Source organism: Leifsonia sp. KNZ13-11D (genome assembly GCF_056754895.1).
Genome location: NZ_JBPGWU010000001.1, coordinates 3,254,312 through 3,365,117 on the forward strand (window position 1 = coordinate 3,254,312; position 110,806 = coordinate 3,365,117).

109 protein-coding genes (2 of these 109 cut by a window edge) are annotated in these 110,806 nt (G+C 70.8%); 29 read left to right on the top strand and 80 right to left on the bottom strand.

Going from position 1 to position 110,806, the window contains the following annotated elements:
* A protein-coding gene (locus ACR9Y5_RS15935) for a helix-turn-helix domain-containing protein (RefSeq protein ID WP_481298859.1) crosses the window boundary here: on the bottom strand, positions 1-262 show its 5' portion. The gene continues 581 nt to the left of window position 1, outside the view; 262 of the gene's 843 nt are visible here — the first part of the coding sequence; it begins with the start codon at positions 260-262; its stop codon lies off the left edge, out of view.
* A gap of 88 nt (positions 263-350) precedes the next feature.
* Between ACR9Y5_RS15935 and ACR9Y5_RS15940 the strand changes: the two genes are divergently transcribed.
* Entirely contained in the window at positions 351-1,328 is a 978-nt protein-coding gene (locus tag ACR9Y5_RS15940; protein ID WP_481298860.1) for an arginase family protein, read from the top strand.
* Between the two features lie 65 nt (positions 1,329-1,393).
* Here ACR9Y5_RS15940 and ACR9Y5_RS15945 read toward each other — a convergent pair whose 3' ends face one another.
* From ACR9Y5_RS15945 to ACR9Y5_RS15970, 6 genes are all read right to left on the bottom strand, one after another.
* Positions 1,394-2,593, bottom strand: a complete 1,200-nt coding sequence (locus tag ACR9Y5_RS15945) for a S1C family serine protease (protein ID WP_481298861.1) — start codon at positions 2,591-2,593, stop codon at positions 1,394-1,396.
* Between the two features lie 105 nt (positions 2,594-2,698).
* The gene (locus ACR9Y5_RS15950) at positions 2,699-3,370 is read right to left on the bottom strand and encodes a DNA-3-methyladenine glycosylase family protein (protein WP_481298862.1); all 672 of its coding nucleotides are present in this window, start codon (positions 3,368-3,370) and stop codon (positions 2,699-2,701) included.
* On the bottom strand, positions 3,363-5,255 hold the full coding sequence (locus ACR9Y5_RS15955) for a Na+/H+ antiporter NhaA (RefSeq protein WP_481298863.1): 1,893 nt from the start codon (positions 5,253-5,255) through the stop codon (positions 3,363-3,365). Before ACR9Y5_RS15955 ends, ACR9Y5_RS15950 begins: the two co-directional genes overlap by 8 nt.
* An 18-nt stretch (positions 5,256-5,273) precedes the next feature.
* Positions 5,274-5,705: a VOC family protein gene (locus ACR9Y5_RS15960; protein ID WP_481298864.1), complete on the bottom strand. Its 432-nt coding sequence runs from the start codon at positions 5,703-5,705 to the stop codon at positions 5,274-5,276.
* A gap of 38 nt (positions 5,706-5,743) precedes the next feature.
* Positions 5,744-6,517 (bottom strand): SDR family NAD(P)-dependent oxidoreductase, encoded by a 774-nt coding sequence (locus ACR9Y5_RS15965; protein ID WP_481298865.1) that lies wholly within the window; start codon positions 6,515-6,517, stop codon positions 5,744-5,746.
* Positions 6,518-6,550: 33 nt separating this feature from the next.
* Entirely contained in the window at positions 6,551-6,952 is a 402-nt protein-coding gene (locus tag ACR9Y5_RS15970) for a winged helix-turn-helix transcriptional regulator (RefSeq protein ID WP_481298866.1), read from the bottom strand.
* A 93-nt stretch (positions 6,953-7,045) separates the two neighbouring features.
* Here ACR9Y5_RS15970 and ACR9Y5_RS15975 point away from each other — a divergent pair, with 93 nt between their 5' ends.
* A complete protein-coding gene (locus ACR9Y5_RS15975) occupies positions 7,046-7,915 on the top strand; it encodes an SDR family oxidoreductase (RefSeq protein WP_481298867.1) in 870 nt (289 codons plus the stop codon).
* A gap of 108 nt (positions 7,916-8,023) precedes the next feature.
* On the opposite strand, the gene ACR9Y5_RS15980 is transcribed toward ACR9Y5_RS15975, so the two are convergent.
* The 6 genes from ACR9Y5_RS15980 to ACR9Y5_RS16005 all read right to left on the bottom strand — a co-directional run bounded on the left by ACR9Y5_RS15980 (position 8,024) and on the right by ACR9Y5_RS16005 (position 13,738).
* Positions 8,024-9,001: an NAD-dependent epimerase/dehydratase family protein gene (locus ACR9Y5_RS15980; RefSeq protein WP_481298868.1), complete on the bottom strand. Its 978-nt coding sequence runs from the start codon at positions 8,999-9,001 to the stop codon at positions 8,024-8,026.
* A 111-nt stretch (positions 9,002-9,112) separates the two neighbouring features.
* Positions 9,113-10,405 carry an enolase C-terminal domain-like protein gene (locus tag ACR9Y5_RS15985; RefSeq protein WP_481298869.1) on the bottom strand — a complete coding sequence of 431 codons (1,293 nt, stop codon included), beginning with the start codon at positions 10,403-10,405 and terminating at the stop codon, positions 9,113-9,115.
* An 83-nt stretch (positions 10,406-10,488) separates the two neighbouring features.
* Positions 10,489-11,190 (bottom strand): GntR family transcriptional regulator, encoded by a 702-nt coding sequence (locus tag ACR9Y5_RS15990; RefSeq protein WP_481298870.1) that lies wholly within the window; start codon positions 11,188-11,190, stop codon positions 10,489-10,491.
* A 38-nt stretch (positions 11,191-11,228) separates the two neighbouring features.
* Positions 11,229-11,975, bottom strand: coding sequence for an SDR family NAD(P)-dependent oxidoreductase (locus tag ACR9Y5_RS15995; RefSeq protein ID WP_481298871.1), 747 nt, complete (start codon positions 11,973-11,975; stop codon positions 11,229-11,231).
* Between the two features lie 31 nt (positions 11,976-12,006).
* Positions 12,007-12,858, bottom strand: a complete 852-nt coding sequence (locus ACR9Y5_RS16000; RefSeq protein WP_481298872.1) for a fumarylacetoacetate hydrolase family protein — start codon at positions 12,856-12,858, stop codon at positions 12,007-12,009.
* A 112-nt stretch (positions 12,859-12,970) separates the two neighbouring features.
* Positions 12,971-13,738, bottom strand: coding sequence for an MBL fold metallo-hydrolase (locus ACR9Y5_RS16005; protein ID WP_481298873.1), 768 nt, complete (start codon positions 13,736-13,738; stop codon positions 12,971-12,973).
* 107 nt (positions 13,739-13,845) lie between these two features.
* On the opposite strand from ACR9Y5_RS16005, the gene ACR9Y5_RS16010 reads away from it, so the two are divergent.
* The gene (locus ACR9Y5_RS16010) at positions 13,846-14,370 is read left to right on the top strand and encodes a CGNR zinc finger domain-containing protein (RefSeq protein ID WP_481298874.1); all 525 of its coding nucleotides are present in this window, start codon (positions 13,846-13,848) and stop codon (positions 14,368-14,370) included.
* Positions 14,371-14,374: 4 nt separating this feature from the next.
* Here ACR9Y5_RS16010 and ACR9Y5_RS16015 read toward each other — a convergent pair whose 3' ends face one another.
* Together ACR9Y5_RS16015 and ACR9Y5_RS16020 are read right to left on the bottom strand one after the other, a co-directional pair.
* Entirely contained in the window at positions 14,375-15,526 is a 1,152-nt protein-coding gene (locus ACR9Y5_RS16015; protein WP_481298875.1) for a sensor histidine kinase, read from the bottom strand.
* 11 nt (positions 15,527-15,537) lie between these two features.
* Positions 15,538-16,266, bottom strand: a complete 729-nt coding sequence (locus tag ACR9Y5_RS16020) for a response regulator transcription factor (protein WP_481298876.1) — start codon at positions 16,264-16,266, stop codon at positions 15,538-15,540.
* A gap of 122 nt (positions 16,267-16,388) precedes the next feature.
* Here ACR9Y5_RS16020 and ACR9Y5_RS16025 point away from each other — a divergent pair, with 122 nt between their 5' ends.
* From ACR9Y5_RS16025 to ACR9Y5_RS16035, 3 genes are read left to right on the top strand one after another with little or no spacing between them, the layout of a single operon-like run.
* Positions 16,389-17,054, top strand: coding sequence for a glycosyltransferase family 2 protein (locus ACR9Y5_RS16025; RefSeq protein ID WP_481298877.1), 666 nt, complete (start codon positions 16,389-16,391; stop codon positions 17,052-17,054).
* Positions 17,051-17,674, top strand: a complete 624-nt coding sequence (locus tag ACR9Y5_RS16030) for a TIGR04282 family arsenosugar biosynthesis glycosyltransferase (RefSeq protein WP_481298878.1) — start codon at positions 17,051-17,053, stop codon at positions 17,672-17,674. Before ACR9Y5_RS16025 ends, ACR9Y5_RS16030 begins: the two co-directional genes overlap by 4 nt.
* A complete protein-coding gene (locus ACR9Y5_RS16035; RefSeq protein WP_481298879.1) occupies positions 17,671-18,375 on the top strand; it encodes a class I SAM-dependent methyltransferase in 705 nt (234 codons plus the stop codon). The genes ACR9Y5_RS16030 and ACR9Y5_RS16035 overlap by 4 nt, the downstream gene beginning before the upstream one ends.
* A gap of 20 nt (positions 18,376-18,395) precedes the next feature.
* Here the strand turns inward: ACR9Y5_RS16035 and ACR9Y5_RS16040 are convergent, their stop codons facing one another.
* The 3 genes from ACR9Y5_RS16040 to ACR9Y5_RS16050 are packed head-to-tail and all read right to left on the bottom strand — an operon-like array spanning position 18,396 to position 20,012.
* Entirely contained in the window at positions 18,396-18,833 is a 438-nt protein-coding gene (locus tag ACR9Y5_RS16040) for a hypothetical protein (RefSeq protein WP_481298880.1), read from the bottom strand.
* Positions 18,830-19,444 carry a molybdopterin-dependent oxidoreductase gene (locus ACR9Y5_RS16045; protein ID WP_481298881.1) on the bottom strand — a complete coding sequence of 205 codons (615 nt, stop codon included), beginning with the start codon at positions 19,442-19,444 and terminating at the stop codon, positions 18,830-18,832. The genes ACR9Y5_RS16040 and ACR9Y5_RS16045 overlap by 4 nt, the downstream gene beginning before the upstream one ends.
* Positions 19,437-20,012, bottom strand: a complete 576-nt coding sequence (locus tag ACR9Y5_RS16050) for a hypothetical protein (protein ID WP_481298882.1) — start codon at positions 20,010-20,012, stop codon at positions 19,437-19,439. Before ACR9Y5_RS16050 ends, ACR9Y5_RS16045 begins: the two co-directional genes overlap by 8 nt.
* 112 nt (positions 20,013-20,124) lie before the next feature.
* Between ACR9Y5_RS16050 and ACR9Y5_RS16055 the strand changes: the two genes are divergently transcribed.
* From ACR9Y5_RS16055 to ACR9Y5_RS16065, 3 genes are read left to right on the top strand one after another with little or no spacing between them, the layout of a single operon-like run.
* A complete protein-coding gene (locus tag ACR9Y5_RS16055; protein ID WP_481298883.1) occupies positions 20,125-21,573 on the top strand; it encodes a glycosyltransferase 87 family protein in 1,449 nt (482 codons plus the stop codon).
* Positions 21,570-22,412, top strand: coding sequence for an MTAP family purine nucleoside phosphorylase (locus ACR9Y5_RS16060; protein ID WP_481298884.1), 843 nt, complete (start codon positions 21,570-21,572; stop codon positions 22,410-22,412). Before ACR9Y5_RS16055 ends, ACR9Y5_RS16060 begins: the two co-directional genes overlap by 4 nt.
* Positions 22,409-23,479, top strand: coding sequence for an NAD-dependent epimerase/dehydratase family protein (locus ACR9Y5_RS16065; RefSeq protein ID WP_481298885.1), 1,071 nt, complete (start codon positions 22,409-22,411; stop codon positions 23,477-23,479). The genes ACR9Y5_RS16060 and ACR9Y5_RS16065 overlap by 4 nt, the downstream gene beginning before the upstream one ends.
* A gap of 4 nt (positions 23,480-23,483) precedes the next feature.
* Here ACR9Y5_RS16065 and ACR9Y5_RS16070 read toward each other — a convergent pair whose 3' ends face one another.
* Both ACR9Y5_RS16070 and ACR9Y5_RS16075 read right to left on the bottom strand, forming a co-directional pair.
* Complete coding sequence (locus tag ACR9Y5_RS16070) at positions 23,484-24,575, bottom strand: agarase (protein WP_481298886.1); 1,092 nt, start codon at positions 24,573-24,575, stop codon at positions 23,484-23,486.
* On the bottom strand, positions 24,575-25,240 hold the full coding sequence (locus tag ACR9Y5_RS16075; RefSeq protein ID WP_481298887.1) for a TetR/AcrR family transcriptional regulator: 666 nt from the start codon (positions 25,238-25,240) through the stop codon (positions 24,575-24,577). The genes ACR9Y5_RS16070 and ACR9Y5_RS16075 overlap by 1 nt, the downstream gene beginning before the upstream one ends.
* An 87-nt stretch (positions 25,241-25,327) precedes the next feature.
* Between ACR9Y5_RS16075 and ACR9Y5_RS16080 the strand changes: the two genes are divergently transcribed.
* The gene (locus ACR9Y5_RS16080) at positions 25,328-26,077 is read left to right on the top strand and encodes an SDR family NAD(P)-dependent oxidoreductase (RefSeq protein WP_481298888.1); all 750 of its coding nucleotides are present in this window, start codon (positions 25,328-25,330) and stop codon (positions 26,075-26,077) included.
* Between the two features lie 31 nt (positions 26,078-26,108).
* Here the strand turns inward: ACR9Y5_RS16080 and ACR9Y5_RS16085 are convergent, their stop codons facing one another.
* Together ACR9Y5_RS16085 and ACR9Y5_RS16090 are read right to left on the bottom strand one after the other, a co-directional pair.
* The gene (locus ACR9Y5_RS16085) at positions 26,109-27,707 is read right to left on the bottom strand and encodes an alpha-amylase family glycosyl hydrolase (protein WP_481298889.1); all 1,599 of its coding nucleotides are present in this window, start codon (positions 27,705-27,707) and stop codon (positions 26,109-26,111) included.
* 51 nt (positions 27,708-27,758) lie between these two features.
* Entirely contained in the window at positions 27,759-28,199 is a 441-nt protein-coding gene (locus tag ACR9Y5_RS16090; protein ID WP_481298890.1) for a MarR family winged helix-turn-helix transcriptional regulator, read from the bottom strand.
* 100 nt (positions 28,200-28,299) lie between these two features.
* Between ACR9Y5_RS16090 and ACR9Y5_RS16095 the strand changes: the two genes are divergently transcribed.
* Positions 28,300-28,995, top strand: coding sequence for an NAD(P)-dependent oxidoreductase (locus tag ACR9Y5_RS16095; RefSeq protein WP_481298891.1), 696 nt, complete (start codon positions 28,300-28,302; stop codon positions 28,993-28,995).
* Positions 28,996-29,010: 15 nt separating this feature from the next.
* On the opposite strand, the gene ACR9Y5_RS16100 is transcribed toward ACR9Y5_RS16095, so the two are convergent.
* Together ACR9Y5_RS16100 and ACR9Y5_RS16105 are read right to left on the bottom strand one after the other, a co-directional pair.
* The gene (locus ACR9Y5_RS16100; protein ID WP_481298892.1) at positions 29,011-29,745 is read right to left on the bottom strand and encodes an MmyB family transcriptional regulator; all 735 of its coding nucleotides are present in this window, start codon (positions 29,743-29,745) and stop codon (positions 29,011-29,013) included.
* Positions 29,746-29,989: 244 nt separating this feature from the next.
* Positions 29,990-30,868 (bottom strand): aldo/keto reductase, encoded by an 879-nt coding sequence (locus ACR9Y5_RS16105; protein WP_481298893.1) that lies wholly within the window; start codon positions 30,866-30,868, stop codon positions 29,990-29,992.
* 96 nt (positions 30,869-30,964) lie between these two features.
* On the opposite strand from ACR9Y5_RS16105, the gene ACR9Y5_RS16110 reads away from it, so the two are divergent.
* Entirely contained in the window at positions 30,965-31,525 is a 561-nt protein-coding gene (locus tag ACR9Y5_RS16110) for a TetR/AcrR family transcriptional regulator (protein ID WP_481298894.1), read from the top strand.
* A 25-nt stretch (positions 31,526-31,550) separates the two neighbouring features.
* Here ACR9Y5_RS16110 and ACR9Y5_RS16115 read toward each other — a convergent pair whose 3' ends face one another.
* Positions 31,551-32,270: an SDR family oxidoreductase gene (locus ACR9Y5_RS16115; protein WP_481298895.1), complete on the bottom strand. Its 720-nt coding sequence runs from the start codon at positions 32,268-32,270 to the stop codon at positions 31,551-31,553.
* Between the two features lie 119 nt (positions 32,271-32,389).
* Here ACR9Y5_RS16115 and ACR9Y5_RS16120 point away from each other — a divergent pair, with 119 nt between their 5' ends.
* A complete protein-coding gene (locus tag ACR9Y5_RS16120) occupies positions 32,390-33,286 on the top strand; it encodes a LysR family transcriptional regulator (RefSeq protein WP_481298896.1) in 897 nt (298 codons plus the stop codon).
* Between the two features lie 46 nt (positions 33,287-33,332).
* On the opposite strand, the gene ACR9Y5_RS16125 is transcribed toward ACR9Y5_RS16120, so the two are convergent.
* The 15 genes from ACR9Y5_RS16125 to ACR9Y5_RS16195 form a co-directional block, all read right to left on the bottom strand.
* Positions 33,333-34,202 carry a ThuA domain-containing protein gene (locus tag ACR9Y5_RS16125; protein ID WP_481298897.1) on the bottom strand — a complete coding sequence of 290 codons (870 nt, stop codon included), beginning with the start codon at positions 34,200-34,202 and terminating at the stop codon, positions 33,333-33,335.
* Between the two features lie 87 nt (positions 34,203-34,289).
* Entirely contained in the window at positions 34,290-35,504 is a 1,215-nt protein-coding gene (locus tag ACR9Y5_RS16130) for an acetyl-CoA C-acetyltransferase (RefSeq protein ID WP_481298898.1), read from the bottom strand.
* Positions 35,497-36,147: a CoA transferase subunit B gene (locus tag ACR9Y5_RS16135; protein WP_481298899.1), complete on the bottom strand. Its 651-nt coding sequence runs from the start codon at positions 36,145-36,147 to the stop codon at positions 35,497-35,499. The genes ACR9Y5_RS16130 and ACR9Y5_RS16135 overlap by 8 nt, the downstream gene beginning before the upstream one ends.
* Before the next feature lies 1 nt (position 36,148).
* Positions 36,149-36,931 carry a CoA transferase subunit A gene (locus ACR9Y5_RS16140; protein ID WP_481298900.1) on the bottom strand — a complete coding sequence of 261 codons (783 nt, stop codon included), beginning with the start codon at positions 36,929-36,931 and terminating at the stop codon, positions 36,149-36,151.
* The gene (gene pcaDC / locus ACR9Y5_RS16145) at positions 36,924-38,102 is read right to left on the bottom strand and encodes a bifunctional 3-oxoadipate enol-lactonase/4-carboxymuconolactone decarboxylase PcaDC (protein ID WP_481298901.1); all 1,179 of its coding nucleotides are present in this window, start codon (positions 38,100-38,102) and stop codon (positions 36,924-36,926) included. Before pcaDC ends, ACR9Y5_RS16140 begins: the two co-directional genes overlap by 8 nt.
* The gene (locus ACR9Y5_RS16150; RefSeq protein ID WP_481298902.1) at positions 38,099-39,214 is read right to left on the bottom strand and encodes a lyase family protein; all 1,116 of its coding nucleotides are present in this window, start codon (positions 39,212-39,214) and stop codon (positions 38,099-38,101) included. Before ACR9Y5_RS16150 ends, pcaDC begins: the two co-directional genes overlap by 4 nt.
* Positions 39,207-39,779 (bottom strand): protocatechuate 3,4-dioxygenase subunit alpha, encoded by a 573-nt coding sequence (gene pcaG / locus ACR9Y5_RS16155; protein WP_481298903.1) that lies wholly within the window; start codon positions 39,777-39,779, stop codon positions 39,207-39,209. The genes ACR9Y5_RS16150 and pcaG overlap by 8 nt, the downstream gene beginning before the upstream one ends.
* Entirely contained in the window at positions 39,772-40,551 is a 780-nt protein-coding gene (gene pcaH / locus ACR9Y5_RS16160) for a protocatechuate 3,4-dioxygenase subunit beta (protein ID WP_481298904.1), read from the bottom strand. The genes pcaG and pcaH overlap by 8 nt, the downstream gene beginning before the upstream one ends.
* A 12-nt stretch (positions 40,552-40,563) precedes the next feature.
* On the bottom strand, positions 40,564-41,727 hold the full coding sequence (locus tag ACR9Y5_RS16165) for a 4-hydroxybenzoate 3-monooxygenase (RefSeq protein ID WP_481298905.1): 1,164 nt from the start codon (positions 41,725-41,727) through the stop codon (positions 40,564-40,566).
* Positions 41,717-42,922 (bottom strand): alpha/beta hydrolase family protein, encoded by a 1,206-nt coding sequence (locus ACR9Y5_RS16170; RefSeq protein WP_481299596.1) that lies wholly within the window; start codon positions 42,920-42,922, stop codon positions 41,717-41,719. The genes ACR9Y5_RS16165 and ACR9Y5_RS16170 overlap by 11 nt, the downstream gene beginning before the upstream one ends.
* Positions 42,923-42,942: 20 nt before the next feature.
* Positions 42,943-43,743 carry an SDR family NAD(P)-dependent oxidoreductase gene (locus ACR9Y5_RS16175; RefSeq protein ID WP_481298906.1) on the bottom strand — a complete coding sequence of 267 codons (801 nt, stop codon included), beginning with the start codon at positions 43,741-43,743 and terminating at the stop codon, positions 42,943-42,945.
* Entirely contained in the window at positions 43,740-44,732 is a 993-nt protein-coding gene (locus ACR9Y5_RS16180) for a fumarylacetoacetate hydrolase family protein (protein ID WP_481298907.1), read from the bottom strand. The genes ACR9Y5_RS16175 and ACR9Y5_RS16180 overlap by 4 nt, the downstream gene beginning before the upstream one ends.
* Entirely contained in the window at positions 44,729-45,862 is a 1,134-nt protein-coding gene (locus tag ACR9Y5_RS16185; RefSeq protein ID WP_481298908.1) for an FAD-dependent monooxygenase, read from the bottom strand. Before ACR9Y5_RS16185 ends, ACR9Y5_RS16180 begins: the two co-directional genes overlap by 4 nt.
* Positions 45,863-45,907: 45 nt before the next feature.
* Positions 45,908-46,906, bottom strand: a complete 999-nt coding sequence (locus ACR9Y5_RS16190; protein WP_481298909.1) for a cyclase family protein — start codon at positions 46,904-46,906, stop codon at positions 45,908-45,910.
* A gap of 2 nt (positions 46,907-46,908) precedes the next feature.
* Positions 46,909-47,928, bottom strand: a complete 1,020-nt coding sequence (locus ACR9Y5_RS16195; RefSeq protein WP_481298910.1) for a VOC family protein — start codon at positions 47,926-47,928, stop codon at positions 46,909-46,911.
* A 227-nt stretch (positions 47,929-48,155) separates the two neighbouring features.
* Here ACR9Y5_RS16195 and ACR9Y5_RS16200 point away from each other — a divergent pair, with 227 nt between their 5' ends.
* Positions 48,156-49,427: an ROK family protein gene (locus ACR9Y5_RS16200; protein ID WP_481298911.1), complete on the top strand. Its 1,272-nt coding sequence runs from the start codon at positions 48,156-48,158 to the stop codon at positions 49,425-49,427.
* An 80-nt stretch (positions 49,428-49,507) separates the two neighbouring features.
* Complete coding sequence (locus ACR9Y5_RS16205; protein WP_481298912.1) at positions 49,508-50,872, top strand: restriction endonuclease subunit R; 1,365 nt, start codon at positions 49,508-49,510, stop codon at positions 50,870-50,872.
* Positions 50,873-50,899: 27 nt separating this feature from the next.
* Here ACR9Y5_RS16205 and ACR9Y5_RS16210 read toward each other — a convergent pair whose 3' ends face one another.
* From ACR9Y5_RS16210 to ACR9Y5_RS16285, 16 genes are all read right to left on the bottom strand, one after another.
* Complete coding sequence (locus ACR9Y5_RS16210) at positions 50,900-51,907, bottom strand: sugar phosphate isomerase/epimerase family protein (RefSeq protein WP_481298913.1); 1,008 nt, start codon at positions 51,905-51,907, stop codon at positions 50,900-50,902.
* 22 nt (positions 51,908-51,929) lie between these two features.
* Entirely contained in the window at positions 51,930-53,111 is a 1,182-nt protein-coding gene (locus ACR9Y5_RS16215; RefSeq protein ID WP_481298914.1) for a Gfo/Idh/MocA family protein, read from the bottom strand.
* Positions 53,108-53,524 carry a C-glycoside deglycosidase beta subunit domain-containing protein gene (locus ACR9Y5_RS16220; RefSeq protein ID WP_481298915.1) on the bottom strand — a complete coding sequence of 139 codons (417 nt, stop codon included), beginning with the start codon at positions 53,522-53,524 and terminating at the stop codon, positions 53,108-53,110. The genes ACR9Y5_RS16215 and ACR9Y5_RS16220 overlap by 4 nt, the downstream gene beginning before the upstream one ends.
* A gap of 12 nt (positions 53,525-53,536) precedes the next feature.
* Positions 53,537-54,322, bottom strand: a complete 786-nt coding sequence (locus ACR9Y5_RS16225) for a nuclear transport factor 2 family protein (protein ID WP_481298916.1) — start codon at positions 54,320-54,322, stop codon at positions 53,537-53,539.
* 19 nt (positions 54,323-54,341) lie between these two features.
* The gene (locus ACR9Y5_RS16230; RefSeq protein ID WP_481298917.1) at positions 54,342-55,400 is read right to left on the bottom strand and encodes a sugar phosphate isomerase/epimerase family protein; all 1,059 of its coding nucleotides are present in this window, start codon (positions 55,398-55,400) and stop codon (positions 54,342-54,344) included.
* Positions 55,397-56,530: a sugar phosphate isomerase/epimerase family protein gene (locus ACR9Y5_RS16235; RefSeq protein WP_481298918.1), complete on the bottom strand. Its 1,134-nt coding sequence runs from the start codon at positions 56,528-56,530 to the stop codon at positions 55,397-55,399. Before ACR9Y5_RS16235 ends, ACR9Y5_RS16230 begins: the two co-directional genes overlap by 4 nt.
* Entirely contained in the window at positions 56,527-56,925 is a 399-nt protein-coding gene (locus ACR9Y5_RS16240; protein ID WP_481298919.1) for a C-glycoside deglycosidase beta subunit domain-containing protein, read from the bottom strand. The genes ACR9Y5_RS16235 and ACR9Y5_RS16240 overlap by 4 nt, the downstream gene beginning before the upstream one ends.
* 34 nt (positions 56,926-56,959) lie before the next feature.
* The gene (locus ACR9Y5_RS16245; RefSeq protein ID WP_481298920.1) at positions 56,960-58,573 is read right to left on the bottom strand and encodes a GMC oxidoreductase; all 1,614 of its coding nucleotides are present in this window, start codon (positions 58,571-58,573) and stop codon (positions 56,960-56,962) included.
* Entirely contained in the window at positions 58,570-59,364 is a 795-nt protein-coding gene (locus ACR9Y5_RS16250) for a TIM barrel protein (protein ID WP_481298921.1), read from the bottom strand. The genes ACR9Y5_RS16245 and ACR9Y5_RS16250 overlap by 4 nt, the downstream gene beginning before the upstream one ends.
* Before the next feature lie 12 nt (positions 59,365-59,376).
* Positions 59,377-59,748, bottom strand: coding sequence for a nuclear transport factor 2 family protein (locus ACR9Y5_RS16255; RefSeq protein ID WP_481298922.1), 372 nt, complete (start codon positions 59,746-59,748; stop codon positions 59,377-59,379).
* Positions 59,745-62,384, bottom strand: a complete 2,640-nt coding sequence (locus ACR9Y5_RS16260; protein ID WP_481298923.1) for a glycosylhydrolase-like jelly roll fold domain-containing protein — start codon at positions 62,382-62,384, stop codon at positions 59,745-59,747. The genes ACR9Y5_RS16255 and ACR9Y5_RS16260 overlap by 4 nt, the downstream gene beginning before the upstream one ends.
* Positions 62,381-64,546, bottom strand: coding sequence for a glycoside hydrolase family 3 N-terminal domain-containing protein (locus ACR9Y5_RS16265; RefSeq protein WP_481298924.1), 2,166 nt, complete (start codon positions 64,544-64,546; stop codon positions 62,381-62,383). The genes ACR9Y5_RS16260 and ACR9Y5_RS16265 overlap by 4 nt, the downstream gene beginning before the upstream one ends.
* Entirely contained in the window at positions 64,543-66,054 is a 1,512-nt protein-coding gene (locus ACR9Y5_RS16270; protein WP_481298925.1) for a family 43 glycosylhydrolase, read from the bottom strand. Before ACR9Y5_RS16270 ends, ACR9Y5_RS16265 begins: the two co-directional genes overlap by 4 nt.
* A gap of 2 nt (positions 66,055-66,056) precedes the next feature.
* Positions 66,057-66,899 (bottom strand): carbohydrate ABC transporter permease, encoded by an 843-nt coding sequence (locus ACR9Y5_RS16275; protein ID WP_481298926.1) that lies wholly within the window; start codon positions 66,897-66,899, stop codon positions 66,057-66,059.
* Positions 66,900-66,902: 3 nt separating this feature from the next.
* Positions 66,903-67,823 carry a carbohydrate ABC transporter permease gene (locus ACR9Y5_RS16280; RefSeq protein WP_440742695.1) on the bottom strand — a complete coding sequence of 307 codons (921 nt, stop codon included), beginning with the start codon at positions 67,821-67,823 and terminating at the stop codon, positions 66,903-66,905.
* A gap of 93 nt (positions 67,824-67,916) precedes the next feature.
* The gene (locus tag ACR9Y5_RS16285) at positions 67,917-69,206 is read right to left on the bottom strand and encodes an ABC transporter substrate-binding protein (RefSeq protein WP_481298927.1); all 1,290 of its coding nucleotides are present in this window, start codon (positions 69,204-69,206) and stop codon (positions 67,917-67,919) included.
* A 196-nt stretch (positions 69,207-69,402) separates the two neighbouring features.
* Here ACR9Y5_RS16285 and ACR9Y5_RS16290 point away from each other — a divergent pair, with 196 nt between their 5' ends.
* Positions 69,403-70,350: a LysR family transcriptional regulator gene (locus ACR9Y5_RS16290; RefSeq protein WP_481298928.1), complete on the top strand. Its 948-nt coding sequence runs from the start codon at positions 69,403-69,405 to the stop codon at positions 70,348-70,350.
* Positions 70,351-70,357: 7 nt separating this feature from the next.
* Here ACR9Y5_RS16290 and ACR9Y5_RS16295 read toward each other — a convergent pair whose 3' ends face one another.
* From ACR9Y5_RS16295 to ACR9Y5_RS16320, 6 genes are read right to left on the bottom strand one after another with little or no spacing between them, the layout of a single operon-like run.
* Positions 70,358-71,275, bottom strand: a complete 918-nt coding sequence (locus ACR9Y5_RS16295; protein WP_481298929.1) for an alpha/beta hydrolase — start codon at positions 71,273-71,275, stop codon at positions 70,358-70,360.
* 10 nt (positions 71,276-71,285) lie between these two features.
* Complete coding sequence (locus tag ACR9Y5_RS16300; protein ID WP_481298930.1) at positions 71,286-72,767, bottom strand: C-glycoside deglycosidase beta subunit domain-containing protein; 1,482 nt, start codon at positions 72,765-72,767, stop codon at positions 71,286-71,288.
* A 2-nt stretch (positions 72,768-72,769) separates the two neighbouring features.
* A complete protein-coding gene (locus tag ACR9Y5_RS16305; RefSeq protein WP_481298931.1) occupies positions 72,770-73,705 on the bottom strand; it encodes a sugar phosphate isomerase/epimerase family protein in 936 nt (311 codons plus the stop codon).
* A complete protein-coding gene (locus tag ACR9Y5_RS16310) occupies positions 73,702-74,103 on the bottom strand; it encodes a C-glycoside deglycosidase beta subunit domain-containing protein (protein WP_481298932.1) in 402 nt (133 codons plus the stop codon). Before ACR9Y5_RS16310 ends, ACR9Y5_RS16305 begins: the two co-directional genes overlap by 4 nt.
* A 27-nt stretch (positions 74,104-74,130) precedes the next feature.
* Positions 74,131-75,738 (bottom strand): GMC oxidoreductase, encoded by a 1,608-nt coding sequence (locus tag ACR9Y5_RS16315; RefSeq protein ID WP_481298933.1) that lies wholly within the window; start codon positions 75,736-75,738, stop codon positions 74,131-74,133.
* A 26-nt stretch (positions 75,739-75,764) separates the two neighbouring features.
* The gene (locus ACR9Y5_RS16320) at positions 75,765-77,258 is read right to left on the bottom strand and encodes an MFS transporter (RefSeq protein ID WP_481298934.1); all 1,494 of its coding nucleotides are present in this window, start codon (positions 77,256-77,258) and stop codon (positions 75,765-75,767) included.
* Positions 77,259-77,600: 342 nt separating this feature from the next.
* Here ACR9Y5_RS16320 and ACR9Y5_RS16325 point away from each other — a divergent pair, with 342 nt between their 5' ends.
* A complete protein-coding gene (locus ACR9Y5_RS16325) occupies positions 77,601-79,802 on the top strand; it encodes a cytochrome P450 (RefSeq protein WP_481298935.1) in 2,202 nt (733 codons plus the stop codon).
* 9 nt (positions 79,803-79,811) lie between these two features.
* Here ACR9Y5_RS16325 and ACR9Y5_RS16330 read toward each other — a convergent pair whose 3' ends face one another.
* Complete coding sequence (locus ACR9Y5_RS16330; RefSeq protein ID WP_481298936.1) at positions 79,812-80,570, bottom strand: SDR family NAD(P)-dependent oxidoreductase; 759 nt, start codon at positions 80,568-80,570, stop codon at positions 79,812-79,814.
* The gene (locus ACR9Y5_RS16335) at positions 80,567-81,307 is read right to left on the bottom strand and encodes a hypothetical protein (RefSeq protein ID WP_481298937.1); all 741 of its coding nucleotides are present in this window, start codon (positions 81,305-81,307) and stop codon (positions 80,567-80,569) included. The genes ACR9Y5_RS16330 and ACR9Y5_RS16335 overlap by 4 nt, the downstream gene beginning before the upstream one ends.
* A gap of 52 nt (positions 81,308-81,359) precedes the next feature.
* Here ACR9Y5_RS16335 and ACR9Y5_RS16340 point away from each other — a divergent pair, with 52 nt between their 5' ends.
* Entirely contained in the window at positions 81,360-81,830 is a 471-nt protein-coding gene (locus ACR9Y5_RS16340) for a MarR family winged helix-turn-helix transcriptional regulator (RefSeq protein ID WP_481298938.1), read from the top strand.
* A 165-nt stretch (positions 81,831-81,995) separates the two neighbouring features.
* Positions 81,996-83,222 (top strand): MinD/ParA family ATP-binding protein, encoded by a 1,227-nt coding sequence (locus ACR9Y5_RS16345; protein WP_481298939.1) that lies wholly within the window; start codon positions 81,996-81,998, stop codon positions 83,220-83,222.
* A 228-nt stretch (positions 83,223-83,450) separates the two neighbouring features.
* Here the strand turns inward: ACR9Y5_RS16345 and ACR9Y5_RS16350 are convergent, their stop codons facing one another.
* Positions 83,451-83,855, bottom strand: coding sequence for a hypothetical protein (locus ACR9Y5_RS16350; RefSeq protein WP_481298940.1), 405 nt, complete (start codon positions 83,853-83,855; stop codon positions 83,451-83,453).
* A 440-nt stretch (positions 83,856-84,295) separates the two neighbouring features.
* Between ACR9Y5_RS16350 and ACR9Y5_RS16355 the strand changes: the two genes are divergently transcribed.
* Positions 84,296-85,408 carry an NAD(P)/FAD-dependent oxidoreductase gene (locus ACR9Y5_RS16355; protein ID WP_481298941.1) on the top strand — a complete coding sequence of 371 codons (1,113 nt, stop codon included), beginning with the start codon at positions 84,296-84,298 and terminating at the stop codon, positions 85,406-85,408.
* A gap of 6 nt (positions 85,409-85,414) precedes the next feature.
* Here the strand turns inward: ACR9Y5_RS16355 and ACR9Y5_RS16360 are convergent, their stop codons facing one another.
* Both ACR9Y5_RS16360 and ACR9Y5_RS16365 read right to left on the bottom strand, forming a co-directional pair.
* Complete coding sequence (locus ACR9Y5_RS16360) at positions 85,415-86,086, bottom strand: DUF1254 domain-containing protein (RefSeq protein ID WP_481298942.1); 672 nt, start codon at positions 86,084-86,086, stop codon at positions 85,415-85,417.
* Positions 86,083-86,688, bottom strand: coding sequence for a DUF1214 domain-containing protein (locus ACR9Y5_RS16365; protein WP_481298943.1), 606 nt, complete (start codon positions 86,686-86,688; stop codon positions 86,083-86,085). The genes ACR9Y5_RS16360 and ACR9Y5_RS16365 overlap by 4 nt, the downstream gene beginning before the upstream one ends.
* A 48-nt stretch (positions 86,689-86,736) precedes the next feature.
* Between ACR9Y5_RS16365 and ACR9Y5_RS16370 the strand changes: the two genes are divergently transcribed.
* Together ACR9Y5_RS16370 and ACR9Y5_RS16375 are read left to right on the top strand one after the other, a co-directional pair.
* Positions 86,737-87,087: a GntR family transcriptional regulator gene (locus ACR9Y5_RS16370; protein ID WP_481298944.1), complete on the top strand. Its 351-nt coding sequence runs from the start codon at positions 86,737-86,739 to the stop codon at positions 87,085-87,087.
* Entirely contained in the window at positions 87,084-88,112 is a 1,029-nt protein-coding gene (locus ACR9Y5_RS16375; RefSeq protein ID WP_481298945.1) for a hypothetical protein, read from the top strand. The genes ACR9Y5_RS16370 and ACR9Y5_RS16375 overlap by 4 nt, the downstream gene beginning before the upstream one ends.
* A gap of 8 nt (positions 88,113-88,120) precedes the next feature.
* Here ACR9Y5_RS16375 and ACR9Y5_RS16380 read toward each other — a convergent pair whose 3' ends face one another.
* From ACR9Y5_RS16380 to ACR9Y5_RS16420, 9 genes are all read right to left on the bottom strand, one after another.
* A complete protein-coding gene (locus ACR9Y5_RS16380) occupies positions 88,121-89,545 on the bottom strand; it encodes an NAD(P)/FAD-dependent oxidoreductase (protein ID WP_481298946.1) in 1,425 nt (474 codons plus the stop codon).
* A 194-nt stretch (positions 89,546-89,739) separates the two neighbouring features.
* A complete protein-coding gene (locus ACR9Y5_RS16385) occupies positions 89,740-90,561 on the bottom strand; it encodes an HpcH/HpaI aldolase family protein (protein WP_481298947.1) in 822 nt (273 codons plus the stop codon).
* Positions 90,562-90,580: 19 nt separating this feature from the next.
* Complete coding sequence (locus ACR9Y5_RS16390; protein WP_481298948.1) at positions 90,581-92,101, bottom strand: CoA-acylating methylmalonate-semialdehyde dehydrogenase; 1,521 nt, start codon at positions 92,099-92,101, stop codon at positions 90,581-90,583.
* Complete coding sequence (locus ACR9Y5_RS16395; protein WP_481298949.1) at positions 92,098-92,925, bottom strand: SDR family NAD(P)-dependent oxidoreductase; 828 nt, start codon at positions 92,923-92,925, stop codon at positions 92,098-92,100. Before ACR9Y5_RS16395 ends, ACR9Y5_RS16390 begins: the two co-directional genes overlap by 4 nt.
* 29 nt (positions 92,926-92,954) lie before the next feature.
* Entirely contained in the window at positions 92,955-94,013 is a 1,059-nt protein-coding gene (locus tag ACR9Y5_RS16400; RefSeq protein ID WP_481298950.1) for a zinc-dependent alcohol dehydrogenase, read from the bottom strand.
* A 48-nt stretch (positions 94,014-94,061) separates the two neighbouring features.
* Complete coding sequence (locus ACR9Y5_RS16405) at positions 94,062-95,207, bottom strand: M24 family metallopeptidase (RefSeq protein ID WP_481298951.1); 1,146 nt, start codon at positions 95,205-95,207, stop codon at positions 94,062-94,064.
* Between the two features lie 68 nt (positions 95,208-95,275).
* Complete coding sequence (locus ACR9Y5_RS16410) at positions 95,276-96,322, bottom strand: ABC transporter permease (protein ID WP_481298952.1); 1,047 nt, start codon at positions 96,320-96,322, stop codon at positions 95,276-95,278.
* 35 nt (positions 96,323-96,357) lie between these two features.
* Positions 96,358-97,827: a sugar ABC transporter ATP-binding protein gene (locus ACR9Y5_RS16415; protein WP_481298953.1), complete on the bottom strand. Its 1,470-nt coding sequence runs from the start codon at positions 97,825-97,827 to the stop codon at positions 96,358-96,360.
* Between the two features lie 10 nt (positions 97,828-97,837).
* Entirely contained in the window at positions 97,838-98,839 is a 1,002-nt protein-coding gene (locus ACR9Y5_RS16420; RefSeq protein WP_481298954.1) for a sugar ABC transporter substrate-binding protein, read from the bottom strand.
* A 124-nt stretch (positions 98,840-98,963) separates the two neighbouring features.
* On the opposite strand from ACR9Y5_RS16420, the gene ACR9Y5_RS16425 reads away from it, so the two are divergent.
* Entirely contained in the window at positions 98,964-99,653 is a 690-nt protein-coding gene (locus tag ACR9Y5_RS16425) for a GntR family transcriptional regulator (RefSeq protein ID WP_481298955.1), read from the top strand.
* A 23-nt stretch (positions 99,654-99,676) separates the two neighbouring features.
* Positions 99,677-100,540: a sugar phosphate isomerase/epimerase family protein gene (locus ACR9Y5_RS16430; RefSeq protein WP_481298956.1), complete on the top strand. Its 864-nt coding sequence runs from the start codon at positions 99,677-99,679 to the stop codon at positions 100,538-100,540.
* Between the two features lie 2 nt (positions 100,541-100,542).
* On the opposite strand, the gene alr is transcribed toward ACR9Y5_RS16430, so the two are convergent.
* From alr to ACR9Y5_RS16445, 3 genes are read right to left on the bottom strand one after another with little or no spacing between them, the layout of a single operon-like run.
* The gene (gene alr, locus ACR9Y5_RS16435) at positions 100,543-101,727 is read right to left on the bottom strand and encodes an alanine racemase (RefSeq protein ID WP_481298957.1); all 1,185 of its coding nucleotides are present in this window, start codon (positions 101,725-101,727) and stop codon (positions 100,543-100,545) included.
* Positions 101,724-102,839, bottom strand: coding sequence for an alanine dehydrogenase (gene ald, locus ACR9Y5_RS16440; RefSeq protein ID WP_481298958.1), 1,116 nt, complete (start codon positions 102,837-102,839; stop codon positions 101,724-101,726). The genes alr and ald overlap by 4 nt, the downstream gene beginning before the upstream one ends.
* Before the next feature lie 48 nt (positions 102,840-102,887).
* Entirely contained in the window at positions 102,888-104,330 is a 1,443-nt protein-coding gene (locus tag ACR9Y5_RS16445; protein ID WP_481298959.1) for a serine hydrolase domain-containing protein, read from the bottom strand.
* A gap of 163 nt (positions 104,331-104,493) precedes the next feature.
* On the opposite strand from ACR9Y5_RS16445, the gene ACR9Y5_RS16450 reads away from it, so the two are divergent.
* Positions 104,494-106,182, top strand: coding sequence for a PucR family transcriptional regulator (locus ACR9Y5_RS16450; protein ID WP_481298960.1), 1,689 nt, complete (start codon positions 104,494-104,496; stop codon positions 106,180-106,182).
* On the opposite strand, the gene ACR9Y5_RS16455 is transcribed toward ACR9Y5_RS16450, so the two are convergent.
* Positions 106,144-107,223, bottom strand: a complete 1,080-nt coding sequence (locus ACR9Y5_RS16455) for a dipeptidase (RefSeq protein WP_481298961.1) — start codon at positions 107,221-107,223, stop codon at positions 106,144-106,146. The genes ACR9Y5_RS16450 and ACR9Y5_RS16455 overlap by 39 nt on opposite strands.
* 117 nt (positions 107,224-107,340) lie before the next feature.
* Between ACR9Y5_RS16455 and ACR9Y5_RS16460 the strand changes: the two genes are divergently transcribed.
* The 4 genes from ACR9Y5_RS16460 to ACR9Y5_RS16475 all read left to right on the top strand — a co-directional run.
* On the top strand, positions 107,341-108,399 hold the full coding sequence (locus ACR9Y5_RS16460) for a P1 family peptidase (protein WP_481298962.1): 1,059 nt from the start codon (positions 107,341-107,343) through the stop codon (positions 108,397-108,399).
* Positions 108,392-109,168: a cysteate racemase gene (gene cuyB / locus ACR9Y5_RS16465; RefSeq protein ID WP_481298963.1), complete on the top strand. Its 777-nt coding sequence runs from the start codon at positions 108,392-108,394 to the stop codon at positions 109,166-109,168. The genes ACR9Y5_RS16460 and cuyB overlap by 8 nt, the downstream gene beginning before the upstream one ends.
* Positions 109,165-110,466: a Glu/Leu/Phe/Val family dehydrogenase gene (locus tag ACR9Y5_RS16470; RefSeq protein ID WP_481298964.1), complete on the top strand. Its 1,302-nt coding sequence runs from the start codon at positions 109,165-109,167 to the stop codon at positions 110,464-110,466. The genes cuyB and ACR9Y5_RS16470 overlap by 4 nt, the downstream gene beginning before the upstream one ends.
* 66 nt (positions 110,467-110,532) lie before the next feature.
* A protein-coding gene (locus ACR9Y5_RS16475; protein WP_481298965.1) for a serine hydrolase domain-containing protein crosses the window boundary here: on the top strand, positions 110,533-110,806 show its 5' portion. 797 nt of this gene lie beyond the right edge of the window; the window shows 274 of its 1,071 coding nt (coding positions 1-274); its start codon is at positions 110,533-110,535; its stop codon lies off the right edge, out of view.

Sequence of the window (110,806 nt, forward strand, 5' to 3'; positions counted from 1 at the left end):
CTGCGGTCTCTGCTCGCGCCTCGGCGTCCTGCCTCCCGGTCGTGAAGACCACGTCGCCGGCCTGGTAGGCGAACGACATGGGCTGCGGGCCGGCCGAGCGCACGCGCACCGACCCGTCCACCACGTACAGGAGCGTCGGGCCGGACAGGGCGAGACGGGTGCCGCTCCGGACGTCCTCGCGGCGCGACTCCTCCACCTGCCACTCGAGAGTCGCGAGGAGCTCGTCGAGTGTGGCGGGGGCGTGCATCGCGGCGGTCGTCACGCAACCCGGCAACCGCGGAGGGCCGCGCGCTATTCCTCGGTACGGCCGTGCCCTGACCGGCGTCGCCGGGCACTCGTACGATGGGCGCGTGAACAGGCAGCGCAGCTGGGGCCTCGTCGGTGTGCCGTCGAGCGCCGGAGGCCACACGCCCGGCATGGATCTCGCCCCGGCGGCGATCCGGGCGGCGGGCCTGATCGGGATGCTCAAAGCTCGCGGGCACGACGTCCGCGACGTCGGCGACGTGCGAGGATTCCGGCGGCGGCCCGACCCCGAGCACCTCGACCGGCAGAACATCGGAGAGGTGCGACGCGTCGCCCGCGAGACCGCCGGAGCGGTCGCAGTGGTGATCTCGGCGGGCCGGACACCGCTGATCGTCGGGGGCGACTGCACAGTGACGATGGGCGCGGTCGCCGGCTTCCGCCGTGCGGGCGAGCCGACAGCCCTCCTGTACATGGACGGCGGCCCCGACCTCTACACGCCGGGGCGCATCGACTACGGCAACGTGGATGCGATGGGCCTCGCCCATCTGCTGGCGCTCCCCGGCAGCGACCCGAGCCTGTCGGGTCTGGAGGGACCGCCGCCGCTGCTGCGCCCGGACGAGGTCGTGCTCTACGGCGATGCGCTTCCGGAGGACCGCGACGACCTCGAGCGTGGCCTCGTCGAACGGCTGGGGCTGGTCCGCGTACCGGCGTCCCGCATCCATCTCGACTCACGCGCGGCAGCGCACGCGGCACTGGCGGCGGCGGAGGGAGCCGGGGAGCGCTTCCTCGTGCACTTCGACGTCGACGTGCTCGGCCACCAGCACCTGCCCCTGGCGAACATGCCGAACCCCGACGCACCGCCCTGGGGTCTCACGATCGAGGAGGCGGTCGCCGGCCTCCAGGCGTTCACGGGCAGCGAGCGGTTCGCGGGCATCGTGCTGACCGAGGTCAATCCGAACAATGCCCCGGACGAGCGGACGATCGGTCGGTACGTCGACCTCGTCGTGCGCGGCCTGAACGGGGACGTCGACGGGGTCGGCGCGAGCGGGGGGCCCGCGTCGGCGCCCGCCCCCACAGCAGGCTGACGAGGCCGGACGCCGCTACGATCGCCCCTGCCCGCTGCTCAGCTGAAAAGATGGCCGAGGTGCTCTCAGGCGGCCGGTCCGGTACCCAGGGTCACGTCGGCGGTCTGCGCAGCGCCGGTGGCGTCGGTCCAGCTCAGGCTGACCGTCCGGCCCGGGGCGAGCGCGCTGAGCGCCTGGGTGAGCGCCTGCGCCGAGGCGATCGGGACGCCGTTCAGTGCCGTGATCGTGCCGCCCGCGGCGAGCCCGGCGGTCGCTGCGGGGCCACCGTCGACGACCCCTGCGATCGCGGCGCCCGAGCCTGGAGTGGAGGCGACCTCCACCCCGAGGAACGCCGGGTAGCCGATCGTCACCGTGGACGAGGCCTGACCCGCCTCGATCTGGGCGGCGATGGTCAGCGCGTCCTCGATCGGGATGGCGTAGCCGGCCGTCGTCGGGCCACCCTCCGCCGCCGCGGTGTCGATGCCGATGACCTGGTCGTCCGCGTTGAAGAGCGGGCCGCCGGAGTCGCCTGCCTGGATGTCGGCGTCGGTCTGGATGAGCCCGTCGAGCGTCTCCGACGCGGCGGTCTGCTCGGCCTGTGTCGTGATGGTCTGGTCGAGCGCTGTCACCGTACCCGGCGAGGCAGACGGGGTGCCGCCCGTTCCTCCGGCGTTGCCGACGCCGGTGACGGCCTCGCCCACCGCGGTGTCCGCGGCTGTGTCGAGCACTGCCGTGGAGAGACCGGATGCGCCGCTCAGCTGGAGGACGGCGACGTCGTCGGTGGCGTCCGTCCCGACGACCGTCGCCGCGTAGACGGCGCCGGTGGAGACGACGGTGACGCTGATGCTGGTCGCGCCCTCCACGACGTGGTTGTTGGTGAGGATCTCGCCGTCCGCGCTGAGCACGATGCCCGTGCCCGCGCTCTCCGCCTGGTCGTAGGTGAGTTCGGAGGTGATGTCGACGACGCCCACCTCCTGCGTTGTCGTCGCGCTGCCCAGAGAGGACGTGGTGCCGGCGGACGACCCGCCCCCGGCGGACCCCGACCCGCCGTATCCATACCCGTAGCCGTAGCCGTAGCCGTAGCCCGACCGGGCCAGCGCCGTGCTGATGTGGGGCGTTGCGCTGCTGGCCGAGGCCGTGGACGCCGGACCCGCGCCGCTCGCCGCCCCGAAGGCGGACCCGGCGACGACCGCGACGGCCACAGCCGTCGACACGAGGACGGCCCCTCGGCGGCGGCTCCTGGTCTCGCTCGGGTCGACCTGCGTCGCTCTGTCGATCGTGTTCATGCTCGTTGGTCCCTTCGGCTCCGGTGAATGCACACAGCACACCGCACGCGCATCCCGGAGCGTCAGGAGCGCCCTATGCCGGAGCCGTGAGAAGGCCGGAGTTCCCTATGAACCGGAGGGGAGCGGGCTGGGAGGGCCCTCCTCGGCGCCGAGCGACCGCCACAGCAGCGCCGCCGCCAGCGTCCGGTACGGCGCCCACGGCACTCCCCGCTGCCGCACCCAGGCGATGCTGGGTGTGGCCTCGAGCCGGTCGAGCCGGCGTACCGCCACCCGGATGGCGAGATCGCCCGCGGGGATCACATCCCATCGGCGCAGCTGGTGGATGAGGTACATCTCCGCGCTCCACGGTCCGATGCCCTTGACGCGCGTCAGGGCCGCCACCGCCTCCGCGTCGCCGACACCGCGCAACGCCTCCAGGTCGAGTTCACCGGCCGACACGGTCTGCGCGAGTGCTTGGAGGTAGAGCGCCTTCGCGTGGGAGGCGCCGACCGCCCGGATCTCGTCGAGGCCGAGCCCGAGGATGCCCGCCGGAGTGGGCCGGCCGCCGAGCAGCTCGGCGAGACGGTCGTAGATGATGAGGGCGACGTTCGTCGAGATCTGCTGGCCCAGGATGTGCAGCACCAGCCCGGCGAAGTCGTCGCCCGTGGTGCGTCCGCCGTCCGGGAACCGGAACGGGTCGGGCCGGCCGAACCGTTCGATGAGCGCTTGAAGCGCCGGGTCGCGGGAGGCGAGCTCGGCGTAGCCCGCGGCGAGCCCGGCCGCGCTGTCGTCAGCCATCGCGTCGCGCCGCCCGCGCCCCGTTGATCGCCTTGCTGAGCGAGTCGATATCCACGTCGCCTTCGTGCCGTTGACCGTTGATGAAATAGGTGGGCGTGCCTGCCGCACCGCTCTCGTCCGCCGAACGGATGTCCGCGCGCACGCGGTCCGCGTAGGCGTGGGCGCGGAGGTCGTCGCGGAACCGCTCCACGTCGATCCCGATCTGCCGTGCGTACTCCTCCAGGTCGTTGGCACCCAGACGGTCCTGGTGGTCGAGCAGCATGTCGTGCATCGGCCAGAAGGCGCCCTGCGCTCCGGCCGCCTCCGCCGCCTCCGCGGCCCGCAGGGCATTGGGGTGCACATCCGTGAGCGGCAGGTGCCTCCAGACGACCGCGACGTCCGGGTGCCGTTCCATCAGCTCGCGCACGGTGGGCTCGCCGCGCTTGCAGAATCCGCACTCGAAGTCGCCGTACTCCACCACCGTGACCGACGGCTCGGACGCACCGCGCACATGGTCCAGTTCCGGATCGGGCGGCGCGAGCAGGTCGAGGGTGGGATCCGGCCGGCCGTTGAGGGCCGTCGTCCGCCGGTTGGCGGGGATGAACCGCACGCAGAAGAAGACCAGCCAGGTGAGGGCGGCCGAGCCGATCACGGAGAGGAAGATTCCGATCTTCGCTTCGCCGAGCTGCGGACCGGCGAGGGCGATGCTGGCGATGAGCAGCGAGACGGTGAACCCGACCCCGGCGGCCGTACCGCTGCCGAGCACGGACAACCAGCCGACCTGCGGGTGGATGCGGCCCCGCGTCATCCGGCTGAGCAGCCACGAACTGCCGACGACCGAGATGGGCTTGCCGACCACGTAGCCGATGACGATGCCGATCGTGATCGGACTGGTGAATGCACGGCCGAGCAGTTCCGGTGTGACGGCGACGCCGGCGTTGGCCAGGGCGAAGATCGGGACGACGACGTAGCTGGTCCACGGGCTCAGCCGGTACAGGATGCGCTCGTTCTCGGAGAGGGAGTCCGCCACTCCCGCCACGGCGGAGCGCGCCAGCTCGGCGCTCGGGCTCTCCCGGTAGTCGCGGAAGAGGCCGGTCGCCCGCTCCAGGTCGGCGCGGACGGGCACGTAGGCGCTGGTCGAGAGGCCGATCGCGAGCCCCGAGACCACCGGGTCGATGCCGCTGAGCAGCAGGAAGAACCAGGTCAGCACACCCAGCACCACCGCGAGATTGCGGCCGAGGGTGCGGTTGAGGCGGCGCGCAGCCAGCAGGAGGACGAACGCCACCACCGCCGCCATGACGGCGGGCAGCGAGATCGGGCCGCTGTAGAGCACGGCGATCACGATGAGCGCGACGACGTCGTCGACGACGAACGCGGTCAGCAGGAACGTCCGGGTGCGCTTCGGCGCCCGCCGCGCCAGGAGGGTGAGGATGCCGAGCGCGAGCGCCGTGTCCGTCGACATGGTCACGCCCCAGGCGCCCGCCGACGAGAGGCCGCGGTTGACGACCAGGAAGATCGCGACCGGCAGGGCCATCCCCACCAGCCCGACGGTGATCGGCAGGATGAGCCGCTTGCGCTCGCGGAGGTCGCCCAGGTCGAACTCGCGCCGCGCCTCCAAGCCGACGGCGAGGAAGAACAGCGTCATCAGCCCGCTGTTGACCCACGTGCGCAGCTCGTAGCTCAGCGACCAGGAGCCGACGCTGATCCCGACCCGCTGGCGCCAGAACTCCTCGTACCCGCCGATGTTCGCCCAGACGAGAGCGGCGATCACGCCCGCGACGAGCAGAACGGAGGCCAGCGCTCCCGCCCGGAGCACACCCTGGAAGGTGCGGTGCGGGTGCATCATCACGGTGCCGTCCGCGCCGACGCGCGCGTCCTCGGCCACCGCCGACGGTTCAGAGGTCACGCGCCACCGCCTTCATCGTCACTGGAGGCAGAATTCGTTGCCCTCGGGGTCGCGCATCATGATTACGAACTCCTCATACGGACCCCAGGAGCCGAGGAGCGTCTTCTCCTCGCTGGCCCCCAGGCCGATGAGACGCTCGCGCTCGGCCTCCAGCTCCTCGCGGGTCGCGCGCCGGTCGTCGAACGGCGTGATGTCGAGGTGCACGCGGTTGCGCTGCCGGCGCTCGCGCCGGTACCGGCTGAAGTAGAACCGCTGGTGGGCCGGATCGCCGTCCCAGGCTTCGGCGCGGTCCGCGATCTCCTCGTCCGTCATCCCGGAGGCCTTGAGCTCCGCCACGTCCTCCGGGTCCCAGCCCGCCGGTTCCGGATAGCCCATCACCGCACTCCAGAACCGGGCCAGCTCGGTGGGGTTCTCGGCGTGGAACGTGACGTTCGCGATCCGGGCGGTCATGCGTCGAGGATAGCCGGGCGACCGCGGCCGCGGGGACCTCACATCGTGTGCCGCATCCCACCGTCGATCACGACATCCGACCCCGTCATGTTCCCGAGCACCGGGCTGGCGAGCATCGTGATCAGCGCCGCGACCTCCTCCGGGGTGGTGAACCGGCCGGTGACCATCGCCAGCTCGGCGCCGTGCCGAACCTCCTCCGGCGTGCCGCCGCCCGCAGCGGAGACCGTCTGGGCGACGCCGCCCGTTCCGAGCCACAGGGCGGTCGCGACAGGTCCGGGACTGACGGAGTTGACCCGGATGCCGCGCGGACCGAGCTCCTTCGACAGCGACTTCGAGAAGCTCAGGACCGCGGCCTTGGCGGCGCTGTAGTCCATCACCAGCGGGTCGGACAGCATCGCGTTCTCGCTGGCCATGTTCACGATCGCCCCGCCTTCCGGGATGAGGTCGAGGAGCGCACGCGTGACCCGGACGGCGGCAAGAGTGTTCAGCTCGTAGCTCGCCAGCCAGTCGTGGTCGGCGATCGACGGGAAGCCGCCGGGGCGCGGAGGCGCCGAGCCCACGTTGTTGACCAGCGCATCCACCCGGTCGCCCACCCGATCGCCCAGCCGCTCGATCGCGGCGGGGTCGGTCAGGTCCGCGGGGACGAAGCGGAAGCCGGGCTCGCCGCTGAGGGCTTCGGTGTCCGCGGTCGGCCCGTGCGCGATGGCGACGACGTCCGCACCCTCCGCCAGCAGGGCCCGGACGGTTGCCAGGCCGATCCCCCGGCTCGCACCGGTGACGACGGCGGTCTTGCCACTCAGCTGCAGATCCACGGTGCGACTGTAGGGGGCGGCGCCGGGGTGTGGCTATGGGCGAGCGGCCGCGGATCCCGATCGGGCGTCTCCGGCCACGATGTCGTCGGCGTTGGCGGCGATCCACGACATGAGGGGCAGCAGGTGCTCGGTCAGGTCGCGTCCGCGATCGGTGAGGCTGTAGTCCACCCGGGGCGGGATGGTCGGCTGAGCCGTGCGGAGGACGAAGCCGTCGGCCTCCAGCGTCCGGAGCGTCTGGGCCAGCATCTTCTCGCTGATGCCCTGGACGGTGCGGCGTAGTTCGCCCCAGCGCAGCCCGCTCTGCGAGAGGGCGACCAGAACGAGGACGCCCCAGGTGCTCGTCACATGGTTGAGCACGATCCGGGTCGGGCAGGCCGAGGGCAGCACGCCGTCGGTGAAGCCGAAGCCGTTGAGTGACGCGAGACTGGTGTCCACGTCAGTAACTTACCAAAAAGTGGGTACCCGCCGTAGGGAAGTAATGCAGCAGCGGGTCGGTTCCCCTCGATGTCCGACCGAAAGGAACCCCTCATGACCATCGTCGTCACCGGCGCAACCGGCCACCTCGGCCGCCTCACCGTCGACTCCCTCCTCGAGCGCGGCGTGCCCGCCTCCGACATCCGGGCCGCCGGCCGCTCGGCCGAGCGCCTCGCGCCGCTGGCCGCTCTCGGCGTCGAGACCGCCGTCATCGACTTCGAGAAGCCCGAGACGCTCACCACCGCGTTCGCCGGCGCGGAGTCGGTGCTGCTCGTCTCCGGCTCGGAGGTGGGCAAGCGCGTGGCGCAGCACCGCAACGCCATCGAGGCGGCGGAGGCCGCCGGCGTAGGACGGCTCGTCTACACCAGCGCGCCGCACGCCACCGAGGGTGCCCTCGTGCTCGCGCCCGAGCACAAGGCGACCGAGGAGCTGCTGGCCGCCTCGCCGCTGCCGGTGACCGTCCTCCGCAACAACTGGTACACCGAGAACTACACCGGTCTCATCGGCCAGGCCGCCGCGACCGGTGAGCTCGTCGGAAGCGCCGGAGACGGGCGTGTGGCGAGCGCGTCGCGCAAGGACTATGCCGAGGCCGCGGCCGTCGTGCTCTCGACGCCCGGCCACGAGGGCGCCGTGTACGAGTTGAGCGGCGACACCGCCTGGACCTTCGACGAGCTGGCCTCCACCATCGGCGGACTCCTCGGCCGCGAGGTCGTCTACCGCTCGGTCTCGCCCGAGGAGCACACCGCCATCCTCACGGCGGCCGGCCTCGACGAGGGCACAGCCGGGTTCGTCGTGGCGCTGGACGGCAACATCCGCGACGGCGAACTGGCGGATGCGCGAAGCACCCTGTCGGACCTGATCGGCCGCCCGACCACACCGCTGGCGCAGGGCCTCGCCGAGTCCCGCGAGGAAGCGGCCGCCTGACCCGAGGGGTCGGAGGCGTCGCCGGGCCGTCGCGCTCGGCGACGCGCTCGTCGGCTAGCGGACCAGGCCTTCGCAGATGAGGCGAGCGCCGCGTCGATCAGCCGTTCGTCACCCGCTGATCCGCAACGGTCCGGCCTCCACCTGGCCGTCGTCGATCAGCCACTGCAGCGCCTCCGCCACGGCGGCGAGGCTGGTGTAGCGGGGCTCGTAGCCGAGCAGGCGCCGCGCCTTCTCGATGCTGCTGGAGGGGCTGCGCGCGATGTGCTCCCACGTCGTCCGCGCGTGCTGCGCGTCGGTGAGCTCCGCGAACCGGGCGTAGGGCTCGAAGCGCAGCCGCGGCTCCTGACCGAACCAGCCGGCGACCGCCGTGGCGAAGCCGCGCAGGGTGATCGCACGATCGGACACCAGGTGGAAGCCGTGACCGACGGCGGCCTCCGGGTTCTCCAGGGCGAGCTGGAAGCCCTGGGCGACGTCGTCGGCGTGCACGTGGTGCACGGTCTCCAGGCCGAAGTTCGGCAGCACGACCTCGTCGCCCGCGGCGAGCCGGCGGTACACGTCGAGGTCGAGATTGCCGGCCGGTCCGATCATGTTCCAGCCCGGGCCGGTGATGTGGCCGGGATGCAGGACCGCGACCGGCAGGCCGCCCGGGGTCCCCGCCTCCTCGAGGAGCAGCTTCTCGATCGCGTCCTTGTTCACGCCGTACTCGCCGAACGGCTCGCGGTCCTCCTCCTCGGCGGTGGGGACGGCGGTCGCCGGACCGTGGATCCAGATGGTCCCGCAGCTGAGCAGCAGCTTCACCCGGCCGCGGAGCGCCTCCACCAGCCGGCGGGCCGAGTCGGGGGTGAAGCACACCATGTCGATGACGGCGTCCACGCCGAGATCGGCGACGCGTCCGGCGAACGTGCCGTCCGCGTCGCCGGCGTCGCGGTCGAGGTGGATGCGCTCCACCGCGTCCCACGCCGGATCCGGATGATAGGGGGCGCTCGGCCCGCGGGTGATGGCGACCACCTCGTGACCGGCCCGCACGAGGCGGGGCACGAGGTAGCTGCCGACATGTCCGGTCGCTCCGATGATGGCTACACGCATGGCATCCACGCTCTCATAGTCGCTGGTCCGCTGCGGCCTTCGGCTCGCGGCGGAGGGGTGAAGTGGGTGAAGTGGGTGAAGTGGGTGAGTCGGGTGACATCGGGCGGTGCTTCACGCGACCGGTTCGAACGACATCCGGTGGTCCCTGAGGGACTCCGCCAGCATCTCCATGCCGTTGCCGGGCGTGAGGGGCGCACGATAGCGTCCGCCCTCCACCACCACCGGTGCCGTGAAGTGCTCGTGCAGGTGCGTCGTGTACTCGATCATCCGCCCCTCCATCGTTCCCGAGACGGCGACGAAATCGAACAGCGCGAAGTGCTGGACCGCCTCGCAGAGCCCGACGCCTCCCGCGTGCGGGCACACCGGCACACCGAACTTCGCGGCGAGCAGCAGGATGGCGACGTTCTCGTTCACGCCGGCGACCCGCGTCGCGTCGATCTGGACGATGGAGGCGGCGCCCGCCTGAAGCAGCTGCTTGAAGAGCACCCGGCTCATGCCGTGCTCGCCGGTGGCGATCGGGATGGGCGCGACCGCACGGGCGATGGCGGCGTGCGCGAGCACATCGTCGGGGCTGGTCGGCTCCTCCACCCAGGCGAGGTCGAACGGCTCCAGCGCGCGGATCCAGTCGATCGCCTGGTCGCGGTCCCAGCGCTGGTTCGCGTCCACGGCGATCCGCACCTCCGCTCCGACCTCGTCGCGGGCGATGGCGAGCCTCCGCAGATCGTCCTCGAGGCGGTCGCCCACCTTGAGCTTGATCTGCGTGAAACCGTCGTCGACCGCTTCGCGGGCCAGGCGCCGGAGCTTGTCGTCCGAGTAGCCGAGCCAGCCCGGGGTCGTCGTGTAGGCGGGGTAGCCGGCGACGAGGAGCTCGGCCTCGCGGGCGGCGCGGCCCGGCTCGGCGGTGCGCAGCAGGGCGAGCGCCTCCTCCGGAGTGAGGGCGTCGGTGAGGTAGCGGAAGTCGACCAGCGCGACGAGCTCCTCGGGCGTCATCCGCGCGAGGAGCTGCCACAGCGGGAGCCCCGCACGCTTCGCGGCGAGATCCCAGAAGGCGTTGACGACCGCGCCGATCGCCATGTGCATGACGCCCTTCTCCGGCCCCAGCCAGCGGAGCTGCGAGTCGTGGACGAGCTCGCGCCACAGACCGCCCAGGTCGGCGAGGACGGCCTCCACCTCCCGCCCGACGAAGCGCTGAGCGACCGCCTCGATGGCGGCGACCTGGACGTCGTTGCCCCGGCCGATCGTGAAGACGAACGCATGCCCCTCGTGGCCGTCGCCTGCATCGGTGATCAGCCGGAGATAGGCCGCGGAGTAGTCGGGATCGGGATTCATGGCGTCGGAGCCGTCCAGCATGGCGGACGTCTCGAATCGCACATCCAGCGTCTCGAATGCGGTGATGGTGCTCACGCGGGTCTCCTCTGACTTTTCCCATATCCTATTGGATATAGGGCAAGCGCCGTCAAGCCGAGGGCGCGCGTCCGAGCACCCGGTCAGCCGGCGTCGCCCGAGAGGCTCGCCGAGATGCGGTCGTACGAGCGGTCGATGTGATCGCGCATCGCCCGCTCGGCGCGGTCGGCGTCGCGGGATCGGAGGGCCGCGAGGACGGCCGCGTGCTCCTCCGACGTGGCGTCGACGACGCCATGGCGGAAGTAGATCCGGTACTGATGGGTGTGCGCCCGCAGCCGTCCGATCGCGTCCCCGAGAAGCACGTTCCCCGCATGCTCGGCGATCAGCCGGTGGAACTCGGCGTCCTGCCCGGCGAACTCCTTGTAGTCCTCGAACCGGTCCTCCCCGGACTGCGACGCCTGGCCGCTGCGCCACATCCCCTCGCACAGCTCGTCGAGCCGCTCGAGCGTCTCACCGTCCAGCTCCCGTGCCGCCCGGTGGGCGGCGTACGGCTCCAGCAGCCGCCGCATCTCGAACAGCTGGCGCAACCCGTCCTCATCCAGCAGCGGTGCGGCGGTGTACCCCTTGAGCGCCTTCTTCACCACCAGCCCCTCCGACTCGAGGCGGGCCAGCGCCTCGCGCACAGGCGTCGGCGACACGTTCAGACGGCGGGCGATGCCGTCGATGCTGGCGCGGCTGCCCGGTTCGATCACCTGGTCCATCAGCAACCCGAGCACGGCGTCGTAGACGTCGTCCGCCAGCGCCCGGCGCGCGGGCAGGAAGTGCTCGTCGGAGTGGATGGTCATGGGCACATCCTAGGTCGCGCTTCCCGCGCCGGGCCGGTTCAGCGGCGCGGCCGCAGCGAGTACATCCCGCCGTCGACCGGCAGGATGACGCCGTTCGTGGAGCCGGAGGTCGGCGACGCCAGGTACGCGACGGCCTCGGCGACCTCCTGCGGCCGGACGAGCCGTCCGCTCGGCTGCCGCGCCTCAAGAGCGGCGCGCTCGGCGGCAGGGTCGGCGGCCGAATCCAGCAGACGACCCACCCACGGCGTGTCGGCCGTCCCCGGAGCGACGGCATTGACACGGATCCCGAGCGGCAGGCAGTCGGCCGCGATCGCGAGGGTCATCGCCGAGATGGCGCCCTTGGACGCCGAGTAGAGCACCCGTTGGGGCAGACCGGCCCAGGCCGCGATGGAGCTCGTCAGCACGATCGCGGGCGAAGGCGACTCGCGCAGATACGGCAGGGCGTGCCGGACGGTCCGGGCCGAGCCGATGACGTTCACGTTGAGCACGCGCATCCACTCGTCGTCGTCGTTCGCCTCGATGTCGCCCTGGGCGCCGATGCCGGCGTTCGCGATGACGACGTCGAGGCGCCCCGCCTGCGCGACGACCGCGCCGATCGCGGCGCGGACGCCGGCGTCGTCGCCGATGTCGCAGCGGATCCCGGTGTGCGGCGCCTCCACGGCATCCGGGTTCAGGTCGAGCGCGAAGACGCGGGCGCCGTTCGCGGCGAGTTCGTCCGCGATCGCCCGGCCGAGTCCGCTCGCCCCGCCGGTGACGGCGGCGACGAGTCCGTCGAAGTGTGCCATGGATGTCTCCTCTCCGGCCCGCGGGCCCGGGTCAAGGGGCGGGACGGATGGTCGAGCGCTGCTGGCCGAGCCCGTCGATCTCGACCTCGACGACGTCTCCGGCGCCGAGGTACGGGAACCGGCCGGACAGGCCGACGCCTTCCGGCGCCCCCGTGTTGATGAGGTCGCCCGGCTCCAGCACCATGAACCGGCTCAGACGGTAGACGATCTCGGCGACTCCGAAGACCAGGTCGCTGGTGGTCGACTCCTGCCGGAGCTCGCCGTTCACGCGCGAACGGATGCCGAGACCGGAACCGTCACCGACCTCCGCTGCAGGCACGAGCCAGGGGCCGAGCGGGTTGAAGGTCTCGAAGCTCTTGCCTTTGCTCCACTGCCCCAGCGAGCGCTGGAGCTGGTACTCCCGCTCGGAGACGTCGTTCGCGACGACGAATCCGGCGACGTGCGCCAGCGCCTGCTCAGGCGACTCGAGGTAGCGGGCACGGGTCCCGATCACCGCGGCCAGCTCCACCTCCCAGTCGGTGGTCGTCGACCCCGGCGGGAGGAGGATGTCGTCGTAGGGCCCGACGACGGTGTTCGGGTGCTTGTAGAAGACCACGATGTCGTTCGGCGGCTCGGAGCCGGACTCGCGGGCGTGTGCCGCGTAGTTCATCCCGATGCAGATCACCGCCTGCGGCCGGGCGATCGGCGCGCCGACACGCAAACCGGCGGCCTCCAGTTCGGGCAGCTCGCCGGCGACCGCCGCCGCCTCGGCCCTGGCAAGGCCGTCCGCGGCGAGGAACGCGCCGTCGATGTCCGTGGCGAGCGGCCGGAGGTCCCAGGTCGTGGATCCGTCGCTGACGGCGGGGATCTCTGCTCCGGGCGCGCCGAGTCGGAGGAAACGCATGTCCAGTCCTTTCAGACGACGAGTGAGCGGATGGCGGAGGCCGCCGAGGCGAATGCATGCTCAGCGTACGACCGGAGCAGCGGTTCCTCGACGAGGTCTACGTCCGCCACGCTCACGGCCAGGCCTGGACGGCTGCTCCCGGCTCCAGGTCGATCAGCCGTCCGGCGATCCCCGCCGCATCGAAGGCGGCGCGCACAGAGGCCTGATCGGTGGTGAAGTGACCCCAGCCTTCGGTGTGGAGGACGGCGACGCGGGGTGCTCCGGTGAGGGCGGCCGCCTCCGCCGCCTGCCGGCTCGTGAAGGTGAGGTACGCGTCCATGAGGGCGGTCCGTGCGCCGCCCGCGTTCAGTACTGCGACATCGATGGGTGCGGTCGCGTGCCGGACGACGTCGTCGACGACACGGAGGGAAGCGTTGTCGCCGCCGATGTACACCGTCGGCAGGCCCGTCCCGCTGAGCAGGAAACCGGTCACCGGCCCGGTGACATTCTCCGTCCCGTCGGGACCGTGCTGTGCGGGGACCGCGACGACCCGCAGCGAGCCGCCGTCCGGCCGGTCCAGCTCGTGGTGCCGCCACGGCGCCATTCCGACCGCGTTCCCACCGAGCCGTTCGGCGGCCGCCGGGGTCGTGAGCACGGCCCCGGTGCGCGGCAGCAGGTCGCGGCCCCGCGCGTCGAGGTTGTCGACGTGCTGGTCGTGCGACAGCAGCACCGCGTCGATCCGCGGCAGCTCGTCCAGTGCGACGGCCGGCGACGAGGTCTTGCTCAGGGTGCGGCTCCCGCTGGGGTACTCCCCCGGTTCGCCGAACGCCGGATCGATGATCAGGCTGAGCCCGCCGAGCTCCAGAAGGGCCGTGGGGCCGCCGATGAACGTGATGCGCATGGAACGTGTCTCCTCTACGCGACCGCACTCTAACCTCCGTCGGCCGCTACGGATGTTAGAAGACCACATCCTGGTGTAACCTGTCAAACCAGGGATGGAGGTTAGACGTGCACGCAGCAGCGCATGACCCGCACGCGCCCGCCGACGAACAGCTGATCCTCGACCTGCTCAACACCACCCCGACCGTGGGCGGGCAGCGCACGGACCTCCTCGCCCGCCCGGACGACGCCCGAACCTGGCTGCGGGAACACGGTCTCGATCCCGCGACCGACGTCGGCGGGCTGCGCGCGGCGCGGGACATCCTCCAGGGCGTCGTCGACGGACGCACCGGCCCGGAGGCACTGGCGACGCACCTCGCCGGCGCGCGCCTCGAGCCGGCGACGGGCGCCGACGGAATCGACTGGCGGCTGTCCGCGCCGGCGGAACGGTACGCCACTGTCCGGGCGATCCTCGCCTGGGACGCGCTGGCCCGCACGGCACCCGGCCGGCTCCGGCGGTGCGCCAACCACGAGTGCAGCCGCTACCTGCTCGACCGCTCCCGCAACGCGACGGCACGGTGGTGCTCGATGTCGGGGTGCGGCAACCGCATGAAGGCGCGCAGGCATTACGACAGAGTGCGGGCCTCCGCGTAGGGAATCAGCCTGCGGCGACCGCCGGCCGGAAGCGCGGGAGCTGCACGTCGAATCGGCATCCCGCTCCCGTGTTGCGCACCGAGACGTCCCCGTCGTGCGCGCTGACGATGCCGTGCACGATGGCCAGGCCCAGCCCCGCTCCTCCGGAGACCACCCCGGACCGCGGAGATCGTGCGGCGCTGCCCCGCCAGCCGGCGTCGAACACCGAGCCCAGGTGCTCCTCCGGGATGCCGCCGCCCTCGTCCACGACGCTGAGCACGACAGAAGAGCCGGCCGCCTCGCGGACCGACACGTGGATGGCCGCCCCGGCCGGCGAATGCTCGATGGCGTTCACCAGCAGGTTGTGGATCACGCGGGAGAGTTCCCGTGCGTCGCCCCAGACGGTCAGGTCGCCGTCCTGCGACTCGTTAAGGGTGACGGAGCGGGTGGCCGCGAGCGGTGCCAGGTCGGCCACGGCATCGCTGACGAGGTCGTACATCGAGAGCGGCCCGAACTCCAGGCGCAGCGCCCCGGACTGGATCTTGGACAGCTCGAACAGGTCGTCGACCATGTGGCTGAGCGTGTCGCACTGGCTGCGCAGCTGCCGGTAGTACCGCTGCGGGTCGGCGGCGATGCCGTCCTCGAGCGCCTCGGCCATGGCCTGCATGGCGGCGAGCGGGGTGCGCAGATCGTGCGAGATCCACGCGACGAGCTCGCGGCGCGACTCGTCGAGCATCCGCACCTCCTCGCGAGACTCCGCGAGACGGCGGGAGACATCGGCGAGCTCCCGCGAGAGAGCGCTGAACTCGCTGCTGTCCTGCGGCTCCGCGGAGACGATCCGCCCGTCGCCGACCGCGCGCGCGGCGTCGAGGAGGGTGCGGCTGGTGCGCACCAGGCCGATCCCGAGCACTGCCGCGACCCCGACGCTGACGACGGCGGCCACCCCGATGACCCACGCGAGCACGGCGAAGTCGTGCGGCGAGATGTACATCGCCCGGGCGATGGCCACCGTGCCTCCCACGATCGAGGCGACGGCCGCCACCACGACCACGCCGAGCCGGAGCAGGATGGACGCCCGGCGCAGCAGGTGCAGCACGACCACCGCGATGGCGGAGATCGCCGCCGCGGCGAGCAGGCTGGTGCCGACGATCGCGGCGAGGTCCCCGAGGGCGAGCATGCGGTCCTCCTTCAGACGCTCATCCGGTAGCCCACCGCCCAGACGGTGGTCAGGTGAACAGGTTTCGTGGCGTCGTCCTCGATCTTCTCGCGCAGCCGGCGAACGTGCACGGTCACCGTGGAGAGGTCGCCGAAGTCCCAGCGCCAGACCTCCTTGAGCAGTTGCTCCCGGCTGAAGACCTGGTTCGGATGCTTGAGGAAGAAGGCGAGCAGGTCGAACTCGCGCGCGGTGAGGACCAGTTCCCGATCGGCCTTCGAGACGGTGCGGTTGGAGGGGTCGATGGCGAACGCGCCCAGGCGGAAGGGCGCCTCGGGGGCGAGCTCGCCCACACTCCGGCGCAGGATGGACTGGGCGCGAAGCACCAGCTCGCGCGGCGAGAACGGCTTCGCCAGGTAGTCGTCGGCGCCCGCCTCCAGACCCTCGATGCGGTCGTCCGTGGAACCGAGCGCGGTGAGCATGATGATCGGCACGGTGCGGCGGCTGCGCAACCGCCGGGCCACCTCGAGGCCGTCGATGCCGGGCAGCATCCTGTCGAGCACCACGAGGTCGGGCGGGGTGCGTTCGGCGAGCGCGAGCGCCCCGAAACCGTCGACGGCCTCGTCGACGATGAGGCCTGCGGATCGGAGGTAGCCGCTGGCCACCTCGCGCACCGTCGGGTCGTCCTCCACCACCAGCACCCGCCGGTCGCGCAGGTCGCGCGGCTCGCGCAGGGGCGGCGATGCGGCGGGCGGCGCGGTCATGCGCTCAGCATAGGTCGACCCGCCGAACGGCGCCCGCCTGGCGGGGCCGGCGGCGACGACCGTCCGCGTTTCGTAAGATTCTGCGCGGGTGGGCCGCCGGTGCTGCTGCATACCGTCGAACCGTGACCGAACGGATCGATGTCGTGCTCCCCTGCCTGAACGAGGCGGAGGCGCTGCCTGCGCTGCTCGCCGCTCTGCCCCCGCGTTATCGCGCGATCGTGGTCGACAACGGGTCGACCGACGCCAGCGCCGCGGTGGCCCGGCGGGCCGGCGCCCGTGTCGTGACCGAGCCCCGCCGCGGGTACGGCGCGGCCGTCCACGCCGGCCTGGCCGCCGCGACCTCCGACGCAGTGATCGTGTGCGATGCCGACGGCACGATCGACCCCGCGGCGTTCGACGCGCTCGTCGAGCCCCTGGGCGACGGGATGTCGGATCTGGTCGTCGGCCGAAGACGGCCCACCGTCCGGGCGGCGTGGCCGCTGCCCGCGCGAGCGGCCAACGTCGTGCTCGCGAGGATGGTGCGCTCACGCACAGGCCTCCCCCTCCACGACCTGGGGCCCGTGCGCGCCGCGCGCCGGCTGCCGTTGCTCGAACTCGGCGTGAACGACCGGCGCAGCGGGTACCCGGTCGAGCTGGTGCTGCGGGCCCACCAGGCCGGCTGGCGGGTGACGCAGGTGGATGTGGCCTACCGGCCCCGCGTCGGCAGATCCAAGGTGACCGGTTCGCTGCGCGGCTATCTCACGGCCGTGCGCGACACCCGCCGCCGGCTGGCGGAGGCGGCCCGGTGACCGCCGTCGCTGTGATCGCCAAGGAGTGCCTTCCCGGCCGGGTGAAGACGCGCCTCCAACCCGGATTCAGCGCGGAGGAGGCGGCGGAGATCGCCGCCGCAGCGCTCGCCGACACGCTCCGTGTCGCGGGCGGGCTGCCCGCGACGCGCCACATCCTCTACTTCGACGGCGCAGTGGCACCGGCCGCGGCCGGCGGCTGGGAGCTGTTCCCGCAGGCCGGCGGCGGGCTGGACGAGCGGATCGCCGCGCTCTTCGACGCCGTCGACGAGTCGCTGCTGCTGCTCGGCATGGACACTCCGCATTTCGACCCGACCATGGTCGCCGACGTCTTCTCGGACGACCCGGCGGTGGATGCGTGGTTCGGCCCGGCGACGGATGGCGGCTTCTGGGCGCTCGCGCTGCGCCGGCCCGACGGCGACCTGGTGCGGGGTGTGCCGATGTCGACCGGCTCCACCGGCTCCCACCAGCTCGAGCGGCTGAGCGCCGCCGGACTGCGGGTCCGGCTGCTGCCCCCGCTCACCGACATCGACACCGCAGCGGATCTGCCGCTCGCGGCTCGCCGGGCGCCGGCGCTGGCCCGCACGCTCGCGACCCTCCGGCCGGCGCGGGTGCCCGCGTGAGCCCGTCTGCGGGCCGGGCGACCGCCGCCCTCCTCGGATACGAGAGGGCGGCCGAGTTCGGTCGCGGCGGTGCCGAGCCGTACGAGCTCGCCCTCCGGGCGGGCGGCGGCGTGCTCTCCGTCATTGGCGACGACGGGAACGCCCGCGACGATGCGACGGCCCTCGACGTGTCCGCCTACCTGGCGACGGCGACCGCTGCGGAGCGCAGCGTGCTCGCGCTCACCACCGGTCCGGTGCTCGATGTCGGCTGCGGTCCCGCACGGATGGTGCGCGCCGCCATCGAGGCCGGGAGGCTCGCGCTGGGCGTCGACATCTCGCCCGCCGCCGTGCGGCATGCGCGCTCGCTGGGCCTCCCGGTGCTGCGGCGTTCCGTGTTCGACCCGCTCCCCGCGGAGGGCACCTGGGGCGCCGTCGCACTGTTCGACGGCAACGTGGGGATCGGCGGCGACCCGGCGGCCCTGCTGGCGCGCGGCTCGGAGCTGCTCCGGCCGGGCGGGCGGATGATCGTGGAGACCCACGCCGACCCCGAGCGGGACGCGTGCTTCGCGGCGCAGCTCGTGCATCCCGCGGGCGCCCGCAGCGCATGGTTCCCGTGGGCGGAGGTGGGCGACCGGACGGCCACTCGCATCGTGCGCGAGCTGGGGATGGACGCTGCAACGCTCGAGCTGGCCGGGCGCAGTTTCGTGCTCGCGACCCGCTGACCGCGCGGGTCGTGCCGCCGTCACGACGGCCGACGGGCCGCCCTCCGCGCGCGCCACACGATCACAGCGCTGGTCAGGACGACGACGATCGCGATCGCGATCCAGAGGACGGCCAGCCGGCTCCCGTAGTCACCCGGCAGCACTGTGGGGTTGCGCGGCCCCCGCGCCTGCGCGACGAGTTCGGGGACGACCATGGCCGTGAGCAGGGCACCGACGGCGAAACCGGCCTCCACGACGGCGACGACCGCGGGAGGCAGCCGGCGCGCCGTACGCCGCAGCGACAGGTCGATCGCCGTCACGGCGGGCACCAGCACCGCGTCGTGCAGGACGACGGCCGCCGCCAGCCAGCCGATCACCCCGGCGATCTGGGCCGGGCGGAGATCCAGCAGCAGGAAGACGCCACCCACCCCGATCAGGGCGACGCCCGCGGCCGCGATGGCGACGCGCGCCCGCATCATGCCGGCACCACCTCGATCGAACTCAACCACTTGGTCTGCAGCACGCCCGGACGGCCGGGCGCGATCACGCGCGCCGGGTACCCGTGGTCCAGGTCGAGGGTCTGCCCGTTGAGCGTCAGCGCCACGAGGGTGGCCGGGTCCTCCGCGAATTCCGGTCCCATCGTCGTCCTGCGGTACGCGCCCCGCGGCTGGAGACTGGTCACCAGGACGGTGGATCCGGGATGCGCGCCGACCAGGGCGAGCAGGTCGCGCATCCGCACCCCGCCCCACTCCGCGGTGGTGCTCCAGCCCTCCACACAGGCGATCGGCAGCGTCGACCGTGCCTGCGGCAGCGCGCGCAGGCGCGCGCGGTCGAGGGTCTCCGCACGGTCGCCGTTGCGGATCGTGAGCCTCCACTCGGCGGACTGTGCGGCCTCCACGACTCCCGCCGACGCTGCTGTCGTGTTCACCGGCACCCGCTGGGGGCCCTGGCCCTGCACCCGGGGCGCGAAGGCGTTGAGCGGAGCCAGCCAGCCGAACGACTGGCCGGCGGTGAGGCCGACGGCGGCCACCCCGGCGGCGGTGATGGTGCCGAGCAGCGCACGGCGGCTGATCCCCGGTCCGTCATTCATCGGCCACGCCCCGGTCGTCGGCAGTGCTGCGGCGGCGCCAGTACCGCACGATGGTCGGCAGCTTCACCGCCACATGAAGCGCGATGGAGCCGACGATCACCCAGGCGAGCGCGTAGTGCGTCTGCCGGAACGGGAACGGCCACGGGTACCACTGGTAGGTGTTGACCAAGCCGATCGCCGGCTCCAGCAGCGCGCTGGACACCAGCAGGCCGACGGAGGCGCGCTCCACGAGCTGCAGCGGCGAGCCGACCGGCGGCCAGAGGAGCAGCCGCGGGAAGACGGTCCACAGCTTGCCGAGCAGGAGCGGGAGGATCGCGATGCCGACGGCGACGTGCAGGCCCTGTGTGACGGCGTAGATGCCCGGCCAGGTGGGGAATCGCATCCCGGGAAGCGGCTCCTGCAGCAGGTGGCTGTAGACCCCGGTGAGGAAGCAGACGAGGAAGGCCGCGGCGAGGAGGCGGCCGAGGACGACCGCGGTCCGGGCGGTGCGGGCGGGCGCCGCCAGGACGCCGCGAGCGCGGTCCATCCGCTGCGCAAGGGCGCTCGACGCACGATCGGTGACCGACATGCTCCGATTCTGATCGGCATGCCCGAGCCGCACGTGCGGCAAATCTTACGATCCCCGAACGGGACGGCCCATCCGGGCCCGCGGGACGCCACGACCGGTCACACTCGACGACGTGAGGATCGCCATCGTCTCCGTGCTGCTCGCCGCGCTGACCGCCGTCACGGCCGTCACCACGGCGGGAATCGGCGGATTCGTGCCCGGCGCCGCACTCGCCCTCGGGATCGCCGCCGCGATCGCGTGGCTGATCGCCGGCGCGGCGTTCCTCGTGCTGCTGCGCGTGCGCGGGCGCGCGGCGATCGTGCTGGTGCTCGCCGGGTCCGCGGCACTCGGGTGCGCTGCGCTGGCCGGACCGCCGAATCTGAGCACGGATTCCGCGCGCTACGCCTGGGACGGCATCGTGCAGGATGCGGGGCTCTCCCCTTACGCGTACGTTCCCGCCGACCACGCGCTCGACCGGTACCGGGTGCCGTGGCTGTTCCCGGCGCCGGTGACGGATGCGGACGGTTCGCAGCACTGCGAGGGCCGTCGTATCCAGCGGACGACGGCCGTCCCGGGCGGCGACGTGCTCTGCACCGCGCTCAACCGGCCGCACGTGCCCACGATCTACCCGCCCGTGGCCGAAGCGTACTTCGCCGCCGTGCGGGCGTTCGTCCCGGCCGACGCCGGTTACGCGCCGCTCCAGGTGAGCGGACTGCTGCTCAGCCTGGGCACGACGGTGCTCCTCGTGGTGGGGATGCGCGCCCGCGGGCTCGACCCTCGCTGGGCGGCGATCTGGGGGTGGTCGCCGTTCGTGGCGACTCAGGCCGTGACGAACTCCCACGTCGACGCGCTCGGCGTGCTCTTCATCGTGGCCGCGACCTTCGCGGCGACGCCGGCTGTCGCCGCCCGCCTGGACGGCCGCTTGGGCGGCCCCGCAAGCAGGAGGCGAGCCGTGCTGGTCGGTGTCCTCGCCGGACTGGCCGCCGCGGCGAAGTTCGTCCCGGCGATCGCCGCCCCGGCGCTCGCCCGGCGGCGGCCGGCGACCACGGCGCTGGCCGCCGCTGCCGCCTTCGCGGTGACCTACGTCCCGTATGTCGCGGCGACCGGATGGGCGGTCATCGGCTACCTGCCCGGCTACCTGGATGAGGAGGGGTACGACACCGGCTCGCGGTTCGCGCTGCTGTCCCCGTTCCTCCCGGGGCTCTGGGCGACCGCCGCCGCTGCGGTGCTCATCCTGACCGCGCTCGTGCTCGCCTGGCGCACCGCAGACCCCCGCGCGCCCTGGCACGCCCAGGTGGTATCGGTGGGAGCGGTGCTGCTGATCACGAGTCCGAGCTACCCCTGGTACGCGCTCGTGCTCATCCCCTTCATCGCGCTCAGCAGGCGCTGGGAGTGGCTGGCGGTCCCGATCGCGCTGACGGTGAAGACGCTCGTCCCCGCTCACCCGACCGGTTCGCTCGTGGTGGCCGCAGCCGCTCTGGTCGTCGCGACGGCGACGGTCACGCGCTGGCGGCGCCGAGCGGCCCGGCCTCGCCCCGACGCCCCCGCGCCGACGGCGCCCGTCCGACAGGAGACAGCATGACCGGAGCAGAGATCGCCGTGATCGGAGGGTCGGGCCTGTACCGGCTGTTCGACGACGGCGCAGAGGTGGAGAGCGTCGCTCTCGATACGCCCTACGGGCCGCCGTCGGGTCCGATCCGCATCGGGGAGGCCTCGGGACGTCGCGTGGCGTTCCTGGCGCGGCACGGCGAAGACCACGCACTCGCGCCGCACCGCATCCCGTACCGCGCGAACATCTGGGCGCTCGCCGCGCTGGGCGTCCGCGCGGTGGTGACCTCGTCCGCCGTCGGCGGCCTCTCGGAGCGTGCCCGCCCCGGCCGCTTCGTGGTGCCCGACCAGCTCATCGACCGCACCAGCGGTCGCCCCGACACGTTCTTCGACGGGGACGACGTCCAGCACCTGGCCGCGGCGGAGCCGTTCGACCCGGTGCTGGGGGCCGCCGCCGTCGCGGCCCTGGCCGGGCTGGGCGAGGACGCCGTGCCCGAGGGGACGACGGTCGTCATCCAGGGACCGCGCTTCTCGACCCGGGCCGAGTCCGCCTGGTTCCGCGCGGCGGGAGCCGACACCGTCAACATGACCCAGTACCCGGAGGCCGTGCTCGCCGCCGAGCTCGGCATGGGGCTGGTCACGCTCTCCTTCGTCACGGACACCGATGCGGGGACCGCCGCCGGCGACACCGCCGACGCCGCCGACGCGGCGGTCGTGCTGGAGCGGATGGCCCAGGCCGGCCCGCGCATCCGGGCGGCGATCGCGGCCACCGTCGCCGCCGTTCCCGCCGGCTACCGGCCGCGCACGCTCATCCCGGCCGATGCGGTGCAGCGCGTGCTCTCGGCCCCGGTCACGACGGGAGACCCCCGGTGACGCACCTGCTCGTCACCGGAGGGCTCGGCTTCATCGGGTCGCACGTGGTGGAGGCCGCGCTCGGCCGCGGCTGGCGGGTGACGGCCGTCGACTCCCTGCGGCGGGACGTGCACACGAGCAGGGATGTGCCGGCCTGGTTCGCAGCGCTGCGCGGCGACGTCGACCTGCTGGTGGGCGACGCCGGCGCCGTCCCCGAGGCGCTGCTCCGCTCGGCCGACGCCGTGTGCCACCAAGCGGCGAAGGTCGGGCTGGGCGTGGACTTCGGCGACGCCCCGGACTACGCCGACTCCAATGTGACCGTCACCGCGCGGCTCCTCGCCGCGATGGCCGCGGCGGAGACGACGCGGCTGGTGCTGGCATCCTCGATGGTCGTCTACGGCGAGGGCCTCTACCGCGACGGGGACGGCATGGTCCAGCCGCCCGCGCGAGCGGTGCAGGATCTGCGGGCCGGCCGCTTCGACCCGCTCGACCGTGACGGACGCCCGCTTCGGCCCCTGCTGATCCGCGAGGACGACCCGACCGAACCGCGCAACGTCTATGCGATCAGCAAGCTCGCGCAGGAGCAGCTCGCCCGATCCTGGGCCCGCTCGACCGGCGGCCGGGTCGTCGCGCTGCGCTATCACAACGTGTTCGGCGCCCGTATGCCGATCGGCACTCCGTACGCGGGCGTCGCCTCGTTGTTCCGGTCGCGGCTGGAGGAGGGCCTCCCTCCGCTGGTGTTCGAGGACGGGCGCCAGCGCAGGGACTTCGTCGATGTGCGCGATGTCGCCCGAGCGAACATCCGCGCGACCGAATCGCTGGACGGACGGCCGGAGGGCGACGTGCGCACCTACAACGTCGGCAGCGGGACCGTCCGCACGATCGGCGAGTTCGCGTCGGAGATCGCCCAGGCGATGGGCGGACCCGACCCGGTGGTGACGGGGGACTTCCGGCTCGGCGACGTGCGGCACATCACGGCGTCGTCGGAGCGCATCGCCGCCGAGCTCGGCTGGAGGGCCCAGCAGCCGTGGCGGGAGTCCGTGCGCGCCTTCGCGGCGGCGCCGACGCGCCCGCGCAGTGCGGCGTGACGGCTCAGACGGGCTCGCCGTGCCCGTACTGCACGAGCAGTTCCGCGTTGACCCGGCTGACGCGATCGGTGAGCTCGCTGTACGGCTCGTCCCATGGATCCTTCAGGCCGTAGCCGCGCGCGGGGTTCTCGACGTAGCCGCACCAGTGCCAGCCCAGGCACCAGGGCCGTGCCATGAACGCCCTCACGGTCTTCTCGTAGAAGACGCCGCGCTCCCGCTGGTCGGCGATGCCGGAGACGCGCTCCGGGCTCATGGCCGTGGGAGCCCAGTTGCCGGTGTCGACGATCAGCACCGGCAGACCGGTGAGGGCGTGGACGGCGTCGAGCCGGTCGAGGGCACGCTCCAGCAGTTCCTCGTCGCGCCCGGGGAACGTCTGCACCGAGATCGCGTCGACATGACGTGCCGCGGCGCGCAGAACCGGGTCCGGAAGCCCTGCGGTCGTGCCGAACCGGTCGCCCAGGACGAGGTGCTCGGGATCGTACCGGCGGATCGCCCCGACGAGGGTCGAGTAGTACGCCTCGGCCACCGCCTCCAGCTCCCCTTCGTCGTCCGCGCCGGGGAAGGCGGCCCCTGTCGGGTGGCGGACCCAGGACGGCCCGTCGGTGAGGACGTACCCCACGAGGCGGTCGCTGTCGGCGTGCGGGAGGCAGATGCTGCGGGCCAGGTAGTCGCACCACGCCGCGAAGTCGGCCGAGCGCACGTCGCGGTAGTACGGATGCCCGTTCCACGACTCGATCTCGAGAGCCCGGACGGGCACGCAGTACGGCATCCCGGTCGCCAGATAGTGCTCCGCCGGCCACCCGGGGGAATGGCCGATGTCGATCGCGGCGCCGCCGGTGCCGAGGCCGCTGCCGCTCACGTACTCCTCGGTCGCGCTCACGGTGGTGAAGTTCCATGCGGTCAGGTCGGCGACCACGCCCTCCTGCAGCCACCGCTCCACACTGCCGTACCGCTCGCGGAAGATCGCCAGATTGTGCGGGTACTGCAGATTGGTCACCTCGGCGTGGGCCACCCCGGCGCTGACGAACGCCCGCCCGGCGGCATCGACGAAGCTCCACCGGCCGGGGAGGCGCTTCACGCGGAACGGGCTGCCCATCAGTCGTCGACGCGGGCGGCCGTCACAGACCCGTGACGCGAAGGTTTCTCCGGCCGGAGCATCCGCAGGTAGGAGATGGACGCGTCGAGTGCAACACGGACCGACGTCGAGTCGCGGCGCGTCTGGCTCAGCAGCAGCCCGCCCTGCACGGCCGCGAGCACGCTGGTCGCGAGCTCCGTCACATCGACATCGTCGCGCAGCTCGCCCTGCTGCCGCATCGCCTCCAGGCCCTCGCGCAGCAGCTCCTGCCAGCGTCCGAAGGACTCGGCCAGCGCGCTCCGGGCGCGCGCGTCCGACTCCGCCAGACCGCTTGCGAGGGAGCCCAGGGGGCACCCGCCGACGCAGTTCTGCGCCTCCAGCATGCTCACCACCATGTCGCGCCACTCCTCGAGCGCCTCGAAACTGTCCAGCCGCTCCAGGATCACCCGATGCGTGCCGAGGACCGAGTCCGTCTGATGGTCGATCACTGCCCGCAGGAGCTCGCCCTTGTCCTCGAAGTAGTGATAGAGCTGCGAGGCGCTCACGCCGGCCGCCGCCTGGATCTCCTCGAGAGTCGCGGCCTCCAGTCCGTTCTCCAGGATCAGCCGGGAGGCCGCCTCGATGATCCGCTGGCGGGTAGCCAGCCCCTTGGGCGTGAATGTGCGCGCGCTCGGTCTGGTGATCATGCCCGGAGTCTACCTGTTTTGTAGTTGCTACTCCATTCCATCGAGGACACGATTGGAGAAATCACTCCATTCGAAGGGATCACCACAATGACGACAGACCTCGGCGGAACGACCGCCCTGATCACCGGATCGACGAGCGGCATCGGGCGCGCGACCGCCGTGAAGATGGCAGCCGCGGGCGCCCATGTCATCGTCAGCGGACGCGACGCCGAGCGGGGACGGGCGACGGTGGACGGGATCCGCCGGGCCGGTGGGACCGCCGACTTCGTGGCCGCCGACCTGACCGACCCCGCGAGCGTGCGGCGGCTCGCCGAGAACGCCCTCGCCATCGGCGGGGGCCGGGTGGACATCCTGGTCAACAACGCCGGCATCTTCCCGTTCGGCCCGACCGCAGACACGACGGACGAGGACATCGACGCGGTCACCGCGGTGAACATCAAGGCGCCCTTCCTCCTGGTCGCAGCGCTCGCGCCGGCAATGGCGGCGGCCGGCCGAGGGGCGATCGTCAACGTCACGACCATGGTCGCCAACTTCGGGATGTCCGGGATGGCCCTCTACGGATCGAGCAAGGCGGCACTCCAGCTGCTGACCAAGGCCTGGGCAGCCGAGTTCGGGCCGCAGGGCGTCCGCGTCAACGCCGTGAGCCCGGGACCGACGCGCACCGAGGGGACCGCGGCGATGGGCGACGGACTGGACCGGCTCGCGTCGACGACCCCGGCAGGCCGCCCCGGCGCGGCCGACGACGTCGCCGAAGCGATCGTCTTCCTCGCGTCCCCGCTCGCCGGTAACGTGCACGGAGCCGTTCTGCCCGTCGACGGAGGCCGGATCGCGGTGTGACGCCGGTCGCCGTCACGCGGCGGGGACGCACTCACACCGACAGCCAGGCGAACCCGTACGGGCCGAGCGTGCGGCCGTCCCAGTGCTCCGCGAGCGGAGCCTCCACGCCGTCGCCGAGGTCGAGGTCGAGGTCGACGCGCCGGCCGGACAGGTTGTGCAGGGTGAGGAGCCCGTCCCGCCGCAGGGCGAGCACGGACGGGGCGCCGACGTCGTGCGCCGTCCATCCCGCTGCGCCCGCGCCCTTCTCGCGGCGGAGCTGCGCGATCCTCCGCACCAGCGTGAGCAGTGACGCGGGGTCGTCCTCCTGCGCCCGGACGTTCACCTTCCGGAACCCGTACGGTCCGTCCACCTGCGCCGGCAAGGTGAGCGGCGACTCCGCCGCGCTCGTGAAACCGCCCCACCGGGAGTCGTCCCACTGCATCGTCGTCCGGGCGGCGCCGCGCCCCTCGATGCTCAGGTCGTCGCCGACGCCCAGCTCCTGCCCGGCGAGCAGCAGCGGGACGCCCGGGAGCGCGTACAGCAGGCTCAGGGTCATGCGCACCCGCTGCGCCGGTTGCATCATCGGCGCCCAGCCGCGCCGGATGCCGCGCCCGTAGATCAGCATGGACGGCTCAGGCGCGAAGTGCTCGAAGGCCTCTTTCCGCTCCTCGTCGGTCAGCTGCTGCAGGTCGAGCTCGTCGGCGTTGTGAACGAAGTTGAGCCGCGCATCGGGCGGGATGGTGTCATCCAGCCGCCGGAGAGCGTCCACCAGCGGCTGCGCCCTGCCGCGGGTGAGCGCGAGGATGAGGGAGTTGTTCAGGGTGAAGTCGATGACCGCCTCGAACCGGCCCCGCTCGACGAGCGCCGCCATCAGCTCCGGCGACTCGTCCGCCTCGGCGATCAGCGCCACATCCTGCTTCACCTCGCGGAGGCGCGCCCGCAGGTGGTCGAAGAACGAGCCGTCGTCCACGTCGGTGTCCGGCCGGCCTTTGCCCTGCACGATCAGGAGGGCCGCGTCGATGCGGAAGCCGTCGACCCCGACCTCGAGCCAGTAGCCCAGCACCCGGACGATCTCCTCGAACACGTCCGGATCCGTGGCGTTGAGGTCCGGCTGGAACTCGTAGAACTGGTGGTGGTAGTACCGGCCGGCCCTGGGCTCGTACGCCCACACGGCGTCCTCCTCCCCCGGGAACATGGGATGGTCGCCGGGCTCGACCGAGTCGTCCTCGCTCCAGATGAAGAACCGGCCGGCGGCGGAGTCCGGCGCGTCGACCGCCGCACGGAACCAGGCGTGACGGTCGGAGGTGTGGTGCAGCACGGCGTCGATGAGGACGCGCATCCCCCGCTCGTGGGCCGCGTCGAGGAAGTCGCGCAGACTGTCGAGGTCGCCGAACCGCGGGTCGACCGCGAGATGGTCGTCGACGTCGTAGCCGTTGTCTCGGCGGCCGCTCGGATAGAAGGGAAGCAGCCAGATCCACGTCACCCCGAGCGAGGCGACGTAATCGAGGTGCTCGATCGCCCCGGCGAAGTCGCCGAAGCCGTCGCCGTCGCCGTCCGCGAACCGCGACAGGTCGAGCCCGTATACCAGTTCGCCCGGGTCGCCGGCCCAAGCGCCCGTCCAGCCGTCGGTGGTGGCAGCAGTGTTCGTCATGCTCCAGTCATACGCCCCCGGCCCTGAAGCAGCAGCCTGACGACGACAGGCTCACTCCCCGCCGCCGCCCCGCAGGTCGGCTGCTGCGGCCGCTCCCGCGTCACGCACCTTCTCGAGGAAGCCGGCGATCAGCTCGAGCGCACCGGCTGAGAGTCCGGCGCAGATCTCATCGAAGCGCGCATTCATCCCTGCGTAGAGCGCGAGGACTTCGGCGTTCCGATCGGGGAGGACCCGGACGAGCACTGCGCGCCGATCGTGAGCATCCCGTTCGCGCGCGATCCACCCACCGCTCTCCAGGCGGTCGAGGATGCCCGTCAACGTGGCGGGGTGGAGTTCGGCGAGCTTCGCGAGAGCCCCCGGGCTCAGCGGACCGTGGATCGAGATGAGGTCGAGGCAGTCGAAGTCCACGTCCTTCACCCCTGCGCGCGCAGCCACGTGATGGTTGAGCACGGAGAGCTGGACGCGCACATCCCGGACCGCGCTGCGCAGCACATCCGATCGACGGCGTTCCCCGGGGTTATTTATTACGAGATCCATATGATATCGTCCTCATATAATTGGTTTTCTGAAGCCTACCGGAAAGGCCGCCGCAATGAGGATCGTCGTTTTCGGGGCGAACGGGCCGACCGGTCGCCTGCTCGTGAGCCAGTCCCTGCGAGCGGGACACGCCGTCACGGCCGTGACCCGACGGCCGGACGCGTTCCCCCGCCTCGGCGGCGCGCTGCGGGTCGTCGCCGCCGACGTCTATGACGTCGAGGCCGTGGAGGCGGCTGTCGCCGGACACGATGCCGTGCTCTCCAGCCTCGGGGTCCCGTACAGCCGCCGGCCCGTCACGGTCTACTCGGAGGGCGCCGCCAACATCCTCTCGGCGATGGGACGCCACGGAGTGCGGCGGCTGGTCTGCGTGAGCGCGAGTCTGGTCGAGCCGCACCTGGGCCCCCACGGCGGCCTCCTGGTCGACAAGGTCGCCGGGCCGCTCGTGCGGTACTTCGGCCGGACGGTGTACACCGACATGGCGCGGATGGAAGCGCTGGTCCGGGCGACCGACACGGAGTGGACCATCACGCGGCCGAGCGGGCTGTTCGAGACCCCGGCCGTGACGGAGTACCGAACCGCGGAGGACTACCTGAACGCGTCGTTCACGTCGCGGGCGGACCTCGCGGACGCGATGCGCAGGCAACTCGACTCCGACGAGTTCGTGCGGAAGATCTGCGCCGTCGGGACGTTCGAAGAGAAGCCCAGCCTGCTCCGGCTGCTCCTGCGCGAGGGTGCGAGCACGAAGAGCTGAGGCGATCACCGCCACTCACGGACCGGTGATCGCGCCGGAGGGAGGCAGGGTCCTGAGCAGATCCAGGGCGACGTCGGACAGGGTGCCGGGCTCCGCTCGGTAGACGACGAGCATCATCCCGTCCATTCCGTCGATCTGCGTCTTCTCGCGGGTGAGACGGAGCTGGCCGACGATAGGGTGCCGCCACTCCCCGACACTGGACCGTTGCGGCGCCGGCGCCTGTTCCGCCCACAGCATCCGGAAACGGGCGCTTCGGACCGCCAGCTCCCCGACGACGGCCTGCAGGTTGCGGTCGTCCGGCTCGCGCTCGGCCCGGTACAGCAGGTACCGCGTCATCGACTCCGTGACCGCCTCCCAGTCCCCGCCGAGCTGCTGGATGCCCTCACTCAGGAAGATGGAGAGCGCGAGGTTCGTGCCCGGGTGGAAGTAGGCGGTGAGTGCCTGCGCCTGGCGATTCGACTCGAGGACGTCCAGCAACCGGCCCTGCACGTAGGCCGGCGTCTGCATCCGTCGCAGCGCGTGCGACACCGCCGGTGGCACCTCCTCAGTGCGCACCGGCGTCTCGCCCCAGGGCAGCAGTCGCCGAAACGGATGCGCCGTCTGACCGCGGCTCGGCGTGGCAGCCAGCAGACCCTCGAGCGCACGGCGGGTCTCCTCCTCGTTCCGCGCGGAGTCGAGCCGCGCCGCCCACTCGCTCACCGTCGACCCGTCGGTATCGCGCGTCCTGCTCAGCAGCGGCGGATGGGGCACGTCGACCTCACTTCCTCGGGAGCGTCGAGCGGTCGGGAGGATTCCACGACCGTCGGCTCGATCACGACCGCGGGGGCGGCCCCCCAGTCCTATCGGCTCGCGTTGTCTCCCACGTAAGACGATAGGACGCCAGAGTCGTTAGTGCACGAAGTTTCCGGGATCGCCGCGGGGGATGCTCGCATCGCGAACACCGGCTGCCGGCGGCCGAACCGCGCTCGGTGTCCGGACCGCCGGCACCGGACACTCAGTCTTCGGGGACGAGCGCGGTGATCGCGGCCACCTCGTCATCGGTGAGCCGGATGGCCGCAGCCGCGAGGTTGCTCGCGAGGTGGTCGATGCTGGTGGTGCCGGGAATCGGCAGCGTGTGTGGGGCGCGGTGCAGCTGCCAGGCCAGGGCGATCTGACGCACTGTCGCATCGTGGTTCTGCGCGATCGGCTCCAGCGCTGCGGTGATGCGCTCGGGGTCGCCGCCGTCGTGGAGCGCCATCGGGTGCCACGGGGAGAACACGGCGCCCGCCCTGCCCGAGGCGCGCAACAGGTCGGCGCCGAGGCGATTACCAGTGTTGTAGAGAGCGGTGGCTGCGGCGATCGGGGCGATGGTCTGAGCGAGTTCGAACTGCTCGAGCGTGACGTTCGACAGGCCGATGTGCCGGATGACGCCCTCCTCTTGGAGGGCGGCGAGCGTGGCCACCTGATCCTCGAACGGCACGTCCGTCGCCCGCCCACTGTGCAGGTAGTAGAGGTCGATGCTGTCGACGCCCAGCCGTCGCGCGCTCAGGTGTGCCGACTGGCGGAGGTAGTTGGGGTTTCCGACAGCATCGAGCGTCGAGTATTCGTAGCCACCGCGCACGAACCCGCCTTTGGTGGCGATGACCACCCCCTTCGGGTACGGGTGAAGCGCCTCCCGGATGAGGATCTCGTTCGAGTGGGGGCCGTAGACGTCCGCCGTGTCGATGAAGGTGACTCCTGCGTCGACCACCGCGCGAAGGAGCGCGATGGCCCCATCGCGGTCGGGGTACTCGCCCCACACCTGCTTGCCGGTCAGCTGCATCGCTCCGAAGCCGAGCCGGCCCACGGTGAGGTCGCCACCGATGGTCACGGTGGATGGGGTCGAGGATGTCATGGTGCTCCCGTCTGCCCCGGTAGAGTGGGCATATCGAACCGAGAGCGGGTCTCTCAGTTATCCGATAGACTGTCTATCACATTTGGACGGAGCCTGGTGAGCCTTTCAGCACTGCTCGAGGAACGACGACCCCAGCGGGCCGACGCTCGACGCAACTTCGACGCGGTCCTGGAAGCCGCCGTCCAGGCGTACGCCGAGCTGGGCGCCGGGGCCGGCATGGAAGAGATCGCCCGCCGCGCCGGCGTCGGGGTGGCGACGCTCTATCGCAATTTCCCCACCAGGACGGCTCTCATGGAGGCTGTCTATCTGGCGACCGTCGATGAGCTGGTCCGCTTCGGAGAGGCGATCGACGAGCCCGACCCGTGGACGGCCTTGCAGACGTGGCTCGAGAAGTTCGTCGACTTCATGCGGACCAAGCACCCCCTGGTCACGGTGCTGACAGAGAGCTCCGCGGTCTACCTCCCGACCCGCGAGGCCATCTATCGGATCGCCGATCCGCTCGTCGATCGGGCGCGCGAGGCAGGCGAGGTGCGCTCCGACCTCGACGCCGACGACGTGATGCGGGTGATCTTCGCCGTCACCGGGGGGATCTATCGGGATGATGCGCAACTCCGCCGAGCGTTGCGCATCGTGCTCGACGGGATCCGGGGCGGATAGGTCGCCGGGCGTTTCGAGGTCAAGGTCAGACCAGCAGCGCTCCGCCGTCCACGGGGATGGACGTGCCGGTCATGAACGACTGCGTCATCGCGTACAGGAACGCCTGTGCGACGTCGTCGACTTCGCCGACCCGGCCGGCGGGGAGCACCGACGCTTGCTGCTGGTACATCGCCTGCTGATCCTCTTCGCTCATCCCGCTCCAGAGCGGGCTGCGGATGACACCCGGCTCGACGACGTTCACGCGGACGGGCGCGAGCTCCACGGCGAGGGCTCCGGCGAGGCTCGTGGTGGCACCGCACACACTCGACGCGACCGACCAGCCGGCGCCGGGCCGCGTGCGGGCCGCCCCCGAGGTGAGGGTGATCGATCCGCCCGGACGGATGTGCTGCGCGGCCGCGCTCACCGCGTTCAGCGCGCCGAAGAAGCGCACCTGGAAGAAGCTGCGAGCCCGGTCGATGTCGAGCCCGTCGACCGGCAGCAGGCTGAGCGACTCGCCGGCGGTGTATGCCAGGTGGTCGAAGTCGCCGATCTTCTCGAAGAACGCCCGGACCGCTGCGGCGTCGAGCACGTCCAGCGCGTGGCCGGTCGTGGCCGCGGAGAGTTCGCCGAGGGCCGCGTCGATGCTCGACTGCCGGCTGGAGGCGATGACGACCTCCGCGCCTGCGTCGACCGCGGCGCGGGCGGTCGCCAGGCCGATTCCGGAGGTGCCGCCGATGATGACGACGCGTGTGCCTGTGAGAGTCATGGAGTGGTTCCTTTCGTTGAGCCGAACCGAGCATCCCTCCGGTGCCCCTCGGGTGTCCAAGACCTCTTCTGCCCAGATTGAGACCTAAAGGGTATGAGCAGGTGTGGGATCGTTGTGGCATGAACGCCGATCTCGACCTCCGAAAGCTGCGGTACTTCGTCGCGGTCGCGGAGGAACTGAACTTCGGGCGGGCCGCGGAGGCGTTGATGATCGCACAGCCGGTGCTGTCCCGGCAGATCCGGGCGTTCGAGGCCGAATTGGGCGTGCAGTTGTTCGTCAGAGACACCCGGGGCACCGAGCTGACCGAGAGCGGCCGGCTGCTCTACCGGGAGGCGGAGGCACTGCTCGCGTCGGCTTCAGCGGTGAGGCGGAGGGTGGCGGTCGCGGCCCGCGGGGAGTCCGAATTCACCATCGGCTTCATGCCCGGGTTGATGGTCACCGATGCCGTGCGGGCCTACCAGCGGACGCATCCCGCCCTGACCATCAACGTCATGCGCACCAGCTGGGAAGACCAGGTCCGGGTGCTCCATGACGGCCGCGCCGACGTCAGCTACCTTCGCCGGCCATTCAGCGCGACAGGGCTCGCCACCGAGCTGCTGTTCTCGGAGCCACGCGTCGTCATGCTCCGGGCGGACCACGAGCTGGCGGCGGCGGCGAGCGTCCGGATGGGCGACCTCGCGGCCGAGCATCTCCTCCAGGATCCGGCGGCTGTACCGGAGTGGGCGGACATCGCCGCCGAGATGCGGCGCACGCGCGGCCAGTCCCGCCCGGCGAGCCGGACCGTCGAGGAGAAATTGGAACTGGTCGCCGTGGGACGCGGGATCGCCATCCTGCCCCTGTCGACCGCGCGGTTCTACCGGCGGGCCGACGTCGCCTTCGTCCCCGTTTCGGACCTGCCGCCCACCGACGTCCTCCTCGGGTGGGACAGCGGCAGGCGGTCGCGCCTGATCGACGATTTCGTCGCCACGGCCCGAGGCGACGCACGCCGCCTGATCGGCGCAGCGCCTGCCGAGTAGCGAGCGCACCGACGGAGGCTGTCGGCCGGGCGCTGCGCCGGCCCGGTCACCCCTCCTGGTTGTAGTACGGCCAGGGGAGGAACCGCCGCTCACCGCGACGGTCGGGGCCGGTGAGCGTCACCTCGCCCGTCGCGGCCCACTCCACGCCGCGCGGGAACATGCGGATGAACTCGATCCGGCGGAAGGTGTCGATGTCGTGGCCGATCGTGATCGTGAACGAGCGGCCCGCGCCGTACTCGTTGATCCAGGCGATGGGCTGGTCCGTGTTGATACCGGGGAGTGCCGCGATGCCCTCCTCCGGGATGGCGACGGGGTAGTGGGACATCGGCCAGACCGGCGCCTCCTCGTACGACTCGAGGTCGTCGAACGTCGTCAGCAGCACCTGGGCGCCGTCGAGGATCTCCACACCGGTGAGGATGTCGTCGCCGGTCACCGTCCAGCGGGCGCTGATGCCCTCGGTGATCTCGTGCCGCGGCTCGACCGTGTCGAGCTGGGCCTCGCCCCACGGCCGCGGGCGGAGACCGCCGGCCACGGTGAGCCGGGAGCCGCGCATGATGTTGTACTCGTCCGGGTACCCCCAGTCGTCCTCCTGCGCGGCCGAACCGTGGAACCACACGATCCCCTTGCCGTCGTCGCGGACGAACTTCAGGAGCGCGGCATCGGTCTCCGAGCCGAAGCCGGTCGCCTTCTCGTGGTAGCCGTCGCGGCCCTCGAAGACGACGATCACGACGTCGTACGTGTCGATGATCTCCGGCCCGAGCCCACGGGGATCTTCGACGACCCGGACCCGGAACCGTCCCGTGTCCTCCAGCAGGGTGGTGATCCAGCTGTTGTGCTGCCGGAAGCTCCGGAACTCGTTGTCGTGCTCCCGGGTCATGTGACCCGAGAGGATGAGGGCGTTGAGCTTTGCTGACATGTGCGGGGCCGTGCCTTTCTTCATCGACGGGCGTAGCAGGAGGTCGGATGCGGAGATGAGTCGGTGTGATCGCCTTCGCCGCGCGGGTCAGACGCGCTCGAAGACCGCGGCGAGAGCCTGGCCGCCGCCGATGCACATGGTCTCCACCGCCAGCGAGGCGTCGAGGGCCGGGAGCTCGTGCGCGAGCGTCGCCAGCATCCGCAGACCGGTCGCTCCGATCGGGTGGCCGATCGAGATGCCGCTGCCGCGCGGGTTGAGCCGGGGGTCCTCCGCGTCGATGCCCCAGTCCGCGAGGCAGGCCAGCACCTGAACGGCGAACGCCTCGTTGAGCTCGATGACGTCGATGTCCGACCAGGTGAGGCCGGCACGCTGCAGGGCCCGGTTCGCGGCCGGGACGGGCGCCACCCCGAAGACGCGGGGGTCGTTGCCTGCGACCGCCCAGGAACGGAGCGCGAGCGCGGGAACGAGCCCCAGCTCCCTGGCGCGCTCCCGCGTCGTGACGATCGCCGCGGCGGCGGCGTCGTTCTGGCCGCTCGAGTTGCCCGCGGTCACCGTCGCGTCGGGGTCGGCGCGGCCGAGGATCGCGCGCAGCCCGGCCAGCGCCTCCAGGGAGGTGTCCGCCCGGGGATGCTCGTCGCGGTCCACGACGACGTCGCCGCGCCTGCCGCGCACGGTCACGGGCACGAGCTCGGCGTCGAAGGCGCCCGACTGCTGGGCCGCGACGGCGCGCTGGTGGGAGCGCAGCGCGAACGCGTCCTGCGCCTCCCGGGGGATGCCGTACTCGCGGCGGAGCTCCTCCGCCGAGCCGACGTTCCCCTCCGGCGTCGGGAAGTTGCGGCCGCCGACGGTCTCCCGCCCGCGGGCCAGGGCGTCGTGCAGCAGGAGGCCGCCGGCCGGCACCCCACGGCGCCCCTGCTCGGTGTACAGCGGGGCGTTCGACATGGACTCGGCGCCGAGGGCGACGAGCACCTCGCTGGCGCCGGTCTGGACCTCCATCGCCGCGTTGATCACGGCCTGGAGGCCCGAGCCGCAGCGGCGGTCCAGCTGGTAGCCGGTCGTCGTCACCGGGAAGCCGGCGTTCAGGGCGGCGACGCGGCCGAACGCGGGCGCCTCCATCGTCGGGTACCCCTGCGAGCCGATCACCCCCTCCACCGCGGCGGGGTCGAGGCCGGTGCGCTGGAGAAGCGCGCGGAGGACGGTCTCGGCGAGGTCCACGGCAGGCACGGGCGCGAGGGCTCCGCCCATCCGCCCTACCGGCGTGCGGAGGGGCGAGCAGATCACGGCCTCGCGCAGCTCAGGCATCGACCGCCTCCCGGGCGACGAGGAGCGGGGCGCCGGTCGCCTCGATGACCTGCTGCTCGGTCACGCCGGGCGCGAGTTCGCGGAGTACGAGTCCGTCGGCGGTGACGTCGATCACGGCGAGGTCGGTGATGACGCGGTCGACGCAGCCCCGCCCGGTGAGCGGGAGCGTGCACTGCTCGACGAGTTTCGGAGAGCCGTCCTTGGCGATGTGGTCCATGACCACGATGACCCGCTCGGCGCCGTTGACGAGGTCCATGGCCCCGCCCATGCCCTTGACCATCTTGCCGGGCACCGCCCAGTTGGCGATGTCGCCGGAGGCCGAGACCTGCATGGCTCCGAGGACCGCGGTGGCGATGCGGCCGCCGCGGATCATCCCGAAGCTTGCTGCGGAGTCGAAGTAGCTGGCTCCGGGCAGGACCGTGACCGTCTCCTTTCCCGCGTTGATGAGCTTGGGGTCCTCTTCGCCCTCCCACGGGTACGGGCCGACACCGAGGATGCCGTTCTCCGAGTGCAGCACCACGTGCACACCGTCGGGGAGGTGGTTCGGGATGAGCGTGGGCAGTCCGATCCCCAGATTGACGTAGGAGCCGTCCTCCAGTTCCCGGGCGGCGCGGGCGGCCATCTCATCGCGGCTACGCGGCATGTCAGGCTCCTTCGGATCGGGAACGGACGGTGACCTTCTCGATCGGCAGGTCCGCGGACTGCTCCGGGGTGAGCACGATCACGCGGTCCACGTAGATGCCCGGGAGGTGGATGTCGTCCGGGCCCAGCACGCCGGGCTCGACCAGTTCATCCACCTCGGCGATCGTCACCCGGCCGGCCATGGCGGCGAGCGGGTTGAAGTTGCGGGTCGACTTCTCGAAGCGGAGGTTGCCGTGCCGGTCGCCGACCGCCGCACGCACCAGACCGAAGTCGGTGCGGATCGCCGTCTCGAGCACGTACTCGCGCGTCGGTCCGAACACGTCGAACGGGCGCAGCTCCTTCGGGGCGCTCGCCTCCGCGACCGAGCCGTCCGCCGCGTACCGGATCGGCATCCCGCCGTCCGAGACCGCCGTGCCCGCGCCGGTGGCGGTGAAGAACGCGGGGATACCGACACCTCCCGCGCGCAGACGCTCCGCAAGCGTGCCCTGCGGCGTGAGCTCCACCTCCACCTCGCCGCCCAGATACTGGCGGGCGAACTCCCTGTTCTCACCGATGTAGCTGGCGATCACCCGGCGGATGCGCCCGGCGGCAAGCAGCTCGCCCAGACCCCAGCCGTCGACGCCGCAATTGTTCGACACCACCTGCAAGCCGCCGACCCCGCGGTCGAGAAGGGCCCGGATGGTCACGATCGGCACCCCCGACAGGCCGAAGCCGCCGACCGCCAGCGACGCGCCCTCCGGAATGTCGGCGACCGCCTCGGCCGCGGACGCGTAGGTCTTATCCATTCGATTCCTCCGTGTGATCTGCCTCAGCGAGCACGTCGCGCAGCACGGCCATCGCACTGTTCGCCGCCGGGAGTCCGGCGTACAGCGCGGTGTGGTGCACCACCTCCGCGATCTGGGCCCTGGTCAGTCCGTTGCGCAGCGCGGCGCCCACGTGCATCCGGAACTCGTTCTCGTGGCCGCCGGTGACCAGGCTGGCGAGGGTCGCGATCGAGCGCTGCTGCCGCGTCAGCTGCGGGCGCCCCCAGACCTCACCCCAGGCGTACCGGGTGATGAAGTCCTGGAAGGCGGCGGTCTCGGGTGTGATCGCGGCGTTCGCGCGGTCGACGTGCGCGTCGCCGAGCACCTCTCGACGCACTCGCATCCCCGTCTCCGCCGCATCCGGCGGGTCGACGGCGGCGGCGAGCAGTGCGGCGGACGCGTCGGGCTCCTCCAGCGGGATCAGGTGGGCCGCGTCCGGCAGTTCGACGAATCGTGCGCCCGGGATTCCGTCCGCGAGCTCCCGCATGAGATCCGGCGTGGTGACGCCGTCGTGGGCGCCGGCCACGACGACGGAGGGTGCGATGACCGCACCGAGGTCCGCGCGCCGGTCGAACGTGGCGAGCGCCTCGCAGCACAGGGCGTACGACTCGTCGTCCACCTCGACCAGCGTGCGCAGCGCCCGGCCTCCCGGCCCGTCCGGGTGGGCCTCGAGGTATCCCGGCGCGAACCAGCGCTCGGCGCTTCCGGCGACGACCGACGCGGTCCCGGAAGCGCGGACCTGAGCCGCGCGGTCCGCCCAGCCCTCCGGGGTGCCGATGGCCGCACCGGAGCAGAACATCGTCAGACTGCGCACGCGCTCCGGCACCGCGATCGCCAGTTCGAGGGCGACCGCACCGCCCAGCGAGTCGCCGGCGAGGTGGAACGCGCCGCCGCCGACCTCGTCGACGACGTCGAGGACCGCACGGGCGAGGTCCTCGACCGTGAAACCGGCCCGCGCGGCCGGCGACGCGCCGTGACCGGGCAGGTCGATCCGCAGGATGCGGGGCCGATCGTCGCGGACGGCCAGCCGTGCGACGACACCGTCCCACAGCTCGGTGGTCGTGCCCAGCGACGGGAGGAGGACGAGGAGCGGCGCGGCGGCCGAGGTCGGCGCAGCCGGCACCATGGACCCTCGCAACCGGGTCGGAGTCATGAGGCGCCCCCCTCCTGCAGTCGCTCGAACCTGCCGACGGCCGCGTCGACCTCGTGCGCTCCGCGCGGAGCGACGGCCGCCGTGACGTGCGCCCGCCGCGCCTGGATGACGAGGTCGCCGGCGGCGTGCTCGAGGAGCGAGGCGGACTCGGCGGCCAGCCGGAGCGTCTCCCGCCAGGCCTGCCACTCGGCGTGCCACTCCCCCGCCGGACGCGCGTCGTAGCTGAGGGATGCGGTCTGCACCACGCCGAGCGGCCCGCTGACCCGGAGCCCGTTCGCGACCAGGAGCACGGCATCCACCGGGTTCTTCTTGTGCGGCATGGCGGACGATGCGCCCCCGTGAAGCGGCGTGGCGACCTCGTCGCGCGCGAGCAGTCCCAGGTCGCGTCCCACCCGTCCTCCGGCGGTGCAGACGCTCGCGGCAGCGCGCGTCACGGCCAGGACCGGCGAGCGATCGGTGTGCCACGCGCGCCCCGGGTCCGTGAGGCCGAGGGCGGCGGAGATGCGGCGGCGCAGGATGGCGGCGGCCTCCGGCCGGCCCGAGAGTCGCGCGAAGGCGTCGCCGTCGCCGATGGCGCCGCCCAGCTGGAGCGGGAAGGCGACCGCGTCGAGCGTCTCGATGGCCGACGAGACGGCATCGAGCCACCCGCCGATCACCGCGCCCAGCGTCGTGGTCTCCGCCTCCTGCATCAGCGTGCGGACCGCGAAGGGGGTGCCACGGTGCTCGCGGGCGAGCGCCGCGAACCGTCGGCCGGCCGCCACCAGGGCCGGCCGCGCTTCGGTCAGCGCGTCACGCGAGACCATCATCAGCGCGGAATCCAGGACGTCCTGACTCGTCATCCCCTGGTGCACCAGCGTGCCGCCCTGCTGCCGCAGCGCCTGCGCCAGACCGACGACGGGAACCCCGGAACGGCGCGACTCCCGCAGCAGCGCCTCCCGGTCGAGCGACGCGTCGTCCAGCGCGGCGGTCGACTCCACGTCGAGCAGACTGCTCCAGGCTGCGGCGTGGGCGCGTTCCAGTTCGACCATGGCGGCGAGGATGCGATCGTCGGAGACCACGGCGCCGGCCGCGCCGGCCGGTTCGAGCAGCCCCCAGTCGAATGCGTCAGCCACGTCCGTCTCCGATGAAGTCCAGGAACACCGTCTCCCCGTCGCCCTGCAGGCGGATGTCGAACCGGTAACTGCGCTCGCCGTCCTGCTCGACGATCAGGGTGCGACGGCGGTCGGCCGGAACCGTCGCCAGGAACGGGTCGTCCTCCCCGAAGTAGGCGCGGGTGAAGAGGTGGTGCAGCAGGCCGCGGGCGAAGACCGTCACCAGGAGGTAGGGAGCCCGTCCCGCGCCCGATGCTCCCGGCAGCACGGTCGTGAACGTGTAGTGTCCCGCGCGGTCGACGGCGGCCCGGCCGAAGCCGGTCACCGTGTAGCCGTCGCGGTGCAGGCTGCCGCGTTCCCGGATCGGGCGGCCCGACGCATCCGGCCCCCAGATCTCGAGGATCGCGTCCGGGACCGGCTCGCCCGCGCCGTCGTAGACCGTGCCGTGCAGGCGGATGGATCCGGGGTGGGAGTGCGAGGTCACGTCCGGTCCGCCGTCGTACGGCAGCGCGTAGCCGAAGAAGGGACCCACGGTCTGGGACGGGGTCTGGCCGAAGCCGGTGCCGGTCTCCTCGCTCTCAGGCATGCTCGCCCTCCTCCGGCTCCATCCAGGTCGCCGTGCTGCCGGTCAGCACGATGTCCCAGCGGTAGCCCATCGCCCACTCCGGCACGCTCAGGTCGTGATCGTAACGCGCCTTGAGCCGATCGCGAGCGGCCGGATCGACGATGGACTGGTAGATCGGGTCCAGCGCGAAGAGCGGGTCGGTCGGGAAGTACATCTGGGTGACCAGCCGCTGGGTGAAGGCCGACCCGAACAGCGAGAAGTGGATGTGCGCCGGGCGCCAGGCGTTCCGGTGGTTCTTCCAGGGGTACGGGCCCGGCTTGATGGTGACGAACCGGTACGAGCCGTCGTCGCCGGTGATGGCCCGGCCGACCCCGGTGAAGTTCGGGTCGAGCGGCGCGGGATGCTGGTCGCGCTTGTGCACGTAGCGGCCGGACGCGTTGGCCTGCCACACCTCGATCAGCTGGCCGCGCACCGGGCGGCCGTCGCCGTCGAGCACCCGGCCCGCGACGATGATGCGCTCCCCCAGCGGCTCACCGCTGTGCTGGATGGTCAGATCGCTCTCCTCCGGCGCGACGTCGGAATGCCCGAACGCGGGTGAGACGAGCTCGATCTCCTCGGGGTCGGCGCGGACCAGCTCGTGGGTCGGGTGACGCAGCGTGGAGCTGCGGTACGGCGCGAAGTCGCGCAGCGGGTGGACGGGAAGCGGTCCGGCCGCCGCGGCCGCCGCCTGGGCGTCGGCGATCTCGCGGGTGATCTGTCCCTGGCTGACCTCGTGCGGGCTGACTTCTGGCATCGTTCCTCCTCCTCAGAAGGGAAGGCCCGCGTACTGCTCGGCGAGCGCGGCCTGAGCGTGACGGGAACCGGTCGTGTACTCCAGCTGGCCCACCTGGCTGCGGTAGCGGAAGGCGCGTGCTGACTCGTCGTCGATCTCCCGGTGCACGTGCAGCATCTCGGTCATCCACTGGGAGAACTGCTGCACCTTCCACTGCCTCGCCAGCGCCGCCGCGCTGTACCGGGTGAGCGGAGCGCCGTCACCGCGGTAGCGTGCGGCGATCGAGCGCCCCAGCAGGGCGACGTCGGCGATGGCGGAGTTGAGCCCCTTCGCGCCGGTCGGCGGCACGATGTGGCCGGCGTCCCCCGCGAGGAACAGCCGCCCGTGCTGCAGGGTGGACGCCACGAAGCTGCGCATCGGGGTGATCGACTTCTCCGTGATCGTGCCCTCGTGCAGCGTCCAGCCGTCGACACCGAGCCGCTTCTGCAGCTGCTCCCAGATCCGGTCGTCGGACCACTCGTCGATGGACTCGGACGGGTCCACCTGCAGGTAGAGGCGCGACACCTCCGGGGATCGCATGGAGTGCATGGCGAAGCCGTCCGGGTGGAGCGCGTAGATGAGGTCGTCCGTCGAGGGCGCGACATCGGCGAGGATGCCGAGCCAGGCGTACGGATAGCCGCGCTCCAGCGCTGTGACACCGGGGATGGCCGCACGGCAGACGCCGTGGTAGCCGTCCGCCCCGACGATGACATCGCAGTCGATCCGCTCGCCCTCTCCGGTCAGCACGTACGGAGCGTCCGAGTCGACGTCGTGGGGTGCCACGCCCCCGACGTCGAAGCGGACGTCGGAGCCGAGGCGGTCGTGCTCGGCGAGCAGGTGCGCCACGAGGGCCTGCTGCCCGTAGACGGTGACGGTGCGCCCCACCAGATCGACGAAGTCGACGTGGTGGCGCCGCCCCTCGTACTGCAGGTAGATGCCGCGGTGCGTGAGACCGCGCGCCGCGAGGTCCGCGTCCAGGCCCAACTCGCCGAGGATGTCGACCGAGCCCTGCTCGAGCACGCCGGCACGGATGCGGCTCAGGACGTACTCGCGGCTCTTCTGCTCCACGATGACGAAGCCGATCCCAGCCCGCTGCAGGATGTGGCCCAGGAGGAGGCCCGCGGGGCCCGCTCCGATGATGGCGACGTCAGTCCGCATGCTCGCGGGCCCCCTCGGCCATCGCGAACGTCTCAGCACCCGTCTCTGTCGTCGCGAACGTCTCCGCGACCCAGTCGGCGATGATCCCCGCGACGTACGGCATGTTGTCGATCGAGATGTGCTCGGTGCCGCCTTCCGGATCGTCGAAGATGCGGAGCTCGCGGCGCGGGCTGTTCACGGCCTGATCGAACGTCTCGTGCGCGTACCGGACCGGGATCTGCCGGTCGCCGGCGCCGTGGGTGATCAGCAGGGGAACGGTGATCTGCTCGGCGACGCCGTTCAGGTGCATCCCCTGGGTCTTCTCGATGAAGGCATCCATCGAGTCGACGCCCCAGACCCAGAACACGTGGTCCCAGTAGTGCGGCACCGGGTTCTCGCCCTCGCGGTTGCGACGCGCCTCCTGCACCGCGGCCCAGTCGTGGTTGGCGCCCCAGGCGACGGCGAGCTTCAGGCGCTTCTCGAAGGCGGCGGCGCGCGGCGCGTAGTAGCCGCCGAGCGACCAGCCGACGATGCCGATGCGCTCGGGGTCCGCGTCCAGTTCGGCGGCGTGCTCCTCGATCCAGTCGACGATGGCAGCCGCCCACACCTCGGTGTCGCGGCGGGCCGTCAGGCCGCGCAGTCGCAGCGCCTCGCCGGAGCCGGGGGTGTCGATCATCAGGGTGGAGATGCCGCGCTCGGCGAGCATCCGCGGGAACCCGGAGTAGTACATCATCTCCTTGGTCGAGTCGAGACCGTTCCACTGGATGATGACGGGATGCGGTCCGTTGCCGGGCGCACGGTAGAAGTAGCCCGGCAGCGAGGAGTCCTCGTAGGGGACCTCCACGCGGGTGACCGGGATGCGGCTCAGCTCGACGTGCTTCAGGAGCAGGTCGATCGACTTCTGGTACGCGGCATTGCGGCCCTCCCAGCGCGGGGACTGCAGGCGCTCGGCCTGGGAGGTGTAAAGCGACGCCCGGTAGTACGTCTCCCCCGCGCCGATCCGGCGACCGGCCGCCTCGTCGGCCTGCGCCTTGGCGACGAGGCGGTCGGCGACGGCCTCCCAGGAGGCGTAGAGTTCGGCGGTCCCGGCGTCGTCGCCGTTCTGCGACGCGAGCAGCACCGGCTTGCACGCCCTGTCGACCTCGTCGATGAAGCCGCCGTTGTTGAGGGTGGCGACGACGGCGAGGCTCCAGACGTAATTGGTCGGGAAGTACATGAACACGGGAGGCTCCTTCGTTACTGCGAGACGTGCTGCGCGCCGGCGGCGATGCGGTCGGCGAGGTGCTTGGCCCCGGCCGAGGAGGCGAATCCTCCATCGACCGGGAGGTCGGCGCCGGAGAGGTACCGGGACGCGTCGGACATCAGGAAGACGGCGAGCCCGGCGACGTCGTCGGCCTGCCCCAGACGTCCGAGCGGCGTCAGGTCGAGCTGAGCATCCCGCATCGCCGCCGGAGCGTCGGCGGTCATGTCCGTCTCGATGAAGCCGGGGTGGATGGTGTTCACGCGGATGCCGCGGGGGCCGTACTCGGTGGCCGCGACGCGGGACAGCCCACGCAGGCCCCACTTGGAGGCCGTGTACGCGGCCGTGTAGTGACCGGTGAGCCCGGCGACCGAGCCGACGTTCACGATCGACGAGCCGTCGCCCATGAGCGGCGCGAGCGCGCGCATCCCGAGCATCGGACCGGTCAGGTTGACCGCGAGCACCCGATCCCAGTCCGCTCGCCCGGTCCGGCCGATTCCGGCGCGGTGGGTGACGCCGGCGTTGTTGATCAGGCCGTGCAGAGGGGTTCCGCCGAGGGTCCGTGCGAGCTCGCCGGCGAGCCGCGCCCACGCCTCCTCGTCGGTCACGTCGAGGTGACGGAAGGCGATGCGGTCGTCCACGGCGCCGTCGACGTCGACGACATCGGTCGCGATCACCCGGGCGCCGAGTCCGGCGAGGAGACGCGCCTCGGCGGCGCCCTGACCGCGGGCGGCGCCCGTCACGACGACGGTCGCGCCGTCGAGCCGGGCGAAGGCATCGAGGAAACCGGCGCTCATCGGGCCACCCGCTCCTTGCGGGTCCGGAGCCGCGAGCGCTCGCGCGCTCGCGGGACCTCCGGGGCGGGCACGCCTGCACCGACCGGTCCGACCAGTTCGCCGATGCCCTCCACCACCATCCGCACGGTGTCGCCCTCGGTCAGCGGACGCGGGTCCAGCGCGCCGCGCCGGCCCCACAGCTCGGCGAGGCAGCCGCCGTTGCCGGTCGTCCCGGAGCCGAGCACATCGCCGGGGACGACCCGGGAGTTGCGGGAGGCGTAGGCGACCAGCTCGGGGAACGGCCAGCCCATGTTCGACACCAGGTCGTGACCGATGCGCTCGTCGTTGACGTACACCTCGGCACGGATCGCGAGGAAGCCCTCGCCGTCGAGGAACGGCTCGAACTCGTCGGCCGTGACGATCCAGGGACCGAGGCTGGTGCCGAAGTCCTTGCCCTTGGCGGGACCGAGCCGCACCTTCATCTCGCGCGACTGCAGGTCGCGGGCCGACCAGTCGTTCATGATCGTGTAGCCGAAGATCACCTCGCGCGCCTCCTCGGCGGTGAGGTTCGCCCGGCGGTCACCCGGCGCTCCGCCGATGACGGCCGCCACCTCGAGCTCGAAGTCCAGCCGTTCCGTGACGGGAGGGAGCACCGGCTCCCCGGGGCCCAGCACGGTATGCGGATTGGTGAAGTAGAAGGTGGGCGCCTGATACCACTCGGGCACGACCTCGCTCTTGCCGTCGACGGAGGCGCTGACGCCCTCGACGTGCTCCTCGAAGGCGACGAAGTCGCGGATCGACGCCGGGGTGAGGGGCGCGAGCAGCCGCACGTCGCTCAGCGCGGCGCCGTCCGACGCCCCGACGGAGGCGAACACCCGCTGGGCCTCCGCGAGTCCGCGCGCGAGCACCTCCGCGACCGTCAGGCGGCCGGGGAACGGGACGACCCGGTCGCCGACGACGAAGCCCTCGCCGACCGTGCCGGTGCCGTCGGTCCAGCGGGCGATCCTCATGCCGGCTCCGCCATCCGGTGGGCGATCCCGAACATCAGGCCGGGCGCATCGGCGTCGGGGTCGTGGTCGATCTGCCACTGCCCGAGCTGCACCGACGCCTCCACGACCGCCTGCGCCCGGGGGACGCGCCGGGCATGGAACGCATCCCAGAGCGCGTCGTCCACAGCGTCGGCGCCGACGAGCAGCTCGGTCAGAACAAGCGCGTCCTCGAGAGCCTGCGCGGCGCCCTGCGCGATCGTGGGCGGGCAGCTGTGCGCGGCGTCGCCGATGATCACCGCACGTCCCCGGTTCCAGGGGGCCGGGACGATGTGCTGGGTGAACCAGGTGTAGTTGACCTGCGCTCCCCGGGCCAGGTCGGCGCGGATGTCGTTCCACGGCCCGCCATACGCAGCCGACTCCTCGATCATGATCGCGGTCGCCTGCTCGTCGGTGAGGCCCTGGCGTTCCTGAGCGGCCTCGACGAGGAAGGCGTACATGGTGTCCTCGCCGGTGGGCGTGTACCCCGCGATGTAGACGGGCCCTCCGTAGTACAGCTCGCTGCGCTCGACCGACGCGGGCCGGGAGACGAACGCCCGCCAGATCCCCATCCCGGTCGGCTGGGGCGCCGTGTTGATCCCGATCAGCCGGCGCACCTGCGAATTGAGTCCGTCGGCGCCGACCAGCAGGTCGAAGGTGCCCGCCGGACGTCCGCCGATCTCGACCGAGACGCCGTCCGGGGTCTGGGACACCGCTGTCAGCTCGGAGCCGAACGACACGGTCGCGCCGGCAGCCTCCGCGTGACGGAGCAGGATGCGCGCCAGATCGGGGCGGTACATCCCGCCGGTGGCCGGGAAGTCCGGGCCACCCGTCTTCACGTCCGGCAGCTCGGCCACGACGGGTGCGTCCGGGCCGGGCGCGCGGAGGGTCAGCCCCTCGAAGAAGTAGCCCTCGGCCTGGACGTCCTCCCAGACGCCCAGGGCGTCGAAAGCCCGGAGCGCGTTGCCCTGGAGGGTGATGCCGGAGCCGAGAGCGCTCAGCTCGGGCTTCGAGTCGAAGACATGGACCTCGACGCCCGCCTTGGCGAGCTGGATCGCGGCGGCCAGACCGGCGACGCCGGCTCCGGCGATCGCCACCTTCGTGACAGCGGTCACTTCAAGAACCTCTCTGTTCTCTGATTCGACGGCCCGTGCGGGCGGCTACAGCAGTGCGATGGGATTGATGGGCGACCCGACGGCCGCCGTGATGGGGAGCGGCGGCGCCGAGAGGAGGAAATCGTATCTCCCGAGCCGCGCGCACTCCTCGGCCAAACGGTCCAGATCCCACATCTCGCCGATCGTGAGACCCAGGTTCGGGATGACGACCTGGTGGAGCGGCTGGAACGCCGGCACGTCGAACTCGTTCGGGCGCACCTCGAACCCCCACGTGTCGGTCGCGATGGCCGCGATCCGGCTGTCGTGGAGCCACCCGGCGGTGGTGAGCGAGAGCCCCGGGGCGGGTCCACCGGCGTACTCGCCCCATCCGTCGCGGCGCACGCGGGCGAGCTGGCCGGTGCGCACCAGCACGATGTCGCCCGTGCCGACCGAACTCGTGTCGCCCTGCGCCTCGACGCAGGAGCGGAGATCGTCAGCGGTGATGGCGTACCCGTCCTCGAGCTCGCCCGACTCCGGACGGAGGTGCCGCCCCACGTCGAGGAGCACACCGCGCGAGACGATCGCGGACGCCGCGTGCTCGATCCCGGTCACCAGGTCGCCGTCGCTGGTCACGACATCCCCCGCGCGACGCCCGTTCCAGGCGAAGCCGTGGTCGAAGATGTGACCGAGACCGTCCCACTGGGTCGAGCACTGCAACGGCATCGCGATGACGTCGTCGGCGCCGCCGAGCCCGTGCGGGAAGCCCTGCGAGCCGCGCTCGGCGTCCGTGCCGGTGTCGAGCATCGTGTGCACCGGGTTGGTGCGCCGGCGCCAGCCCTTCTGGGGACCGTTCATGTCGAACGACTGCGCCAGCGAGATCGCGAGGCCTTCCCGGACGAGGGCGGCGGCGGCCGCCCGCGTGGCCTCGTCGATGAAGTTGAGCGTGCCCAGCACGTCGTCCTCACCCCAGCGGCCCCAGTTGCGGTACGCCTCCGCCCGGAGTGCGATCTCCGACTCGGGGTCGTTGCGGTCCAGGTCGGCGGGGTTCTCGCTCGGTGTCGTCATCGTCAGCCGCGGCCCTGCACGGCGTACGGGTTGAGGAGCGCCTCCTTGATCTCGTCGGGGACACCCTCCTCCGTGGCGCTCGGGCCGTCGGCGGCGGGGAACGACTCGGTCATCGACATCGGCATGGCGCCGTTGCGGTAGAAGTTGCTCGACCCCAGCGACGGCTTCCAGGTGTTGGGCTGCCAGTCGGGCACATAGTTGCGGTAGCCGCCGGTGTTGAGCTCGATGCGCAGGGTCGACGGCTCGCGATAGTAGAGGAAGGTCTGCTCGCCGATGCCGTGGATGGAGGGGCCGTACTCGATCGGCACGCCGTTCTCCATCAGGGTGTCGGCCGCGATGAGGAGCTCCTCGTACGTGTCGACCCAGAATGCGTAGTGGTTGACGCGGCCGGCGCGCGTGGAGCCGTCGAGGACGACGCCGAGGTCGTGCGACTTCTCGTTCGTGGTGAGCACGGAGAAGATCGAGATGGGGGCTTCGTCGAGGACGGTGCGGGCCATGATCCGGAAGCCGAGGACGTCGTTGTACCAGGCCGCGAAGGCGTCGACATCGCTCGTGGCGATGGTGACGTGGTCGAGCTGCCGGGGCGCGCCGGCGACCTTGCTGCGCTTCTCCGGGCGGTCGGGGTAGATGGACGCCACGTGCCCGGGAGCCTGGTGCCGGGTGACGTCCCAGTGCAGCGTCATGGAGTGCCCCCACGGGCCGGTGAAGCGGTACGCGCGGCCGATGGCGGGCACGTCATCGAGCCATTCGCCCTCGATCCCGGCAGCCTCGATGCGCTTGGCGGCCTCCTCGAGTGCCTCGGCGCTCGACGTGCGCCAGGCCATGGTCGCGAGCGTCGGCTCGGGACCGGGCGAGACGACGACCGAGTACGCGTAGTAGTCGCCCCAGCAGCGGAGATACACCGACCCGTCGGAGCGGTCGACGACGGTCAGACCGACCTGCTCCTCGTAGAACTTCACGGATGCCTCGACATCGGGGGACGTGATCTCCACATAGGACAGATGGGAGAGAAGCTTGATCATCCTTGATCCTTTCCAGACGGGCCGAAGGTGAGTGCCCGGTCTCTACTTTCGAGGTCGCGTCCGCATCAGGGAACCGCGTATCGGCTATGCCGGGGATCAATGAGACTGATTTCCTAGGTCGGCATCGGCCCCGCTTAGGTGGTAGTGCGGCGCAAGCTCCTGGTTCTTGGAACCCAAGTCCCGGCCGCTTCCCCCTCTTCCACGCGGAAGTTGTGTCAAAATCAAGCATGGCTAGGGATTCCGCACTCCGATTCGGCGCGCAGACCGACGAGGTCATGAGCCTGCTGCGCGTGGTCAACCTCGTGCGCACGGGGGAGGCCGACACGCGGCCTGAGATCGGCCGCCTGACCGGCCTCGGCCGCGGCGTCGTCGCCCAGCGGGTCGACGCGGCGATCGAGATGGGCTTCCTGGAGGACGGCGAGTACGGCCCGTCGTCGGGCGGCCGCGCGCCGCGCACGCTCCGCTTCCGGTCGGATCGAGGGCTGATCGTCGTCTGCGCGCTCGGCGCCCTGCACATCCGGGTCGGTCTGGCCTCCCTGGACGGCACCGTGCTGTCCGAGGCGCACTGCGCCTGGGACATCGGCCGCGGACCGGCGGAGACCATCGACACGGCCCTCGGGATGATCGACGGGCTCCTCGCCGAGGGCGACGACCGCCCGGTCTGGGCGGTCGCGGTCGGCGTGCCGGGACCGGTCGACTTCGAGACCGGCTCCCCGGTCGCGCCGCCCATCATGCCCGGCTGGAACGGCTTCGACGTGCGCCGCCGCTTCGAGCAGCGTTTCGAAGCACCGGTCTGGGTCGACAACGACGTCAACCTGCTCGCCCTCACGGAGCGCAGCCACCGGCGGGACGACAACGTGGACCTCATCTACTGCAAGGTGGGCAGCGGCATCGGCGCAGGGCTGGTCTCGCACGGCCGCATCCACCGAGGCGCGAACGGCGCGGCGGGCGACATCGGCCACGTGCGCGTGCGCGACTCGAACGCGGCCTGCCGGTGCGGCAAGGTCGGCTGCCTGGAGGCCGAGGCCTCCGGCTGGGCGATCGTGCGGGACGCGGAGCGCGCGCTCGAGGGCGGCGCCGGCGGCATCCTCGCGGGCGTGGCCGAGCGCGGCGAACCGATCACGCCGGAAGCGGTCTCGATCGCCGCGATGGACGGCGACGCGCTCGCGATCTCACTCGTGCAGCGCTCGGCGCGGCTGATCGGCGAATCCATCGCCGCGCTCGTCAACATGTTCAACCCCGGTGTGATCGTCGTCGGCGGTGCCGTGTCGTCGGCCGGTGAGATCTTCCTCGCCGAGGTGCGGCAGCGCGTCTACGAGCTGTCGCTGCCGCTCGCGACACGCGACCTGTCGATCGTGCGCTCGATCGGCGACGAGCGCGAGCCCCTGCGCGGGGGCGCCGAGCTGGCGATCGAGGAGCTGTTCGAGGTCACCTTCCCGCGGTGGTTCGCGGACGGACGCCCGACGATCGAGGGGATCAAGGCGCCGGCGGCCGCCTGAACAACGGCTCCGAGCGCACTTCTTCCGGTTTTAGACGTAAGCGTGTAACTTACGTCCATAAGCCGACACGAGGGAGTGCCATGGCCCTGCCCATCCTGAGCGACGATGCACTGGCCGCGACCCCGGACGGGTTCGTGGTGCGCGTCAGCCTGCCGTGGATCCGCTCGCTGCCGCTGTCGAGCGTCTCTGAGGTGCGCCTCCACCTCGACGGCCGGGAATGCGCCGTCGAGGTGCCGGGCGGCGACGGCTGGTGGTTCCTCCAGGACCGCCTCGCGCTGCGCGCCCCCGGGACGCTCCTCCCCGGCCCGCACACCGTCGCCGTGTCGTTCCGGCTGCTCATCCCGTACCTCCCGGCCGGGCCGGACGCGCCGCTGGTGCTCGACTTCGAGGGCGAGCGACGCCTGGAGGCCGCCGGCGAGACGCCGTGGACGCTCGCGGCCAGCGCGTTCAACTGGACGCCGGAAGTCATCCGCGCGGACCGTCCCGCCACCGACATCGCGGTCGGCATCGTGGCCTCCGGGGTCGCGCGCGTTGTCGAGCTCGAACCAGGGCAGCTGTGGAGGTCGTTCCCGGTCACGCCCCTGGCGGAGGCCGCCGAGCTCCGCGACCGAATCGCCGCCGCGGGCGGCCGGGTCGGCATCGTCGGTGCGAGCCTGGACGACTGGCTGACCCCGGCCACGCGGCGCGACGACGACGAGCGGTTCGCCTTCCTCCTCCCGCAGCTGCGCACGGCGCACGACCTCGGGGCGGAAGGCGTGCGGCTGCCGATCGGGCAGGCCGGACCTGCGCTGCTGCGCCGGGTGCAGCCGGCGCTGCACGAGCTCGACCTCACGCTCTACGAGGAGCTGCAGGGGCAGCAGACGCCGCACGCGCCTCCGGTCGCCCGGGCGATCGAGGAGATCGCAGCACTCGACGATCCGCGGGCCCGGCTGCTCGTCGACACCAGCGTCATCATGCCCGCGCTGCCGGTCACGTACCTCGCGGCGCTCGCTCCGAGCATCCCGGACGCCCTGCTGGTGCGGTTGAGGGATGCCTGGCTGGAGCCCGCCACGCTCGACGCCGTCGTGGCCCACCTGCGCTCGGGCGCGGTGCCGCCCGCCGCGCACGCGCTCTTCATGAACCTGCTGGTGCGCTTCGGCCGCTCGACGGCGGAGTCGCTGCGCGGCATCCTCCCGCTCGTCGGCGCGTTCCACCTCAAGTTCTGGGACCTCGACGATGCGGACGGCCGCGTCTCCCAGCCGCTGCGCGACCTCGGAGCGTTGCTGCGCGACACCGCGCCCGGCTTCGCCGGCACGCTCTGCAGCGAGTGGGGCGGCCACGAGTGGCTGGCGTCCGACCCTACGGACCTGACGGGCGCGCACCTCGCCCTCGCCGCGCGTGCACTCCAGAGCACGGCGACCGAGGTGCACGCCCGGCGGGAGGGAGTTCAGCCCTCGCGGTCGTAGTCGTCACGACCACCCGGGCCTCGGCGGTCAGTCCGCCTTCGTCGAGAAGGCGGCGTCGAAGGCGGCCTCCGGCGGGTTGATCGCGTTGAGCTCGCGCACGAAGTCGATGGCCTCCGGGGCGCCCTGGAGGCGGTCCATGCCGGCGTCCTCCCACTCGACGGACGTCGGCCCGGCGTAGCCGATGAAGTTGAGCGCGCGGAAGATCGGCTCCCAGGGCACCTCGCCGTGCGCGGTCGACACGAACGTCCAGCCGCGACGCGGGTTGGCCCACGGCAGATGCGAGCCGAGTACGCCGTTGCGGCCGTCGAGGTTGGTGATGGACTCCTTCACGTGCACGTGGAAGATGTGGTCGGCGAAGTCGAGCACGAAGGCCACCGGGTCCAGCTGCTGCCACATGAAGTGCGACGGGTCGAAGTTGATCCCGAAGCTCTTCCGGTGGCCGATGGCGTCCAGTGTCGCCTTGGCGGTCCAGTAGTCGTACGCGATCTCGGAGGGATGCACTTCGAGCGCGAACCGCACACCGACCTCCTCGAAGACGTCGAGGATCGGGTGGAACCGGTCGGCGAAGTCGCGGTAGCCGGCCGCGATCCACTCGTCGGAGGCCGGCGGGAACATCGCCACCGCCTTCCAGATGGAGGAGCCCGTGAAGCCGGTCACCGTCTTCACCCCGAGCGCTGCGGCCATCCGGGCGGTGAGCTTCAGCTCCTCGGCGGCGCGCTGCCGCACGCCCTCCGGGTCGCCGTCGCCCCACACGCGGTCGTTCAGGATGTCGCGGTGGCGCTCGTCGATCGGATCGTCGCAGACGGCCTGGCCGGCGAGGTGGTTGGAGATCGTCCACACCTGCAGGCCGTTGCGCTCCAGGATGTCCTTCCGCGACTGCACGTACTCGGCGTCGTCCCAGCGGGAGACGTCGAGGTGGTCGCCCCAGCAGGCGATCTCGAGGCCGTCATAGCCCCACTCGCCCGCGAGCCGAGCCACCTCCTCGAACGGCAGATCGGCCCACTGGCCGGTGAACAGGGTGATCGGACGGGTCATTGCGGTTCCTCCTCAGACGCTCTCACACGTGCGCGGGAGCCGCGGAATCGACCGCGACCCACGCCGAATCGTTCTCCGAGCTGGCCTCAACCGCTGCGAGCACGCGCTGCACCGCCAAGCCGTCGTCGAAGCTCGGGTCGAGCACGGTGCCGTGCGCGAGGCCTAAGACGAAGTCGACGACCTGGTGCGAGAAACCGTGCTCATAACCGAGCATATGCCCGGGCGGCCACCAGGCCGACACGTAGGGATGCTCCGGCTCGGTCACCAGGATCGTCGTGAAGCCCTGGAGCTCCGACGCGGCCGAGCGGTCGTAGTACCGCAGCTCGTTGAGGCGCTCGAGATCGAAGGCGAGCGCGCCGTCGGAACCCGAGACCTCGATGGTGAGAGCGTTCTTGCGCCCTGTCGCGAAGCGCGTTGCCTCGAAAGAGACGAGTGCGCCGCCGTCGAGCCTCCCCGTGAAGATCGCGACGTCGTCGACCGTCACGTCGCCGAGATCGCCGGTGGCACTGCCGGCGAACCCGGAGCGCTCGCCGAGGACGGGGCGCTGGGCCACGATCGTGTCGACCGTCCCGGAGACCCGGGTCACGCGCTGACCCGTCACGAACTGCGTCATGTCGACGATGTGCGCACCGATGTCGCCCAGGGCTCCCGAGCCGGCGTGCTCCTTCTGGAGGCGCCACCCGAGCGGCACGGACGGGTCGACCAGCCAGTCCTGGCGGTATGCCGCACGCACCTGCCGCACCTCGCCGATGGTCCCCCGCGCGATCAGGTCCTGCAGCAGTGACACCGCGGGCACCCGCCGGTACGTGAACCCGACCATCGCGCGCACGCCGTTCCCGGCGGCGCGCCGGGCGGCCGCCGCCATCGCCTCGGCCTCGTCGACGCTGTTCGCGAGCGGCTTCTCGCACAGCACGTGCTTTCCGGCCTCCAGCGCCGCGATCGCGATCTCGGCGTGCGAGTCGCCGGGCGTCACGATGTCGACCAGGTCGATGTCCTCGCGGGCGATCACCTCGCGCCAGTCGGTCGCGTGCTCCGTCCAGCCCCACTTGGCTGCGGCCTTGGACACCGCCTGCTCGTCGCGGCCGACGATCACCGCCATCTCGACGGTCTCGGGGAGGTCGAAGACCCGCGGCGCCTGACGCCAGCCCACCGAGTGGGCCGCCCCCATGAAGCCGTGACCGATCATCGCCACCCGAAGCGTCATGCGAGCACCAGCTCCCGCTCGACGGGCACACGGTTCGTCACGTACCGGCCCGGGCCGCCGTCGACGCCGGGCATGATCTGCATGTAGAGCAGGCGCATGGTGAGCACGACCTCCACGGTGAGCTTCTCGCCCGCGGCAGGCGCATGGCCCAGCGGGATCACCACGTCAGGACGGTCGGCGACGAACCACAGCGTCTCGGACTGCTCCGGCAGCTCGTCGATGCGGTAGCTGCGGCCGTTGAGCTCGAAGCGGAGGTCGTCGCGCGGGATCTCCACGCCGTCGACGGTGGCCGCGACATCGTCGACGGCCGACAGCCACAGGCTGCGGTACCAGGGCAGCTGCACCGAGACGGCGATGCCGTCGTCCGTGCGCCGGACGTCCTTCTCGGCGAAGAGCGAGTTGTGCGTTGCCATGTTCTGCATCCCCTACTTGAAGGTGTCGGTGAAGGTGTCGTGCGCGACCGGAGGCACCGGCTCGAGCGTCTGAACCGTGTCCGGGCTGTACGGGTGGTTCTCGCTGGGCACCGGCTCGTCGGCCGGCGGCATGAAGACGGGCTTGCCGTCGTCGCCGAAGTACATCAGGTCGAGGTCGAAGGCGGCCTGGTTCTTCTCGCCGAAGCTCACCCAGTTCTCCTCGAACGGGGCCCGGGCGAGCTCGTAGCAGCGGAACTTCCAGATCTTCCACTCGCCGTCCTGGCGCAGGAAGTCGATGGCGTATTTGCACCAGACCCAGTGCGCCCACACCTTCTTGCCCTGCACCTCGCCCGGCGAGTACATGAAGTCGGGGCTCCCCTTGGCGACCTCCGGATCGGTGAGGCCCGACTCGGTCCCCGCCATCAGCCAGACGCCCTTGGCGGTCTCGCCGTCGCCGGCCACCTCGATCACCGGAGTGGTGGTGGCGTGCAGGATGAGCTTGCCGGCCGGGGCGGGGCGCCCCTGGTGGTAGCGGATGACGCTCTCGTACGTCGTGTACTGGCCCGCGTTCGTGTAGCGGGCGCGGATGCCCTCCGTGCCCTCCGTGACCCAGAGCGGGATGATCTGCTCGTCCTGGAAGGCGTTGTGCAGGTACATGTAGCGGTTGAACAGGTTCTCGATCTCGCCGCGATCGGCGGCACGACGAGCGAGCCGGTTGGCGGCGGCGACCTCGTCGCGCAGGCGCGCGACCTCGGCGGCGAGATCCGAGAGGGTGGCTTCGGCGGTGGTGTCTGACATGTTGTGGGCTCCGTACGGATCAGGCCGGGACACCGGCGGCGGCTTCTTCGATGGTGCGGCGCATGAGCGCGTGCTGCTTCTTGACCAGGTCGATGGGATCGGCCTCTCCGAGGTCCTGGAACGCGTGGCCCTCCCACTCGCTGGAGAGGTAGCCGCGGTAGCCGCCCTGGACGAACTGGCGGACGATGCGCGGGATGTCCATCGCCGGCTCCTGCCCATCGGCATCGATGTCATAGAACTTCGCGTGCACGTGGAAGATCTGCGGCATGATGTCGAGCCACTCCTCCGGCGGCACCAGCCCGTGCATGTTGAACGCCAGCCGGGTGAACGGGCCGAAGCGCAGCGGGTCGATGCCCTCACCGGTGAGGTAGTCCTCGAACTTCTGGTTGCGCACGTGCATGGGGGTCGGCTCGTGCCAGATTTCGTCCATGACTGCGAAGTGCTTCTTGTCGAGACCCATCTTCGCGAGCTGCGACAGCAGGGTCGGCGACAGGCTGTGCATCGTGGAGGAGAAGTCGGCGGTGAAGCCGAGGCGCTCGCTGCCGAGCTCCTCGTAGAGCTCGCGGATGCCGATGACCTTCGGATCGTTCGGGCCCTGCGGCGCGTGGATCTCGTAGCCGAGCCGCTGGTCGTACTTCTCGGCGAGCGGCAGGAGGCTGCGCAGCAGCTCCCGGCCCGCCGAGCGGATGACGACCCGTTTGAAACCGAGCGTGTGCGCGGTCTTCAGCTGCCGGGCGAGGAAGTCGTGCTCCTCGTCCGGTGTCATGTCGCGGTCCTTGCGACGACCCATGTCGAGATTCGTGCCGACGGCGCTCGGCTCGAGCTCGTATTTCTCGAGCGAGTCGAACCAGAGCTTCTCGAACTCGGCGTCGACGTCGGGGTACGTGCGCAGCAGCTGGGCGATGTTGAACTCGACGCCCGGGCCGATGCCGTTCTCGGCGACCGCGGCGATCAGGGTCTCGGGCGTGTAGAGGCCGGCCGCGAACTCGCTCGTCATCGAGTAGAGGGTGGTGCCGAGCTTGATGCCGGTGCCGGCGATCCCGTTCGGTTCGCCAGTGCTCATGTCCTCAGTGGTCATGCGCTTGCTCCTTCTGTCGTGGGAAGCCACTGCGCCAGCTGGCGGCGCGCCTCCGCTGCGTCTGTGACCATCCGGCTGCCCGCGTTCTGCGCCGCCGACCGCTGCACGGCCTGCTCGTCGCGGATGATCTCGAACGGCGACTGCCAATAGTTCCAGTGCCAGCCCTCGTACTCGCTCGAGATGGCCCCGTTGTAGCCGTTCCGCACCAGCAGCGCGATGAGGTCGCGCACCGGGACCGAGGGCTCTTCGTGGTTCTCGTCGATGCCGAAGAACTTGCCGTGCACGTGCTTGATCCACGGCATGATCTCGAGCCAGTCGTCGACGCGGGCCGGGCCGAAGAGCCCGGTGCCGTTGATGGCGAAGTCGATGCCGAGGTCGGGCCGGCCGTTCTGCGCGGCGAGGCCGATGAAGCGGCCGAAGCGCTGGCCGTGGTCGGCCTGGTCGGCGGGCGGCCCCGCCTCGTAGAACTCGTTCCAGAGGTCGACGACCTGGCCGAGCAGCTCGTCGGTTGCGCCGCGGCGGCGGTACGCCTCCAGCAGCGACGGCGCGAACCCGACCGTCGTCGCGCCCCAGTCGGCCGTGAAGCCGAGGAACGGGGAGCCGACCTGCTCGTACCGGTCGCGCAGTGCGAGGATGCGCGGGTGCGAGGCGTACTGGTCGGCGTGCACCTCCAGCGCGAGCGTCACACCGTACTGCTCGGCGATCGGCGCGAGCGCCGCCATCGAGTCGGGGGTGATCGAGATCTGCACCCGGGCGATCGGGAAGCCGAGCTTCGCGGCGGCCTCGATCTGGCGGCGCATGTACTCGATGAGCTCGTCCTGGTTCAGCAGCCGGTCGCGGTGGATGCCGATGTCGGCGTTGATCGCGAGGGAGGTCGGCACGAGGTCGACCTCGGCGACCAGGTCGCGGAACCAGCCAGCGAACGCGTCGTCGATCGCCGGGAAGCCACGGAAGCTGGAGAAGCCGATGATCTCCAGCCCCGGGCCGTAGCCGTCGGCCGCGACCTTGCGGATGAGGCCTTCGAGGTCGTATTCACGGCCGTGGAACGCGCGCGTGAAGCTGTAGAGCGTCACGCCTTGGATCGGGGATCCCAGGTTCGGGGATCCCGTGTTCGGGGACACGGAGGTCATGCCGTCACCGCTTTCATGGTCTTGGAGTCGTGCTCCTCGATGTGGAGCACCTCGTCGTCGCCGATGATGATGTACGGGATGTAGACGGTGAGGTCGACGGCGACCTCGTGCTCCGTCCCGTCCGCCGCCACCGGAACGTCGCCGCTGAGCACCGCCGAGTCGAGCGGGAACCACCACGACTCGGTGTCGTCGGCCATCTCGGCGAAGGTGCGCTCGCGGCCGTTGAGCTCCCAGCGGAGCGTCTCGGCCGGAGCGGGCACGCCGTCGATCGACAGCGTGGCGCCTGCGATGCAGGACGCCGGGAGTGCGCGGTACCAGGGGATGCGCACTTCGACCGCGGCACGCGTGCCGGTGGTCGTGAGCGTGCCCTGCTCGATGATGCGATCGGGGATCACGAGTCCTCCTTGACTTTATCCGTGTTTCTACACACTAAGGTCGTTTTGATGCATAAGGCAAGCGTGCCGGGGCGATTGAGGCGCCCCCGAGCTCCCGCGCGATGCGGCGAGCACCCTTCACCGCCAGCGCGACCGACGTCAGCGTGGGGTTGCACGCCGTCGCCGTCGGGATGACACCGTTGCCGGCGACGAAGAGCCCCGGCGCCTCCCACACCTCGCTGTCGGGGCTGCACACGCTGCGGCCGTCGTCGGCCTCCCCCATCCGCACGCTGCCCTGATAGTGCAAGGAGGCGCCGAGCGGCATGGTGAAGGGCCGGTCGCCGATGGGGTCGCCGACCGCCTTCGCCAACGCCACGATCTCGGCCTGCGCCCGCTCCATCACCGCATGGTCGCGGTCGGTGAGCGTGTAGTGGATGCGCAGCGCCGGCATCCCGTACCAGTCGAGCTCGTCGTCGCTGAAGGCCACGCGGTCGTCCCACTGGAGGTCCTTGGCGCAGAACAGGCCGAGGCCCACGATGGAGCCCGGTACCACCGGGTCGTCGTCGGCGAGCGGGATCGGCGACGCGTCGAGCTGCATGACCTGGCCGTGGAACGGCATCTCGTCGGTGTAGGGCACCCAGCTGACGCCGCTGCGCTCGCTGATCGCCCCGTCGATGATCTCGTCCGTTCCGACCTCGCCGGAGGGCGCGCCCGACGATCCGCCCCGCGGCGACTCGGCCGCCGCCACCTTCTCCGCGTCGCGGATGCGCGTGGCGTAGACGACCTGCGTCTGGTCGTTGAGCATGCGGCCGAGGGCGGCAGGCCGGATCCCGCTGGCCCACAGCACCTGCGGCGTGCGCAACGCGTCGGCGGCGACCACCACGAAGCGCGCGCGCACGGTGCGGAGGTCGCCGGTGCGGCCGTCGCGCACCTCCACCCCGGCCGCCCGGCCGTCCTCCAGCAGTACGCGCGTGACGAGCGACTCGTCGTACAGCGTGAAGTTCTCGTTGGCCCGCGTCACATCACCGAACACCACGTCGGAGCCCGACCAGACCAGCCGGCCGTCGTCGCGGCGGTGCACCGCGAGCGGCATCCGCTGCACGCGCCGGTCGGCAGGGCGTCCGTCGTCGACCGCGGCGGCGAGCCGCTCTCGCACCAGCGCGGTGAACGGCGCGCCGTCGAACGCGTCGGTCGTGACGCCCAGCAGCCGGTCGCCCTCGTCGAGGAGGGCGTCGAGGTCGGGCAGGAAGGCGATGCGCTCGCTGTCGCCGGGCCGCGGGCAGGCGCCCGTCCAGTGCGCGCCCATCCCGCCGACGTTGCTGGAGAACGCGGCGACGGGCATGCCGTCCTCCCCCGGCGCCTGGTAGCCCTCCTCGAGCAGGAAGGTACCGGGACGCCCCCGGCGCTGGCCGGAGGTCACGGCACCCGGAGAGTTCACGGTATCGGCGCCGGCGCCCGGGCCCTCGGAGCGTTCCTGCGCCGCGGCGCGGGCGGCGGGGTCCTCGATGTTCTTCACGTGCGCGCCCGGCGGGTCCGAGACCGTGGGGCCGACCTCGAACAGCGCGATGGTCGCGCCCGGCGCCTCCTCGCTGAGGATGCGCGCGTACGCGGCGCCCGTGGGGCCGCTGCCGACGATGGCGACGTCGACGGCCTCGGGATACCGGCTCATGCCGCCGCCGCCAGTTCGCGGATGAGCGCGACGGAGGCCGCCGACTCCTGGGTCGGGTAGTACTCGAGCCCGATCGGCCCGTCGTAGCCGGACGCGCGCAGGATGCCGAGGCGCTTCGCCCAGTCGAGGTCGCCCGAGCCGGGCTCGCCGCGGCCCGGCGCGTCCGCCAGCTGCACGTAGGCGATCAGGTCGCCCGCGTTCGCGAGCTCCGCCGCCATGTCCTCACCCTCGACCGCCGAGTGGTAGATGTCGTAGAGCACGCCGAAGAACGGCGAGCCGACCCCGCGCGCGACGTAGACGGCCTCCGCCGTGCGGTCGAGCAGCGAACCGGGGTGGTCGACGCGGATGTTGACCGGCTCCAGCGCGAGCGTGATGCCCGACCCGTCGATCTGCGCGACGGCCTTCTGGTAGATCTCGATCAGCTTGTCGAGCTGCACCTGGCGCTTCCAGCCGCCGAACCCCGTGCCGCTGCCGACGACGATGCGCGGGCAGCCGAGGTCCTGTGCGATCGCGACACCCTCGTCGAGCTTGCGGTAGAACTCCGAGTGGTCCCACGGCGGGATCATGAACTGGGTGCGCGGCTCCGAGAGCTGGGCGGTGAGCTTCGTGCCGGTCTCCTCGAGCGCGGCCTTGAGTGCGGGGAGGTCCTTCGGCGTCGCGGGGGCGTCGACACCGGTCGGCCCCCACATCTCCACCGCGCCGAAGCCCGCAGCGGCGGCGGCGCGCACGCGGTCGTGGTAGTCACCGGCCTCCGTGAAGAGCAGTTCGATATTGGGTGCGAGCTCGTACATGGGTTCTCCTGTTCAGAACATCGGATGGTCGTGGGCGGCATGCGCGGGGACCTGTTGCAGCACGTCCCAGTGCTCGACGATCCGGCCGCTCTCGAATCGGTAGATGTCCGCGACCGCGGCGTCGGGGGCGCCGGGTCGCGAAGCCTTGACGTGGACCATCGCCAGGTCGCCGTCGACGAGGATCCGCTGGATCTCGAACCGCGCCTCCGGGCTGCCGTCGAACTTCGGCGTCAGCGCCTCGACTGCTGCGGCCGGGCCGTCCGGGATGGCCGGGTTGTGCTGCCGGTAGTCGTCGGAGACGAGGAACGCGAAGGCGTCGGCGACCCGCTTGCGCGTGTAGAAGAGGTCGCAGAAGCGCTCGAACGCAGCGCGGTTCCCGGTCATGCGGCGCCGCCCCTCGTCACCGTCGCAAGCGTCACGGGGCCGAGCAGCCCGCTCGGCTCCTGCTGCGCGAACGCGGAGAAGTAGTCGGGCTGCGCCTTGGCCAGTGTGTTCGTCACGTCGATCTGGATGGTGTTGGTGCCGCTCAGCACGCCCGCCGGCACATCGAAGCGATAGGGAGGTGCGATCCGGGTGCCGAGGTCGACACCGTTGAGGCGCACGCTGGCGAGCTCGAAGACATCGCCGAGATCGAGGACGTGCTGGGCTTCGGCGACCCCTTCGGCGTCGAACGAGGCCGTGTACCGCGCCGTGCCGCTGAACCGTGGCAGGAGGTCGGGGTCGCTGAGCGGCCGGAGCCCGTCGAGCTCGCTCCACTCCGTGTACGCCGACTCTCCCGCCGTCGCCGTGGCGACCGCCCAGGTCGGCGCGAGCTCGACGGCGTCGCCGCGCTCCGCCGCCGGCCCGACCGGCAGGCCGTCCCAGGCCGCGGGCGAGCCGACGAGCAGCACGAGCGCCTGCCCGGGCTCCAGGTCGAGGCCGATGGAGGTCGACCGGCCGTCGCTCACGGCGGGGGTCTCGGCGAGGGCGCCGGTGGCGGCGTCGAAGGCGACGACCTCTCCGGGGCGCGGGACGGTCGCCGTCGTGCGCACTGTCTCCCGCACCGACTCGTTCACGAGCATGATCACGTCGGCATCGCCGAGGTCGCGGCGCAGCACGCGCACCGACGGCGCCGGGCGGGCGAGCCGCACCGCGCGCTCGGTCATGCCGGAGACGGCCTCCGCGAGCCGCCTCTGCGAGATCTGCCGGAACCGCAGCTTCAGCGCGTTCGCGTCGATGTCGCCGCTGCCGCCGCCCGCCACCTCCGGGACGGAGCCGACGAAGACGACGGGCACGCCCGCGTCGTCGAGGCGGAGGAGATCGCGCGCGACGTGCGACGGAAGGTACGCGCTGCCCGGGACGATCAGAGCGTCGTACGTCTCGCCGCCGAGCGACAGTGCCGCACCGTCCACACCGGCACCTGCGAGTGCGTCGGCCGGCACGATGTCGGCGTCGAGCTGGGCCTCCATCAGCAGCCGGAGCGGCCGCTCGGAGGGCACCGCGTCGCCCAGCCACTCCGCCTCCGCGTGGTAGAGCACCGCGAACGGCGCGACGTGCACGCCGCCCCGGAGCAGGTGGCTCAGCCGGTTCGTGTAGGCGCTCAGCAGCTGCTGGTACGGATACTGCGGGTTGTTGCCGCGCGCGTAGAAGTGCGGAGGGCAGTCCGGGTCGGGGAAGGCCGCCGGCGAGAACGCGTGCGGCACGATGTGCGTGACACCGCGCACCAGGAGGTGGTTGGTCAGCCAGGTGAACAGCCGCAGCCCGGCATACCACCCGTATGCGCCGATCGTCTCGCACATCGCCCTGCCCTGTTTGAGCGGGTCGAGGTGCGCGGCCGACGAGGCGAGCTTGGCGAGCCCGAAGTGGAAGAACTCGCCGTCGGCGGCGCCGCCCAGGTTGCCGAACGGCCCGCGGGAGAACCCGGGGACGACCTGTCCCCCGATGATGTCGATGCCGGCCATGTCCTGACCGGCCATCGCCCGGAAGTAGTGCCCGGCGCCCGGGCCGAGCCGCGCGTGCGATCCGTTGTCCTCGATGACGTGACCGATGTACTCGACGCCGTGCGCGCGGCACCAGTCGCCGAGCCGGCGGCCGAAGTTCTCGGAGTACAGCCGCGAGACCGTGTCCATGTAGGCGTAGCGCACCTCGCGCTCGCGGCCGCCGGCCGGCATCCACAGCAGGGGCAGGAGCGGAACCGCATCCCGTCTCAGCTGTTCGGACAGCCGGGCGGCGACCTCGTCGTTCCACGGCAGCGGCACCGGCTTGCCCAGGCGCGACTCGAAGTCGAAGGTGTCCGGGTCGTTGTACAGCCCGGGCTCGTCGCTGAAGAACCCGCCGATCGTACGGCCGAACTCGTCGCCGTAGCGCTCGTGGATGCGCTCGTAGACCGTGTCGATCAGCAGCCTCGTCGAGGCGGCGTTCAGGTAGTCGATGTGCCGCGCGTGCGGCTCGCTGCCGCCACTGCCGGACACGGAGAGGAAGAACACGCGCCACCAGCCGTCGGGGATGTCCCAGTGCAGAGTGCCGTCGACGATCCGGTCGGTGAGGTCGACCGGGTCGCCGAGGAGCTCGTCCGAGTCGTCGGCGCGCTCGAACGCCAGCACCCGGACCAGCTCGCCCGGCTCCTCCGAGGCCTCCGGCCCCCAGAACTTCCGCCGGTCGACGATGAAGGAGGCTCCGCGCGCCGGACCGACGGCGTCCGTGTGGCGTTCCGTCAGGAAGCGCCGCCGCCGCGCCGCCGGCGCGGCCTCGACCGCACCGCCGGCGTGCCCGGTCGGAAAGGTGTCGTCGTCGAAGAACCACACCGTCATCCCGCGTCGCCGGGCGATCTCGAGCACGGCATCCACGTCGCGCCACCAGCCGTCGCCGAGGAACTCCGGGTGCGGCCGCGCCTCCAGGATGACCGCGCCGATCCCGGCGTCGCCGATGCGCTCCATCTCCTCGCGCACGACCTCGACCGGGCCGCCCTTCTGCCAGAACAGCGGCATGATCGCGTTGGGGACGGTGCCGGTCACCACATCGCGGAGCCGTTCGAGGGTCATGCCGCCTCCTCCAGGCACACGCCGAGCCGCTGCGCGCCGGTGCCGTCGCTGACGGTGAGAGTGAAGTCTCCGGGCTCGAGAACGCGGTGGGCACCGTCGGCCCAGAAGCGGAGGTCGTCGGCCGCGATCCGGAAGGCGACCGTGACCGACTCGCCGGGCTCGAGGGTGACGCGGGTGAAACCGCGCAGGCGCCGCACGGGCTGTGTCACGGACGCGACCTCATCCGTGACGAACAGCATGACGACGTCGTCGCCGGTGCGGTCGCCGGTGTTCGTGACGCGCACCGTGGCGTCGATGCCGGCCTCGGCCTCGACCACGCTGACGACATCCCGTGACACCTCGAACCCGTCGAGGGCGAACGTCGTGTAGGCGAGCCCGTGCCCGAATCCGAAGCGCGGACCGAGCGGGAGGTCGAGGAACTTCGACGTGTAATAGTCGTCGGTGTTGTTCGGACCGGTGAACTCGGCGAGCGCCTCGGGCAGCAGCGCTCCCCCGGTCCGCGGGGGGCGGCCGGTGCGCTCGGTGTCATAGTAGATGGGCACCTGGCCGACCGCGCGCGGGAACGTCATCGGAACACGGCCTCCCGGGCTCACCCGGCCCGACAGGGTCCTGGCGATCGCGGCCGGCGCCTCCGAGCCGAGGTGCCACACGCAGAGCGTGGCGTCGACGCGCTCGATCCAGTCCTCCACGACCAGAGGCCGGCCGGTCGCGAGCACGACGACGATGCGCGCACCGGCGTCGGCGAGTGCGTGGATGAGGCGCCGTTGCGCTTCCGGGAGGGTGATGTCCGCCCGCGAGCTCGCCTCACCGGAGATCCGGCTCGGCTCGCCCACCGCGAGGACGACCAGGTCGGCGGCCTCGGCACTCTCGACCGCCTCCGCGATGGCAGCGTCGGTCGCCTCGAAGAAGCCGCATCCGTCGACGACCTCCCAGTCGACGTGCGGGAGTTCGGTCGCGAGCGCATCCGCCAGCGACTCGGTCACCGGCGAGGCGAAGTGCTGCACCCAGGTGCCGAGGTGGTCGAGACTGCGCGCGTAGGGGCCTGCGAGCAGAACGCGTCCCGAGGCGGGAAGGGGCAGCGCGCCGTCGTTCGTCAGCAGTACCGTGCACCGTTCCGCCGCCTGGCGTGCGAGCTCCCGGTACTTTCCGCTGGCCGAGGTGGAGGCGGTGGAGGCGTCCACGTACGGCCGCTCGAACAGGCCGAGCCGCTCCTTGAGACGGAGGACCCGGCGCACCGCGTCGTCGACCCGGGCGACCGGGAGCTCGTCCGGCGAGACGAACGCCACTCCCTCCGCATCCACCAGGAGCGACCCGCCCATCACGATGTCGACACCGGCGTCGATCGCAGCCACCACGGCGGCGCGCTCGTCGGCCGCGACGCCGTGGTTCTCGAGCTGTGCGACGCCGTCCGCGTCGCCGACCACCACGCCGTCGAATCCCCACTCCTCCTTGAGCACCCCGGTCAGCAGGGCGCGGTTGGCGTGCATCGGGGTGCCGTTCAGCGCGTTGAACGCGGCCATGACCGTCGCGGCCCCGGCCTCGACGCCTGTCCGGAACGTCTCGAGGTAGGTCTCCCGGAGGCGCCGGTCGGAGACATCCGTGGTGTTGTAGTCGCGGCCCGCCTCGGCGGCGCCGTAGGCGACGAAATGCTTGAGGCAGGCGGCGAGCGCGTCGCCCGTGTCGAGGGCGCGGCCTTGATAGCCCGCCACCTTGGCGACGGTGAGGACCGACGACAGGTACGGGTCTTCGCCGAAGCCCTCGACCACCCGTCCCCACCGCGGGTCGCGGGTGACATCGGCCATCGGCGAGAACGTCCAGTTGACGCCGGCCGAGCGTGCCTCCGTCGCCGAGACGCGTGCGTCGAGCTCGGCGACCGCCGGGTCGAAGGCGGCCGCCTGGGCGAGCGGCGTCGGGAAGATCGTGAACTGCCCGTGGATCACGTCGAGCCCGACGAGAAGCGGGATGCCCAGCTCGGTCTCCTCGACGGCGATCCGCTGGGCGGCATTCGCCTCCTCCGCGCTCGGCGGCCAGAATGTGGAGCCGATGCCGCGGCGGATCAGGGCCTCGCGCTCGGCGGCATCCGGACGCCAGACGATCTGCAGCTGGAGCAGCTTCTGCTCCCACGTCATCCGTGCGAGGAGCGCGTCGATGCCGACCGTCATCGCTCCCCCTCCCCGAGCGGCCTGTACCGGAACCGCCGGAACACGGCCTCGCCGTCCCCGGCGGAGAACAGCGCGGGCCGGAGGCTCTTCAGGTCGTTGATCGTCGCCGAGTGGGCACCGGAGGTGTCGTAGCGGACGCCGTGCCGCGTCCACTCTTCGCCCGGCCGCCGGTGCCAGCCCGTGACGATGTGGTGGTCGTTCCTCAACCGGAGCTGGATGGTCGCACCCGCGTCGGCCGGCTCTCGCCAGTGCGTCCGGATGCCGCCCGCGTAGCTCTGCATGGCCTCGCCGTCCCAGCCCATGCCGTAGAAGAGCCGGTCGTCGAAGTAGAGGAGGAGGCCGCCCGCCGCGCCGCCCCGCACCGCGACCTCGACCTCGACCTCGTAGGCGCGGTCCATCGACCACGTCGTCAGGGGGGACGCGTCCGCCGGTCCGTGACCCTTCCCGCGCAGCACGAGACCATCGTCGAGCCGCGCGCGGCCGACCTCGTCGCGACCCGGGTTGTCGAACACCCAGCGCTCGCCCCAGGCGGCGGTCGCGAAGTCGTCCGAGGGAGCGGGGACCGCCACCGGTACCGCCCCGTCGACCGGTTTCCGGATCGCCGCCCCGAGGTCACGCGATGGCGCGGTCGGCCAGCCGTCCTCCGTCCACTCGATCGGCTCCAGCAAGGCCTGGCGCCCGAGGGTGCGGAAGCCGTTCTCGTAGCCGTGGGAGATCATCCACCACGAGTCGTCGCCGGCGTCGAGGAGCGTGGCGTGACCGCGCGACCACCACTCCTCATCGGCCGACCAGGTGCGCGCGATCGGGTTGCCCGGTGCGTTCTCCCACGGGCCCTGCACCGATCGGGAGCGCGCGACGATCACCATGTGCCCGGTCGCGGGACCGCCGGTGCCGCCGACCGCGCTGACCAGGTAGAACCATTCGCCGCGCCGGAACAGCTTCGGCCCCTCCAGCGCGTACGCCTCGGTGATCCACTCGTCGGGATAGCGCCAGCCGTCGTAGACCTGCTCGAGCGGCGTCACCGCCTGGAGGCCGTCCGGGCTCAGCCGGCAGCGCCGGATGCCGCTGACGAAGAGGTAGCGCTCGCCGTCCTCCCCCACGATGTGTCCCGGGTCGATCGCGCCGGAGATGCCGGTGAAGACCGGCTCGCTCCACGGGCCCTCGGGCCTGTCGGCGTGCACCACCCACACCTCCGGCGCCCGGATGCCGGCCGACCACGCGCTCGGGATGTAGGGGAAGTAGATGTAGTACCGTCCGTCGTGCTCCACGAGGTCCGGTGCGAAGACCGTGCTGTGCGGTTCGGCGAGCGCGCACGTCACGAACGTCCAGTTGACGAGGTCCGGCGACCGCCAGAGCGTCAGGCCGGGCGACGCGTCGAACGACGAGTACGTCAGGTAGAAGGCGTCTCCGGCGCGGAGCACCGACGGGTCCGGCCGGTCCCCGGGCAGCACGGGGTTGAGGAACGTCCCGTCCCCGCGATCGGGGCCGCGACGGGTGTCGGGTCGCATCGTCAGCCCTTGAGCCCGCCGGCGTAGCCCTGGATGAACTTCTTCTGCGCGAAGGCGTAGAACGCCAGGATCGGGATCATCGAGACGATGACGACCGAGAAGATCAGGTTCCACTGCGAGACCAGCGAGCCGACGTAGCTGTACATGACCACGGGCAGGGTCTGCCAAGCCGTGCCGTTGAGGAAGATCAGCGAGGTGAAGAAGTCGTTCCACACGATCAGTCCGGCGAGGATCGCCACGGTGCCGGTCGCCGGGGACATCAGCGGGAGGACGACCCTCCAGAACACCTGGTACCGGTTGGCGCCGTCGATGATCGCGGCCTCCTCGTACTCCGGGGTCAGGTTGCGGAAGAAGTTCGCGTAGAGGAACACGGACAGCGGCATCAGCATCCCGGTGTAGATGAGGATCATGCCCCACGGGTTGCCGACCAGGCCCACTTCCCGGGCGCCGATGTACAGCGGCAGCGTCCCCAGCTGCGTCGGCAGGATGATCGCGACGAGGAACAGGTAGAACGAGCGCCGGCTCCATCTGCTGGTCGAACGCGCGATGCCGTACGCGGCGACCGAGCCGAGCAGGACCAGCAGGACGATGCTGCCCGTCGTGATGATGAGACTCGAGGCGAGACCCGCCCAGATGTTGCCGGACGAGCTGGAGGCCGGCGAGAGCAGCGTGACGAAGTTGTCGAACGTCGGACTCGTGGGCGGAGCGATCGCTGCCGAGCTCAGGATGTCGGGGAGCGTCTTCAGCGACCCGACCAGCAGGATCCAGAACGGCAGCAGCAGGATCGCCGCAGCGATGAGCACGATGATCTCGATGGCGAGGGTCTTCTTGGTGTACCGGAACACGGCTCACGCCTCCTTGGCCGAGCGGTCGCGCGTCGCATACTGCTGCGCGATGGAGAAGAGCAGGATCAGGAGGCTGAGCACGAGCGCCAGGGCGGCTCCGAATCCGAACTGCTGGTAGGTGAACGCCTGCTGGTAGACCTCCAGCGCGAGCGTCTGGGTGGCGCCGGCCGGCCCTCCGCCCGTCAGCGCGACCACCTGGTCGAACACCCGCAGGCCCTGGATGAGCGTCAGCGTCGTCGCGATCGCGACCGACGGCTGGATCATCGGCAGCACGACGAGGCGGAAGCGGCTGAACGGGCCGGCTCCGTCGAGTGCCGCAGCCTCCTCCATCTCGATCGGGACGGTGGCCAGGCCGGCCAGGTAGATGACCATGACGAAACCGATGTTCTGCCAGATCATCACGACGAGCACGCACCAGATCGCGAGCCCCGGGTCGGCGAGCCAGTTCTGCTTCGGCAGGCCGACCCCCGCGAGCGCCTGGTTGAGCGGACCGTTGTAGTCGAAGATGAACTTCCAGATGTACGAGACGGCGATCGGGCTGACGACCACCGGCATGAAGATCAGGGTGCGGAGGACGTAGCGCGACTTCAGCGTTCGGTTGAGCGCCAGGGCGAAGAGCAGCCCCAGGACGTTGGTGAAGATCAGGAAGCCGAAGGCGAGGATCAGTGTGTTCCACAGTGAACCGATGAGCTCGGGCGTCTGGAAGATCTTGACGAAGTTCTGCAGGCCGACGAAGTCGAAGGCGCCGAGGCCGGACCAGTTCGTGAAGGCGAAGAACCCGCCCGCGATGGTGGTGACGTAGATGACGATCAGCATCAGCACCAGCGCGGGGAGCGCCCACCACCAGCTGCCGAGCCGCACCTGGTACGCCTTCTTCTTCGGCGTGCGGCGCGGCACCTGCACCTGCGTCTCGAGCTTCGTCATTCTCCGCGCCTCTGACTGCGTCGTCATCGATTCGTTCCTTTCAACCGGGTCGGGCGGCCGGCCCTCGTCGGACCGGCCGCCCGGGTCACCGGATCAACCCCAGTCGGAGTCCATCTGAGCGAGGACCTGCTTGACGGTCATCTGACCGGTGAGGATCCCCTGGACGCCGTTGCCGAGGTCTGTGTAGATCTTGGCGTTCGGCCACTCGGTCGGTGCGTAGCCTCGCGTGTCGTTCTTGGCGATCTCGTCCTGGATGGCGGCGTACTGCGGCAGCACGGTCGACTTGGCGTTGACGTTCACAGGGATGGTGCCGATCAGCTTGGAGTACTCCTCCTGGCCCTTGTCCGAGATGATGTAGCTCAGGAAGTCGGTCGCGAGCTTCGGGCTCTTGGTCTTGGCGCTCGCCGTGACGCCCTGGTCGGCGCTCAGCGACAGGTAGGTCTTGGTGCCGTCCGGAGCACCGACCGGCAGCGCGATCAGCTTCACGTGGCCGCCCGCCGCCTGCATGATCTGCTGCGCCGCGCCGCTCGGAGCGAAGAAGCCGAGGATCTTGCCCGAGGAGGCGCCGTTGGTCAGAGCGTCGAATCCGGCGCTCGTGGCGCCGTCCTGGAAGCAGCCGGCGTCGTACATCTTCTTGATCGACTCGAGGGCGGTCGTCCAGCCCTTGGTGCCGGCGAAGGTGACCTTGTTCTGCGCGCGCTTCTGGTTCCAGTCCTTGTCCGGGCCGTACACGGTCGACGTGGCGATGGCGACAGCGAGGATGCCGTTGTTCTGGAAGGTCGATCCGGCGAGCCCGTAGACGGTCTTGCCGGCGGCGCGTGCCTTGCCGCACTGGGCGATGATGTCGTCCAGGCTGGTCGTCGGGTCGATCTTCACGCCGATCGACTGAGCGAGCTCGTCGTTGTAGATGACGCCGTTCAGCTGGGTGCCCAGCGGCACGCCGTAGATCTTGCCGTTGTACGTATAGAGGCTCTTGGCCGAATCGGGCATGTCCGACTTGATCGAGGCATCGTCCAGCGGGAGGACGAGTCCGGACTTCGCCCACGGGAGGATCGACTGGGCCTGGCCCGTGCCGCCCTCGGCGTAGAACGTGTCGGGGGCGTTACCACCCTGGACCCGGGTCGCGATCGTCGTGCCGTAGCTCTGCGTGGGCAGGTTCTGCGTGGTGACCGTCACGCCCTTGTTCTCGGCCTCGAACGACTTGGCGAGGCTCGTGTACGCGGCCTTGTCCTGGTCGTTCGTCGCACCGAATGCGAACGTGATGGTCTGGGGCTCCTTGCCGGTGGACCCGCTGCTGGAGCAGCCGGCCAGCAGGAGGCCCGCGACAGCAGGGATGGCGAGCCAGGCGAGCCGGGCGGTGCGGCTCCTGCGTGTGTGCTTCATCGGATTGACCTCTTCTAAGACTTCGTTGTCGATGAGGGCGGCGGCTGTGTCGTCGGCCCTCTGGGGGCGATTCGAGTTTCGCAGTGCTAAAGCAGATAAACAACGCTAGTTCTGCTTATCCCAGACATAAGCTGGGTCGATACGCCCGTCGTTATAGTGAGAACGCCTGGCCCTCGTCGGAAAGGATCACACTGCCGTGACCGACTATCCGCTGATGTCCCGCCTCGATCTCAACCTGCTGATCGCGCTGGACGCCCTGCTCACCGAGCGCAGCGTGACGCGCGCCGCCGAGCGGCTCCGCCTGAGCCAGCCGGCGCTGAGCGCGTCGCTGTCGCGGCTGCGCATCCACTTCGGCGATCCCATCCTCGCCCGGCGCGGCAACACCTACGAGCTGACGCCGCTCGCCCTCCGGCTCGCGGATCACACCACGATCGCCCTCGAGGCCGCCCGGCGGGTGTTCGAGAGCCAGGCCGAGTGGGACCCGTCGGAGTCCGCACGCCAGTTCTCGATCTTCGGCTCCGACTACGGCTTCACGACCATCGGACGGGTGGTGTCGGAGCTCGCCGCCGCGCAGGCGCCCGGCGTCCACTTCCGTTTCCTGCTGCACAACCCGACCGTGGTCGAGGATGCGACGAACCGGCTCCGGTCGGTGGACGGCATGGTCATCCCGCACGGCTTCCTGACCGAACTCCCGTTCACCGACCTCTGGCAGGACGACTGGGTGGCGATCGTCGCCGAGACCAACGACGAAGTCGGGGACGCGCTGTCGCGCGAGGAGATGTCCAAGCTGCCGTGGGTGATGAACTACCAGTCGCGCTCGGCGTTCACCTCGGCCGAACGCCAGGTGCAGCAGCTCGGCATCGAGCCCAACGTGGAGGTCGTGGTCGAGAGCTTCCTCGCCATCCCCCACTTCATCGCGGGTACGCGCCGGATCGGGATCATCCACCGGGCCCTCGTGCCGCTCGCGCGGCAGGCCTGCGCCGTGCGGGTGGTCGGGCTGCCGTTCGAGCCGACGCCGATCGTCAACGCCCTGTGGTGGCACCCGGTGCACACGCACGACCCGGAGCACATCTGGATGCGCTCCTTGTTCGAGGAGGCGGGCCGCATCGTCGCCGCGGGCGAGCACACCGCGCTTCAGGCCTGACCATCCCTCACGCCCGCCGCGCTCCTGCCCAGTCCGCGACGGCCTGGATCGTGCGCAGCGCGGCGGCGTCGCCGGGCTCGTCGATGTGGCCGTGGCCCGCGCCCGGCTCGAGGTGGAGGACGACGTCGCGTCCGGCCGCCGCCAGCCGCTGCGCGAACACCTCGCCCGACGGCCGGAGCCCGTCCCGCTCGCACACGACCACCAGCGTGGGCGGGAACCCGCCGACCGAGCCCAGTCCGGGGAAGGCGTACGGGTCGTGCAGCGCGCGCTCCGAGCCGGCGAAGTTGAGCGAGAGCCGCGTGAACGGCGCATCCGGGGCCGGGGACTCGCCGGGATGCGCACCGTCGGGATGCAGTGCCGGGTACACCAGCACCAGCCCGGCGGGCAGGCGCTCTCCCGCATCCCGCAGCCGGGCCACGGCGCCCGCGGTGAGGGTGCCTCCGGCGCTGGCGCCGCCGAGCAGCACCTGGCCCGGATCGACGCCGAACAGTTCGGCGCTCCCCGCCCATGCGAACCTCCACGCGGCGACCACATCGTCGGACGGCGCCGGGAAGTGCACGTCGCCGAGGCATTTCACGTAGTCGACCGCGAGCACCGGGATGCCCCGCGCCGCCAGCTCCAGCGCCACCCAGTTCGACTCCGGCATGTCGAGGTGGCCGCCGATGAAGGCGCCGCCGTGCACCCAGACCAGGGCCGTGCCCGCATGCGGGACCGTGTCGTCGCGGTACAGGCGGGCCGGCTGCCGCCCGCTGGGGGCATCCACGACCAGGTCGCGGGTGCGGACGTGCGCGAGCCGCGGGAACCGCCTCCGGAGCGACGCCGTGTCGATGTCCGGCCGCGGGTCCGCCGGCTCGCCGTTCTCCCGGAGCCAGGCGATCGCCTCGGGCAATGGGAGCGAGCGGAGGTCCGGGCGCGTGTCGGTCACGGTCCGCGCCTCAGCGTCCGGCAGGCTGCAGGGCGCGCATGCTCGCCCGGATGAGGTCGTGCTGTTTGCGCACGAGCAGCAGCGGGTCGACCTCCCCGAGCTCCGCGAACGCATGCCCCTCCCACTCGCTCGACCAGTAGCCGCGGTAGCCGCCCTCGACGAAGACCTTCACGAGCTCCGGGTAGTCGATCGCCGGTTCCTGACCCTGCTCGTCGATGTCGTAGAACTTGGCGTGCACGTGGAGGATCTGCGGCATGATGTCCGCCCACTCGTGCACGTCGACATGGCCGTGCATGTTGAAGGCGAGGTGGGCGAAGGCGCCGAGGCGCCCGGGGTCGAAGCCGCGGCCCTTCAGGTAGCCGATGAACTCCTCCTGCCGGGCGCGCATCGGCGCATCCGTGGCCCAGATCTGCTGCAGGCGCTCGACCGCCTCGTCGTCGAGCCCCGCCCGGCGCACCGCGCGCAGCAGCGTCGGCGACATGCTGTGCATGGTGGAGGAGAAGTCGGCGACGAAGCCGAGCAACGGCGAACCGAGTTCGCTGTAGAGGTCGCGCACCTTCAGGATCTCGGGGGAATTCGGCCCCATCGGCGCGTGGATCTCGTAGGCGAGCTTGAGGTCGAGCTCCTCGGCGACGGGGAGCAGGCGGCGCAGCAGCTCCGGCTTGGCCGACTGGATGCGCACCAGCGGGAACCCGAGCTTCTTCGCACCGCGGAACAGCAGCTCGCTGACCTCGAACTCCTCGTCCGGGGTCATGTCGCGGTCGCGGCGCTTGCCCATGTCGAGGTTGGCCCCGAACGAGCTGGCGTCGAAGCCGTGGCGGTCGAAGGCGGCGCGCCAGGTGTCGACGAACTCGTCGGACACCACCGGGTACGCCGGCAGCATCTGCGAGGCCACGATCTCGATGCCCGGACCGATCCCCAGCTCCGCGACCCGGTCGAGCAGCCCGTCGAAGTCGTACCAGCCGGCGCGGAACTCCGCGCTCGCCGAGTAGAGCGTGAGTCCCAGCCGGAAGGGATCGGCGTCGGTCGCCGGCGGAGCGGGCGGGACGTCCGAGACGAGCGCGGGCGGCCGGGCGGCCCGGTCGGTCGCGGTGAGGGTGAGCCGCTGGTGCACGATGTTCGGCACGTAGAGGCCGGGGCCGCCGTCGGTCCCCGGCGCGATCTGCATGTACGGCAGCCGCAGCTCGCCGTGGATCTCCACGTCGTGCGTCTCGCCGAGACCGGCAGGGCTCTCGCGCCGCACGACCAGCGACGGGTGCGACTGCAGGTACCAGAGCTTCTCGCTCTGCTGCGGGAGCTCCGAGATGGCGTAGCGCACGCCGTCGAGCTCGAAGGCGAGGTCCTCGTCGGGCACCTCGGCGCCGTCGACGGTGAGACGGATGGTGGAGACCGACGACAGCCACAGGCTGCGGTACCAGGGGATGGTGAGCGAGAGGGCGAAGCCGTCGGGGTGCAGGCGCAGGCTCGCCTCGTCGATGAGTCCGTTGGGCATGGTCAGTTCCTGTCTGCGAGCGTCGGGCGGCCGGTGGCGGCGCGCTCGGCGGCGATGGTGCGGATGAGGGCGTGCTGGCGGCGCAGCTGGTCGGGGGCGCGGTACGGCTCGTGGTGCCCCTCGTATTCGCTCGACAGCCAGCCGGTGTACCCGGAGTCGACGACGACGTCGATGATCTCTCGCCACGGGATGTACGCGTCGACCAGGTCGTCGTCCACCTCGTAGAACTTGGCCTGGAAGTACACCGTGTGCGGCATCACGTCGGCGAGATCCGAGACCGGCACGAACGGCACCTCCGGCGGCCGGGCGGAGCCGTCGCCCATGCGGAAGGACGCGCTCCCGCCGCGCCGGGGATACGGCGACAGCTCGAAGACGCCGGTGTCGATCAGGAGACCGAAGTGCTCCGAGCCGGTGCGCTCCTTGAACTCCAGGTACTCCTCCACGACGGGGGACTTGATGACGGTCGGCCAGTGGATCTCCGGGCAGATGACGATGTCGAGGTCGGCGGCCAGCTGGAGGTTGCGCTCCACCGCCTCCTGCCAGATCGGGTCGACGCGCAGGTCTTCCGAGATCACGCCGATCTTGGGCCGGAGGAACGAGAACCCGAGCGTGGACGCGAGCCGCAGGTCGAGGGCGAGCTGCTCGGCGCCTTCGCCGGCCGTCATGCCCCGGCCCGGGAACCGCCGGGTGTCCAGCCACGAGCCGTAGAGCGTCGGGGTCAGCCCGAGCCGCTCCGTGCGTGCGTGCCACGCGTCGATCCACTCCGTCGAGGGATGCGGGTAGTCGCGGATGTGCCCCTCGCCGAGGATCTCGAGGCCGGTCGCACCGAGGTCGGCGACGTCGGCGATGCACTCCTCGACCGTCATCGTGACGCCGATGTCGTCCGTGTACGAGTACAGCGAGACGCCGAGGCCGAAGGGGAGGTCGTCGGTGGTCATGTGACGATCACCGCCTTCCGCGACGCGGTCCAGATCGACGGCTGGAGCTCCTCCGGGATGTACGACATCCGCAGCCGCAGTTCGAGGGTGACGTCGTGGATGCCGCGGGCGAGTCCACCGTCGCGCGGCACGGTCAGCGTGGCGGCCTCGCCCAACGGCCAGCGCGCCTCGGTCGAACCCTGGAGCTCGTCGAAGGTGAACTCGCCGGCGGGCAGCGTCCACCGGATCGTGTCGCCGTCGAAGCGCTCCCCGTCGACGGTCACGGTCGGCTTCTCGATGAGGTTCGCCCACAGGCCGCGGTAGTACGGGCTGCGCACGCGCAGCTGGAAGCCGGTCGGGGCGTCCTCGGGTCCGACGTTGCGGAAGCCCGCCGTCTGTATCAGTTGTTCTTCGAGCATCCGATCCTCCTTGGTCCGGGTGGTGGCTCAGCGGGTGGCGCCGGCGGTCGCGGCGGTGGCGGCGCTCAGCCGGCGGGCGGCCTCGCGCGCACCGCGCACCGCTATGGCGACGCTCATCAGCGTGGGGTTCATGGTCGTAGCGGTAGGAATGAGCGCGTTGCCGCCGACCACGAGGTTCTCGTACCCCCACACGCGCGAGTACGGGTCGGCGACGGAGGTGCCGTCGTCCTCCGCCCCGGCACGCATGGTGCCCTGGTAGTGGAGGCTGGAGCCGTTCGGCAGCAGGCGCGGTTCCGCGACGAACGTGCCCAGGGCACCGCCTGCGCGGCGCAGCCGTTCCGTCGCCTCCTCGATCTCGGCCTGCTCGCTGCCGGTGAGCGCGTAGGAGATGGTCATGTTCGGGAAGCCGCGGTAGTCCGGCTCATCGTCGTCGAAAGTCACCGCGTCCTCGAAGCGGGGCCGCTTGCGCATCCCGTAGCCCATGTTGACGTAGCCCCAGCGGTTGCCTGCGGCCGGGTGGTCCGGGTCGAGCTGGAACGGCGGCCGCTCGGCGTACATCACCTGCAGCGAGAACGGGTGCCCGGGCTCCGAGAAGGGGATGCGGTTCACGGCCGCGACCGGGTCGGCCGGGTTCGTCGCGCGGCGGGCGAGCTCGCGGTCGAGTTCGTCCTCGGTCGTGAACCGGCTCATGCTGTCACCGTCGAGCGCAACGGTCGAGATGACGACCGGGTGCTCGGTGAGGTAGTGCCCGAGTGCCTTCGGGCGGATGCCGGACGCCCAGAGGAGCTGCGGCGAGCGGAATGCGTCGGCCGCGACGACGACCAGGTCGGCATCCACCGAGTACACCTCGTGGCTGCGGAGGTCTTCGACGGTGACGCCGGTCACCCGGCCGTCGGTGTGGTCGACCCGGCGCACCAGCGAGAGGTCGCGCAGCTCGAAGCGGTCGGCGAGGTCGCCCTCCGGATCGAGCAGTGGGCCGAGCACCACGTCCGCGCCCGCCCAGCGCATCGTGCCGTCGGGCTGCGGGTCGCCGGCGACGGGCAGCGTGCCCGGTCCGTACCCCTCGGGGAGCTCGCCCGCGAACTCCTCGGCGAGCAGGGACCGGATCGCCGAACCGATCTCCGAGTCGGCGAAGGCGGCCGTCTGCACGTGCAGCAGGCGGGAGGCCTCCGCCACCAGCTCCTCCCATTCGGCGTCGGCGATGAACGGGATGCGCTCGCTGAACGACGGGCTGGGCGTCGCGCACGTCCAGTGGGCGCCCATCCCGCCCACGTTCGTGGAGGCGGCCGCCGCCGGGAACGTCGGTGCGTGCGCGGATCCCCCGCCGCCGAAGTCGAGCAGGTGCGTGCCCCCGCGGGCCGTGAACATCCCCTCGACCACCACGGACGACGGGATGCCGAGGGACTCGCGGAAGGCCCCGGCCTGCGGACCCTGCGACCGCTCCCGCGCGCGCTCCTTCTCGTCCGGGTCGGGGATGTTGCGCACGTTCTCGCCGGCGATCGCCGTGAGCTGCGGTCCTGCCTCGAACATGACGACGCGCGCACCGGGCAGCGCGTCGAGGAGGAGCCGCGCGTAGGCGGATCCGATGGGACCGCTTCCGACGACGGCGATGGTCGGACTCGGAGTCGTGGTCATGGTGTTCTCCTGGGTGACTGTTGGGTTCAGGCGGGGATGGACTCGGTGGCGGCGTCGCGCAGCGGTCCGGGGTCGTCGGACAGCCGGCTGTTCGGCAGCAGGATGGATGCGACCACGCCGACGAGGTAGGTCGCGGCGAGCGCGACGAAGATGGGGACGAAGATGCCCTGATAGACCTGGGCGATCTGCTGCTGCACCTCCGGCGTCTGCGCGTGGACCGCAGCGGGGGTGAGTGTCGCCGGGTCGAGGCCCCCGGGCATCAGCGCGATGACGCTCGCGCCGATGATCCCGCCGATCAGGGCGGTGGCGACCGTCGCGCCCACCTGGCGGACCAGGTTCACGCTGGCGGTGATCGACCCCGTCTCGGTCCGCGGGACGGCGCTCTGCACGACCGCGACGATCAGGCTCATGAAGGCGCCCGTCCCCAGTCCGACGACGGCCATCGCGATCGTCGGCGCCCAGAGCGGCGCGCCAGCAGGCAGCAGGGCCATCGCGCCGAGGCCGACGGCGCCGAGCGTGGTGCCGACGAGCGGATAGACGCGGTAGTGCCCCGTGCGGCTCACCAGCCACCCGGTGGCGAGGTTGCTGACGAGCATCCCGAACACCGTCGCGATCGGAACGAGCCCGGACACGGTCGCGGTCGTGCGATACGCCATCTGGAAGTAGGTCGGCAGGTACGACGTGATCGAGAACAGTCCGATTCCGACGATCGCCGAGATCGCGGTGCCGGTCGCGACGGTGCGATCGCGGAAGTGGGCGAGCGGGACGAGCGGCTCGGCCACCCGGGTCTCGATGACGAAGAAGACGACCAGCGCGACGACGGCGACCGCGAAGGCGACGAGGGTCGTGACCGCCTGAGAGCGGTCGCCGGCTCCGGTGACCGCGAGCACCAGTGCGACCAGCCCGACGGTGAGGGCGGCGGCACCGGCGAGATCGAACCTTCCGGACCGGCCCGGCTCGATGTGCGGCACGGCGATGATCGCGAGGACGAACGCGACGATCCCGACCGGGGCGTTGATCCAGAACACCCAGGGCCACCCCCAGTAGTCGGTGATGATGCCGCCGAGCACCGGTCCGATCAGGATGGCCACCGGGAACGCGGCGCCGATGATCGACAGGTACTTCGGACGCTGCCGCGGGGTCGTGGTCTCGGCGATGATCGTCTGCGACATGAGCTGGAGGCCCGCCGAGCTCATCCCCTGGACCACCCGGGCGACGATCAGCCAGACGATCCCGTTCGCGAACCCGCAGGCGACGGACGACAGGATGAACACGGCGACCGAGGCGAGGAAGACTGCGCGCGGCCCGATCCGGTCGCCGAGCTTGCCGAGCACCGGCAGGAGGACGGTGCTGGCGAGCGTGTAGCCGACGACGATCCAGCTCATGTGCTCGAGCGCGCCCAGCTGTCCGGCGACGGTCGCTATCGCGGTGCTGACGACGGTGTTGTCGAGCGCTCCGAGGAACGACACGACGAGGAGGGAGATGACGAGGAGGCGGAACCTCAGTGGCGAGAGCTGCATACGCGGGCCCCGAACGATCGGGGGATCGACGCGACGGTTTGTGCCCCCGCCGCGACATCGCGGTGAGGAACGGGCACGGGGCCCCGACGTCTCCGTCAGTCTACGACACACTTAGGCAGATTTTCAACCTAAGCGAGCACTTCTCGGTCAACTTCCGCAGTTTCTTGACATAAGTCGGCGGCTCGAGGTAGCCTCCTTCCCACACAGGCGGGGTGAGGGCGCCCGGCACGGCAGCCGGAGCGAATAATCCCCCTCGGCGCGACCGACGCGCCGGGCGAGCACCAGGACCACGCGTCCCGCTTGTGCATGCTCCAGCGGGCGCCGACCGCTTCCGGAGCCAGCATGAGCATCCCCACCACCTCCCCGTCGTGTCCCTTCGCGGATCCCGAACGGCTCTTCGACGACCTGGAGTCGACACGTCGCGCCGGAGGTGCGCCGCACAGCGAGACGTTCGGGGGCGCCCGCGTCTTCACGGGCTACGCCGACATCGTCGCCGCGCTGCACGACCCGGGCACCTTCTCGTCGCTGCCGACCGTCGGCACGGTCCCGTCGCCATGGCGCGAGCGGTTCGAGGGCCGCGTCCCCAGCCGCGGCACTCTGATCGGCATCGACAACCCCGACCACGACCGTCTCCGCTCCTCGGTCAACACCTTCTTCATCCCACGGAAGCTCGCCCGGTTCGAACCGTGGATCCGGGACGAGGCCCATCGCCTCGTCGACGGGTTCGCTGCCGACGGGCAGGCCGACCTCAAGACCGCCTTCGCCCTGCCCCTCCCGCTGCGGGTGGTCAGCCACCTCGTCGGGCTGGACGAGGACCGCGCCGACTGGGTGGGAGAAGCGCTGGGCTTCTTCCTGGGACCGCGGGACATCTACCACGTGGGCACCCCCGACGAGAAAGCAGCCAAGCTGCTCGACCTGCACGACCATCTCCGTGAGCTCATGGAGCTGCGCCGTCACGACCGCCGCGACGACCTGATCAGCCACGTCTGGGACCAGCGCGACAGCGGGGCGGTCGACATGACCGATTTCGAGATGCTGTCGATGTTCCCGGGCCTCATGCTGGCCGGCCACGAGACGTCGTCGAACCTGATCTGCATGGCGCTCGCGCGCCTCCTGGCCGATCCCGAGCTGCACCGCCGCGCCCAGCGCGACGACGACTCCCGCGCTCAGGCGCTGGAGGAGATGTTCCGCTTCGAGTCGGCGATCACCGGGATGAAGCGGCTGGTGACCCGCGAGACCGTGCTCGGCGGCGTTCCGCTCGCCGCCGGGGAGGAGATCTTCCTGGCCTATGCGGCCGGGTCGCGTGACCCCGGCATGTTCGACGACCCGGACCGGCTGGAGCCCGCGCGGAGCTGGGCGACCCCGCACCTCGGGTTCGGGCAGGGCGTGCACGCGTGTCTCGGCGCCCCGCTCGCCCGCCTGCTGCTGCGCGTCGAGCTGGCGGTGCTCCACGAGCGGTTGCCGGACCTCCGGCTGGCGGTCTCCCCCGAGGAGCTGCGCCACACGGTCGTCTCCGAAGGGCGCGGCCTGGTGTCCCTGCCCCTGGCCTGGACCTCGGTGCGCCCGTCGGCGCGCCCGCGTCCCCTCGCCCCGCCCGCGTCGCGCGCGGAATCGCTGCCCGTACTCGTGACCTCGCGGCGGGAGGTCGTCCCGGGCGTCGTGGAGCTCACCCTCGCCGGCGACGGCGTCGAGCTTCCCGCCTGGCGTCCCGGCGCGCACATCGACCTCGAACTGCCGGGCGGGCTGGTCCGGCAGTACTCGCTCACCGGCTCCCCCGACGATCCCTCGTACCGGGTCGCGGTCCTGCGGGAGGAAGCGGGACGCGGCGGCTCGCTCGCGGTCCACGACGCCGTCCAGCCGGGGGATCGCCTGCGCATCCGCGGGCCCCGCAACCATTTCGCGCCGGTCCCGGCGCCGTTCCTGCTCTTCGTCGCCGGCGGGATCGGGATCACCCCGCTGACCCCCATGGCCCAGTATGCGGAGGAGAACGGCATCCCGTGGAGGCTGCTCTACCTGGGGCGTTCGCGCGAGACCATGGCGTACGCGGACGAGCTGACCGAGCGCTACGGCGGCAACGTCTACCTCTGGCCGAGCGCCGAGCGCGGCCGCTACGACATCAGCGACGTCTGGAAGCGCCTCCCGTCCGGCGGCCGCGTGTACGCCTGCGGTCCCGAGGGTCTCCTGCTCGCGCTGGAGGAGTCCGCTCGGGCGGCCGGATGCGACGACCGGATCGGGCTCGAACGCTTCGCGCCCCGGGCGCGCGCCTCCACCCCGGACCGACCCTTCGACGTGGTCCTGCGGCGGAGCGGGCGGACCGTGCGGGTCGGTGCGGACGAGTCGGTGCTGGATGCCGTCAACCGCGCGGGAGCCGACGTGCTCTCCACCTGCCGCGAGGGCACCTGCGGCACGTGCGAAGTGCGCGTGCTGGCCGGCGTCCCGGACCACCGCGACTCCGTGCTCGGGCTCGAGGAGCGCGCGACCGGGGACACGATGATGACCTGCGTCTCGCGCTGCGTGGGAGAGCGCCTCGTGCTGGACCTGTGACGGAGCGCGTCAGCGCAGCACCGAGCCGCCCGCGACGTCGACCGTCACCCCCGTGATCCATCCCGCCTGATCGCCCGCGAGGAACACGCACGCGTCGGCGACGTCCTCCGGGGTGCCGAGCCGGCGGATCGGGTGCATGTCGACGATCCGTTCCTGCATCTCCGCGGGGATCAGCTGGCGGTTGCGGTCGGTCAGGATGGTCTCGGGAGCGACGCAGTTCACGCGGATCCCGCTCGGCCCCGCTTCGGCCGCGAGCCACTGGGTGAGGAGTTCGATGCCCGCCTTGGCCGCCGCGTAGGCGACCGGTGATTGCGGGGTCGGGCGGCGTGCGGCGGCGGAGGAGACCGTGATGATCGAGCCGCGCCCGCGCTGCTTCATCAGCGGCAGCACGGAAACGATGGTGGCGAACGTCGCCGTGAGGTTCGCATCCACGGCGCCCCGCCACTCCTCGATGCTCATGGCCTCGAGCGGGCCGGGGCGAACGGGGTTGCCGCCGGCGTTGGCCACCAGGATGTCGATGGGCCCGAGCGTCGACTCGATCGTCTGCACCGCCCGCTCGAGATCCGCCGGGGACGTGACGTCGCCGACGACGACGGTCGCGCGTCCCCCCGCGGCGGTGATGCGGTCCTCCACATCGCGAGCCGCCCGCTCGTCCCGGCCGTGCACCGCGACCGCCGCTCCGGCCTGGGCGAATGCCACGGCGATCGCCTCGCCGATCCCGCGAGAGCTTCCGGTGACCCAGGCCACCCGACCGTCGAGGCGGGTCACCGCCGGACCTCCGATGCGCTCGGAGCCGAGCCGGCGAGAGCTCCGCGCCGCGGGACCTCGTGACGGTCGCGCGGAAGCACGAAACCGATGACTGTCAGCCAGGCGAGCCCGAGGAACCGGCAGATCGGCAACAGGAACGCCAGCTGCGGGACGAGGAGGGCGAAGAAGGAGAGCTCGCTGAGGCCGGCCAGGATGAGGCCGGCCCACGCCAGCCACCGCGGCGCGAGTCCGAGAATCAGCGTCGGGACGGCGAGCCCGGCGATCAGCAGCCCCAGACCACCGACGAACCCGATGCCTCCGAGGGCGTAGACGACGTAGTCGAGCATATGGAGGAGCGCAGCAGGTCGGCCGGCGACCGGCTGGCCCATCGCCCAGGCGAGGAGCCCGGAGATCGAGAGGAGGATGGATGCCGCGATCCCGCCGACGAGGGCGATGGTGGCTCCGGGAACCCAGACCCCCAGGCGTTGCAGCCGCGCGTAGGCGGTCGCAGCGTAGATCCCCAGGGGAACGGAGGCGGCGAACACGAGGAAACCGGTGGCCGAAGCCGCCTCGGGGTGATCGCGGAAGTACCCGGCGACCCCGCCGGTCGCCCCGAGGGGCGACGGGAAGAAGGCTCCCGAGGCCAGCAGCGGCGGGACGAGCACCGATGCGATGGTCAGCGCGAGGCAGACGACGCCCAGGATGCCCGCGTTGGGCCCATCCGGTCGTCGCCGTCGAGAAGTCGTCGTCTCCGTCATACCTAAATGCTTCACCATGTGAATCATTAAGTCAATGCTCTATTCTGATCCCATGACCCCGGCGAGACGCCCCGCACGCATCGGATTCCTCCTCACCCAGCTGGGTTCGCTGGCTGCGGAGAGCTTCGCGGCGCGGACGCGGGAGCTCGGCATCACACCGCCGGAAGCCGGCGTCATGCGCATCCTCGGGCGAGGGGCCGGTATGAATCAGCGGGAGCTCGCGGAGAAGCTGGGCGTCGCGCAGAGCCGGGTGGTCGCCCTCGCCGACTCTCTCGAATCGGCCGGCCTGATCGCTCGCGAGCGCAGCACGGTCGACCGCCGCAACCTGGTGCTGCACGTCACCGACTCAGGACGGGAACTGCTCGCCAGGCTGAGGAGCGCCGCCGAAGCGCAGGAGGAGGAGCTGACGGAGGGCCTGAGCGCGGACGACCGCGACCGCCTGTACGAACTGCTCCTCCGGCTCGGGGATGCGAGGGGACTCGACCGGGACGTGCATCCCGGCTACCGCGGCGGTCACCGCTGACAGGTCCTGGCGGGAGGGAATCGCAGCCGTCATGGTCCAATGGTGCGACGGCGGCCCGTCCTCGCTGGCAAACGCCTGAGCGTGACTGGACGATCGCCGGAAGCGCGCCTACCGTCCATGGTCGGTCTGTGCCGTCACGCTGCACGGACCGCGGAAGGAAACACCGTGACCCCTCAGCTATCGTCGTCGCCGCAGCTCAGCGCGCGATTCTCCCCGGATGCGACCGGCGAACTGATCGTCGATGGAGCCCGCCAGGGCTTCGCGGAGCAGAGCACCCAGCGCCTTCGCGAGGTCGTGCTCAGCCGCGTCGGCGAAATCGCCGCGTCCGCCGGCCACCCGGTGCGGCTCACCGTCTCCGACGAGGAGGGCGACTGGCTCCTCGCGGTGCATCCTGACGGGAGCATCGGCGACGAGGAGGCGCTCTCCGCGGCCGTCGCGACGGACGCCATCCCGGCGCCCCCGCGTGACGTCCCCGCCCGCGAGTCCTTCCTCTACACGGAGCGCCCCCGCGCCGACCGCGCCCGGCAGGGCGTGCGCGGAGCGCTTGCACGCGCCGGTGTCCCGCTCTCGCCCTCGGCCGCCGAGTTGCGCGAACGTGCGGAACTCGACGCGGTCAGCCGCCACTGGGCGGGACCGCGCACCATCGCGATCGTGAACGGCAAGGGCGGCGCGAACAAGACACCGACCACGGCCCTGCTGGCGGCCGTCTTCGCGCGCAACGGAGGCTCGGGCGTGCTCGCGTGGGACAACAACGAGACGCGAGGCACGCTGGGATGGCGCACCGAGAAGGACGACCACGACGCCACCGTGCAGTCGCTGCTGCCCGCCGCTGACGCCCTGCTGTCGGCCGGCGCCCGGACCGCCGACATCGGGCACTACGTCCACCACCAGAACGCCGACAAGTACGACGTGCTGCGTTCGAACCCGACGATGCTCGCGACGGAGCAGCGGATCTCGAGCGCGGACTTCGACCGCCTGCACACCGTCGCGACCAAGTTCTACCGCCTCGTCATCATCGACAGCGGCAACGACGAGTCGGCCGAACGGTGGCTGCGGATGATCGACCACACCGATCAGCTCGTCATCGCGACGACCGCGCTCGGCGAGCACGCCGAAGCGGGTGCGCTTCTCCTGGAGGCTCTGCTGCAGCGCGATGCGAAATCGGCGCGGCTGGCGCGCGACGCCGTCGTGATCGTCTCGCAGTCCGAGCGGACCGGGCCGGCCTCGGACGCGCGCCGCGTGGCCGCGGGATTCGAGCCGCTGGCCCGGCGCGCTGTCACCATCCCGTTCGACCCGGAGATGCACGGCGGCCGGTTGTCGTTCGAGACCCTGGCGCCGCGCACCCGGCGCGCCTGGCTGCACGCGGCGGCCGCGGTGGCGGAAGGGCTCTAGGCCGCCCAGCTCGATCACGTACAGCAGCGGCGCGACCAGCAGCACCGTCTCGAAGCTCGGGCGCGCGAACGCCAACAGCACGTCGAAGAGCAGCTCCAGGGGGTTGCAGCGCGATGCGCCTCGCCCGAATCCGGCCGGTCATGCGCAGGAGCCGGTGGCCCAGGCCGTCTCGCGTGCTCTCGGACATGCCGCCTCGCGGATGGACGCCGCCCCCGCCATCGGATGGCCCTATTCTGCGTCCTCGATCGCCCGGTCTCCAGACGGCGGCCGGCGCCTGCGCTCCCGCCGATCCAGCTCGTCCCGGAGCGCGACGAAGAAACGGTCGATCTCGCCCAGCCGACGGGTGTACAGCAGCGCCTCGGCGCCGGCGACCCGCCCCACCGCATCGAACTCCACCCGCGTGTGCGTCTCATCCACCGGAACGAAGCGGAGGCGCGGAGCGAAGGCCGCGTAGCCGCCCAGGATCTGCGCGAACGGGTCCCGCAGGCTGGTTCCGCGGAGTGCGTCGCGGACGAAGGCCTCCACGTCCTCGACCGGCACCGGGACGACCTCGCTCGGAATGCGCCGCGGAACGACGGCCTTCGTCCGGGAACGGCGCAGACCCCGCTTCTTCCGCGGCTCCAGCTCACTCACATCTGAAGCGTACGCGGCCGGGGGGATCAGCCGACGGGGAGGCCGACGCGATCCCGCTCGAGGGCGGAGGGCGTCAGTTGGCGGGCCGGTCGCGGAACGTACGCTCGGCCTTGGCGCCGAGAAGCTCGCCTGCGGTGGTCAGGCTGACGAGGTCGGAGCGTCCGTCCGCCGGATTCGGATGCCGGGCCGATCGCCCGACACCCGCAGCGAAGTTGGCCGGCCGGAACTGCCGCGCCTCGCAGAATCCTGTTGAATGGGCCCGGGACCCGATTCGCGTCGACGTCGGAGGCGGCCGGACCCGGCCAGCACAGACTTTCCTGACCATCCGTCCGAGGCGTGCATCGTCCGGCGGCGTCCGGGTGGTCCGGGTGGGTCCCCTCCACCGCGTGGGCGGATCGGCGCGATCGCGTCGCCGACACATTCACCGACAAGGGAGAAGCATGCACATCAGCACCGCGATCGTCGTGGGAACCGGAGTGGCGGGGGCGTCGACAGCGTTCGCCCTGAGCCGGCGCGGGGTCGCGGTGACCCTGGTGGATGCGGAGTTCACCGGCCAGGCGACCGCGGCCGGTGCGGGGATCATCCAGCCGTGGAGCTCCTCGGTGGACGGTGACTTCTACACGCTCTACGCCGCAGGAGCGGACTACTACCCCGAGCTCATCGCCCGCCTGGCGGCGATCGACGTGCACGACATCGGCTACCGGCGTGCGGGAGCGCTGGTGGTGAACCGCGATCCCGGCGTCCTCGATCAGGTGGAGGAGCGACTCGCAAGCAGGATCGGCGAGGCCGCGTCGATCGGCGAGGTCTCGCGTATCCCGCCCGAGCGCGCACGCGGCCTGTTCCCGCCACTGGGACCTGCCTTCGAGGGCATCCACATCGCCGGCGGAGCGCGGGTGGACGGCCGGATCCTGCGGGCGGGGCTCCTCGCCGGGGCGCAGTCGCTGGGAGCGACCGTCGTACCGGGCACCGCCTCGCTCTCCGTGACCGGCTCCGACGACTGGGAGGTGACTGTCGACGGGCGGCGTCTCGCTGCCGACGCCCTCGTCATCGCCACCGGGGCGTGGACCAACGGCGTCCTCGAACCGCTCGGGCGCCGCATCGCGGTGGAGCCGCAGCGCGGCCAGATCAGCCACCTCCGTGTCGGCACGGCGGACACCCGGTTCTGGCCGTCGGTGCATCCCGTCTCGAGCCACTACATGGTGGCGTTCGACGACTCCCGCGTGGCCGTCGGAGCGACCCGTGAGACGGGCAGCGGCTTCGACGCTCGTGTGACGGCGGAGGGACAGCGTCAGGTCCTCGAGAACGCCCTCTCCATCGCGCCCGGCCTCGCCGACGCGACCCTCATCGAGACACGAGTGGGCCTGCGGCCGCTACCGGACGGCGAACTCCCCACGGTGGGAGCCCTGGCCGGTTACGACGGCGTCTATGTCAACGCGGGATTCGGCGCGGCCGGCCTCACGATGGGGCCCCTGGTGGGCGACCGGCTCGCGGCGATCATCACGGACGAGTCGACCGCGCCGAGCGAGGGCTTCCTGTCCGCTGTCGGAGGCTGAGAGCCGTCAGTCGCCCCAGCCCGCACGACGGGGTTCCAGCCGCATCTGTTCCGCCAGCGCGTACGCCGCCTCCCGGTCGGCGTCGTCGGCCGCGAACACGCGGCCGATGAGGAGTGCGGTGCCGTGCGGGATGTCGATGCGGGTCATTTCGGGCGGCGTGGTGCCGCTCCAGCCTGCCGAGCACAGGAGGAAGTCGCCGGGGCCCGCACCGGTGGTGCGCGTGCCCACGTAGGCGAAGTTCGCCCCCGAGGCGGGATCGGTGAACTGGATGCTGTGGTAGCGACCGCCCGACTCGGGCAGATGCAGCACGAGCGGGCCGCCCTTCGCATCCAGCCAGCCGCCGAGGTAGACGAGGTCGTCGGCGCCGGTGGCGATGACCGTGCCGGCCGCGGCGGACTGGGACGGGCTCTGCGGCGCGGCGTAGAGCGTGTTCACCGGGATGGGGCCGCCGCCCAGCCCGCGGGTCGTGAAGACACGCCTGAAGCCGCCGACCGTGATCCGGGGCCAGAAGAAGACGAAGAGGAACGCTCCGGCCGCCCACACGATCACGGCCGCGACGGCCAGCGGGACGATCGCGGCGAGGCCGCCGTCCACGATCCGCCGGTAGACCACCCAGGCGAAGATCACGAAGATCACCGCGGTGATGGGCGTGGCGTATTTGAGGATCAGGCGGTTCACGGGCGCATCTCCACAACCGGCGGCAGTTCGTAGGAGCCGTCCAGGATCGGGCGCTCCGGCAGATAGGCGCGGAGCATGAGCGAGAAGCGGCCGGGCGGCGTCGCCAGCCAGTTCTCAGCGTGGTCGGGTGGCCGGTGCGCCTGCACCAGGATGTCGAGCGACCCGTCGGGCTCGGCGCGGAGACCCGAGTGACTGTCGACGCTCGACCGGCCGCCCGACGGGTCGACGAGGTAACCGGTGGGGTCCGTCGCGGTGAGCGACCAGAACGCGCCGTTCGGAGGGAGGCCGCCCGCCGGGAAGTGAAGCCGATAGCTGCGCGCGCCGCTGAGACGCGCACCCGCACCATCGGTGTCCGCGGTCCAGTAGGCGGCTTCCTCGAAGACGTTCACGACGGGCAACGCCTTCTGCAGCGCGGCGCGGACCAGAACTCCGTTTCCGGGCTGGCCCGCGCGCCGGATCGCCTTCCAGCCGTTCACGGTCGTGGTCTGCGCCCTCGCCACCGAGTTCAGCAGCACGATCGTCGTCAGGTACGCGAAGGTCGCGCCGATGATGACGCCCTGCACCACGCCGGAGTTGGCCAGCCAGCCGAAGATTCCGCTCACGGTGCCACCCTAGACAGGCAGTAGTTCTAAATCAACTAGAATAAGTCTGTGTTCGTTCTCATAGACCCGTCGGCTGCTTCGCCGGTCTTCGCCCAGATCGCGGAGTCCATCGCGACCCAGATCGCGACCGGCACGATCCCCACCGGGGAGCGTCTGCCTGCCGCGAGGGAGCTGGCGGACTCTCTCGGCGTCAACGTGCACACGGTGCTCCGCGCCTACCAGGAACTGCGCGACGAGGGCCAGCTCGAACTGCGCCGCGGGCGGGGAGCCGTCGTGGTCGGCGCACCCACCGCAGACGGCGTGCGCGCCGCCGTGGCGCGCGCCGCCCAGGAGGCCAGGGCCGCCGGCATCCCGATCGGCACACTGCTCGCGCTGGTTCGAAAGGAATACGAATCGTGACCCGTCGCATCGTCGACCCCGCCACCGCCCGCCGGGCGGCCATCATCGCGGCGATCTGGGTACCGCTCGCCATCGTCGTCGTATCCGAAGCCGTCATCATCGCCGTCGGTTCGGCCGGCAGCGCGCAACTCATCGTGCGGTGGGGGCCGGACGAGCGGACCGGTCCCTGGTGGACCTATGCCGTGCTCGTCGCGGCGGTCGGGCTCCCGGTCATCGCACTGATCGGCTTCTTCGTCACCCGGGCGACGCGGATGGCGGGCATGAACACGTGGATGCCCGCGGTCGCCGTGGGGATCACCGTGTTCCACGCCGTCGGCATGGGCGTCGGATCGGTGGTCCTCAACTCGTCCCCGCTCGCTCCGGCGCTTCCCCTGGCGCTCGGCGCCGTGCTGGCGATCGCCGCGGCCGCCGCCACCTGGCTTCTCCTGCCGCAGGAGGCGCCGGCCCTCGATCAGGTCGCACCCGCCCCGGCTCTCCCTCTCCGGACGGGCGAGGTCGCGGCCTGGACCGGCCGGGTCGAGCTGCCGCCCTGGTTCATCGCCCTCGTCGCGGGCGTCGCCTGTGTCATCGTCGCGGTCGGCGTCCTGCTGCTCCTCACCGTGGGCACGGGGATGTGGTTCGTCTTCATCGCGCCCGCACTGATGTTCGCGGCGCTGCTCACCACCTCCCACTTCGTGGTGGCCGTCGGGCCACGCGGTCTCCTCGTGCGCTCAGCGCTCGGCTGGCCGCGCCTCCGGGTCCGCGTGGACGATCTCGCCACAGCGGGGACCATCGCCGTCGACCCGCTCGCGGACTTCGGAGGCTGGGGCATCCGCTGGGTGATCGGCCCGGACAGGAAAGGGCGGTGGGGAGTGGTCACCCGGCCAGGACCCGGTCTGGAGGTGTTCCGCCGCGACGGCCGCTCGATCGTGATCACCGTCGACGACGCGGGCACCGCTGCGGCGGTGCTCGAGGCCTATCGCGCGGAGAGGGGCGCGAGCTCCTCTCAGCGGGCGCCGGGCGGCGACCGGACAAGAGGCGCCTGACCACCGGTTCACGAATCGAACGAGTACCCCAGAGCGTCGGCCAAGGTCAGGATCACGCCGTCGCGACCGCCGTTCCGGTCGGAACGGACGATCTCCCGCTTGATCACCGCGACCGCGGCCGACGCGATCGGCTCCGGCGGGATGGGATGCGGCTTGCTGCGGACCAGCCGTGTCCGGGTGATCTCGGTGTCCGCGCCGTCCAGCAGTTCGAGCATGACCTTCGCCGCGAACCGGGTCGCTGCGACGCCGAGGCCCGTGAAGCCGCTGCTGTAGGCGACCTTGTCACCCATCGCCGTGCCGTGGAACGCCACCAAGCGACTCGACATGTCGATCATGCCGCCCCACGCGTGCGTGAACGTGATGTCACCGAGCTGCGGGAACGTCCGCAGGAAGTGGTCGGCGAGGCGACGGAACGTCTCGTCCCGAACGTCGTACGACGGCCTGATCCGGCCGCCGGGGTGATACACGGCGTCGTAGCCGCCCCAGAGGATCCGGTCGTCGGCCGACTTCCGGTAGTAGTGGAACTGGCGCGAGGAGTCGGTCATCCCGAAGCGCTCCGTCCAGCCGATCGCCTCCAGTTGCTGCTCGCTCAGCGGCTCCGTCATCAGCGCGTAGTCGTAGACGGGAATGGTGCGGAACCGGTTACGGAGCAGAAGCGACGGGAACCCGTTGGTGGCCAGCACGACGCGCCGCGCCGTCACGGCACCCTCGGGCGCCGTCGCACGCACACGATCGCGCTGGTCCGACAGTCCGCGCACCGGAGTGTGCTCGTAGATCTTCACGCCGATCGTCGAACACGCCCGCTTCAGACCCCACGCCAGGAGTGCCGGGTTGACGAGAGCGCCGCCCTCGCGTTCGAAGAGTCCCGCGCGGAAGAGAGGCGACCTCACGTACCCGCGGAGGGCATCCTCGTCCAGGAACTCGCCGCGCTCTCCGGCGGCCTGCCGGAGCGCGGGGACCTGGTGCGGCTCGGTCGCGACGGTCACGACCCCGGTCGCTTCGTACTCCGCGTGGATGCCGTGCCGCTTCAGGTCGGCGGCGAACTCGACCCAGTTCTCCATGCCGAGTCGGTCCAGGGTCTCGAGTTCGGCCGCGAAGTACCGCTCGCCGTTCTCGGAGCCGTGCGTGAGGCTCGCCTCGACGAAACCGCCGTTCCGTCCGCTCGCGGCCCAGCCCGCCTCCTTGCCCTCCACCAGCACCACCTCGAGGCCGGGCTCGCGCTCCTTCGCGAGGAGAGCGGTCCAGAGGCCGCAATAGCCGCCGCCCACGACGAGAAGGTCGGCGCTCACGTCCCCCGACAGGGCCGCTTCCGCTGCGGGCCGGCGGGCGTCGTCCAGCCAGAACGAGACGTTCCGGGCGCCGCGGAGCGCGCGGTCGACGACGGCCGGGTCGCTGCGCAGGTCGAGGTCGTAAGCGGGGATCGGTGCGGACACGGGGTCTCCTGAGGACAGCGGTGGCGGGGCTAAGACGGCGCGGGCACAGGCATCGTCCCGACGACCGTCGCGCTCGGCGCGCTGCCCGCCTTCCACCCTAGGAGAACGGGTCCCGCGAAGGCTCGGACAGTGCGTCGGCATTCTGCGCGGGCCGCGACAGGTTGTCGCGGCCCGCGCCCGAACGAGGGCGGGGCTCAGCTCCCCGCGTCGTCTTCCGACACGGCGGAGGACCGAGTGGCGCCGACGGCGGTCGTCAGAGCCTGTGCCAGCACCGTAGCGTCGGATCCGATGGAGATGAACCGGAACCCTCTCCGGACGTAGCCGGCCGCGGCCGTCGAATTCGCCGCCATGATCCCTGCTGCGACTCCGTTGGCCTGGGCGGCACGCACGATGTTCTCGAGCGCTGCGGTGAAGACCGGCTCCTCGAACCCGAACGGCACCCCCAGTGCATACGACAGATCCACCGGCCCCACGAACAGCACGTCCACGGCAGGGATCGCCGCGATCGCATCGATGTCGTCGAGGGCCGACGCCGTCTCGATCTGGACGACCGTGAGCAGGTCGTCTCCGACTGTTCCCAGGATTCCGCGATCCAACCCGAACCGGCCCTGCCTGTTGTACGTCGCGGCCCCGCGGAGTCCGCTGGGCGGGTACTGCATCATCGCGATCGCGCGTTGTGCGTCCTCCGCGGATTCCACGCGTGGGAACATGATGCCCGCGGCGCCGAGATCGAGCGCGCGACCCACGCGGATCCGTTCGGGCGCCTCGACGCGTACGAGGGCCGCCGTCGCATAGGAACTCGCCGCCGAGATGCTCGACGACAGGTCCGCCTCCGATCCCGCGCCGTGCTCCAGGTCGATCAGGACCCAGTCCACACCGGCCGCGGCGCAGACTTCGACAGCCACGGGCGAGCCCATGCCGGCGAACGTGCCGACGGTGAGCTCCCCAGCGCGGATTCGCCTGCGGAGCTTACCGCCGTCGAGTGGCGTGGGGCGATCGTCTTCGGCCCTGCTCATGGGTGGCACGCGTGCCCTCTCAGTGGGTTGACGGGAAGTCCATGCTGGCCCGGACCCGCGACGACTGGTCCGGCCATCGCGTGGTGACCACCTTGCCGCGAGTGTAGAACGCGACGCCTTCCGGCCCGTAGATGTGGGAGTCGCCGAACAGCGAATCCTTCCACCCGCCGAAGGAGTAGTTGGCCAGAGGCACCGGGACGGGCACGTTCACGCCGACCATCCCGACGGTGACGGCGCGCTGGAAGCGGCGCGCGGCCGAGCCGCTCGCGGTGAAGATGGCGGTGCCGTTGCCGTACGGAGACTCGTTGATGATGGCGATCGCGTCCTCCAGGGTCTCGGCGCGGAGCACGACGAGCACCGGGCCGAAGAGCTCTGTCCGGTATGCGTCCACCTCGCGCGACACATGGTCCAGGATCGTGGGGCCGAAGAAATTGCCCTCCGTGTGACCGTCCACGACGAGGTCACGGCCATCGAGGACGACGCTCGCCCCCGCGGCCTCCGCCTCATCGACGGCCTGCCGGAGCCGATCCACCGACTGCCGGGTGATGAGCGGGCCCATCTCGTTCGACGGGTCGGAACCGTTTCCGACGGCGATGGCTGCGGCGAGCTCCCGGATGCGCGGCGTGAGTTCGTCCACCGCGTCGCCCACCGCTATGACGACGGAGATCGCCATGCAGCGCTGCCCCGCCGACCCGAACGCCGCGGCGACGAGGTGCTCAGCCGCATTGTCGAAGTCCGCGTCGGGCATCACGACGGCGTGGTTCTTGGCGCCGCCGAGCGCCTGGACCCGCTTCCCGTGCCGGGTGCCGGTCTCGTAGATGTACTTCGCGACCGGGGTCGAGCCGACGAACGACACCGCCGCGACGTCGCGATGCCGGATGAGGCGGTCCACCGCGACCTTGTCTCCCTGGATGACGTTGAACACGCCGGGCGGAAGGCCGGCCTGCGTCCACAGCTCGGCGAGCCGCACCGACGTGGACGGGTCGCGCTCGGAGGGCTTGAGGACGAACGTGTTGCCGGCAGCGATCGCCAGCGGAGCCATCCAGAGCGGGACCATGGCGGGGAAGTTGAAAGGCGTTATCCCCACGACGACGCCGAGAGGCTGACGGAACGAGTGGACGTCGATGCCCGTGGAACCCTGATCCGTGAACTCGCCTTTGAGGAGCTCCGTGATGTTGCACGCGAGCTCCACGATCTCAAGACCCCGCTGGAGCTCGCCCTTCGCGTCGCTGAGGACCTTCCCGTGCTCCCGGGTGATGATCTCGCTCAGCTCATCGATATGACTCGCGAGGAGCTCGCGGAACCGGAAGAGGATCGCCTGCCGTCGACCGAGTGACATCTCGGCCCAGCTCTCCGCCGCCGCGCGGGCGATCTCGACTGCAGCGTCGACGTCTTCGATGCTTGCCAGGCGGAGGGTGGATCCGGTCCGGCCCGTTGCGGGATCGATGATCGGGACCCGGAGACCGCCCGTCCCGGGGAACGGCCGTCCGCCCACGTAGTGGCCGACCTCCGGCAGGGCCGCAGTCAGTGTCTCGGTCACGAGATCTTTCCCAGACTGCGATTGAGCTCCTCGGCGCCGGCCAGGTGGTCGAAGACCACCGTCGTCATGCCTCCGGTCACGTTGATCGACTCGCCGGAGATGCTTCGCGCGTGCGGGCCCATGAGGAACACCACCAGGTCGCCGATGTCCTGGGGCGTCTGAGGGCGGCCGACGGGGATGGGCTTGACGTGCTCTGCGAAGATCTCATCCGCCGGAACCCCGGTCTCGGCCGACTCCTGGTCGAGGATGCGATCCCAGATCGGAGTGCGGACGATCCCCGGGCAGATGGCGTTGACCGTGATATCCAGGGGGCCGAAGTCGAAGGCGAGGCCGACCGTGAACCCGATCACCCCCGCTTTGGAGGCGGCGTACGCGGCCTGGAGGGCAGCCGGGTTCACGCCGGAGATGGAGGCGATGTTCACGACCGCGCCACCCCCGTTCTCGTTCAGGACCGTGCCGATCGCGTGCGTGGCGCGGAACGTGCCTTCGAGGTTGACCCGCAGGATGCTCGTCCACTCCTCCGTCGTGTTCAACAGGAAGTGCTTGACCAGGGAGATGCCGGCGCAGTTGACCAGTCCCCAGGCGTTGCCGGTCTCCCGGGCTGCGTCGATGAGCAGCTGCTCGGACGACGGATCGGAGACGTCGGCGACGACGATCCTGGTGTGCGGGAGCTTGGCCGCCACCTCGTCGAGCCTTTCCCGGTTCAGGTCGATCAAGATGACGCCGTAGCCGTCGTCGGCCAGTGCCGATGCGACTCCGGCGCCGATGCCGGAGGCCGCGCCCGTGACGGCGACCCAGCGCCGCTCCGTTGATGTGTTGGTCATGAGCCTGTCTTTCTTGGTTCGTGGAGTCGTCACGGCTTGAAAACGATCTTGAGTCCTTCGCCGCGCTGGGCGAGGGCGATGCCTTCGCGGACCTGGTCGAGGGGGAGGACGTGGCTGACGATGTGCTCGAGCGGCAACGCCTTCGACTCGATGAGGTCCAGGGCCTGTTGCATCGTGTAACGCATCAGGAAGACGCCGAAGATCTTCAGTTCCTTCGTGGTCACCTCCACGGGAGAGAACGATGCTCTGTAGGCGGAGTTGATACCGAGGACCGCGATGCGCGCCTCGTCGCCGGCGAGGGCGACCGCCGTGTCGAGCTGGTTGCCGACGGCCTCGATGACGATGGTGGGACCGCGGCCTTTGGTCACCTGCTGCACGATGGCGTGCGCATCCTCGGTGATCGGGTTGACGACCACGTCGGCGCCGACGGCCAGTGCCACCTTCGCCCGAGCTTCGGACGGCTCGAGGACCACGATCTTCCCTGCTCCGAAGTGACGCAGTGCGGCCACCGTCAGCAGGCCGATCGGACCTCCACCGATGACGACGGCGTTCTCGCCTCCGCGGACGCCCACCTTGTTGACCGCGTTGAGCGCGCATCCGAGAGGTTCGGCGAGCACGATGTACTCCTTGGGGATGTCGGGATTCACCGTGTACGCGAAGTAGCTGGGGACGCGCACGTACTCGGCCATCCCCCCGTCCCAGAAGAAGCCGGGCGTGTTCGGCCAGGGATAGTCGAGGTGCGGATTGTCGAACAGCGGCTCGCAGAAGTTCGGCCTGCCGTCCTTGCACGGACCGCACCGTCCGCACGGAGGATTCTGGTCGACCGCTACGGAGTCTCCGACCGAGACGTTCCCGACGGCCGGGCCCACGGCGACGACCTCGCCGCAGAACTCGTGGCCGAAGATCACACCGGGAAGGCCGGGGTGGGTCGGTGGCACGTGCAGCGCGTGCAGATCGGAGCCGCAGATACCGACCGCCCCTACCTTGATGACGATGTCGTCGTCCGCCACGACCGTGGGGATCGGACGCTGCTGCAGTTCGAGTCCGTCGGCACCTTGGAAGATGGCCGCCAACATGGTGTCGCTCATTGTGTTCATGCCTCCTGGCATCAGGTTCGTTTCGAATGGTCCGAATGGTCAGTTCGCGATGGAGTCGAGCTCTCCGAGGAGTCTGCCGCCCGCGTTCCAGCCGCGCGCGTCGTCCCCGAGCGCGCGGTAGCCGGTCTCGGTGACGATGACGGTGTCCTCGAGTTTGATGAAGCCCCGGGTCGGGTGGAGCATCGTGGTCTCGATGGAGAGGACCATCCCCTCCTCCAGCGGCCTTCCGCCGTCCTCGTTGGGGTACGGCACCGCGCCCGTGTCCGTGAGCCGCGGGGCTTCGTGGCTGACGAGCCCCATGCCGTGAGCCAGGAACACCGTGTACGGCTTGTGTTCGCTCCGGTCGAGGAGCTTCCGCGCTTCGGTGAAGATCTCCTGCCCGATGGCACCCGGCTTGATCGGCTGCCTCGCCGCCTGCTGGATCTCCTCGATCGCCGCCAGGGCGTCCTCCAGTTCGCTGTCCGGGTCGCCGAGCACGGCCATGCGGGCGAGGTCTCCGATGTAGCCGGAGAGATTCCCTCCCGAGTCGAGGCAGAGCACGTCGCCCTCCTCCCACCGCTGGTCGGAGGGCGCCCGGTTGAAGCTCGGGCCGGCGCTCACCAGGCAGTACTCGAAAAGCATGCCGCGGGCCGTCTGCTCCTGCCGGAGCGCTTCCACGAGTTCACGCTTGGTCGTCCCCGCCCCGTGCGTGTCGAACACCGCCTTCATCGACTCGACGATGCCGCGCGAGGAGGCTTCGAGGAGACGGAGTTCGGCCGGCGACTTGCGCGCGCGGAGCCGCTCCAGCACGAACTGGGCGTCGGCGAGCTCGATCTGCGAGGCGGCCGTCAGCGGAACGAATGCTTCGACGGGAAGGAAGGAACCCTCGATGCCGACCCTCGCGGTGCGGCCGAAGACGCGCCCGAGGTGGGCGATCGCCGCGTCGATCGCATCCTTCGCCCCCCAGGTGGACGTTTCCACCTGCGGGACCCAGATCGGATCGACTTCCAGTTGCCAGGCCTCCATGACGTTGGCGATGTAGCGGGCACTGTCGAGGTCGCCCCGGACGTAGACGAGGACGGGCAGATACCGGCTGACGCCGATGGCGTCCATGTAGTCGAAGAAGAAGAATCTGTGGCCGCCCAGCAGGTACTGCACGTTGTGCTTCGACGTCACGAGCAGGGCGTCGAGACCGGCCTCTTCCATCAGCCGATCCAGGTGTCCGTTGTTGAATGGTGGCATGTTGCCGCTCTCTTTCTCGCGCATTGCGCTGTCTAATTCGTGACGGAGTTCTTGCGCCTGGCCAGGCGCCGCCCGTTGAATGCGTCCAGGAGGACGGCCACGAAGATGAGTGCGCCCTGCATGAACTGCACCCAGAACGGGCTGACGTTGAGCAGCGTGAGACCGTTGTTGATCACGCCGATCAGGAGCACGCCGATCGCTGTGCCGATCATGCTTCCCTTTCCGCCGAAGAGGCTCGTCCCGCCGATCACCACGGCGGCGATGACCTGGAGCTCGAGTCCGGTGGCGGCGGTGGGGGTGGCGGACCCGAGGCGTCCGACCAGGATGACCGCGGCCAGCCCGGCGCAGAGCCCGGCGATCGCGTAGACCGCGAACAGGATCCGCTGGTCACGGATGCCGGCCAGCCGTGCGGCCTCGCGGTTGCCGCCCACCGCGTACACCTTGTGTCCGAACGTGCTCTTCACGAGCACGATGTGGCCGATGATGAAGACGAGCACGGTGACGATCAGCGGCACCGGGATGCCGGCAACCACTCCCCCACCCAGCCACGTGAACGAGGCGGGGAGCTCGTACACGCTCTGCCCCTGGCTCAGCTGGAGCGTCAGCCCCCGGGCCATTCCCAGGACGGCGAGGGTGACGATGAACGGCGTGAGCTTCAGCCACGTGACGGAGACGGAGTTGAACATCCCGACGAGGACGGCGAGCACGATGGCGATGAGCACACCGGTCCATCCGTCCACGCCCGCCTTGACGAGGATGGCTGCGACCATCCCGGACAGCGCCACGTTCGAGCCGACCGAGAGGTCGATGCCACCGGTGATGATCACGAATGTGCCGCCGACCGCCGCGATTCCCACGACCGCCGACTGGACGACGATGTTCGTCAGGTTGTCGACGGTCAGGAAGTGCCTGGAGAGGAAGCTCATGACGATGCACGCGACGATGAGGGCGACGAAGATCGGCACCACCGGGTTGCGTACGAGGCGCGAACCGGAGTACCAGCGGTGGCCGTCGGTCGGTGCTGCAGTCCGCTGGTGAAGTTCTATGGTGGAAGCGGCAGCTTCCTTTACTGGGTTCACGGTTAGCCTTTCAGGGATTTCGGTCATGGGAGGCATCAACCGGCCGCTGCGAGCCGGAGCACTTCTTCGCGGTCGAAGTCATCGCGCCGGATCTCCATGACGACCCGGCCGGAGCGCATGACGTACGCCCGATCGGACATCGCCAGCACCTCTTCGGTGTCGGAGCTCGTGACCACGACGGCGGCCCCACGCTTGGCCATATCGAGGATGTGCCGGTGAATGCTGGATTTCGCGCCGATGTCGACTCCCCGGGTGGGGTCATCGAGGAGCACCACCTTGGGCGACCCCTCTGCGACCCTGGCCAGCACGACCTTCTGCTGGTTCCCGCCTGACAGCCGGCCGACCATCTGATACAGGGAGTCGAACTTCACGCCGAACTTCGCAACACCGTCCATCGCGACCGCGCGCTGGCGCGCCGCCCGGATCCACCCGAATCGGGAGACCCGATCGTAGAGGCCGATGGTGATGTTGTTCTCGATGCTCGATTCGAGGATCAGCCCCTCGACCTTGCGGTCTTCGGGAGCGTAGGCGACACCGAGCCTCCGTGCGGCCGGAATGTCGCCGTTGGGCAGCTCGGCGCCGTCGATGACGACCCGTCCTTCCGAGCGCTTCACGACGCCCGCGATCGATTTCATCAGTTCCGTACGGCCGGCGCCGGCGAGGCCGATGAGCCCGACGATCTCACCGGCGCTGGCGCTGATGTCCGCACTCTTGACTCCCGGCGCGACGACGCTCTCCACCAGGAGCCGAAGCTCCCCCTGCGGGCGCGGTTCCCACGGGTATGCCTGATCGAGGTCTTTGGCGAGCATCGTCTTGACCAGTCGCTCCTCCGTCCACTCCTCGGTCGGAGCGCTGCCCACAACGCTCCCGTCGCGGAGGACGGCGATGGTGTCGGCGATCCGGAACAGTTCGTCCAGATGGTGGCTGACGTAGAGGATCGCGAGGCCCGCGTCGCGGAGGTGCTCGATCGTGGTGAGCAGCGATTCGACTTCGCTCTCGGGGAGCGACGACGTGGGCTCGTCGAAGACGAGCACACGGGCGTCCCGGGCCAGGCACCGAGCGATCTCGATCAACTGGCGCTGCGCCAGGGGCAGCGTGCTGATGGGTGCGTCGACGTCCAGGTGCTCGAGTCCGACGCGTTCCAGCGCGGCCTTCGCACGCCTCCTGTTCGACGCGCTCCGCGTGATGCCCCAGCTGTGGGACTGCCGGTTGAGGAGGACGTTCTCCAGGACGCTCATGTCGGGGATGTCGGTGAGCTCCTGGTAGATGACGCTGACGCCCGCTTCGATCACCGCGCCCGGCTCGGGGGCGAGTTCGACACCGTCGAGGAACACCGCTCCGCTGTCCGGGCGCTCGGCACCCGAGAGCACCTTGATGAACGTCGACTTCCCTGCACCGTTCTCGCCCGCGAGAGCGGTGACCGTGCCCGCATGGAGTTCCAGGCTGACATCGTCGAGGGCGCGAACCCCGGGGTACACCTTGGTGATACCCCGGAGTTCGACCAAGGGCTGATCGCTAGACTTCATCCGCCCAGATCCCGTAGCTCTTGACTTCGTCGGAGTCGATGTTCTCCTTGGTGATCAGCTGCGACGGCCAGTCGATCTGGCCACCGACCTTCTTGCCGGCCTTCAGTTCGCCGAGGATGTCCATGGCCTTCTCGGACATCTTGATCGGGTTCTGGCTGATGCTCGCGTCCTGGACGCCGTTTCGGACGTCCTCGATCGACGGCTTGGAACCGTCGACGCCGATCACGTAGATGTGCCCGGGCTGTCCCACCGGCTTGTAGCGCCCTGCGGCCTTGATCGCCGCGGTGACACCGATGGCTTCGGCATCGTTGCCGCAGAAGACCGCATCCACCTGCGGGTTCGCCTGCAGGATGTTCGACATGGCCGTGTTCGACTGCTGGGTGTCGTACTGCCCGTCGGCCGTGGCCACGACGTTGATGCCGGGGTACTTCTTGATGGCCTCGACGAATCCCTCGCTGCGGTGCGACCCGGAGGGGGTGCCGATGATGCCGGTGATGTTCACCACGTTGCCCTTGGGGGAGCCGTTCTTCTTCGTGAGGAAGTCGGCGATCTGCTTCGCCGCTTCCTCGCCGGCGCCTTTGTCATTGACCTGGATCGTCGCCGCGATCTTGGGCTGGACGGAGTCCGCGATCGAGATCACGGGGATGTGCGCCGCGTTGGCGGCTGCGATCGCGGGGGCGATCGCCTTGCCGTCGGCGGGCGTGAGCAGGATGTACTTCACTCCGCGGTTGACCAGGTTCTCGATGTCCGTCACCTGCTGGGCGGGATCCGAGTTCGCGTTGGTGGTCACCAGCTCGAAGTTGTGCTTCTTGGCCCCGGCTTTCAGGCCCTTGAGCATGCCCGCGAAGAACGGGTTGGAAACGGTGTACGTCGAATAGCCGACAAGGGTCTGGTCGGCCCCGGCCCCTCCGGATGAACATCCCGCCAGCGCCGCGGCGGCCAGGACTGTGCCGACGCCGAGGGCGACGGCTCGTTTCAGTGATTGCTTCATTGCAACTCCATTTCGGGTGGCGACAGTCGCCTGTCGACAGGATACGAATCTCGTGTCAGAATTGTCAACAGTCGGCTGAGAGGCCGCGCTAGGTTCTGACCGAACAGTCAGGAGAGAGCTGGAAATGACACCGGAATGGGCACTGCTGAACCTCGACGAGAACGTCCCGAAGCGGGCGCCCTCGCTCGCCGATCAGACGTATGAAGCATTGAAGGGCTGGATCGTCAACGGCGACCTGGAACCGGAGACCACCTTGAGCGAAAACGACCTCGCGCGCCGCTTCGCCATCAGCCGGTCTCCCCTTCGCGAGGCCATCCGGCAGCTGCAGGACGAGGGGCTGCTCGAACCGTCGGGGCCGCGGGGCTTCAGCGTCCCGCCCCTGAACGTCGACCTGGTCCGCCAGGTGTACGGCGTCCGGATCGCGCTGGAGACGGAGGCGGCCGCGCACGCACACGTCCCTGCGAAAGAGCTCGACGACATGGCCCCCCGGCTCGACGCCATCCAGGCGGCGATCGGGGCCGGCGACCTGGGTCCCTTCAACGCGTCGGATTTCGCCTTCCACGATCTGTTCATTCAGCACAGCGGGAACGCGCTCCTGATCAAGCACATCCATCGGCTCCGCGGAAACGTGCAGCGCATCATCAACTTCGCAGGCGCCTTCCAGTCCCATACCGAGGCCTCGTTCGCCGAGCACCTCGTCATCTTCGACGCGATGCGCCGCGACGACCAGAAAGCCCTCACCGAGTCGGTCAGAGCCCATATCAGCAACGTGACCCGACGCGTCATCGAACGCCTCAACGATCAGCCGGGCTGAGCCGGCACGAAAGGACCACACGAATGAGCAACGACGCTCCCCGGTTTCTCGCCACCTGCTGGACCTCCGGCGGCAACATCATGCCGGCCCGCACGGGCGAGTACAGCCCCATCCCGGTGGACCGGCGCATCCTCGCCGTGGCGGAAGCCGGTTTCTCCGGTTTCGGCATCAACTACGCCGACCTCACCGTCGTCGAGCAGACGATCGGGTTCGCGCAGCTGCGCCGGCTTCTGGATGCCGCCGGGATCGAGGATGTCGAACTGGAGTACATCGACGACTGGTGGCTCGACGGGGACCGCAGGCAGGCGTCCGACCGGGTCAGGGCGCTTCTTCTCGAGGCAGCCGCCGAACTCGGCGCACGTCACATCAAGGCGGGACTCGGCCAGGCCGGAGACACCTTCGATCAGAACCGCATCTACGACGAGTTCGACGAGTTGTCCTGGCAGGCACTGCAGACGGGAACCCGAATCGCTCTCGAACCGGCCGCCTTCTCCATGACCCCGACCATCACCCCGGCGGCGGCGATGGTGGGCGAACTGAGCAACCCGGGGGGCGGCCTTCTCGTCGACATCTGGCACATCTACCGCAGCGGACAGTCCTACGAGGACATGGCCGAGATCCTGCCGGCGGAGCACATCTTCGCCGTCGAACTCAACGACGGCGCCGCTGAGCCCAGGGGCACCCTCTACGAAGACACCTTCGACAACCGCTTGTACGTCGGGGAGGGCGTCTTCGACGTGCCGGGGTTCGTCCAGACCCTCATCAGCCTGGGCTACCAGGGACCATGGGGCCTGGAAATGATGTCGGAGAACTATCGGAGCCTGAGCCCCGAGGAGGGGACCCGCGAGGTGATCCGGGCCGCCCGGGAGTGCTTCCGAACGCTCTGACTTCATCGATCCGTCTCGATCGGCGCTGGTCTCCATTCCCCGCCTGCCGCGTACAGCCGGGGCACGCGCGGCCCGATCCGTGTGACGATCTCGTAGTTGATCGTTCCGGCCGCCCGCGCCCAGTCGTCGGCGGTCGTCCCGCCGGAGCCGAACAGTTCGACCACGTCGCCCACCCGGGGACGATCGTCGACGTCGAGGCTCGCGCGACTCAGGTCCACGACGAGCTGGTCCATCGCGATGCGGCCGATCACCGGGAACGCGCGGCCGGCGATGGCGACGCTCGCACCCCGGGAACTGCGTGGAACACCGTCGGCGTAACCCAGCGGGACGAGACCGACGGTGACGGCGCCCTCGGAGATGTAGTCGTAGCCGTACGAGACTCCGTGCCCGGGCGGAAGGGTCTTGATGTGGCTCAGCCTCGTGCGCACGCTCATGGCCGGCTGGAGCCCGATGGTCCCGCCGCCGCCGGCGAAAGGGCCGAGACCGTAGAGGCCGATGCCGACCCTGACCAGGTCGAAATGCAGATCCGGGCGGCTGAGTGTCGCGGCCGTGTTGGCCACGTGGCGGAGCCCGGGAGCGATGCCGGCGCCTTCGAGAAGGTCGATCGCGGCCAGGAAGGTATCGCGCTGCGCGTCGGTCTCGGCGCGCCGAGCCGGATCGTCGGCCACCGCCAGGTGCGTCATGACGCCGTCGACGACGGCCGAGCCTTCCGCCTGGAGGGCCGCCAGTCGCGCGACGAGCTCGTCGAGCGCGCCCGGTGCCGCCCCGTTGCGGCCGAGGCCCGTGTCGACCTTCACGTGCAGCCGCGCGGGCGTGCCCGACTCCCGGGCCGCCTCGGCGATCTGCTCCAGCTCCGGCCCGGACACCGCCAGAGCGATGTCGTGCTCGATCGCCGTCCGGAACGCCGATGCCGGTGTGTGCAGCCACGCCAGGACGGGTTGGGTGATGCCGGCCTGGCGCAGTGCGACCGCCTCGGAGATGTGCGCCACGCCGAGCCAGGTGGCGCCCCCGCTGAGGGCCGCGCGCGCCGTCTCGACGGCGCCGTGACCGTAGCCGTCGGCCTTGACGACCGCCATCACCTCGGCGGGCCGCGCGAGCTCGACGAATCGCCGCGCGTTCTCCTCGATCGCGAGCGTGTCGATCAGCGCCGCGCGTTCGACGCCGGCCGGCCAGCCGGGTGACGTCATGCGGCCAGTTCGAGAGCGTCGGCCGGAACCAGACCGAAGGCAGCCGCGACCCCTTCGTTGGCGACCTGCCCGGCGTGAGTGTTGAGTCCCTTCGCCAGGCCTCCGTCCACCTGCACCGCCTTCCGCCATCCCAGCTCCGCGAGCTTCAGCGCGTAAGGCAGGGTCGCGTTCGTCAACGCCCGGGTGGAGGTCTCCGGAACGGCTCCGGGCATGTTCGCCACGCAGTAGTAGAGCGAGTCGTGCACAGCGAAGGTGGGATCGTCGTGCGTGGTCGGGCGGCTGCCCTCGAAACAACCGCCCTGATCGATGGCGATGTCGACCAGCACCGAACCCGGCCGCATGTCGGCGACCATCGCGTCGGTGACGAGTTTCGGCGCAGCCGCACCGGGGATGAGGACGGAGCCGATGACCAGATCGGCCTCCCGGAGTTGCGAGGCGATCTCAAGCCTGCTCGAGTGGCGGGTCTGGATGCTGTTGCCGAACAGGGCTTCGAGCTGCCGGAGCCTCGGCAGGGAGACGTCGATGACGGTGACGTCAGCGCCCAGCCCGACGGCGTTGCGGGCGGCGTGCTCGCCCGCGACCCCGCCGCCGATGACGACGACCTTCGCCCGGCGCGTGCCGGGGACGCCGCCGAGCAGCGCGCCGCGACCGCCGGCGGGACGCAGCAGGTGGTACGCGCCCATCGGGATCGAGAGCCGGCCGGCCACCTCGCTCATGGGCGCCAGGAGCGGGAGACTGCGATCCGGGAGCTGCACCGTCTCGTAGGCGATCGCGGTGGTGCCCGCTGCGAGCAACGCGTCCGTGCACGGCTTCGACGCCGCCAGGTGCAGATAGGTGAACAGCACCTGGTCGTCGCGCATGCGCGCGTATTCGGCCTCGATCGGCTCCTTGACCTTCAGGAGGAGGTCGCCGCGCTCCCAGACCTCGTCCGCCGTCTCCACGATCCGGGCGCCGGCCAGCCGGAACGCGTCATCACTGATCCGGGAGCCGGCACCGGCCCCCGCCTGGACGAAGACGTCATGTCCGCGTGCGACGAGCGCGTCGACTCCTTCCGGCGTGACTGCCACTCGCTGTTCGTTGTTCTTGATCTCTGCGGGGATTCCGACGCGCATGATCACGTGCCTTTCGTGTTGGTGGTGCTGATGGGAGGGTGTGGCCGGCTACCGGGCGGCGACGTCGAGCTCGGCGCCGGTCGGGAAGAGCGTCATCCCGCCGCGGCCTTCGATACGGACGGTCGTGCCGCGGTCGTCGCGCACGTAGTGCATCCGCTCGCCGAGCAGCCCGGAGGCCGCGCCCAGGTAGCGGAGCTCGTCCGGCGCCGTCACCACCACGCGGCTGGCGGATGCGGCCGGCGACGCGGCGCCCCGGTGGCCGATCGTGAAGAGCTTGCCGCCGAGCGCGGCGACATCCGTCACGCCCCATTCCGTGGCGAATCGGCCGACGAAGGGAGCCATCTCGGCGGCGGAGAGCTCGACGAGCGGCGCGTCGGCGACGCCCGGGACGATGCCGGAACCGGACTCGGACCACGGATCTTCACCGGCGATGTCGAGCAGCTCGAGCACGCCGTTCATCAGGACATCGGTCGGAGCGTCGATCGCGTTGGTCATTATCGACACCACCAGGCCGGTCGCCTGGTTGAACATGCTGAGGCTCGCCTGCCCTCCGGGGTGACCTCCCGGCTGCCCCAGGAAGCGCGAACCGGACACGATGTGCGACTTCATCCCCGGCGTGAACGAGCTGGCACCTGACGGAGATGCGGGGTCGATCCACTCGGGATGCTGCATCAGCCGCTTGCTCCGGTCGGTGAGGATGCGCTCGTCGCCGAACAGGTGCGCCTCGAAATAACGCGCCAGATCCTCCGCCGTGGAGTAGAACCCTCCGCATGGCGCGGCGGCGCGCGAATCCACGAGGGGCAGCACCCTCCGTGTCCGAGACAGGTGCAGGCCGGAGTGACCGCTGACGAACTCGCCCTCCCGCGCGAGGTCGAGATCCGGTCCGGTGTCGTGGAGCCCGAGCGGGGCGATGATGTTGCTCTGCACATAGTCGGCGTAGGTCAGCCCGGTCGCCCGGGAGATCACGATGCCGAGCAGGTTGTAGCCGAGGTTCGAGTACTTGGCCGCGACGAGAGGGGCGAGCACGCGACCCTCCTCGATGACGGTGCGCAGTATCTCGGCCTCATCCGGGGACGGCTTCAGCAGCTGGCCGCGATCGGTGCCCCAGCCGTCGCAGATCAGGCCGGACGTGTGGGTGAGCAGTTCGCGCAGCGTGATCGCGGAGACGTCGGGGACGGACCCGAGCTCGGGCAGCAGCGCACCCAGCGCATCGTCCAGCCCGAGCACGCCACGCTCGACGAGTTGCAGCACGGCGGTGGCGGTGAAGGTCTTGCTCTGGGAGGCGATCCGGAAGAGACGGCTCGTCGAGACCGGCTGTCCGTCGCGCTCGCTCGTCACTCCGAGGGAGGCGGAGAACGCCAGTCGGCCACCGTAGCGGATCGCCACCTGCATGCCCGGGATCCTGTGCATCCACCGGCGGTACCGCAGCCAGTCGTCGAGATAGCCGAGCGCCCCGTCCCACCGCCGGAAGAGGGTCTCTCCGGTCGCCATGTGCGCTCCTTCGACACGTTGTCTCGCGACCGGAGTCCGCCCGGTCACGCTCCGAGCATTCCACCGGAACCGTCGCGAGCGCCTTGGCTGTCCGCACAAATGTCAACCGCAGGATGGGCCGTTCACACAAGGCACCCCTGGTCCTCGGTGTTAGCCTGACGCTATGAGCATCGACTCGGCGATCCCGGCGCGCGCGCTGTTCGGACGCGTGCTGGACGACCTCGGATCGACCTTCCTGAGTCTCGCGTTCGGGGAGGCGGACGAATCGGCGCCGATCGGCGGGGTGGCGATCTGGGACCCGGCCGACAAGCCCGAGCTGCCCGCCGGCGCGATCGTGCTCGGGATCGGCTTGCGCGGAGCGGAGGAGGTCACCAGGACGCTGGCGGAGATCGGCTCCAGCGGAGCGACCGCGCTCGTCCTCCGCGCCCCGATCCCCGACGGCGATGCCGTCGCTGCCGCGGCGTCGGAGACCGGTGTCGCCGTGCTCGCCCTGACGCGCGGCGCCTCCTGGACACAGCTCACGGCCATGCTCCGCTCGCTGCTCGCGGATCACGAGGTCGGCCAGCACGAACTCGGTTCGCTCGGCGGCGTCGAGTCCGGCGACCTGTTCGCCCTCGCGAACGCAGTCGCTGCGCTTCTCGACGCCCCGATCACGATCGAGGATCGGAGTTCGCGCCTGCTGGCGTTCTCCGGACGGCAGGAGGAGGCGGACGCGTCCCGGGTGGAGGCCATCCTCGGCCGCCAGGTGCCCGAGAGCGTCACGCAGGTCTACATGGAGAAGGGCGTCTTCCGCGAGCTCTACCGAAGCCAGGAGCCGATCTGGGTCGACGGCGACCGTCTGGGTCTCCAGCAGATGCCGCGCGTGGTGATGGCGGTGCGGGCCGGTGACGAAGTTCTCGGCTCGATCTGGGCCGCGGTGCGGGAACCGCTCAGCGAGGAGCGGACGGCCGCCCTGATCGAAGCGGCGAAAGTGGTCGCGCTCCACCTGCTCCGGGTGCGCGCCGGCGCCGACGTTGAGCGACGAGTGCGCAGCGACCTCGTGAGCAGCATCGTCCAGGGCGGAGCGGGCGCGAACGAGGCACTCTCGCATCTCGGCCTGACCGGCAAGCCCGCGGTCCTGCTCGCGCTCGAGGTCGCGCAGGCCGCCGACCCGGAACCCACTCTCGCCGCCAGCACAACCTACGAAGCGGAACGGATGCGCGTCAGCGACGCCTTCGCCATGCACGTCGGCGCGATGCATCCGCGGAGCGCGGCGGCGCTCGTCGGGACGGTGACCTACGCGCTCATCCCGACCACGCGGACAGGGGTGGCGGCGGAGGAGCGCGCCGTCGAGATCGCCCGGGACTTCCTGGAGCGCATCGGTACGCGGCACCGGCTCATCATCGGTGTCGGGCCGGTGGCGGTGTCACCGGCGGAGTTCGCGTCCTCCCGGGTCGCCGCGGAACGGGTCCTGCGCGTGCTTCGGGCCGACAACCGCTCGGAGCGTCGCGCGGCGAAGCTCGCCGACGTGCACTTCGACGCGCTCCTCATGGAGCTCCAGGACATCGCGTCGGCCAGGAACGACAGCATGACCGGCCCGATCGTGTCACTCGCCGAATACGACGCCCGGAACGGCACCGACCTCGTCGAGACGCTCTCCACGTGGTTCGACGCATTCGGGGACACCGCTGCGGCCGCCGCCACCGTCGGGATCCACCCGAACACCTTGCGGTACCGCCTGAAACGCATCTCGGAGATCACCGGCGTCGATCTGAACGAGCCCAACAGCAGGCTCGGGATGATGCTCCAGCTCAAGCTGATGGGAAGCCGTCGTTCAGCGGGCTCCGCGGGCGGAGTCGTCGACGTCGGCTAGCACCCGCATCATGTTCCGCGAGGCGATCCGGCCGAGCTCGTCGGCACTCCAGCCGCGCGCGGACAGTTCGTCGAACAGCGCGGGGTAGCCCGCCACGCTCTCGAGCCCTGCCGGGAAGCTGTCGCACCCGTCGTAGTCGCCTCCGAGCCCGATGTGATCGAGCCCCGCGACCTCTCGCGCGTGTTCGACGTGGTCGGCCACGTCCGCCACGGATGCCCGGGGACCCGGATGCGTGCGCGTCCAGCCGTCCGCCTCCTCCGGCGTCATCCCGGCTGTCGCCTCGTCCTTCTCCTGATGCCAGCTCCAGACCGGGTCCGACACGAACTGCGGCACGAACGTGACCATGCAGATGCCGCCGTTGACCGCGAGCCTGCCGAGCACATCGTCCGGCACGTTGCGCGGATGGCTCGTCACGCTGAAGCAGGACGAATGGCTGAACATCACCGGCGCGCGCGAGCGATCGAGAGCGTCGCGCATGGTCGTGGCCGCGACGTGCGAGATATCGACGATCACGCCGAGCCGGTTCATCTCATCGACGACCCTTCCGCCGAACTCGCCCAGGCCGCCGGCGACCGCGATGTCGGTGGCCGAATCGGCCCACGAGAGGCTCTCGTTGTGCGTCAGAGTCAGGTAGCGCAGTCCGAGCTGCGCGAGGAGCCGCAGGACGTCCAGGGATTCGCCGAGGCACCTCCCGCCTTCCGCGCCCAGGAGCGAGGCGATCTTGCCGGCCCCCCGGGCGGCGATCACGTCGTCCGCCGTGCGGGCGAACTGGAGGCTGTGGGAGTTGAACGCGATGAGCCTCCGCACCAGGTTGATCTGCTCCAGTACCTGCCGCACGGCCGTCGGATCCGGTGCCGACCCCGGGACGAAGACCGACCAGAACTGCGCGCCCACCCCGCCCGCGCGAAGGCGGGGCAGATCGGTGTGCAGCTCGGGCCGGACGGCGGAGATGTCCAGCGAGGACTCAGGGCCCAGGGTTCGCAGTTTCCAGGCCAGATCGTTGTGCCCGTCGAACACGGGCTCCGTCGGAGAAAGCAGCACCCTGTCATCATGCCGCCGGGCGCCCCGACGGCGGTTTGGCCGATCACACAATCAGAGCCGCCAGAATCGTTCGAGTACATCATGTGATCCGTCCGGTGAAAGTGCATGCTCCGTTGTATGGGCGCGAGCAGAGCTGACCGCCGGGCGGTGCAGGCCCCGGACACACCACTTACGTCGACCCTCGATCCCCTCTTCCGGACCTCATCCGGCCGGTTCCCCAGCGGCCCGACCAATTCGATCGGCGACGCCGGTCCGATCCGTGTCGGCCATACCACGCTCGACGACGGCGATTCGATCTTCAGCGGGGCGACCGCCATCGTCATCGACGGCGTCTCGCCGGCCGACCCTGCGCGGGCGGGGATGTTCGTCGGGAACGGTCACGGCAAGTTCGTCGGAGCGACGCAGGTCGTCGAGCTCGGCAGAGTCGAGACGCCCATCATCCTCACCTCCACGCTTTCGTCCTTCCGCGCCGCCGATGCCGTCGTCACCTGGGCACTCGATGAGCTGACGCCGCGACCAGCGTCGATCAACCCGATCGTGGGCGAGATCAACGACTCCTGGCTGTCGAGCCGGAACCCCCGGCCCGTCACCGTGGAGGCCGTGCTGTCGGCCATCGGAAGCGCCCGGCCCGGTCCGTTTCTGCGTGGAAGCGTCGGCGGCGGGACCGGCGCCTGTGCGCTGGGCTTCAAGGGCGGCATCGGCACAGCCTCCCGGCGTGCAGCGGCGGTCACCGTCGGCGCGATCGTCCAGGCGAACATGAGCGGACAGCTGCGGCTGGACGGCCGCACGATCCTTCCGGCGGACCTCGGTACCCCGACCGCCGGCCCGGAGACCGAATACGGCTCCTGCGTCATCGTGATCGCCGTCGATGCGCCGTTCGAGGCGAACCTGCTGCGGCGGATCGCCTCGCGCGGGGTGTACGCCCTGGCCAGGGTCGGCGCCCGGTTCAGCACCGGCAGCGGTGACTACGCGATCGCCGTCTCGACCCAGCCGGGCTCGCTCATCCAGGAGCCGTCGGACGCCGTGGTGAACGCGGTCTTCGAGGCGACGATGGAGGCCGTCGAAGACGCTGTCCTCGACGCGTTGATGTCCGCGACGACGAAACGCTCATCGAACGGACACATCGGGTTCTCGATCCAGGACGCGATCGCGGCGATGTCGAGCAGCCATGCGTGAGTCGGCGGCTCCGTCCCTCATCGGCGTGCTGGGGGGCATGGGCCCGGCCGCGACCGCCGACTTCATGCGGAAGCTGGTCGCTGCGACACCGGCGGAGCGGGAGAGCGACTACACGCCGATCGTCGTGTGGTCGAACCCCGGCATCCCGGACCGTACCCGCGCGCTCCTCGGGCTGGGGCCGAGCCCCGTTCCGGCGATGCTCGACGGGATCGTGCGCCTGCGCGGCGCCGGCGCCGACGTCATCGCGATTCCGTGCAACACGGCCCACGCCTTCCTTCCCGCGCTGCAGGCAGCGATCGACGTCGAGATCCTCGACATGGTCGAGCTCGCCACGGCGGCGGCCGCTGCCTTCCGGCCGGATGTGAGCCGCGTCGGGATCCTCTCGACCGCCGGAACCCGGTTGGCCGGGCTGTACTCGTCCGCATGCCGCTCCCGCGGCTTGATCCCGCTCGAACTCGATCCGGAACGGCAAGCTCAGCTCTCCGACCGGGCCATCGGACTGGTCAAGGCGGGCCGCGATCTCCCCCGCGCAGAACAGTTGATCCTGGAGGCCGCCACAATCCTGCGCGATCGAGGCGCGGACGTCGTCATCGCCGGCTGCACCGAGATCCCCCTGGTCTCCACCCTGGCCGACGCGATCGTTCCCGTGATCGATGCGACGGCATGCCTGGCGAAGGCCGCCATCGACCGGGTGCGCCACGGCACAGCCGACATCGCACGATCCACCGGGCGGGTTCAGCCCAGCCCTGCCGAAAGAGGAGTCTCATGATCAGCGACACCGCACTGCGCCCGGAGACGGCGGGTACCCCTGAGCAGACAGGGTCCGCCGACGGACCGCTCGACGACGCGAAACGTCAGCTGAGGATGGCGACCTCGCTGCTCGGATACGACGAAGGCACGTACGAGATGCTGGCCACCCCGAGACGCGAGGTCACCGTGTCCGTGCCGCTCCGGCTCGACAGCGGAGCAGTCGAGCTGCTCATCGGCCACCGTGTTCAGCACAACTTCTCGCGTGGCCCGGCCAAGGGCGGCCTCCGCTACGCGCCCAGTGTCGATCTGGACGAAGTCCGCGCGCTCGCGATGTGGATGACGTGGAAGTGCGCACTGGTGGACCTTCCGTACGGCGGCGCCAAAGGCGGAGTGCGGATCGACCCGACCCGGTACTCGAGCAGCGAGCTCGAGCGGGTCACTCGCCGGTACACGAGCGAGATCAGTCCCCTGCTCGGGCCCGAGCGCGACATCCCCGCGCCGGATGTCGGCACCGACGAGCAGACGATGGCCTGGCTCATGGACACGTACTCCGTGACGCAGGGCCACACCGTCCTGGGAGCCGCGACCGGCAAACCCGTGAGTCTCGGCGGTTCCCTCGGCCGAGCGACAGCGACCGGGCGAGGCGTCGCGCTGGTGGCCCTGGCGGCGCTGCGCTCCCGCGGGCTCGATCCGCGCGGCGCGACGGCGGCAGTCCAGGGCTTCGGGAAGGTGGGCCGGCATGCAGCCGGCTTCCTCGCGCAAGCCGGGACGAGAGTCCAGGCCGTGTCCGACCAGTACGGAGCCGTCCGCAACCCCGAGGGCCTCGACCTGCAGGCCCTCGAACTGCACGTGCAGCAGACCGGCTCGGTCGTGGGCTTCGAGCGGGCCGAAGCCATCGACCCACAGGCCGTGCTCGCCGCCGACGTGGATCTGCTCGTTCCCGCGGCGATCGAAGGCGTCATCAACGCATCGAACGCCGGGGACGTCCGCGCGGACATCATCGTGGAGGGGGCGAACGGCCCGACGACAGCAGCCGCCGATGTCATCCTGGAGGCCAGGGGCCAGCTCGTCGTCCCGGATATCCTCGCCAATTCGGGTGGGGTGATCGTCTCGTACTTCGAGTGGGTGCAGGCGAACCAGGCGTACTGGTGGAGCGAGGCCGACATCAACGACCGCCTGGCCAGCCGAATGCGGACCGCGTGGGCGACCGTGGCCGATCACGCCACGCAGCTCGGCGTTCCGCTGCGCGTCGCGGCGACGTGCCTCGCCGTCGAGCGCGTCGCGAACGCCCACAAGCAGCGCGGGCTCTACCCCTGATCGGTCGCGCGCTAGATTACGAGGAACCTCGCATCGGCGTGCCCCTCACACCGGAGGACAACCACCGTGTCCCGATCCCTGACCTCGGTCATCGAGGCGATCGACGTGCGATCGCTCATCGCACTGAACCGCGTGCCCGGTTGTTCCGTCGCCGTGACGGAGGCAGGTCGGACGACCCTCTACGCCGCCGGCGTGCTGTCGGCGGACGATCCGAGGCCGGTCGACGAGGACACCATCTTCCAGGCCTGCTCCTTGAGCAAGCCCGTCTCCGTGCTGGCCGCCACGCGATTCGTCGACGACGGGCTGCTCTCCCTCGATGACGATGTGAACCCGATGCTCG

Coding starts and splice junctions, on each gene's coding strand:
- pcaG (WP_481298903.1), bottom strand. CDS start 39,779: ATGCCTGAGAGCGAGGAGACCGGCACCGGCTTCGGCCAGACCCCGTCC.
- ACR9Y5_RS16230 (WP_481298917.1), bottom strand. CDS start 55,400: ATGACCACTGAGGACATGAGCACTGGCGAACCGAACGGGATCGCCGGC.
- ACR9Y5_RS15980 (WP_481298868.1), bottom strand. CDS start 9,001: ATGCGTGTAGCCATCATCGGAGCGACCGGACATGTCGGCAGCTACCTC.
- ACR9Y5_RS16460 (WP_481298962.1), top strand. CDS start 107,341: ATGGGCGCGAGCAGAGCTGACCGCCGGGCGGTGCAGGCCCCGGACACA.
- ACR9Y5_RS15960 (WP_481298864.1), bottom strand. CDS start 5,705: ATGACCGCCCGGATCGCGAACGTCACGTTCCACGCCGAGAACCCCACC.
- ACR9Y5_RS16245 (WP_481298920.1), bottom strand. CDS start 58,573: ATGAGCCGGTATCCCGAGGCCGTCGACGTCGCCATCGTCGGCAGCGGC.
- ACR9Y5_RS16310 (WP_481298932.1), bottom strand. CDS start 74,103: ATGCTCGAAGAACAACTGATACAGACGGCGGGCTTCCGCAACGTCGGA.
- ACR9Y5_RS16045 (WP_481298881.1), bottom strand. CDS start 19,444: ATGAATGACGGACCGGGGATCAGCCGCCGTGCGCTGCTCGGCACCATC.
- ACR9Y5_RS16015 (WP_481298875.1), bottom strand. CDS start 15,526: ATGCTCGCCCTCGGGGACCTCGCCGCGATCGTCGGCACCAGCCTGCTC.
- ACR9Y5_RS16020 (WP_481298876.1), bottom strand. CDS start 16,266: ATGACCGCGCCGCCCGCCGCATCGCCGCCCCTGCGCGAGCCGCGCGAC.
- ACR9Y5_RS16445 (WP_481298959.1), bottom strand. CDS start 104,330: ATGGCGACCGGAGAGACCCTCTTCCGGCGGTGGGACGGGGCGCTCGGC.
- ACR9Y5_RS16125 (WP_481298897.1), bottom strand. CDS start 34,202: ATGTCAGCAAAGCTCAACGCCCTCATCCTCTCGGGTCACATGACCCGG.
- ACR9Y5_RS16180 (WP_481298907.1), bottom strand. CDS start 44,732: ATGAGGATCGCCCGCTGGACCGACGGCACCGGCACGGTCGGCGAGGGC.
- ACR9Y5_RS16130 (WP_481298898.1), bottom strand. CDS start 35,504: ATGCCTGAGCTGCGCGAGGCCGTGATCTGCTCGCCCCTCCGCACGCCG.
- ACR9Y5_RS15975 (WP_481298867.1), top strand. CDS start 7,046: ATGACCATCGTCGTCACCGGCGCAACCGGCCACCTCGGCCGCCTCACC.
- ACR9Y5_RS15995 (WP_481298871.1), bottom strand. CDS start 11,975: ATGGCACACTTCGACGGACTCGTCGCCGCCGTCACCGGCGGGGCGAGC.
- ACR9Y5_RS16175 (WP_481298906.1), bottom strand. CDS start 43,743: ATGAGCGCCGGTTTCCTCGATGCCTTCGCCCGGCTCGACGGCGCGACC.
- ACR9Y5_RS16220 (WP_481298915.1), bottom strand. CDS start 53,524: ATGGCAACGCACAACTCGCTCTTCGCCGAGAAGGACGTCCGGCGCACG.
- ACR9Y5_RS16070 (WP_481298886.1), bottom strand. CDS start 24,575: ATGGGCAGCCCGTTCCGCGTGAAGCGCCTCCCCGGCCGGTGGAGCTTC.
- ACR9Y5_RS15990 (WP_481298870.1), bottom strand. CDS start 11,190: ATGACCATCCACTCCGACGAGCACTTCCTGCCCGCGCGCCGGGCGCTG.
- ACR9Y5_RS16255 (WP_481298922.1), bottom strand. CDS start 59,748: ATGACCGGGAACCGCGCTGCGTTCGAGCGCTTCTGCGACCTCTTCTAC.
- ACR9Y5_RS16120 (WP_481298896.1), top strand. CDS start 32,390: ATGAACGCCGATCTCGACCTCCGAAAGCTGCGGTACTTCGTCGCGGTC.
- ACR9Y5_RS16135 (WP_481298899.1), bottom strand. CDS start 36,147: ATGCCGCGTAGCCGCGATGAGATGGCCGCCCGCGCCGCCCGGGAACTG.
- ACR9Y5_RS16325 (WP_481298935.1), top strand. CDS start 77,601: ATGAGCATCCCCACCACCTCCCCGTCGTGTCCCTTCGCGGATCCCGAA.
- ACR9Y5_RS16385 (WP_481298947.1), bottom strand. CDS start 90,561: ATGAGCAGGGCCGAAGACGATCGCCCCACGCCACTCGACGGCGGTAAG.
- ACR9Y5_RS16430 (WP_481298956.1), top strand. CDS start 99,677: ATGAGCAACGACGCTCCCCGGTTTCTCGCCACCTGCTGGACCTCCGGC.
- ACR9Y5_RS16315 (WP_481298933.1), bottom strand. CDS start 75,738: ATGACCACGACTCCGAGTCCGACCATCGCCGTCGTCGGAAGCGGTCCC.
- ACR9Y5_RS16450 (WP_481298960.1), top strand. CDS start 104,494: ATGAGCATCGACTCGGCGATCCCGGCGCGCGCGCTGTTCGGACGCGTG.
- ACR9Y5_RS16005 (WP_481298873.1), bottom strand. CDS start 13,738: ATGCGCATCACGTTCATCGGCGGCCCCACGGCCCTTCTGGAGCTCGGC.
- ACR9Y5_RS16235 (WP_481298918.1), bottom strand. CDS start 56,530: ATGACCTCCGTGTCCCCGAACACGGGATCCCCGAACCTGGGATCCCCG.
- ACR9Y5_RS16200 (WP_481298911.1), top strand. CDS start 48,156: ATGGCTAGGGATTCCGCACTCCGATTCGGCGCGCAGACCGACGAGGTC.
- ACR9Y5_RS16270 (WP_481298925.1), bottom strand. CDS start 66,054: ATGCGACCCGACACCCGTCGCGGCCCCGATCGCGGGGACGGGACGTTC.
- ACR9Y5_RS16115 (WP_481298895.1), bottom strand. CDS start 32,270: ATGACTCTCACAGGCACACGCGTCGTCATCATCGGCGGCACCTCCGGA.
- ACR9Y5_RS15945 (WP_481298861.1), bottom strand. CDS start 2,593: ATGAACACGATCGACAGAGCGACGCAGGTCGACCCGAGCGAGACCAGG.
- ACR9Y5_RS16320 (WP_481298934.1), bottom strand. CDS start 77,258: ATGCAGCTCTCGCCACTGAGGTTCCGCCTCCTCGTCATCTCCCTCCTC.
- ACR9Y5_RS16305 (WP_481298931.1), bottom strand. CDS start 73,705: ATGACCACCGACGACCTCCCCTTCGGCCTCGGCGTCTCGCTGTACTCG.
- ACR9Y5_RS16280 (WP_440742695.1), bottom strand. CDS start 67,823: ATGACGAAGCTCGAGACGCAGGTGCAGGTGCCGCGCCGCACGCCGAAG.
- ACR9Y5_RS16300 (WP_481298930.1), bottom strand. CDS start 72,767: ATGCCCAACGGACTCATCGACGAGGCGAGCCTGCGCCTGCACCCCGAC.
- alr (WP_481298957.1), bottom strand. CDS start 101,727: ATGACGTCACCCGGCTGGCCGGCCGGCGTCGAACGCGCGGCGCTGATC.
- ACR9Y5_RS16040 (WP_481298880.1), bottom strand. CDS start 18,833: ATGATGCGGGCGCGCGTCGCCATCGCGGCCGCGGGCGTCGCCCTGATC.
- ACR9Y5_RS16425 (WP_481298955.1), top strand. CDS start 98,964: ATGACACCGGAATGGGCACTGCTGAACCTCGACGAGAACGTCCCGAAG.
- ACR9Y5_RS16205 (WP_481298912.1), top strand. CDS start 49,508: ATGGCCCTGCCCATCCTGAGCGACGATGCACTGGCCGCGACCCCGGAC.
- ACR9Y5_RS16170 (WP_481299596.1), bottom strand. CDS start 42,922: ATGTACTTCCCGACCAATTACGTCTGGAGCCTCGCCGTCGTCGCCACC.
- ACR9Y5_RS16165 (WP_481298905.1), bottom strand. CDS start 41,727: ATGCGGACTGACGTCGCCATCATCGGAGCGGGCCCCGCGGGCCTCCTC.
- ACR9Y5_RS16060 (WP_481298884.1), top strand. CDS start 21,570: ATGACCGGAGCAGAGATCGCCGTGATCGGAGGGTCGGGCCTGTACCGG.
- ACR9Y5_RS16210 (WP_481298913.1), bottom strand. CDS start 51,907: ATGACCCGTCCGATCACCCTGTTCACCGGCCAGTGGGCCGATCTGCCG.
- ACR9Y5_RS16260 (WP_481298923.1), bottom strand. CDS start 62,384: ATGACCCTCGAACGGCTCCGCGATGTGGTGACCGGCACCGTCCCCAAC.
- ACR9Y5_RS16000 (WP_481298872.1), bottom strand. CDS start 12,858: ATGCGTTTCCTCCGACTCGGCGCGCCCGGAGCAGAGATCCCCGCCGTC.
- ald (WP_481298958.1), bottom strand. CDS start 102,839: ATGCGCGTCGGAATCCCCGCAGAGATCAAGAACAACGAACAGCGAGTG.
- pcaDC (WP_481298901.1), bottom strand. CDS start 38,102: ATGACTCCGACCCGGTTGCGAGGGTCCATGGTGCCGGCTGCGCCGACC.
- ACR9Y5_RS16215 (WP_481298914.1), bottom strand. CDS start 53,111: ATGACGCTTCGGGTGGCGATGATCGGTCACGGCTTCATGGGGGCGGCC.
- ACR9Y5_RS16095 (WP_481298891.1), top strand. CDS start 28,300: ATGAGGATCGTCGTTTTCGGGGCGAACGGGCCGACCGGTCGCCTGCTC.
- ACR9Y5_RS15950 (WP_481298862.1), bottom strand. CDS start 3,370: ATGGCTGACGACAGCGCGGCCGGGCTCGCCGCGGGCTACGCCGAGCTC.
- ACR9Y5_RS16085 (WP_481298889.1), bottom strand. CDS start 27,707: ATGACGAACACTGCTGCCACCACCGACGGCTGGACGGGCGCTTGGGCC.
- ACR9Y5_RS16420 (WP_481298954.1), bottom strand. CDS start 98,839: ATGAAGCAATCACTGAAACGAGCCGTCGCCCTCGGCGTCGGCACAGTC.
- ACR9Y5_RS16335 (WP_481298937.1), bottom strand. CDS start 81,307: ATGACGGAGACGACGACTTCTCGACGGCGACGACCGGATGGGCCCAAC.
- ACR9Y5_RS16285 (WP_481298927.1), bottom strand. CDS start 69,206: ATGAAGCACACACGCAGGAGCCGCACCGCCCGGCTCGCCTGGCTCGCC.
- ACR9Y5_RS16250 (WP_481298921.1), bottom strand. CDS start 59,364: ATGTACGAGCTCGCACCCAATATCGAACTGCTCTTCACGGAGGCCGGT.
- ACR9Y5_RS16140 (WP_481298900.1), bottom strand. CDS start 36,931: ATGGATAAGACCTACGCGTCCGCGGCCGAGGCGGTCGCCGACATTCCG.
- ACR9Y5_RS16400 (WP_481298950.1), bottom strand. CDS start 94,013: ATGAGCGACACCATGTTGGCGGCCATCTTCCAAGGTGCCGACGGACTC.
- ACR9Y5_RS16395 (WP_481298949.1), bottom strand. CDS start 92,925: ATGACCAACACATCAACGGAGCGGCGCTGGGTCGCCGTCACGGGCGCG.
- ACR9Y5_RS16265 (WP_481298924.1), bottom strand. CDS start 64,546: ATGACGGTCGGCATCGACGCGCTCCTCGCACGGATGACGTGGGAGCAG.
- pcaH (WP_481298904.1), bottom strand. CDS start 40,551: ATGCCAGAAGTCAGCCCGCACGAGGTCAGCCAGGGACAGATCACCCGC.
- ACR9Y5_RS16405 (WP_481298951.1), bottom strand. CDS start 95,207: ATGGAAGAGGCCGGTCTCGACGCCCTGCTCGTGACGTCGAAGCACAAC.
- ACR9Y5_RS16105 (WP_481298893.1), bottom strand. CDS start 30,868: ATGACATCCTCGACCCCATCCACCGTGACCATCGGTGGCGACCTCACC.
- ACR9Y5_RS16080 (WP_481298888.1), top strand. CDS start 25,328: ATGACGACAGACCTCGGCGGAACGACCGCCCTGATCACCGGATCGACG.
- ACR9Y5_RS16050 (WP_481298882.1), bottom strand. CDS start 20,012: ATGTCGGTCACCGATCGTGCGTCGAGCGCCCTTGCGCAGCGGATGGAC.
- ACR9Y5_RS16225 (WP_481298916.1), bottom strand. CDS start 54,322: ATGTCAGACACCACCGCCGAAGCCACCCTCTCGGATCTCGCCGCCGAG.
- ACR9Y5_RS16340 (WP_481298938.1), top strand. CDS start 81,360: ATGACCCCGGCGAGACGCCCCGCACGCATCGGATTCCTCCTCACCCAG.
- cuyB (WP_481298963.1), top strand. CDS start 108,392: ATGCGTGAGTCGGCGGCTCCGTCCCTCATCGGCGTGCTGGGGGGCATG.
- ACR9Y5_RS16470 (WP_481298964.1), top strand. CDS start 109,165: ATGATCAGCGACACCGCACTGCGCCCGGAGACGGCGGGTACCCCTGAG.
- ACR9Y5_RS16075 (WP_481298887.1), bottom strand. CDS start 25,240: ATGATCACCAGACCGAGCGCGCGCACATTCACGCCCAAGGGGCTGGCT.
- ACR9Y5_RS16190 (WP_481298909.1), bottom strand. CDS start 46,906: ATGACGACACCGAGCGAGAACCCCGCCGACCTGGACCGCAACGACCCC.
- ACR9Y5_RS16355 (WP_481298941.1), top strand. CDS start 84,296: ATGCACATCAGCACCGCGATCGTCGTGGGAACCGGAGTGGCGGGGGCG.
- ACR9Y5_RS16195 (WP_481298910.1), bottom strand. CDS start 47,928: ATGATCAAGCTTCTCTCCCATCTGTCCTATGTGGAGATCACGTCCCCC.